Origin of the sequence: Fodinicola feengrottensis, from assembly GCF_039530045.1 — a bacterium.
In the GTDB taxonomy this organism is placed as follows: domain Bacteria; phylum Actinomycetota; class Actinomycetes; order Mycobacteriales; family HKI-0501; genus Fodinicola; species Fodinicola feengrottensis.
This window is the reverse complement of record NZ_BAAANY010000043.1, coordinates 1-114,150: the sequence shown is the minus strand read 5'-3', so window position 1 is coordinate 114,150 and position 114,150 is coordinate 1. Positions and strand designations below refer to the sequence as shown.

Sequence of the window (114,150 nt, the reverse complement as noted above, 5' to 3'; positions counted from 1 at the left end):
CCGAGACGCCGGTCAGCGCCGTGAGGTCACGCCAGCCGGACGCGCCGGCGACCTGGTCGTACGACCACATTTGCAGGTGGTCGTTCTTGTCACGGATGACGACGTCCTGGACATTCTCCCCGAAATCCGCGCCGTACGGCCGCGCGTCAGCGGTGAACTGGCCACCAAGATCGCGATATTGCAGGTGCGCCGCGCCAACCGGCCCCGGATCGCTCGGCTGCCACCACCACTGATGCAGCGCCCCATCCGTACCGACGGCGAAGACGTTCTGCGTCTTGCCCCACGCGTACGCGATCGGGCTGCCGGCGATGTCGCCTTTCCAGTTGTCGGTGGAAACCGCGTTGGTGCTGCCATCGAAAAAGAAGTGATGCAGCTGGTGGTCGGTGCCCATGGCGAAGACGTGTTGCTGGTTGCCGTACGCGAATCCGGCCAGGTTTGCGGTGATCGCGGCGGTCGCGCCGCTTTTGGCCGTCCAGTCGTCATGTGACCAGACATTGGTTGTCGGGTCGTACGAGACGTGCTGGACGTGCCCGTCGGTGCCGATCGCGAAGACGTGGATCTGGTTGCTGGCCACAAAAGCGACCGGTGTGCCGGTGACAGGCGCGTTGGTCGCCAGGGCCGCTTCCTGGACCGCAGTGTAGCCGGCTTTCCAGTAACGGCGCCGAAGTTGACCGTCAACGACGAAGAAAACCTGCTGCGAGCCCAGGTAGACCAGCGCTGGCGCCCCGGTCATCGAGCTCGCACCGAGGTCGCCGGCGGTCGGCGTCTGGACCACCCCCGGCGAGCGACCGATCGCGGCGAACAGCGCCCGCGCGGTCGCGATGGTCGTCGTCGGCTTCGCCGTCGCCCAGCCACGCTCGGCCAGCGGACGGTCCAGAGTCAGCAAGTCCTGCTCCAGTGCGGCTGGCGCTTCGTGCATCGCGCCGTGCCAGGTCTCCAGCTTGATCCCGTCCAGGTTCGGGCTGTCCGCCGCAATCGTTAGGTTGCCGTTGAAAACCCGTGGATCGAAGGTGGTCCAGAGGTCGGCATCGGTCGCGTTCAACGCGCCAGGCTGGTGCTCGTTGAAGTAGAGATGGTTCTGGTTGGCGTTGATGAGATGGTGGCCCTGGTTGATGAGCTGCTGGGGGGTCAGGCCGTAGTTGATCCAGTGGTCGATGACGACGTCCGGGTTGACCTGCACCGCCTGGGTGGGCACCAGGTCGTCGTTCCACATCCACATCTGCTTGCCGTGACTTTTCGCCATTGCGTCGATCTGGTTGAACAGGTCGTCGTAGAACGCGCCGGCCGGGTTGGTCTCGTTCGGATATTTCGCTTTCGCCGCCGCGTAAAGATCCGGCGCGTTCGCCGCGCTCACCTTGTCGTTGCGCAAGTAGTATTCGGGATATTCGTCACCACCGGCATGCCAGTAAGGCGCCGTTTGCAGGCTCATGTAGTGCTCGATCTGGTCGGTCGCCCATTTCACCGCGTCCGGCTTGGTGATGTCCAAGGTGGTCGGCGACGAGATGAGCTTGCCGGTGGTGTCGGCGACCCGCAGCTGGAACTGCGCCGGCACGGTCGGCGTCTTCGGCGGCGCGTTGTAATGCGTGGTGTTGAACCAGCCGACGAAGCTCACGTGATACTGGTTCGCGACCTGCTGGATCTGAAGGATCTGCGCGTCGGTAAGCCCGGACAACGCCGAGCCGGTGGTGAGGGTGTTCAGCTTCACGTACGACATGTCCCGCACCAGGTTCACGAACCAGCCGGCCGGAAAGCTGTCCAGGCTCAACGAAATCCCGCGCACCTGGTAGCGCGGCCAGTCCGCGATCGTGGTCGCCGGCAACGTACGTTTCTGCCGCAGCATCTGCAGAACCGTACGGGTGCCCCAGAAAGCGCCGGTCGGGGTCGGCGCGCTGATCGCCAGCGCCGGTCCGATCGAGATGCCATAGCCTTCGGTCCCGAGCCGGCTGTCGGTGTTTCCCAGCGTGATCGAGATGTCGCCCGGTTGAGCGGTCGACGGTGCGCCAGTGACCACGGCCGGTGTGCTGCCGTCCAGCAGTCCGCCGAGGTCGGCGGCGAAAGTACGCGCGTCGGCCGCCAGTGAGCTGGTGGCGGTGTCGTTCACGACCACGCGGCCCGTTCCGGTCCAGGCAAAGCCATTGCCGGTGGCCGCGGTCGCGGACTGCAGGCTTGGCACCGTCTGCGGCAGGCTCGTATCGGCGGCCTGGGCCGCGCTCAGGCCCGAACCAACCATTGCGACGACGACACCGACCAACAACACTTTCCCCATCCAGCTGGCGAGTCTTCGTGCTGACATGCCTTTCCTCCCAAGCTCAACGATGGTGGATGCCGGCGATATCAAAGCGCGGCGAATGCGGCGTCGACAGCCCCTAAGGTCTCGTCGACCTGCGCGGGTGAGTGCGCTGTCGACAGGAACCACAGCCCACGTGGCACGGTGTTGACACCTCGTTCCAGCAGCAGCTCGTGCAACCGCGCCATCCGCGGCCGGTCGCAGGCGGCGAAGTCACGGTAGTCACGTACGTCCGACTTTTCGGTGAGGTAGACCTGAAAGACCGACCCGGGACCGGACACGAGCACTGGTACGCCATGTCGTTCGCCGGCCGCTCGAATGCCGGCCATCAACGCCTGGCCGGCCTGATGCATAGCCGGATAAACAGCCTCTCGCCGTTCGTCCAATATGGACAGTACGGCGGCGGCCGCGGCCATCGCGACCGGCTGCGAGTTGAAAGTGCCGGCATGCGCGACCCGGCCGTCGGCGATCGCGGCCATCACCTCTTCGCGGCCGGCGATCGCGGACACCGGCATGCCGCCGGCAATCGCCTTGCCGAAGGTGGCGAGGTCAGGCGTCACCCCGAAAAACTCCTGCGCGCCGCCGGCGGCCAGCCGGAAACCGGTGATGATCTCGTCGAAAACCAGCAGCGCGCCCTGCGCCGTACACAACTCCCGCAGCCCTTCCAGGAATCCGGGCACCGGCATGATCGCGCCGGTGTTGCACAGCAGCGGCTCACAGATCACCGCCGCTATCTGCCCGGAAAACCGCTCGAAGCAGTCGCGTACGAGCCCCAGGTCGTTGTACGGCAACACAATGAGATCGGCCGCGGAATGCGGGGTGAGGCCGGCCGAGCCAGGCACCGCGTTGGGCTGAGAGGCCTGCCCCGCCAATGCCAGATCGGGATGCACGCTGTACAGCACCGGGTCGAGCCAACCGTGATAGTTTCCTTCGAATTTCACGATTTTCGGCCGGCCGGTCAGGCCGCGCGCCAACCGCAGCGCACCATGCACGGCCTCGGACCCGACCGTGTTGAAGCGGACCAGCTCCGCACCGGGCACCATCGCGCAGATCCGCTCGGCGACCTCGGCCTCCCACTCGTGCTGGGCCGCGTACGCGACACCGCGAGCGACCTGCTCGCTGACGGCTTTGACCACCGCGGGAGCCGCGTGGCCGAGAATGTTCGGGCCCTGCCCAAGGACGTAGTCGATCAGCCGGTTGCCGTCCACATCCCAGAGCTCGGCGCCGGACGCGTGGTCCACGAACATCGGCGTGCCGGCCGCGCGCCGGGCGTCGCTGGAGACGCCGCCGGCGACGCTGCGGCGGGCGCGCGCGTACATCTGCTCGGCACGGGTACGGGTCGGCATGTGCTTGGCTCCTTCGCGAAAAACTCAGCCGGACAGGGTTTCCGGCGGGATCTTGTCCGGCAGCAGCCGGAACTGCAGCCTCGGCCGGCCGCCGGCGGGGGACGGCTGGGCCGGCAGCGGCCAGGCCAGGCCCGCTTCCACCAGCTGCCGCAGCATCCGGCGGCCGGTCCGGTCGGTGACCCGCAACGCCGCGCTCACGTCCTCCACGTCGACGACCAGCGGCTGGTCGGCCCCGGGATGGACGGCGATGATCCGTTCCAAGACGTGCGCCGCACGCGACTGGTCGCCCGCTGGCGCGGCGTTCATGTGCGGAGCAGACGCGGAGAGCACGACCTGTGTCTCGCCACCGTCCACGTAAATAGCCACCTCACCACGCCGTTCCAAGGCCGCGTCCAGTCCCGCGTACGCATTGGCCTCGGCGTCGCGCGCGGTGTGCCCGACGCCGATGCCGACCGCGAGCGGGAGGCCGAGCTGTTGCCGCGCGGACGTGACGAACGGCGCGTGTTGCAGATGCGAGGTCAGCGCGTCGAGCCCGCCATAGGTCGTGATGAGCCCGAACTGCCCATCGCCGCGGCAGGTCACGGTCGCGCCGACCTTGCGTGCCTCCTCCAGCAGCATCCGATGCACGGACAGCGACGCCTCCTGCTGCCAGTAGCCGCTGTTGCTGGCCCGCGAGCCCTCGCTGATCATCTGCACCGCCAGCATGGCGATCTGCTGGCCTTCGAGCCGGGTCCCGCGGCCAAGCAGCACCGCGGTCTCCAACGCCTCGCGTACGGTCGCGGGCGTCGGCCGGATCCGCATCACCGGGAAACCTTCGGCGCGCAACTGCTGCTCGACGGACAGGATCGTGGTCAGTGCCATCGTGACCGTGCCGGACTTCAGCAGTGGCCGGTGGAAGTCGCCGAACTCCTGCGCGGAGGCCGGATCGGAGTACGGCAGGCAGTGCACGCCCGTCGACGGGACCTCGATCTCCGCGTACGCCTCCCAGACCGACTCGCGGCTGAGCGAGTCAATGCTGATCCGGGTCAGGTCGAGCCCGTCGTGGACCCGCCCACGCAACAACGTCGAATAGAGCGCAGCGCCACTGAGCCGCACATAAGACGCTGGTACGGACACATAGCCAGCCTCTCGGGCCAGGTCGTAGTGCATTGGCCCGGGAAAGACCGCCGCGTCGATCCGGTCGGCCAGCCGTTCATAGCGATCGCGGGCTTCGGCCAGGTCGTTGTGTCCGCCCGGCAGGAAACGTACGGCGCGGCGCGGGTTGCGCGCGAGGATCGCCTTGCCAGCCACGACCATCGCGCGTACGGACGAACGCGGTCCAAAAAGGCCTACCGCCATGTCCGGCGTCCGTTCGCCGGCCACCCGCTGCTCTCGGTCCTCAGTCACGAGCCTCTCCCGTCGCCACCAACGTCTGGTTCCGGCTCGCCGGCCAGCCGAACAGGCGTGCCGCGTTGCCGCCGAGCACCGCGGTGGCCGCCGCGGCCGTCAGCCCGGCACCCACCACCCGCCCAAGCGACATTCGCTGGTCGATGAACGGAAAGTCGGAGCCGAACAGCACCCGGCTGGCGCCCACCTGCTCGACCAGCCAGCGTACGAGCGGACCGGTCATCGACGAACCGCAGACCTCCAGGTAGGCCGCCGGATGGCGGCGGACGACCGGGACGGACGCGGCCATGCCCGCGGGGCTCACGCCGCTGTGCCCGAGGATCAGCCGGACACCGGGGTGGCGCACCAGCACCGCGTCGACCACCTCCGGGTCGTCGTACGGCGACGTGTGCCAGGTGTGGGTCAGGACCGGCAGTCCACGGTCGGCGGCGTATTCCCACAGCGGCTCGTACGCGGCACCGGTCAACGGGTATTCATGCAGGTCAGGATGCACTTTGACGCCGACGAACCGAGGCTCGCCGGCCAGCCTCCGCAGCTCGCGCTCAGGCCGCTGCCACGGGTTGACCACCGCATAGCCGGCGATCCGGTCGGGAAACCGGTCGGCGGCCCGCAACGTCTCGGAGTTGCCGCTGTGCGCGTCGTACTGGATCGCACGATGCGACGACAGGACCGCCACGCGTACGCCCGTACGGCGCATAACGTCGACCATCGCGCTGGCGTCGGAGTCGGGAACGAAGAACAGGCTGTACGGCCCGAGATGCGCATGGACGTCGATGACGTCGACTCCGGTCAGCGGTTGGCCGGCTCGCATCGCGGCCAGCAGCGGATCGGTCATGTCAACCCCTGGAACAGCCGTACGGCGTTGCCGTGTCCAACCAGCTGGCGGTCCGCGTCGCTCAGCCCGGACCAGCTCAACCGGGCCACCGCCTCGGCCGGATCGCGGACGGGCGTACCGGTCCCGAACAGCAGCCGCTCGGCGCCCCACTGCCGGACGAACCACTCCACGCCCTGGTGGCTGGCGAAGTTGACCATGTCGGCGTGCAGGTTGGGCCGGCGGCCGAAGACCGCCGCGAGCCGGCGCAGGGTCCGGTAACCGAGCGCGGACACGATCACCGCAAGCCCTGGCCAGCGCCCGGCCAGCGCGTCCAGTGCCGGCCAGCCGATCTCCGGAAGACCGACTGTCAGCGGCAGCCGCTGCGCGACCAGCCGCTCATAGAGCGGATCCATCGCGGCATCAAGAGGGTCGAAGTCGTGGGTCGCCGGATACATCCGAACCGCGATCGCGCCTTCGAGGTCGACGGTCTCGCCCGGCGTCGGCGGCAGCGCGGTCATGCACGGATGCAGCCCGGACGTGCCGGCGACCGCCAGCGCTTCGGCGTTGCCGTGGGCGGGGTCGTGCCAGACCGACGCGGTCGAACCGACGACTGCCTGCCCGATGCCGAGCCGGCGCATCTGCTCGGCGAGTTCGTCGACGTTCTGGCCACGCACGTACGCGCGCGGATAAGCGCCGACGGACGCGTGCACATCGATCAGCTCAGTCATGAGACGTCTCCGCGGGGCGGCGGACGACTCCGGACGGCGTGACGGTGTCCGTCCCGTACGGATGCACGACCCGGACCTCGTCGCCAGCCGCGCTGAACGCCCAGGTCCCGGCCGCGGCGGGCACGATCACAGTCAGAAATTCCCCGCGAGGACGGCTGACGGTCAGCGTGTGCAGCGGCCCGAAGTCCGCCGTCCTGGTCAGCGGGTCAGGAATGCGGGATCGGCCTTCGGAAAAGGTGACAGTCGCGTCCTCGGCATCGGCGACCCACACTCGTACGTCCCCGGCGCGCCAGTCGTGCCACGGCCGCGGCGCGTGCAGCAGCAGGTCGTACTGGCCGCCGCCCTCTATCTCGTCGCGTACGACGAGATAGGCCGGATCGGTTCGTACGAGCACAAACCGCCGCCGATGCACGACGCCGTTTCCGCCTCGCCGGCCGGCGAGGACCGTGGCCTCGGGCGACTCAACAAAGGTCTCGACCACCGCATCCCGGTCCGCGCCCACGTCCTGGCCGTCGACGACGACCGTGTTGTGACCGCGCGCGGACTGGAACCACGACTGGTAGTCGGGCACGTCGTAGTCGGGCGGCCCGCCTGCCTCCCACAACAACGGGCGGCCCCAGCCGTCCATCACGAAGTCGAGAACGGCGCGATGGGAATGCGACTCCAGCTCATGCTGGACGTACGGACCGCAGTTGACAACGACACGTACGTCGTCGTGCGCGCGCAGAACCGCATAGCCACTTTCCGCTAACAGCACGGAATCCTCGCCTCGATGCGGCTCGTTCCAGACCACGCCGGAGTCCTGCGGCGCCGGAACCCACCCCGCGGAGGTGGTGAGTTCGCGCAGCCACTCCTGCATCGCCACGACCTTCGGATGGTCGCCGAGACCCGTGTGCAGGTAGCGCTGGTCGACGGCGACCGCGAGTGTGGTGGCTGTCAGGCACATGTGGTGATATCCGGGCGATCGCTCAAAATGACCGCCATCGGCAGAGAAGTCCTGCTCGAGATGTTCGACCAACCGTGCACGGCCGCGCTCGACCCACTGGTTTGCCTCGGCGAGCCGCGGATAAACCGCGCCGACGTGCATCAGCTGGGTGGCCGACACGAGCTGCCAGTTGCCGTGCCGGAAGGCGTCGTGTTCGTCGTACGCCCACCTGGCGCCACCGACGATCGTTGCGAGGACCTGGCCCCAACATTCGTCGGAGAGCGGCATCAGGCTGTCCAGGGCGGGCAGCAACATCGCTGCCCGTGACCAGGTGCCCAGCGAATACCAGATCAGGTCCAGCCCCGGCCACTCCCCGACCAAGCCGTCGCGTCTTTCGTACCAGCTGGTGAAAAGGTCCTCGAACGACCGGGCGTAGGACTCGTCGCCAGTCCTCGCCCACGCCCGTACGGCAGGCTCCAGCCAGCGCAGGTAATGGAATCCGTAGCGGACGGACCGGCCAAGCCCGGCGCCGGTGACGTCCGGCGGAGCCGTACGCAGCAGGTCGGCCGCGGCCAAGGCCACGTCGTCCGCCGGCGCGGCCGGCCAGAGCGCCTCGTTTTTCGTCTTGGCGACCCATAAACGCAGCGAGGCCAGATCGGTTGTTCCGGCGGGCTCGCCAAAAGCGTCGATCAGCTCGGCCGGCCCGATCCCGGTGATGCGGTCGTCGATGTGCCGCGGCTTTTCGGGAGCCGTCATCGCACGTCCATCGGCTGGCGGGTCCGGATCGACTCGTGCGCGGCCTCCAGGACCGCGGTCACGTCCCGCGAACTCTCGACCGTGATCAGTGGTTGCGCGCCGGTCAGGCAACAGTCGACGAAATGCCGGATCGCGTCGCGATACGCACCGGCCGGAATGCCGTGCATGACGCGCTGCAACAGGTTTCGCGGATAAGCGTACGCCTTTTCGGTGGCAAGGACGACGTTTTCCTTCTGCCGGTCGATCTGTACGACGCCTTGTTCGCAGGCCAGCGTGACGTACGAGTCGACCATCGTCGGGAAGGTTTCCGGATAAATCCAGGCGGATTCGAAGGTCGCGGTCGCGCCACCGGAATATTCGGCCTGGATCTGGATCGCATCCGGCGTGTCCACACCGAGGTCGCACAGACGACCGTACCGTGCGGTCGCGTACACGCGGACGACCCGGTCGTCGATGAGCCAGTTCATCAGATCGATGTCATGGCTGGAAAGAAACCACGCGCAGGTCGTCTTGTCGGCCCAGCTCAACATCTTCGTGGGGACATATATCGTGTCGTCCTTGCGCGCATAGCCGACCACGGCCGCGCCGAGGTCCGCGACCAACTCCTTCGCCTGCGCGTACGCCGGCACCCAGCGGTGGTTGAAAAGGCACATCGCGACCACCCCCGCGGACCGAATCGCGGCGACCGCGCGGTCGGCCTCCTCGACCGAGGTGGTGAACGGTTTTTCCACCAGGATGTGCTTTCCAGCCTCGGCCGCTCGCACCATCATGTCGCCGTGCAAGTGGTCTGGCGTGGTCAGGACGACCGCGTCGACGTCGTCCGCGGCCAGCAGGTCGTCCAGGTTCTCGGCCACTCGCGCCGGCGTTTTCTGGGCCGCGGCGAGAGACTGCGCGGCATCTCGCGTTCGGCTGGTGACGGCCGTGACGACCACGTCCCGCTCGCCGGACAGCGCGAGCGCGTTGCCACGGCCCATGATTCCGGCGCCGACGATCCCCATCCGCAGTTGGTCGCTCATCAGGTGGTCTTGGCCAGTGCGGAGTTCCATTGCGCCGCCGCGTCCGTCAGCGCCTGCGTCGCCGTCTTCGAACCGGTCATGTAGGCGCGTACCTGCTCGTCGAAAAGGTCGCGCAGATTCTCGTCGTTGCTCGATCCGAGCGAGGCGTCGACAATCTTCGGGAACGTCTGGACCAACACCTTTCGCGCCTGGTCGGCCGGTGTGTTGCCGGTGATGTTCGTGAAATACGGGTCTTGGAGCGTCGCCAGCGCGGACGGGTAAATCGACGTGATCTTGCAGAAGGTGAGCTCGTTGGTCGCCGAGGTGACGAACTTCAGCCACTGCGCGGCGGCGGCTTTGTGCTGCGAGGCGGCCGGAATGCCGAAAACCTGCTGGCCCGTCAGCAGCTGCGTGCCGGCCGGCCCGGTCACCGCCGGCCCGATCACGCTGTCGGCGTACACGTCCGGCGAGTTCTTCTGCAGCCCGATCAGATCGGTGGAGGTGGCGGACGGCAGGAAGGCGATCAGCTTGTTCGACAGGTTCTGCGCGTACGAGCGGGGGTCCTTGCCGAGCACGCCCGGCGCGATCGCACCGCTGGTCAGAAACTTCTTGTACTTGGCCAAAATCGCCGCGGCCTGAGGTGTGTTGAACGCGGCCTTCTTGCGATCGGGCGAGATCAGCTGGACCCCCTCACTTTGCATGGTGAAGCTGTAAGCCATCACGTTCGTGCCGTAGCCACCGGTGGTGTCCTTGACCTTCTGCGCGAGCGCCAGCGCGGCGTCCCAGCTGGTCGGCGGCTTCGCTGGGTCGAAGCCGGCCTTGGTCAGCACCGACCGGCGGTAAATGCCAAGGCCCGCGCCGCCGTTGTACCACGGAATCGCGATCTGCCGGCCGCTCTGGTCTTTCAGCGGGGACGCCAGCGCTGGAGCGTAAGCGCTGAGGTCCTGCGGGCTGAAGAACTGGCTCAGGTCGGTCATGTTGCTGGCGAACAGTCCGGTCGTGAAGGACGTGAAGTTGACCGCGTCGGGCACCTTGTTGCCGGCGATCGCGGCGAGCAACTTGGTCGTGATGTCCTGCCCGGGCACGTCGACCCACTTGATCTTCACGCCCGGATGCGCCGACTGATAAGTGCTGATCAGGCGGTTGACGTACGCCGAGTAGTTCTTCTGCACGTTGATCGTCCACCACTCGACCTGGCCGGAGTACTGCGCACCGGCGGCACCGGCACCGCCCGCACCGGCCTGCTGGCCGCTGATGCATCCGGACAGCAGCAAGACCGCCGCCAGCAGGGCGGCGCCGAGGGCCGCGAGCCTGCGCAAGCGCGTACACACCATCAGAACTCCTCGATCTGCGATGTCCGAAACCACTACTTCGGACACAAGTGAATGTGGCCTTTCTTGGCCCGTACGTCAACCCTGTTCGGTGGATTGTTTTGCCTTTGAGCATGGATAGGCCTTGACAGGCCGTCGGACGACGGCCACCCTTGCGACATCTGATCCGGAAACAAGGTTTTAGGACATCTGATGGCAGCGGCTGGACTTATCCCGCGCGTACGCCGGCGCTCGCTCGGCCCGCGGCACGTCGTGGGCCAGCGGCGCTGGACGCCCTATTTGTTCATGCTGCCCGGCTTGGTGCTGTTCGCGCTGATGTTCGGCTGGCCGGCCTTCATCTCGCTGCAGATGTCGGTTTCGTCGTACCGGATCGTGACGCCGGTCAGTTTTGTCGGACTGCAGAACTTCGTCGGGTTGGCCGGCGACCCACAGTTCCATCACGCCATCGCCAACACCTTCCTGTTCATGGCGATGTTCCTGCCGTTCGCGGTCGTCCTGCCGCTTTTCCTCGCGATGCTGGTCAACCGGCCGCTGCGCGGCATCCACGCCTTTCGCGCTGCCTATTACCTGCCAGTCGTCACCAGCATGGTCGCGGTCGCCGTCGCGTGGCGCTATCTGCTCAGCCAGGAAGGGGTTCTGAACTGGCTGCTCTCGTTGGTAGGCCTCGGCCCGATCGATTTCCTGCTCGACACGCACTGGGCGCTGCCGGCGCTCGCGATCGTGGAAGGCTGGAAGAACATGGGCCTGTTCATGGTCATCTACCTGGCCGCTTTGCAAGGCGTGCCGCGCGAGCAACTGGAGGCGGCGACCGTGGACGGCGCCGGCGCGGCGCGGCGACTGTGGCACATCGTGCTGCCCGCGATCCTGCCGTACGTCACGGTGACTCTCACGCTCGGCATGCTGGAGTCGACTCGGTCGTTCGAGTCGATCTACGTGCTGACCAGAGGCGGACCGCAGGACAGTACGCTGACGCTCGGCTATTACATCTGGCACATCGCCTTCGAAAAATATGATGTCGGCTATGCGAGCGCGGCCGGTCTGGTGCTGTGGTTGATCATGATCGCGCTGGCGCTGGCCAACCAGCGCCTCACTCGGCGGCGAGACGCCTGATGGCTGTCACGACACCCGTACGCGCGCCGGAAAAGCCCCAGCCAGCGGCGAAAACTCCGGTCCGCCGGCGTCGCCGGCAGCTGGGAACGTACGTCGTGCTGGTCCTGGTCGCCTGCGTTTTTGTTGGACCGTTCCTGCTTTTGCTTGCCACCGCACTGAAACCCAGCAGCCAACCAGTCTTCTCGTTCCCGCCGGACCTCATCCCGCGACCACCGGTGGTCGACTGGTTCGTCGAAGCGTGGACGACGATTCCGTACAGCCGCTTCCTGCTCAACTCCGTGCTCTACGTCGGCGTGACCGTGCCGCTCTATCTCATCGTCTCGGCAATGACCGCCTACCCGTTGGCCCGGATCAGTTTTCGCGGCCGCCAGTTCTTTTTCGTGCTTTTCCTTTCCACCATGTTCCTGCCTGGCGAGCTGATGCTGATCCCGCGTTTCCTGGTGATGCGCGAACTCGGCCTACTCGACAGCTATGCGGCGGTGATCCTGCCGGCAATCCTGTCCTCGCTCGGCGTTTTCCTGCTTCGTCAGACCTTCGCGGCGATCCCGGACGAAGTCATCGAAGCCGCTCGCATGGACGGCGCGAGCGAATGGCGAATTTTCCTTTCCGTCGCGTGTCCGATCGCCCGGCCGACCATCGCCGTGCTGGCGATCCTGGGTTTCATCTCGGTCTGGAACAGCTTCCTCTGGCCGTTGGTCGCGCTGGACGACCAGTCGAAGTTTCCGATCGCGCTGGGCATCGCCTATCTCTCCGGCGTCAGCGGCGCCGACGTACGAGGGCTCGCCGCCGGGACCGTGCTGTCCCTGATCCCGGTGATCGCGGTCTTCGTTTTCCTGCAACGCCACATCCTGTCCAGCATGGCCGGCGCGGTCAAAGGGTGACGGCCTCCCAGAAAGCCGACTGTTACCAAGGAGGGGAACCACAGATGGATCAGAGTTTCGGGATCTCCCGGCGTGGCTTGCTCGCCGGCGCGGCCGGGCTCGGCGTCGGGCTGGGGGTTGGCCTCGGCAGCGCTTCGCCGGCGGCCGCCGCCACGTACGACTACACCTCCCGCACGAGTTTCGACACCTTTCTCGCGGATTTTGAAAGCTCCGGAGCTAAAGGTCAGGCCACCGACAACAACGAGTTCGGCTACCTGGCCTGGGGGCAGGCATACGTCCTGCTAGGTCTCGTGCGAATGTACGAGGCCACCAAGGACACCGGCTATTTGGACCACCTGATCCGCAACATCGATCAGGTCCTTGACCAACGTGACCAGGTGCGCGGGGTGACCGACCACCGCGGGATCTCCGGACCGGTGTGGCGGGCGGCGACTCAGTACAACGCCGCCCGCGCCACGCTGATGGACAAGAACGGCAATCCGCTGCTCGACGTACGCACGGCCCAGCGTGCGGTGAACAATCTGGCGAGCATCGAGGTGGTGCACAACGGCGAGACCGACACCTCGCCCTTCACCTTGATCTTTCGGGACAAGACAAACGCGGCGACCACGTTCAGCAACGTCAATTTCGACACCGGCAGCGCCAACTACGTCTTCAAGGTGATTTACAACCAGTACAACGACAACACCCGGATAAGCGTCCGAGACGTACGCCCGAGCCACGCTACCGCGGTCGGCCTGCCGGTTGCCGGCAAGACCACCCTCCAACCCGCCAACTACGTTTATCCCGTCCACACCGGACAGATCTGCCACCCGATCGCCAGTTTCGTCAGGATTGTCAACGCCGACCCGACACTCAAAGCCAATACCCAGTACAAAGCCAAGGCCGACAGCTATCTGGCGGCGGTCCAGGCAGCGGTCGCATTCCATGACTACGAATACTGGGTCAACGCCGACGGTTTCGGCGCTTACCAGTGGCTGAAGGAAACCCCGGTGCCGGCGGACGGCAGCAACATGCCCCTCAACCAGTGCAACACCTTGGGCTCAACTTACGCGGAGCTCTATCGGATCACCGGATCGAGCGCTTATGCACTGCGCATGAAACAACTCAAGCTCTGCTTCCGCTCGGCCATGACCCAGGTCGGCACCGGAAGCAGTATCCGGTATTACTGGCCGTACTGGGGTCCGCGTGCGGCCGCGTACAACGGCTGGACCGCGACTGGTTTCACCGCCAAGGACATCTCCAGCTTCACCCAGACCAAGCCAGCGGAAAAACAAATCGAGGACATCAGCCACGCCGCGCTGAACCTCGAATTCGCGATTGACACCTTCCGTACCGGCCTGCCCGCACCCGACTCCGCCTTCTCGCTCGCCGACATGCAGCGACTGGCCAACACCTACCTGCTCTATATCAAGTCCGGCGCCACCACCGCCCACCTGAACATCAACGGCACCGGCACGGCCGGCGCCGGCTTCATCGACCAGATTCCCCGGTGGATCGGTATCGCCGAATGGAATCCGGCCGTCTACACGCATGCGCTCGCGGTCACCCAGGCGCAGGCGTTCCAGCCCGACCAGGGCTCACACGTCCTCGGTTTCGCCTACTGTGTTTACGGCACCATCAAATTCGGGAAGAGTTCATGAGATTCGTACGACTGGGTGAGCCCGGACGAGAACGCGACGCCGTACTGATCGACGATCAGTACGCGGCGTGGCTTTCGCCTGGGGACGGCGATCTGCGATCGCGCGCGGCGGCCGCGTCGGGTCGAGTCGCGCTCGCCGACCATCGGATCGGCGCACCGCTGCGGCCGGGGAAGATCGTCTGTGTGGGACTGAACTACGCGGATCATGCCGCTGAGGGCGGCCAGCAGGCACCGGAAGAACCGATCTTGTTCATGAAAGCGCCGGACACCGTGGTCGGGCCGTACGACGACGTGGTTATTCCCATGGGCGGTGAAAAAACCGACTGGGAGGTCGAGCTCGGGATTGTCATCGGCAGTCAGGCGACCAACGTGTCCAGTGCGGCCGCGGCTGCGGCACACATCGCCGGCTATGTGCTCTGCAACGACGTGTCCGAGCGCCATTTCCAGGCTGAGCGCGGTGGTCAGTGGGACAAAGGCAAAAACTGTGCCACCTTCTGCCCGCTCGGGCCATGGTTTGTCACGGCCGACGAGATCGCCGACCCGCAGGACATCGCGCTGGGCCTGGAGGTCAACGCGAAGCCGTACCAGAAGTCCACCACCGCACAGATGATCTTCTCGGCCACCTATCTGGTCTGGTATGTCTCGCGGTTCATGACGCTCTACCCCGGCGACGTGATCAGCAGTGGCACACCCGCCGGCGTCGGCGCCGGGCAGAGTCCACCGGTCTTCCTCCGGCCTGGCGATGTCATGCGTGCCTGGGCCAGCGGCCTCGGCGAACAACGTTCTCGGCTGGTTTCCGTGTCTTCGTAACGTATGAAGGCGAAAGCCGCCGCACCGGCTCGACGCGCGAGTCCCGCCAACCGAAAAGGAAATCGTCACCACATGACCCCGCATGACCGCATCGCCAGCGCGGCGGCCGAGGACCTGCGCCACCTGAACTCCCAGGTCCTGCCGTGGTGGTTCGACAACGGCAGCGACGACACCCGCGGCGGCGTTTTCACCTGCTTCAGCAACGACGGCGAGCTGGTCTCCACCGACAAGTACACGTGGAGCCAGGGTCGCTGGGCCTCGGTGACCGGTGCCATCGCGGTTTCCGCCAAGGCCGGCATGCCTTTGTACGGCGGCGAAAAGGCGGCGGAGCGATCGGCCCGTACGGCCGATTTCCTCCAGGCCAACGCGATCCTGCCGGACGGCAGCACCAGCTATCAGCTGACCGCGGACGGCGCGCCAGTGAAGCAGCCGGACGGCTCGCTGCACAGCAGCGTCTACGCCGACCTGTTCGTCGTCCTCGGCCTCGCCGGTGCCGCGCTCGGCAACGCCGGCGACTCCCGCTGTCCACAGTGGACCGCGACGGCCAGCCGCGTGCTGGACTCGGCCGGCCAGCGCGTACGGGCCGGTGCCATTCGTACCGAGCCCTATCCGGTGCCCGAAGGTATGACCAGCCTCGCCGTCGGCATGATGATGCTGAGCGCCGCGACGGCGCTTTTCCGCGCTACCCAAGACGCTACCGCCAAAGACGTGATGCTTTTCTGGGCGGACGAACTGGTTCGCGGCGCGGCCGACGATATTCCAGCGGAATTCGAACCTGTCACCGCGGCCCGCCCGGTCGACACCCTGATGACTCGACACCGGACGCCGGGGCATGTGCTGGAAATGCTGTGGTTTCTCGTCGACGCCGCCGACGCGCTGCCCGAACTTCACGACCGGCTCGGCGACTGGGTCGTCGACCGCGCCCTCAGCTCGCTCCGGCTGGGGTGGGACGAGATCGACGGTGGGCTTTTCCGGTTCGTCGACCGCGACGGCGGGCCCCCGACCGGCGACCGGATGGGCGTCGCGTACGAGGACCTGGTGGATCGTACGTGGTCGACGAAACTTTGGTGGCCCCACGCCGAATCGCTCTATGCGACCGCGTTGCTCGTGGACCGGTACGCGTCCGACGAGCTGCTGGCCTGGCATGACCGGATCCGCGACTACACGTATGCGACTTTCCCAGCACCGCAGGGCCGGGAATGGATCCAGGTCCGGGACCGCCGCGGCGCGCCACTCAATCAGGTCGTCGGCCTGCCAGTCAAGGACCCGTTCCACGTCCCGCGTGCGTTGTTGTTGACCGCACGGCTGGGAAAACAGGGTTCGTGATCTCAGCCAGCACTGTTGGATAAAGCGGCGGCGAAGGGCGGCCGACTAGATCTCGCCAAGGTGGATGCGTACGAGGTTGTTCCCGCGGATCGTGTAGAGCGAATCCGAGGCCTCGTCGTACGCCGGTGCCGGCTCGTTGAACCAGACTCCCGCGAGCCCACTGACCAGCGTCTTCGGGCCGTTGACAGCGAGCCGGAAGACGGTGTCCCGGGTCGCGCCGTAAAGCTGTCCGCCGCGCTCGAAGAACATTCCGCCGCTCTGGTCGGCGGTGGCGTACGTTCTGAGGACCTTTCGCCGAACGGGGTCGGCGACGAATATCGTTCCGCTGTTCGTAAGACCATAGAGCAGCGGGCCTCCCATGATGAGGTCGTCATAGCCCAGAGCGCCGGGAATGGCATTCCAGAGCCAAAGTACGGTCCGCGTCCGCAGGTCGAAAGCGGCCAGCGACGCCTCCGTCGCGACTGGGTCGATGCCGTCCGTGTACGTGTTGCCGCCGAGATAGACGACCGGTCCAGCGACGCCGATCGCGCTGACGGCCTGGTGCGGAATTACCTCGTTATAGCGCTCAACGGCGTTGGTGCGCAGATCGAACAGCGAGAACGCGCCGCCCGACTTCCCGTAGTCGATCAGCGTGCCAATCCCAAGCTCGCGCCCGCCGGGCATCAGCCGCATCGCCATTGGCCGGTTCTGTTCGCCGCCGATGGCGGCTTTGCGGTCGACCGTGCCGCTCGTCGGGTCGTACGTGTCGACGAACGCGCCTGGATAGATCGCCATGTAGAGCCTGCCGTCGACGGGCAGCGCCTTCTTGGCTTCGCCGCCATCGCGGACACGGGTCAGCTTGCCCGTACGCAGGTCGTGCACGCCAAGGCTGAAATTGCCGGCGACACATGCCTGCGCGACCTTCTCGTCGTGCAGCACGGCGACGGATTGAACAGGTTCCGGTCCTGCCGGAATACCAGCGGTGACCAGATCGGTGATCGTGTGCGTGCCGGTCGCCGGGTCGATGGACCACATCTCCCCGCTGCCCGCGACGCCGACCACGCGCCCGCCGACGGAGAAGACACCGCGCGTCTCGTCGTTGGCGATCGGGTCGCCGAGCTCGGTGAGCGTGCCCGCGGCGATGTCGTAGTCGTAGACCGATCCGGACGCACGGGTCGTCAGCAGCACGTGGCCACCGTTGATCGCGACCGAGTCGACGACGCCCTGGCCGGTGTCGACGACCTTGTACTGGCTCGGGTCGCGCCGGTTGATGATCAGCAGGCGGCCGGTCGGTTGCGTCCCGGCGACGAGGTGGTCAGCGTTCGCCGCGAGGTCGTAGACGAAGGTCTCCTCGCGGACCTCCGGTGGGCTGATGTCGGTTTTCTGGCCAGTGCTCGGGTCATACGCGACGATGTGCGCCGACGCCCCGCCCGTGCCGGCGTAAATGGTTCCGTCGGGGGCCGCCGCAACCGCCCGAACATACAGCTGACCAGCGACGACGGCGCCGAGATTGCGCGCCTGTCCGGTGTCCGGACTGACCGCGAAAAGCTCGCCGCCCGGATACGTCCCGGCGTACAAGGTGCCGTCCGGAGCAGTGGCCAGATCCCAGATGTACTGCTCGCCCGGCAACTGGACGACGCGGCTCGCGGTGTTGGTCGCGGGGTCGTACCGGTCAATGTCGGCGGTCGGATACATCCCCGTATAGACCTTTCCGCCGGACATCGCCGCCGCCCAGCCACCAGTCCCGGCCGGAAGCGGAGCCGACGCCACCACGCGACCGGTCGCCACGTCATAGCGCGCCACGACGGCCGGCGTCACGCCCCGCGTGACCAGGTAAATACTGCCGCCATCCTGCGTCGCGCCAGTGATCGGCGACGACAGGACGCCGGTGCCGAGGTCGTCGATCCGAGGTCTGGACGACTTCCCCGGCAGTGGCCCTGAAGCAGGCGCGGCGCCAGCTGCGATCGCCGACGCCGACGCCGTGAACCCGACAACGAGCATCAGGAACATCCGCGCACCTTCTTTTTCGGTCAGGACCGTAATGGAGTCGAACGTTAGTAAACGCACCCGTACGACTCGAGTCAACAGCCGAAGCAGCTGCACCCAACACGCGCTCGCGAAACAGCTGGCAGGCGATCAAGTTCCCGCAGAACCGTGGAGGACTTCCTACGCGGCGATGTCACCGCCGAAGAGATCGCCGCCGCTCTCATTGGCATCTTCACCGGCGGAGTCAGCTGCGCGGTGCATTGCCAAATCCACGAGAATCTCTTCGTCGTGTTGCGTGGTTCAGCACATCCGTCGCGTACGTCCGCCCAAGCATTCCATCGTGCTCGAAAGGCTTGTGAGGATCCGATCCGCAATGTCACCGTCTACAGCCATGAGTGAACGTTGGGTACTGGCGTTCGACGCCACATGTGGCACATGCACCAAAATCTCGACGGCGGTTAGCCAGGCGTGCGGCGGCAGGCTGAAAATCCTGCCGCTGTCGCGCGACGACGTCCGCGGATGGCGGCAGGAGGCACTCGGCGAGAATCCGCCCTGGGCACCGACGCTCATCCAGCTGACGGACGGACGGCCGCGTGCGTGGACCGGCACGAGGATGACAGCGCGGCTCGCGCGTTTGCTCGGACCACGCTCGTCGATGCGCGTCGTGCGGGCGCTTGGGCAGCTCCGCCATGAAACGCTGACTCCGCGTCCGTCAACCGCGGTGGGGCGCCGACAGCTGCTGAAGTTCGGCGCCGCCGGGATCGCGGTGGCCGGTGGAATGATCCTCACCGGCCGTACGCCGGCGTTTGCCGAACAGGCCAACACCTCCGCGCAGGCCTGGGTCGCGGCGCATCGCCACAACCTGCCGGCCGAGTACGACGAGGTCATTTCGTACTCGATGGCCTACCGCAAGGCGATTTACCAGGCATTGCCCGCAAGCGCACGCAGCCGGCTGTGGGTCACTCAAATCGACCGTTATCGCGCCTCCCACCCGAGTCTGACCGCCGAGCAGTCCGGCGTACTCGATCGTGTTCGCACCATCGCCGCGACAGAGAAATACTTCTCGAACGACCGAACCTCCGCGACGCCCGACACGGTGGTCAAGAATGTTGAAGCGGATGCCGAACGCGTCCTTGGCCGGGACCAGACGCGCACGCTGCTCGCGACCCTTGGTCCTGCGCCCGCTTACGCACGGGTGCAACCGCACAGCCCATCCGAACCCGATTGCAACTGCAGCGTTGACAGTCCTTACTGCGGCCCTTCACCCAACTACTGCTCCCCAGCCGGTGACGTGTACGACTGCCACGTGCATGCAGCGGACTGCGGGTTCCTTTTGCTCTACTACTGCGACGGCACGTGCATAGATCCAGTCTGAGAGCCGCCGGTTCCCAGCAGGATGCGCGCCTGGCTGGAAACCTCCGTCCATAGCAGAATCCTTTGCGCGGGTGGGAAGCGCAGGTGGCCGGACGCAGTCGACCAGCTCGTTGACGTCGTACTAGCCGCCGCCATCGGTATAACGAATTGACCTGAATTAGTGTCAAAGTCCGGGTGGCGCGGAAGTTTGTCGAATCAGTAAAAGATCGATAAAGCTGCGCACCTGGACCCTAGGATCGCCGCATGGGGCTAAAAACACTGTTGCGAACGACCATGGTGCTCACGCTTGCTTTCACAGGTGTGGCAGCGGCCGGCGCGAGTACGGCGCAGGCAGCGCAGAACAACGGCCAGCAGTTGCTGTACTTCAACCACACGTACGGGGTGCTGGACCGCACCACCGCCGACGCCATTGAGCATTCGACCTACCTGCGTGATTTCGCCAGCTTTGAGGTGCGTACGACGACCGGCAGTCAGGGATCGTGGACTGGCCGTTACGTGTACGGCAAGAACACCTACCTCGAGCTGTTCGGTACCGGTGACCTACCGGCGCCGGACAACCAGTTCGGCTCGGCCGGAATGGGTGTCTCGGTCGAACGGACCGGGCAGCTGGCCACGGTCGTCGACCGGCTGCGTGCGGACGGCATCGCGAACCCGCTGACCTTTACCCAAACCCGCGACTTCGGCGACGGCACTGCGCCGGTGCCGTGGTTTGACGCGGTGTTCACCACTGACCAGTACGACAAGTTCGGCGCCTGGGGAATGGAATACAGACCGGAGTATTTCGCCGACCCGCGCGCCAACAAGACCGAGCCCGCCGAATTTCCCGGCGACATCAGCCGCGAGCGTTACCTGTCTGACGACTACAAGAACCACCTGATGCGCGACGTCACCCGCGTCCATCTGGCCGTCACCGCGCGCGATCTGGCCAATACGACGCCGCTGCTGAAAGCCGGCGGATTCACCATTCGTACGGTTGCCGGTGGTGTGATCGCCTACTGCGGCGGAACCACGCTGCAGTTCGACTCCGTCCCGGTTGGCCAGGCGGGCCTGCGCGGCGTCGAGTTCTCGCTCAACCGCTCGGTGGCCTCCGCACACCGGGAGCAGCTCGGCCGGTCCACCCTCGTCGTCGGCCCGGGCAGCCAGGCTTTCTGGACGTTCCCCAGCTCCGCGAGCTGACGCCGGCCCAGCTCGGCGAGCTGCGCGACGCCGCGCTCGGCGCCTCGCTCGGCGCCGAGCCGAACTCCTGAGTTGCGATCGGCTAGACGAGGCTGCGCAGTGCCGTGTCGTCTTTGCTCTCAGGTTGGGGAAAGTACACGTACAGCACGTGCCCCTGGGGTCCGGCGAGCGCGAAGGTTTCGAAGCTGAGGAGCAGGACGCCGATGCCGTCGACGCGCAGCCGTTTGTCGCCTATCACGCGCTCGTACACGTCATGGGAGTCCCACAGCTCGCGGAAAGTCTCGCTGCGCTCGCGCATAGCCGCGACAAAAGGGTCGAGCTCCGCGCGGCGCGCGGCCGCGGTGGTACGCAGGCCAGCGACGGCCTGCCGGGTGATGTCCTCCCAGTCCGGGTAGACCTCCGGCGCGCGCGGATCGAGGAAGGTGAACTCGATCAGGTTGTGTCCCGGGCTCCACGCGGGGTTGACCCGAGCGGCCAGCGCGGTGCCGGCAAGTACGTCGCGGTTGGGGGCGACGACGAAGGCCGGCAGGTCGGCCCAACGCTCCAGCAGGCGCAGCATCCCCGGTCGCACGGTGTGCTCGGGGACGGCGTGGGCGTCAGCTGGGGCCAGCGCTGGCGTCGCGAGGGACCACAGATACGCCCGTTCGGTGTCATCCAGGCGCAGCGCTCGGGCCACCGCTTCGAGGATCTCACGGGAGGGATGCCGGTCGCGGCCCTGCTCGATCCGGGTGTAGTAGGACGGGCTGACCCCTGCCAGCAACGCCAGCTCCTCGCGGCGCAGCCCGGTGACCCGCCGTCGCGTGGTGTCCACGACGCCGGCGGAAGCGGCGTCGATCTTCTCCCGGCGGGTACGCAGGAAGGAGCCGAGCTGGTTGTCCTCGCGTGTCATCCAGTACGACTTTACCGCTGCTCGCGGGCTTGATCCTGGTACGACGCCGCGGAAGCTGACCCTGCGAGAGCCACCCTCAACAGGGTGTGGCACGTCCGCGGAGCCGCTGGTGTCATGGAGGCATGGCAACCGAAACAGATAAATCGCCGGTGTGGTTGATCACCGGATGCTCCAGCGGCCTCGGCCGCTCGCTGGCCGAGTACGCGCTCGACCGGGGTGACCGGGTCGCGGTCACCGCACGCGATCGCGCGACCGTGACCGATCTCGCTGCCAGGTATGGAGACCGGGCACTGGCGCTGTCCCTCGACGTCACCGATCCCCCGTCGGTGACCGCGGCCGTCCAGGCGTGCGAGCAGACGTACGGATGCATCGACGTCCTGGTGAACAACGCCGGATACGGCTACCTGGCCGCCATTGAAGAGGGCGAGGACACCGCCGTTCGTGCCTTGTACGAGACCAATGTGCACGGCGTGGTGACGGTCCTCAAAGCGGTGCTGCCCGGCATGCGGGCCCGCCGCTCGGGGCGAATCGTCAACGTCTCCTCCTTCGGCGGCTTGGCGGCCTTCGCCGCGACCGGCTACTACCACGCCACGAAGTTCGCGCTGGAAGGTCTGTCGGAGTCGCTGGCCGCGGAGGTCGCGCCGCTGGGCATCGCGGTCACGATCGTGGAGCCGGGCGGTCTGCGTACGCAGTGGGCAGGGAAGTCGATGCAGCAGTCCCCCACCCGTCTGGACGACTATGAGCAGACCGCGGGCAAGCGCCGCGACTCCACGCTGGCTGTGTCCGGCCATCAGCCCGGTGACCCCGTGCGGGCCGCCGCGGCGATCGCCACCGTCGTGGACGCCGACGTACCGCCTCTGCGGTTGCTGCTCGGTTCCGACGCTCTCGCCGGCGCCCGCGCCCGCCTGGACCGGACGCGACGCGAGACCGACGCGAACGAGGCGTTGACCCGCAGCGCGGACGCTGAGCCGCTGGCGGCGGCCGGCTAGGCGGAACGGGTTACCGATCCACGGACAGATCGGTGAGCAGCTCGTCGAGTCGCCGCCAACTGGGCGAGCTGGCCGGCTCGGACGTGCGGAGCATCCGGACGATGATCGGGTCGACCTGTACTGGGTGGTCCGGACCGGGCGGCTGGTTGAGCAGCCAGCGACTCGTACGGTCGGCCAGCGCCGGCAGCCGCGGGTCGTCGGCCGGCCAGTCGTACGCCGCGTCGTACGCACGGTAGATCTCGCGGAACTCGGGATCGGCCATCGCGGTCAGCTTCTCGGCGACCCAGCTGGCGGCGTCGTCCGGCGAGACGGTGTGCATCAGAATCCAGAGATCGCGTTCGGTCCGTACGCCACGCTCGCTGAGGCCGAGTTCCTCCAGCTGTCGCAGGTAGTCGGCGATTTCGGCCGACACGAACAGCTCGTCGCCGGCCCGCAGGCGCAGCACCCGTTGCCTGCTGAGTTCCATCCGCCGGATCTGTGCACGCAACGCGCTCTCGATGTCGGCGATGGCCGCGGCGAACTGCTCCTCGTCCGCGGCCAGCAGCTCCTTCACCCGGGACAGCGGCACCCCAGCCTCAGCGAGCGTGCGGATCTTGATCAGCGCGATCGCGTGCTCGGCGCGGTACCGCCGATAGCCCGAGGCGTCCCGCTCGGGCTCCGGCAGCAGGCCGCGCTCGTGGTAGTGGCGGACGGCCTTGACCGTACAGCCGGCGGATGCCGCGAGCTGGCCGATGGTGATCATGCGCCTCGCAGTCCCTCTCCCTCGTGTCGCCGCCCTACCATGCCACCGGCAGGCGCAGCACACCGTAAATGTCGGTTCCTTGGCGCAGCGGCACCGCGTCGGCCGGTACGGCCAGGTGCAGGTCCGGGAACCTGGTGAACAGCGCAGGCAACGCCACCTGCAGCTCGGTACGCGCCAGCTGCTGGCCCAGGCATTGGTGGATGCCGTGGCCGAACGCCAGCTGGCCGGTCGCCTGCCGGCGTACGTCCAGCCGGTCCGGATCCGCGTACTTGTCCGGGTCGCGGTTGGCGGCGGCAAGCGAGATCGCGACTGTCTCACCGGCTCGGATGAGCTCGCCGTCCAGCTCGACGTCGGCGATCGCGTACCGGGCGCCCGTGTGCGCGATGGTCAGGTAGCGCAGCAGCTCCTCGACCGTGCTCGCGGCCAGCTCGGGCTCCGCTCGCAGCGCCGCCGCCTGGTCGGGATGGCGCAGCAGCGCGTACGTGCCGAGCGAGAGCATGTTCATCGTCGTGTCGAAACCCGCGCCCAGCAGGAACGTCGCCACCCCGGCCAGCTCGGTGTCGGTCAGGTCGCTCGCCGTCAGCTCGCTCAGCATGTCGTCGGTCGGGACGGCCCGCTTGGCCACCACCAGCCCGGCCAGGTAGTCGATCAGGGTCTGGTACGCCGCGTATTGTTCCTCCATCGTCGTATCGACCCCGGACAGGACGCCGATGTGGCTCTGGAACGACGCCCGGTCGGCGTACGGGACGCCGAGCAGCTCACAGATCATCAGCGCCGGCACCGGCTGCGCGTACGCCGCCACCAGATCCGTCGGTGAACCGTGCTGCTCCATCGCGTCGAGGTGGTCTGTGCAGATCTCGACGAGCCGGTCGGTGAGCTGGCGCATCCGCCGTACGGTGAACCGCCCGACCAGCAGCCGGCGGAACCGCGTGTGCTCAGGCGCGTCCATCGCGGTCAGTGTCCCGGGCGGCGCCGGCGGCGGCGTCCCGATGTCGGCGAGTGGATAGTGGCCAAGCTCGTGGCGGGAACTGAACCGTGGGTCCGCCAGCACCGCGCGCACCTGCGCGTGTCCGGTCACCAGCCAGCCCAGATGGCCGTCGGGGAACAGCATCCGGCGTACCGGCCGCTCCCGCAGCTCGGCCAGTCCGGCGGGTGGGTCGAACGGGCATCGGGGCGACCGTTCGGTCGGCAGTTTCACCGCGTCCATCGGAAATCCTGTCTGTGTCAGCTGTCGGAAGTACGGCGTCGGCCGTACTCCCGACATGCTCGAACCCTGCCCCAGGGGCAAGGTCAAGCCAACACAGAACAACCGCCTCAGGTCCAGGTTCCCACGCCGCTGCAGACCTCTTGTCCGGACACACCATTGTCTGACGGCGGCGTGGCCTGCCCGCATATCTCAAGCGTATTCTGAGGCGTTCCGCCACCGCTTGCATCCGGAGTCCATTGTACGTTCTTGGACGCACCAGTTCCCGCGATGAGGTTATAGTTGCGGTCATACAGGCCGACCCAACCAGCCGGGAAGCCTGTCACCTGCCCGTGGAACCAACCGTTCTGGTTGTCCTGCCACATATTGATCGTCAAATAATAACCGACATTCGCGATCTTCACCGCCGATACGCCAGTCCACACCCGCGTATAAGTGTCAGCGGGTCGGAGCTGTGCCGCGGCAGCACCATTTGGTCCGACGGCCACCAGTCCCACTGCCAGCGCCAGTGAGATAAAACCAACCATAAGCTTTCTCATCAAGACACCTTCCATCCAGGATTGGACTAAGCAACCTGCTCGGCGTACAGCGCCCACGGCGCGTTATTGGGATTGGTGTCCTGCACACAGAACCAACTATTGTTATAGCCGTTGTAGTGAGCGACCCCGTACTGATTGCACAAATCCAAGGTCGAGAACCCGCGAACGTATGCGAAGTTGTCGGGCGAAAAAGCGGATACCGGCATTACCGCAGCAGCAGCGGCCTCCGTCGCACCGAAAACCGAAGCGCCCGCCAGGACTCCTACACAGATGCATTTCATCAGCGTCGTCTTCACGTACTCATCCATTCCCTAGTCTCTTGGCCAGGCATATACCTCATACTTGACCGGCCTGGTGGTAGCGATTACTCGCTATATCAATCCGTGCCTGGCTTACCGCGCATCGAATTGTTCGAGGTCCGTCGGTCATTACGGCTGTGCGATCAGTTACGCCAGCAGGTGACCCCGCCGACCGGAGTGACGCCACCGGGAACCTGCTGCCAAAACTGCTCACACACCAGGTCGTTGGTGTACGTCTGACCCGGTCCCGGGTAAAGCGGCGTCCAGGCGCCTGCCGGCCAGAGCTGGGTCGGCGAGTCGTAGTGGTATCCACGCGGTCCGGTGAAGTGGAAGTGGCCCTTGAATCCGTCGTTGAGCAGCTTTGCCTTTAACCGAGGGGACGTAGTCCGTGCAGGCGTTGATGTCCACGTAAATCTCGGTCGAATCGCCCGTCTGGGTGCCGGCCAGGCACCAGTTCGGACTCGCGACCCCAGCGTTGGCGGGGGCGACGAACCCGAACCCGACCGACGTCACGGCGACTCCCACCGCAACAGCAACAAAAGAACGCTTGAACTTCACGTTTGCGAACCTTTCGGAGGTGGTTGGGCCGACGCTTTGTCTACCGCACTCTGGTTGTTCGGAATCGGGGCGTGAGCGTCGAACGACAAACCCCGAACAACCGATCCGCGCGGGGCCCGGGGCGGGCACGGCAGACGGCCCAGGCAGGTCCGATGAGGAATTGTCATGTTCCGGGGGGCGAGCAGTGCCCGGCAATCTGCCAGTGGAGCTTGGCCGTGGCCTCGTCGTTGTCCAGTTCGGCAGCTTCGTGACTGGTCACTTCAGCAACATCACTGACCTGCTTCAACCAGGTACGCAGCGACTGCTGCACGGTGTGACAAGTCGTGGATAGAGCGTATATATGGCGCCTAGTTACGGCCTGCAGACTCAAAAAGCTGGGCACTACTAAGCCGGCGGTGTCGTACTGGACAAACGTCGTGGAGTGGGCGAGGGGCGTGACGGATGTGAGTCCGGTGGCGCCCTGCAGGATGTACCGGCAGGGAGCTGGGTTCGGCTTTGTTTCGCCTGGCTTTTTCGTCGAGAGTGGGGTTTTGTCCCACTCTCGACGTCGAGAGTGGGGTTTTGTTCGGCACTCGACAGGTGCGGCGCCGTGGAGCGGTCAGTCGATAGCGCGCGAAGGCCTCGGCGGCTCGGTGCCGTTGGCGCTGGTCACCGGCCTGATGCTGCAGTGGCTGGTGGATCCGGCCACGGCCCCCGTCCAGCGAACAGGTAGCCGCCGAGCTCACCGCCCTGCGCGGCCGTACGTGACCCTGCCGGCTCCGTCAGGCAATGATGACGGTCTTGCCGATCAGCCGGCCCTGCTCGACGGCTTCGTGTGCGGTGGCGATGTCGTCCAGGGCGTACCGGGCGGCGATCGGATGGGTGAGGACGTCCCGCTCCAGCAGCCGCGTGACGTCGTCGACGGCCGCGCTCAGCTCCGCCTCCGGCATGACGAAAACCAGCACCAGCCGGATGGTCACCCCCCGGCGCATCAGCGAATAGAACGGCAGGCCCGGTTCGGGCGTGGCATCGGAGGCATAGCTCGCGATCACCCCGTTGGTGGCGATCACGGCCGAGGTGAGGGGCAGGTTCGCGCCGAAGGCGACGTCGACGACCCGGTCGACGCCGCCGCTGGCCAGGTCGAGGATCGCGGTGGCGGCGTCGGGCTCGCGGTAGTCCACAACGTGGTGGGCGCCGGCTTCGCGCGCGGCGGCTTGCTTGCGCGGCGTACTCGCCGTCGCGATGACCGTGGCGCCGCCGTGCCTGGCCAGCTCGATCGCGTAGTGCGCGACGCTGCCGGCTCCCCCCGTGACCAGAACAGTGCGACCGTCCACGGGCCCGTCCGCGAACACGCACCGGTGCGCCGTCAGGGCCGGTACGCCCAGGCACGCGCCGGCTTCGAAGGACGTGTTGGCCGGCAGGCCGATCGCCTGAGCCGCTGGTACGACCACGAGTTCGGCGGACGTGCCGTACGACTGCCGATGGTTGGCCGAGTGGATCCACACCCGCTCGCCGATCCGCCCGGCCGGTACGCCCGGACCGACCCGGTCGACCACCCCGGCGCCGTCGTCACCGGGCACGACCCTGGGCGTACGCATCGCCCGATTGCCGGCGCCGGAGCGCCGTTTCACGTCGGCGGGGTTGATCCCGGCCGCCGCGACGCGTACGCACAGTTGCCCGGAACCCGGCTCCGGGTCGGGAAGTTCGCCGACGACGAGCACGTCACCGGCCGGCCCGTTCCGCTCATACCAGGCCGCTTTCACGACTGTGGCAGGAAATCAGACAGCGCGGCGGCGACCCGCTCGGGCTGTTCGAGCGTCTGCATGTGCGGGGTGCCGGGCAGTTCCTGGTACGTCGCGCCTGGGATGCGGCGGGCGATGCCGCTCATGATCTCCGGTGTGGTGGAGACGTCCCGTTCGCCGGCCAACACCAGGGTCGGCCCGCCGAAGTCGGCCAGTTTTCCTTGTACGTCAAGGCTGATGAACGACCGCCAAGCCGCTGCCCAGTCCCGCGGGTTCCCGCGCAGCACCCGCTCGCGGGCGTACCGGACGCCCCAGCCGCCGACCGCCAGCGCCTCGGGGGTGAACCAGCGGGTCAGCGACGGTACGACCTGCGCGCGCATGCCGTCGGTCTCGCCGGACCGGGCGCGACTTTCGAAGGCGTCGAAGGGATAGTCGGTGGTGGAGAGCAACGCGAGCGACGCCACCCGGTCCGGCCGCCGGACCGCGGCGGCCTGGACGATGCCACCACCGTAGGACAGACCGACCAGGTGTGCGCGCTCGATCTTCAGCGCGTCGAGCACCCCGAACAGGTCGTTGGCGGTGTCGGCCATGGTGAACGGGGTCGGCGAGCCGGCGGCCCAACCGTGACCGCGCACGTCGTACGCGTACACCCGGCGGCCGTCGGCGAGCTGGTCCAGGACCGGCTCCCACATCCGCCAGTCCAGGCCGAGCGCGTGCACCAGGACGACGGCCGGTCCACTGTCGCCGCGCTCGGCGACCACCGTCTCGTGGTCGCGCAGCTGTACGCGACGCAGTTCGGCCGGTCGCGCTATGCCGGCCTCGGCCAGCACCTCGTCGACGACCCGCAGCGCGTTGAGCGCACGGGGAAATCCGGCGTAGACCGACACGTGTTCGCACAACGCGCGGAGCTCAGAAGCCACGATGCCGTGGTCCAGCGCGGCCCGTGTGTGTACGGCGAGCTGCGGCTCGGCTCCGCCCAGCGCGGCCAGCACCGCGACGGTCGCGAGTTCGCGTCCGGCCCGGTCGAACTCGGCCTGGGACAGGGTGCCGCCAAACGCTCCCTCGACCACCGCGTCGTACAGCTGGGGTGAGCGGCGCCGCACCTCGGCCAGCGTCTGCCCAGGTGAGCTGCCCATCAGGCCTTTGAATTCCGACTCACCACGTGCGTATCGATTCACTATCCGCTCCCAAGTCCGGTCTGTTGACTCCAGCCTGAGCAGCACGCAGTGAGATGTCCAAGAGCTTATAGAGCTGATGGTGAGTCGGAATGCTTATCAAGATGCTGGATGGCGAAATCGAGGAACGCGGTCAAAGCCGGCGCCGGCCGGCGTTCCGCGGACCAGGCCAGGGCCGGCGACCAGGTCGGCGCCGGCCGCAGCTGGATGACTTCGACCGGCGGGCCGGCCTCCTCCGCGACCGTTCGGGGCATGATCGCGACCGCCAGGCCGGCGTTGGCGACCATCCGGGCGGTGCCGTACTCGCGGGCCTCGAAGCGGATCTGTGGCCTGGCGCCGGCCGCCGCGAGGGCCGCCACGATCGACTCCCGTACGGCCGAGCCGGGGCTGTAAAGCAGCAGGTCCACGCCGTCGAGGTCGGCGATGCGTACCTGCTGCCGGCCAGCCAGCGGACCATTCGCGCCGGTGACCAGGACGAGTGGCTCGCGGCCGAGCGGGTGATAGGCCAACCGGATGTCGTCCGGGCTCGGCGGCGCACCCAGTGTCGCCGCGTCGAGCTGGCCGGCGTGCAGGTCGCAGACCATGGCGCTGGTGCTCTCCTCCCGCAGCTCGACCACGATCAGCGGATACTGCTCACCGAACCTGGCGAGCATCCGGGTCAGTGCCGCGGCCAAGCCGCGGGCGGTGCCCAGGCGCACCCGGCCGCGGGTGCCGCCGGCCCAGCCGGACATCTCCTCGTCCACGGCGGTCAGGTCGGACAGGATCCGCTCAGCGTGCGTCAGCAGCGCCCGGCCGGCGGCGGTGATCTCGACCCGATGGTTGTCCCGCTCGAACAGCGTGACCCCCAGCTGCCGCTCCAGCTTGCGGATCTGCTGCGACAGCGCCGGCTGCGCGATCCGCAGCTGCGCGGCGGCGCGAGTGAAGTGCAATTCTCGCGCCACCGCACGGAAATACTCCAGCTGCTGCGAACTGATCATTGCTGGATGATCTCACCACCAGCTCCATCATGTCTTAGACATATCGCAGCCCGTCGGGAAAGCTCACCGTCGAGGAACGCATCCGCGAAACCCAGCCGGCCCAGCAAGCGTGAAGCTCTCGGCAAGTCCGCCCATAGCGTCCCAAGCAATCGAACGACAACCCCTCGCTCAAGGAGAGCATCATGGCCGCGACCTACACCTTCGACATCTTCTCCAGCCTCGACGGCTTCGGCTCATTCAACGGCGGCAACTGGGGCGGCTACTGGGGCAAACAAGGCCCGGAGTTCCTCGAACACCGTCTCGCCTTGTACGGCCAGAAGCAGCGGATGGTGTTCGGGGCCAACACCTATCGGCAGTTCATGAGACTCCTTGGCCCCAGCACCAAAATGCTCGACCCAGTGAACACCCGAATGAGAAACCTACCGACAACGGTAATCTCAACCACCCTCACAGGACCCCTCGACTGGCCAGACGCCACCCTCGTGAACGGCGACGCCGTCGACATCGTCGCCAAACTCAAAGAACAGTCCGAGGTGCCGTTGCGCTCAAACGGCAGCCTGTCGATGAACTGGGCACTGATGGCCGCCGGGCTAGTCGACCGCATCCAGTTGACCGTCTTCCCCGTGATCACCGGGCAAACCGGAACCGAACCAATCTTCCACGGCGCAGCCGACTTCGACCTCGAATTACTCGAAAGCCGCACACTCGACGGCCACACCCAAGAGCTCACCTACCGGCCAACCGTGCACATCTGAGTTCACATAGCCACCTTCATCTTCCGGAAACGTGACCGTTGGTGCGGTGCTCGGGTACGAAATCACCGAGCACCCAACTGGTTCACCGCGTACGAGGCGATGGCCTACGGCTTGGCCGACGAGGTGATCGGCGTTCCGGTCGGGGCCTCGGAGTCCGGCACCCCTGCGTAGTCGGGCAGTTCGACGCCGTTGATCGCACGCTCGATCAGCTCCATGTCCCACTCGGGCTCCGTACCCGGCTCAGTGGCCGGACCGGGGAGGAGGCTGCGCACGTGCAACCGACCGATCTCCTGGTTGGCCTCGACGAACGAGCGCATCCGCCGCTCATAGCCGGCGAACCCGGCCGCCGGGTCCCACTCGGCGCAGGCCAGCTCTCCGGCCAGCAGGTACGCGCCGACCAGGGCCAGTCCGGTGCCTCCCCCCGACATCGGCGACGAGCTGAACGCCGCGTCTCCGAGCAACCCCACCCGTCCGCTCGACCAGCGGTCCATCACCACCTGCGCGACCTGGTCAAGATAGAAGTCCGGAGTGTCGTCCAGATGCGCGAGGATGCGCGGAGTCAACCAGCCAAAATCGGCCATCTGCTCGCGCAACAGGCCCTTCTGCGCCTCAACGTCACGGTAGTCAACATCGAAATCGGCCGCGGGGAAAGAAAGCATCGCCATCGCACGGCTGGCGTCCGGAAGCGGCCGCAGGCCGGCGGAGCGCCCGGACTCCTGGTAGTCGAGCAGCCAGCGACCCAGCTCGAACTCGTTGGGCACACTGTAGAAAGCCAACACCAGCCCGAGATGGCGGATAAACCGCTCACGCGGCCCGAAAACCATCGCTCGCAGCGACGAGTGCAGCCCATCCGCGCCGACCACCAGATCAAAGCGCCGCCGGTCACCGCCCGCGAAGACCACGTCGACCCCGTCGGCGTCCTGGCTAAGCTCGGCGATCCGGTCGTCGAAGACGTACTCGACACCATCCCGAGTGTCGTCGTAGATCACCCGGGACAGGTCCCCGCGCAAGATCTCGACCTCCGAGATATATCCGTCGCCGCCGTCGTCCTCCGCGCGGAAGGTCTCCAGCACGTTCCCGTCCACGTCCACTGTGTACGCGCCAGCGGTGTCGGTGCGCGCCGCGCGTACCGCCGCGTCCAGCCCCATCCGCCGAATGACCTCCTTGGCCACCCCGCGCGCGTCCACCGCCTGCCCACCCGGACGCAGTCCAGGGGCCCGCTCGACCACGGTCACCTCGGCTCCGCGCCGACGCAGCCAATGGGCCAGCGCTGGCCCCGCGATACTCGCTCCCGCCACCAACACCTTGGTACCGCTCACTGCCGCGCCTCCTTTTCTCGTGCACCCTCGACACCCTGGCCAGAGGTTGGCGTCAGATCGCCCTGCTTGCGGACTTTACTTGTCCGCTGGTACGTAACAGAGTTCGAGGATTCCGGACGACGAGAAGGTCGTGCATTTCACCAGGCGCAGCCGTACGGCCGCGGCCAACTCGGGGAACAGGGGCGCGCCTTTGCCGGTGACGGCGGGGAGCACCCACAGTCGGTATTCGTCGACCACGCCGAGCTTGATCAGCGAGTGCTGGAACTGGGTGCCGCCGGCGGCGACGAGATCCTTGCCGGGCTCGGCCTTGAGCTTGGCGATCTCCTCGGCCGTGTCACCGCCCGCGATCCGGGTCTCGGGCCAGTCATCAGCGGTTTTGAGGGTCCGGGAGAACACCACCTTGGGGATCTCGTTCATCGCCTTGGCGGACGGGTGAACAGAGGCGGGCCAGTAACCAGCCATAGCCTCGTACGTGTTCCGGCCCATCAAGAAGGCCCCAGCCTCCCACAGTCGGGCAACGAAATACTCCTCCTGCTCGAGGTCGTCAATTCCCATCATGACGTCCCGGATCCCATTGTCCCCGTCAGCACTTTTACCATCAAGCGAAACATAAAATCCCAGAATCAACTTACGCATCCAGTCCTCCAACTGATTGTTCCCGCGCTGGGACGATCCAGTGCGGGCCGGCGCCCCTTTTGTGAGCGCTCAGGTGATTCCAAGGGGCTTTGATCACGTACATCTGGTCGTCGCGCCGCTTGTACGACCCCTTCACGACAACGTCCGACCTATTCCTGCGGAATGCCATCGGTACGCCCGCGGAAATCCGTCTGTACCGATAAACGCGAATCGCGGCGTAATGTGCGAGTTGATCACCTCCTGGGAAATCGGCTTAGGGAGCTCGTCGAGGACTTTCGGGCGCTCCATCACGTTGATCCCTTCGGCAATGAATACGCTGGGGCAAGTCTGCATCGCCGACCGGCCAGCGTCGTCACCAGATCTGATGAAAACCGAGGAAGTCGAGCAATGATCAGCTCTGTGCTGATCGGTCGCGGCAGCGAGCGAGCCAGCATCGACGCCGCGTACCAGCGGGCGCGGCGGGGGACGGCGGTCACCGTGCTGGTGTCCGGCGAAGCCGGCATCGGCAAGTCACGGCTGGTGACCACCGCGACCGCCGACCTGCCCGGCGAGCCGCTCCTGCTGGCCGGCGGTTGCCTGGAGGTCGGCGCGAACGCCGCGCCCTACGTCCCGTTCGTGGCAATCCTGCGCGACCTGGTACGTCAGCTCGGCCGGGCCGGCGTCGACGCGTTGCTGCCGCTCGACGGGTCCGCGCTGGCCGCCTGGCTGCCCGGCCTGACGCCCGCGCCAGCCGGCCGTACGCGCCTGCTCGAGGAGCTGTTGACGCTGGTCAGCAGGGCTGCCGCCCGCCGCCCAGTGGTGTTGGTGGTCGAGGACCTGCACTGGGCGGACGCGTCCAGCCGAGAGGTCTTCGTCTATCTGGCCCGCAACCTGACCGACCGGCCGGTCCTGCTGCTGGCCACCGTGCGCACCGGCGAACTGGCCTCCGGCCACCCCGGCCGCCAGGTGCTGGCCGAGCTCGGTCGGCGCGGCGACGTCGTACGAGTGGATCTGCCACCACTGGGCCGGCCGCACGTCGCCGAGTTGCTGGCGGCGATCGGCGGGCGTACGCCGGATCCCGTACGCAGCAGCCTCATCCATCGGCGCAGCGGCGGCAATCCGCTGTTCGTCGAGGCGCTCCATGCCACCGAGGACTTCGAAGGCAACCTGAGAACACTGCTGCTCGACCGCGTCGCCGCCCTGCCTGCGCAGGCACAATCCCTGCTGCCGGTCATCGCGGTCGCCGGCACGACCGTGTCCGAAGAGCAACTGCTGACCGTCGGCGAGCTGCCGGAAGTCGATCTGCACAGCGCGTTGCGAACGCTGGTCGACCACGAGCAGCTCGTCGTACGGGACGACGGCTACGCCATTCGGCACGACCTGATCCGCGAGGCGGTCTATAAGGCGCTGCTGCCGCACGACCGGCGGCGGCTGCACCGGCGGTACGCGCGGACTGTCGCCGATCCGGCGGCGCTGGCCGAGCACTGGACCGCGGCCGGCGAGCCGGCGCTGGCGCTGCCCGCCGCTTTGCTGGCAGCGGACCTGGCGCGCCAGCAGTACGCGTACGACGAAGAGCTCAACCTGCTCGAACGCGCGCTCGACCTGTGGCCGCGAGTTCCCGGCGCCGAGCAGCTGACCAGGACCGACCAGGTATCGGTCCACGAACGCGCCACCGCCGCGAGTTTTTCGGCCGGCAACTCGGCCGCCGGCATGGCGCACGGCACCGCGGCCATCGCGGGCCTGGACCCCACGGCCGAACCGGTCCGGGTGGCGCGGCTGCTGGAGCTGCGCGGGCGGCTACGCAACCGGATCGACTCGGGTGGCCGGGCGGACGTGGAGGCCGCCGTCGCATTGGTGCCGCGGGGTGTGGCCGATGACGTACGCGGTGAGTTGCTCGCCGCGTTGGCGTTCGTCGCGGCCATCGACGCTGATTTCGGCACCTGCCGGCGCGCCGCGACCGAGGCACTGCGGCTGGGGAGCGGTCGGGGACCCGCCTTGCTGGCACTTGGATACGCCGAAAACGCGGATGGCAACGTCCAGCGCGCGTCCGAGCTTTACGTGCAAAGCCGCCAAGAGGCCGAAGCCGCGGGTGACCACCACACGTACCTCACCAGCATGCAATGGCAGACGACCTCGATGGGTGTGGCCGGCGACTTCGAGGCGGTGGCCGAGCTGGCGCGGGCCGGTCAGCGGGCCGCGGAGCGGTTCGGCCAGGGTCGCTCACGAGGAAGCATGCTGGCCGCATGCCGGACCTGGGCCTTGGCACAGCTTGGTCGGTGGGACGAGGCCATCGAGGTGGCGGAAGAGGCGCTCGCCGATGATCCGCCACCTCTGTACGCCGCCGCACTGAGGTCTGAGCCGCGATGATCGCACTCCGGCGCGGCGACCAGGACCGCTTCGCGGACCTTGCCGGCCGGCTGGAGGACTTCGCGAACCGCCATCCCGGCTCCCCGGAGATCGCCAGAACAGTCGGCTATGTCGCCATTTCCGGTCCGCTGGAGCGAGGCGATCTGGACCTGGCAGACCAGCTCGTCGGGAATTTCCTCGCCGCGCCACCAGATGACTGGCCGCTGTCCCCCGACCGCCTGTGGGTCGTACTGGCCGCGGCGCGCACGCAGCGAGCACGGCTGGCCACCCAACCGCGGAACCGGCAGGTGGTCGCCGAGGTCGCGGCACGGCTTCAGGCTCTTCGGTCACTGCTTGCCGGGGCTTTCGGGATCTCAGTGCTACCCGCGCTCCCAGCCGCGCAGCTGGTGACTTTCCAAGCATTGGCGGGAAAAGGGTCACTCAAAGAGTGGGATGCGGCGGCTGCGGCCTGGCGTGACCTCGGCCATCGGTACGAGCTGGCGTCGGCACTGACCGCCGGAGCCGCGGTCGCTCTGGCGGTCAGCAGTCGATCCAGTGCCCGGCTGCGGCTGCGCGAGGCGCGGATGATCGCCGCCGATCTGCGGGCCGCGCCGCTGCTGTCACGGATCGATGATCTCGCCGTACGCGCACGGCTGGACGAACAGCGGGAGCCGGCCGGCGCGGACTTCGGGCTGACCCGCCGCGAGCTGCAGGTCCTGCGCGTACTCGCGAAAGGCCATTCCAACGCGAGCATCGCCGTCGAGCTGTTCATCTCCACCAACACGGTGGCGAGCCACGTGCAGCGCATCCTGACCAAACTCGGCGTCGGTACGCGTACCGAGGCGGCCGCCCTGGCGCACCGCCACGCACTGCTGGCGAATACTCCGAACAGCCCGGGCAAAAACTAGCCCACCGCGGGTTCGAGGCCTCCAAGTATTCGGTAACCACCACTGAGCCACACCGCACTCCGCGATCGTCACCGTGACCTGCCGACTTCCCGATCCGGTGGTGTCCACTGTGGACCCTGATGCCCAGCTGGCTCTTTCCGTTAGGGAGAGGGCATTCCTGGATGGATGAGCCCGGTCTCGTAGGCGAAAATGACAGCGTGCACGCGGTCCGGTAGTCCGAGCTTGGTGAAGATGCGGCTGACGTGAGCCTTCACCGTTCCCTCGGTGAGGAACAGCTTCGCGCCGATGGCGGCGTTGGATAATCCGTACGCGATCAGTTCGAGGACTTCTCGTTCACGGTTGGTGAGGGCTGCCACCGCGGCGGCGGCTGGCGGGTCGCTGGCCGGCATCGCGTCGACGAACCGCTCGAGCAGCCGGCGGGTGGTGGTGGGGGCGATCACCGCCTCGCCGGCGGCGATCACCCGGACCGCGTGGATGAGTTCGCTGGCCATGGTGTCCTTGAGCAGGAACCCGCTGGCGCCAGCCCGCAAGCCCGCGTACACGTACCGGTCGAGGTCGAAAGTGGTCAGGATGATCACCTTCGGCGGCTCGGGCCGGGCCAGGATGCGGCGGGTGGTCTCGACTCCGTCGAGACCGGGCATCCGGATGTCCATCAGCACGATGTCCGGTGCGGTTCTCGCGACGGTGCTGATCGCCTCGATCCCGTCCGCGGCCTCACCCACCACCTCGAGGTCTTCGGTGTTGGCGAGAATCAACCGGAAGCCGGTACGTACCAGCTCCTGGTCGTCGACCAGCACCACGCGGGTGGTCATGGGACCACCGTGGTGGGCAGCCGAACCCACACTCGATAGCCACCGTCGGGCTTGGGTCCGACCTCGAGATCCCCGCCGAGCAGCGCCGCGCGTTCCCGCATCCCGCGTACGCCATGGCCTGGCTCGATCGGCTCGGTCGGGCCGGTGCCGTGATCGGTGACCTCGAGGAGAATCTGGCTGTCCTCATATCTGAGGCGAACCGCAGCGCACGGATCGGGGCCGGCGTGTTTGACCACGTTGGTGAGTGCCTCCTGGGCGATGCGATAAGCGGATACGTCGATTGTTGGCGGGAGTGCGCGTACGACCCCGTCGACGCTGAAGTCGACCGGCATGCCGGTGTCCCGGATCCGGTCGATGAGCGAGGGAAGCTGGCGGGTGCCAGGCTGCGGCCGCCAGTCGACCGAGCGATCCGGCGAGTCCTGCAGGACATCAAGGAGCCGGCGCATCTCGGCCAGCGACTGCCGCCCGGTGTCCACGATCGCATCCAGCGCCAGCCGCGTGTCCGGGCTTTCGCTGTCCAGCGCCGCGGCCCCGCCCTGCGCCTGGACGACCATGACCGACAGACTGTGTGCGACGACATCGTGCAGTTCCCGGGAGATCCGGGCGCGTTCAGCGGCGACCGCCAGCGCGGCCAGCCGCACCTGGTCCCGTTCGCCGTCCGCGGCGTGCCGCAGCGCCTCCTCCAAATACGCACGGCGATGCCTGGGCGCCTGCCCCGCCAGCCAGCCGAGGCAGAGGATCAGCACCAACACGTCGAACCCACCCCAGCTGGTGGGTACATGCGTACCGTGCGGATCCAGCTGCAGGTTCTTGTAGACAGGTTTGGCGAAGGACACCTGCTGGGAACTGAACGCCTTGGCCGCCGGACTGACGGCGTCCACATAGGACGACCAACCGAACAGGGCCAGCAGGGCGACCGCGGTGGCCGCCAGCGAGACCGTAATCCGGTGCTGGTCGACCACCGCGAACAGCGCGATCAACACGGCGGCGTCGGCAGGCAGCACCCCCATCCCCACGACATGTGGTAAATCGCCATCGCCACGGTGGACCAGAAGACGAGCACCGGATAACTCCGGCGGCACGGCAACGCGGCGAGCGCGACGGCGGTGGCGATCCACCACCCCAGCACGGCCGGCACCCGATCGGCACCAAACAGCACCAGCGCTTTGTCACCCAGGAAACTCACATTCGCCAGGGCCAGCGAGCCGCCGGCGAGGACCACCGCAAGGGCAGCGTCGACGACGAGCGGCCGCCGCACCGTACGCACCGCGTCCATGGCCAACCTCCAGCGCAGGTGATCAGTGTCCCGAGTGTGCGCCGCGGGACACTAGCGAACCACGACCACCACGGCCTGCAGTGATCCAGGCTTGGCCTGCCAGCCCTTGACGACCACGTTCTCGCCGACCGCGAGGGTCGCCGGTTTTCCAGCTGTCGTCACGATGGAGGTCTTGGGCGTCAGCAGCGCGGTGGCGCTCCCGGTCGCGGTCCGCAGCACGACCGCCTGCCCGCCCTTCACAGTCTTGAGAGCGGTCACGACGCCGTTGGCGTTCAGCGGCGCGCCAGGCGGCTTTGGCTTGCTGCCCTTCTCCACGTGACTGGAGTTCGGGGCCGTCGCGTAGGCAGTGGTCGCGATTGCGCCACCGCCGAGGATGCCGACCGCCACCACGGCGACCGCCACCAGTGCCCATCTAGGTGTTCTCATCTGGCTGACACTTCCTTCCGAATACTCGACCGGACCAGTCGCCCGATCGCCAGGTCTACTCTCCGGCAGCGGGTCCTCAACCGGCATCTGTCTCAGGACAGTGATCCCAAGTGGATACCGGCCGACGATCCGGGTCTGAGACCACTGCGGCGAGGGGCCGCCGTTCTGCGGGCGGTGGCGCCGGCTGGCATGGTGGATTCACGCTCAGGGACCGCGGCGGGCACCACCGGCGAGGCCGGGCATCGGAGGCGCAGTGACGACCGAGGTAGCCAGAACAAGTACGGTCACCGCCAGGGTCCGGGTCATGGTGGCCGCCGCCGCCGGGATCGTGGCAGGCGCGCTGTGCACCACCGCTTTTGGCTGGCGGTACGCAATCCTGGTGGGTTGGATGTGCGCCGCCGCCGTTTTCGTGGGTTGGGTCTGGATCACCATCTGGCCGATGGACGGCCCGAGCACCCGCAAACACGCGATTGCCGAGGATCCCGGGCGTACGCTCACCGATCTTCTGGTGGTCGGCGCGGCACTGGCCAGCCTGGCCGCGGTCGGCCTGCTGCTGCTGGCCACCTCGACCGGCAGCCAGAAAGACATCCAAGCCGGCCTGAGTGTCTGCAGCGTCGCGCTGTCCTGGTTGAGTGTGCACACCGTTTTCACCACCCGCTACGCCCGAATCCACTACTCCGACCACGCACACGGCGTTGACTTCAATGAGGACGACGACGCTCGTTACAGCGATTTCGCCTACCTGGCGTTCACCATCGGGATGACCTTCCAAGTCTCGGACACCGATCTGACGACCAAGAACATCCGCCGGACCGCCCTCCGCCACGCGTTAATCTCGTATGTCCTGGGTGCCGTGGTCATCGCAGCCACCATCAATCTCGTCGTAGGACTAGCCAACAACTGAGACCCGCCGTCGCGACCCGGAAACCGCCCCTAACCAGGAAGGTGATTCCTTGGCGACCTCGCGTCACCACGGAAATGGTCTCGCCAATCTTTCCGCACTCAGGAAGACATCCCCGCGGCCCGTTAGCGAGGCAGATCGAGAATAGTTACGCTGTCGCAGCTCTCCGCCAGACGACGGTACCGTTCAATGCGTCCCCGCCGCGGCATCATCCGATCGGGAGGGTGAGTTCCATGCGAAATGCCCTCGCCGCGTGTTTGGACGCCGAAAGCACGGCCATAGTGAATAGGTACCAGGGGCGCGGCTGACATGCCTTCAAACGCCAGACCAGGCGGATGGCGCGATGGTGGCAGTATTGGTGAGCGGCCACACCCTGGGCTATTGCCGCTCCGGCACACTCGTTCCGGCCGCCTTACTGTCCGTCCCCTTCGGCTGAAATTCAGCCTTTCCAGGGCGAGTCGCGGCCCGGACCATGGCGGGTTGCAGGGCCGCGAGCAGCAGGCAGGCAAGCGCCATCGCGGTCCACAAGCCGACCGGCCCGGCATGCTGAAGCAGTTGCGTTCCCAAAATCGGGGCGGCGATACCCGCGATGCCCCAACTGGTGCCGTAGACCGCCAAGTATCGCCCTTTGCCGCCGGGCGGGGCCAGACCAGCTACGAGTGCGTAGGCGCGGCCAACGAGGAGCAGATCGCCCACGCTCCACACCACGGTTGCCGCCAGGTATGCGGGCAGGCCGCGAGCGAACCCGTATCCGGCAAGTCCCAGTGCCAACAATCCATAGCCGACAACGAAGGCGGCGGGCGCGGACATTGTGGAGAGCAGGCGCCAACGCATCAGCGGTTGTCCCGCGGCGATAGTCAGTGCGGAGGTGGTGAACAACAAGCCCGCGTCTGAAGGACTCATTCCGGCCCGGTCCAAGGCGAGCGGGAGCGTGATCATGATCTGGAGGTAGATGATCGCGAACAACGTTCCGGCGGCGAGCATGCGGAGCAAGACGCGATCGCGCCACGGAGCAATCACAGGCTCCGGATCGGTTGTCTTCACTGCTGCCGCGCGACGGTCCGCGGGTAGTACGAGGCGCACGGTGAGGGCGCAGAGCAGGCACGTGAGGGCGTCGATGACGAACAGCCACCGTAGGTCCCAGCGGCCCACGAATGCCGCCAGCAGGCCCGCACCCATACCCGCTGCGGCCAGCGCCACGTTCAGCAGGCCGTACGCACGGACCTGCTCATTCGGTGCCACGACGTCGGCGATCATCGCCTGACTTGGCGGTTGATAGATCTCGAAGACCAGGCCCAACAGCACCGCACAGCAGATGACCATCACCAGGCCATTCGCGGCGGCGAGGCCCAGTTGTGCCACCGCGCACCCCGCCAGACCAACCACGATCGTCCGGCGTCGGCCGATTCGGTCGGCCAGCCGCCCGCCGACCAGCCGAGAAGGGATCGTGGCGAGACCGAAGGCGGCACTGACGCATCCGGCGACAGTTGCGCTGGCCCCGAACCTCGTGGTGATGAGCACGGTAAGAAACGACAGGGAAAACGCGCCCAGCCGGTTCACTGCTCGCGCCACGATCAGCAGCCGCACCGCACGTGGCAACTCTTGCACGAACCCTCCCGGTCGTCACCAGCGAACCTGCTATCGTCGGTGACGCATAGACACTAAAGGGCGAAGGAGTGACCAGTCAAGTGATGTTCGATGGTCACGTAGCGGCGCTCCTCGAGGTGGCCGTCTCGCTCGTAAACGCGCTGACCGACGGAGCCCGGCAAGGCCGTGCGTACACCGCCCCACAGGGTGACCAACTCCCCCAAGCCGTTCGCGACACGCTGCCGCCCGCCCGTGACCGCGCCGCGGTCGAGCCGAGGCACGCTGTCTATCTCGCGCACGCGAGCCGCCAGATGCGAGCGGTCTTCGACGCCGTGGACAGTGGCCACACCGACCGGGCCGCTGAACTCGTGAACGTCCTGATGCGCACCACCGGCGCTCGCCCTCAACTCGACCGCGTCGACAACGAGCCCTGGCAACTTCACTTCCACGGCACCGACGACAGCTTCTCGGTGGGATGGACCGCGGGATGCGCCGCCGCCCTCGCCCTGGCCATCGGCAGCGATCTCGCTGGCCGCCTCGGAGTCTGCACAGCACCGCACTGCGACCGCGTCTACGTCGACAATTCCCGTAACGCCGTACGTCACTTCTGCTCCGACGCATGCCGCGGCCGAGTCAAGGCAGCAGCCTTCCGCGCCCGTAAGACCACACAGGACTGACAGTTTGATCCGTAGCCGCACAGTGTTGTTGACCACGGAACAATCCCGCACTCTCACGAGAGAAGTGCGGGATTGTCAACAACGAAGACGCAGTGCGCGATGTTCTGTTAGGCGGTTTAGTTGTCCGAGATAATGGTCAGAGAGAGAATATCCACCAGGGGCATCTTGCTATAATCACCTTTGGTGAACGCTCTGATTCTGCAGGTTTTTGTGCTCGGGTCCAGATAGGTGAAGGATCCCGAGTTGTTGCCCGCCTGAAAGTAGTCAACATCCGCGATATTCAGCGGGAGCGAGCCCGCGTACGCGAAACAGTACGAGTCGCCATCGGAAGTCGGAACGTCGAACTGGAAGTAGTCAATACCGGATTTACAGTTCATCGCCACAATGTTCGGGCTGGCTGCGGCCGCCTGCGCGTTGCTCGACACGAACAACGAACCGATCATGGTCACGGCGATCGCACTCGCGGCCAGGGCAGCCACGTTCCATCTCTTCGACATTTTCGTCTCTCCTGTTCGGTGCCTAGCGGGCCCAGATACGGAACGAGCGGACATGGTCGTTACATACATCGCCAACGTAGGGAATAGGGCCGCCGTCAGCCGGCGACTCCTGGCTGAAACACGGGGATCCTTGGCGGTTGATCGTCGTGTAGATTTCCGCCGCAGTGCAGCGGTCATAACCGCGCATGGACGAGATGCCATTCAGCCAGGCGTTGTTCTCCGCGACATCATCGAACGAATACCCGGTAGCATCACAGGTGCCATTTCCGTGTGTGTCATAGTACGTGAACGAGCCGCCGAGATAGTTCTGGTCGGCGAATACAGTGACCAACGCGGTGTCCGCCGCACTGTCCGGCACCGCCAGCGCGGATTTTCCTGCCGCCGAACAACTCCGCGAGACAACCTTCATCGCTGACCGGCCCGGCGTGACGCGGTCCAAAAACACCGCACAATGCTGTCCGGCCGAAGAAATCGGAGAAATTCTCCCCGTTGGCGGACTGCTTGCCGTTGCGGGGGCAGCCGTCACAGTCAACGCGGCAGCCATACACACTGCCGCGAAAACCAAGCTCACCACCCCAGATCGGGCTCTCATTGCTCTTGATTCTCCTTTTTCCGGATTTCGGCGACACTTTCCGCGCCGAGAGCAAACCTACCCAAAGTCGACCAAAAATCAATCTACATATGTCATCTTTTTCCTGGCTTTTGGTACGCTCAGGAAAGCGAAAGCTCGCGGGTTTCGAACGCAATAGCGCCAGGTCGCTTTCCCGTGCGGATCTTGACAACCACCGGGAAGCCCGAAAGAGCGGATCAGAGCGAGCGATTCGGTCCGGTGGATCCGGTCGTACGCAGAGCAGTGTCGGCGGTGTCGAGAATAGCGGTGAAGGCCCGAATGAGAAGCGGCCGGACCAAAAGCCGGGTGATGGTGGCGGCGAACGGCAACCGGACCTCGGCAGTGGTCGACCACCGCACGCAGGTGCCGCCGGGAACCTCGGTGAACGTCATCCGGCCGCCTTCATGGCGCGATGGCGGGATGCTTCGCTCGACGACATAGTCGAAACCACGCGGCCGGTGGTACGCCGTGATGCGCTCACGGAACCAGCCGATCACCCACGTGTGCAACCGGATCGCACCGACGCCGTACGGCGCACCGCTGCCGGCCCGGGCCAACCGTGCGCGCAGCACCCATCGGCTGCGGGTGTAGTTGGTGGTCGTCGCCAGCCAGTCGAAGACTTCCTCGACCGGTGCCGCTACCACCCGCTCGACGGTCACCTCTTCCACTCGTCGTCCTTTCCGCGGGTGATCTGCCGGACAAGCGCGGCGGTTCGCAGCTTTTCGGGGTTGCGTACGGCATAAAGCGCGCGAATTGCCGCGTCCTCGATTTCAAAGAGCAGCACGTAATCAAGACCCGTGCCGGCGGAAACCTCCACCGCTGGCAACGCGTTGTATCTCGTCACCGCCACTCGTACGCCCGCGGCCGACTTTCCGGCAATCCCCGCGACATACCGCGCGACCTCGGTACGTCCGGTGATCGGCCGGCGGGCGGCGGAGACCCGGCCACCACCGTCGGAAATATGCACGACTTCTGGTGCCATCAACTCCATCAACGCCTCGACGTCACCGGTACGAGCCGCGCGCAGGAAACGGTCGACGATCCGCGTCGCCGTGTCCGGGCTGAGGTCGAACCGCCGTCGCCGGGCCTGGACGTGCTCGCGAGCACGGTGCGCGATCTGCCGGACGGTGGGCTCGGCTTTTCCCACCAGCTCGCCAATCTCCCGGTGCGAATAGCCAAACACCTCGTACAGGACGAACACGGCTCGTTCACTCGGACTCAGTGTCTCCAGAACCAGCAGCATCGCCATCGACACCGACTCGGCCAGCAACGAGTCCGCGCTCGCGTCCGGCGCGGTCCGGATCGGCTCCGGCAGCCAGCTGCCGACGTAGGCCTCACGCCGTCGCCGTGCCGTCCGCAGCTCATTGATCGCCTGCCTGGTCACCGTCCGCACCAGGTAGGCACGCGGGTTGGTCACCGTCGAGGAATCGATGTGGCACCAGCGCAAATAGCTGTCCTGCAACACGTCCTCGGCATCGGCCACGCTGCCGAGAATCTCGTACGCGACGGTGAACAACAACGCTCGGTAGTCGCCGAAGATCTCCTCAGGTCCCACTCCACCCACCACCTCCGTCCTTACAGACACCGCCCAGGACAGAAAGGTGACATCGACGGCTACTGCGCGATGCCGTCCCGGCCGTGGGTGTTCAGAGTGTGACTGTTCAGCCGCCATTTGGCGTCATTCACGCCGACCAGATTCCCAGCGAGCGGAGCAAAGCGACCGCGAAGACGGTCACGATCCACGTCCAGAACAGGGTGAATCCGATGAAACCGGCAGTGTAGAGCCGCGAGGTCCGCCAGATCCGGGGCGGGAAAACGACGAACTGCGTCAGCCAGCGCATTCCCCAGAAGAGCGTCTCAGCGGCCAGGATGGCAGTGGACAGTCGACTGGGCGTCAGCAGCTCAGCAGTGAGCACCAGCGGAGCGAATCCCAGAATCACGCAGGTGAGACCGATGTAATAGGTCTGGCTGTGAATCATCTGCCGGGTGAGCGGTCTCGCCGCTGCCAGGTCGGCGGACCAGCCGAGCAGCCGCGGCCAGCCGAAGTTGACTGCTCCCAGGATGATCGTGGCCACGCCCACCAGTTGCAGGTGGAAACTGAGGCTGAAAATCATCGTACGAATCCCGTCACTCGGACCGACGGTGTCATGGCACCTACAGTCACCCACTTAAGCGATCGCTTAAACCCGTCCACGAGCAGCACCGTAGCAAGATTTAAGCGATCGCTCAAGGTACGGTGATCACGCACACAGACCGGTCAAGCGTTGATGAGTTCGTCGGCGACCCAATGCGCGACGCCGACCGGGTACGGGTTGGACAGGCCAAGAACGACGTGCGTGAAACCGGCGTCGACCGCCTCGCCTATCGCTTTTCGAGTGACGGTTGGTTCGTCGTACGAGACGGGCAAGAAGACCGAGCGGGTGATCGAGGCGGGGTCGCGGCCGATCTCCGCGCAGTAGCGGTCCAGGAGTGCGCTGCGGTTGACGAGGTCGTCCAGGTCACCGCCCGGGATGTTCCACACGTCGGCGTGTTCGGCGGCGACCCGCAGCGTCGCTGACGAACGGCCGCCAATGACGATTGGCGGGTGCGGGCTCTGGACCGGCTTGGGGTTGCCGTACGCGCCCTTGACCTGCACGTACGTACCGTCGAAATCGAACGGCCGCGGTTCGGTCCACAGTCGCCGAATCACCGTACAGGCCTCGGCAAGGCTCTCCACGGAGTGCGCGAAGTCATGGAACGGGAGCCCATGCCCTTCGTACTCGCGCCGCGCCAACGGGTGACTGGGCCTGGAGCCGGCGCCGATGCCGAAGTTGAGTCGTCCGCCGGACACGATGTCCACAGTCGTCGCCATCTTGGCCAGCATCGCCGGCGGCCGGAACCGGTTGCTGCTCACCAGCAGGCCGAGCCGCAGGCGCTGGGTCTGGGCGGCCAGGGCCGACAGCAACGTCCAGCCCTCGTAGATGGGGCCGTCCGGATCGCCGCCGATCGGCATGAGGTGGTCGAACAACCACGCGTGCTCGATCTCCGCAATCCCGTCGGCCTCCTGCCAGACGCGGAGAATGTCCTGGTAGTCGACCTGCATGGGTGCGGTCATGAGCCCAAAACTGGGGTGAGACATGTGTCGTACTTCCTCTCGTGGCCGCTCATCTGCCATCATGGTCAAGCGGAACGTTGTCCCGTTTAACGATACGGGACAGTGTCCCGTTTATCTAGGACGAGTCACAGGGAAGTGCAATGAAGGACATGGGCCGGCCCAAGAGGGCGGACGCGCGGCGGAACGAGGCGGCTTTGCTTGATGCGGCGGCCGCGGTTTTCGTCACGTCCGGTGTGGAGGCGCCGGTACGGGACATCGCGGCCAAAGCCCAGGTGGGTACGGCCACGATCTACCGCCACTTCCCCACCCGCGCCGATTTGATCATCGCCGTCTACCGGCATCAAGTGCAGGCCTGCGCCCAAGCCGGCCCAGCTTTGTTGGCCAGCAACGAAACCGCGTACGCGGCACTGCGGCAATGGATTGACCTGTTCGTTGACTTCCTGGTCACCAAACACGGGCTCGCCGCTGTCCTGCGATCCGACAACGCCGGCTTCGACACGTTGCACGCGTACTTCCTCGACCGCCTTGTTCCGGTGTGCGCCCACCTGCTCGACGCGGCGGCCGACGCCGGCGAGATCCGCTCCGACGTACGAGCCCTGCAACTCATGCGCGGCGTCGGGAACCTCTGCGTCGGCGGCGATCACGACTACGACCCGCGTCAACTGGTCGAGCTCCTCATCGAAGGACTGCGGCAACCCTGAATCCACCGAAGTACCCGCCAGGTATCTTGCACTTCATGCAAAGTAACATCGGACATCTACTTGCACATACTGCAAGCATGGTTAGAGTGGGATGCGTAGTTCGCGAATATTTCGCAGACCGCCAGGAGGTGTCCAGCGATGAGGATCGTTGCCGATCGCGAGCGTTGTATCGGCGCCGGCCAGTGTGTACGGGTCGCGCCGGAGCTCTTCGACCAGGACGAATCCGAGGGGATTGTCGTGGTACTGCGCGAAAATCCGCCGCCTGAGCTAGCCGAGGCCGCCACTGAGGCCGCCCAGCTCTGCCCCAGCCAGGCCATTGCGATCGCCGCGGCCCTCAGCCAGGGAACGGCTTCCTGATGACGGAAAGCACCGCCGTCGCGTTCCCGTTCGCGGCACCGGGGCACCTGCAGCCGCCGGCCGAGTTCGCGGCGCTGCGGGAGGGCCAGCCGGTACGCCGGGTGGCGCTGCCGTACGGCGGCGAGGGTTGGCTGGTCACCCGCTATGCAGACGTGAAGACCGTGCTGGCGGATCCGCGGTTCTCGCGGGCCGCGGCGGTCGGCGCGGACGTGCCGCGCAGCACACCGGTGCCGGCCCAGCCGGACAACCTGCTGTCGATGGACCCGCCCGAGCATTCCCGGCTGCGCCGGCTGGTGGCCAGCACTTTCACCATGAAGAACATCGAAAGCTGGCGTCCGCGTACCGAGCAGGTGGTGGCTGACCTGATCGATGGCATGCGCGCGAAGGGCGCGCCGGTGGACCTGGTCGACAATTTCTCGCTGCCGCTGCCGGTCACGGTGATTTGCGAGCTGCTGGGAGTGCCGGCGAAAGACCGGCATTTCTTTCAGCATTTCTCCCGGGTCATTCTCAGTACCACCGGCGCCACCGGCGAACAAGTCCAAGCCGCCCGCGCCGAGCTGGAAAACTATCTGGCCCACCACATCGCCGAACATCGCGAACAACCCCGCACCGACCTGCTGTCGCAACTCGTCGCTGCCCGCGACGACCAGGACCGCCTCACCGAGGCCGGGCTGGTCAACCTGGGCGTCACAATTTTGGTGGCTGGCCACGAAACCACCGCAAACCAGATCTCGAACTTCGTTTACACACTGCTGGACACCGGTCTCTGGGGCACGCTCGCCGCCCACCCGGAACGGCTCAACACCGCGATCGAGGAACTGCTGCGATATGTGCCACTGGGCAACGGCGGTGGCCTGGCGCGGATAGCCACCGAGGACGTGGAAGTCGGCGGCACGCTCGTGCGCGCCGGGGAAGCGGTGATGGCCGCGATGGCTTCGGCGAACCGCGACGACACCGCCTTTGAGAACGCCGACGTCCTCGACCTGGAGCGTACGCGCAATCCGCACGTCGCCTTCGGTTTCGGGGTCCACCACTGTCTCGGCGCTCAACTGGCCCGAATGGAACTGCGGGTCGGCCTCGGCGCGTTGCTGACCGCATTTCCCCACCTGGCAGTGCATGAACAGCCCAGCTGGCGGGTCGGCACCTTGATCAACGGCCCGAGCGAGCTGTCGCTTTCCTGGTAGCCCTCCCCTGCGAACAAAGGACTGGCACATCGTGAGCTCAGCAGTAAACTCGTCCACCTTGCCGGCATATCCGTGGCAGCGTCAGGGTTTCGACCCGCCGATGGAGTTCCAGTCCTTCGCGCCAGTCAACCCCGTCCGGCTGCCCAGCGGCGACACCGGATGGGCGGTCACCGGCCACCGGCAGGCCCGCGCACTGCTCGCCGACCCGCGACTGAGCGCGGACCGACTGAAGGCCCAGGTTCCAGCTGGGCGGATGAACGACCCGGACGCGACCGTCCCGCCGGGCATGTTCATTCTTCAGGACCCGCCGGAGCACACACATTACCGTAGGATGCTCACCGGTCAGTTCACCGTACGACGTATGCAAAAACTCGAACCGCGAGTGGAGCAGATCGTCGCCGAGCAACTGGACGCCCTCGCGGCCGCTGGCTCACCGGCCGACCTGGTCACCCATTTCGCGCTTCCGGTGCCGTCGCTGGTTATCTGCGAACTGCTCGGTGTTCACTACGAAGACCGCGAACATTTCCAGCAGCTCACCAAAACCATGCTCGCCATCGACACCACGAAAGAAGCGGGCCAGAGTGCTTCCGCGGAAATCCAAGCATTTCTCGCTGGTTTGGTAGCGCAGAAGCGGACACGACCCGACGACGCGATCATTTCCGGCCTGATCCAGGACACCGACCTCACTGACGAGGAGCTGACCAATATCTCGGTGCTTCTCCTGATCGCCGGACACGAGACCACCGCCAACATGCTCTCGCTCGGTACCTTCGCCCTGCTGCAGAATCCGGAGCAGTTGCGTTTGCTGCGAGAAAAACCCGAGTTGATGCCCGGCGCGGTGGAAGAACTTCTGCGCTATCTCAGCATTGTCGGGAGCCTCGGCCTCTCGCGCCTCGCGATCGGGGACATCACCATCGGCGAGGTGACGATCCGCGCAGGCCAGACCGTACTCATTTCACTGCCAGCGGCGAACCGCGATCCCGCGCTGACCGAGAATCCCAACGATCTCGATGTCAGCCGGCCGCGAGCGAGCCACGTCGCCTTCGGCCACGGCATCCACCAGTGCCTCGGCCAGCAACTCGCTCGTACCGAGATGAAAATCGGCTACCACCACCTGCTGCGGCGCTTCCCGGATCTCGCGCTCGCATGCGAGCCGCACGAGGTGCCGCTGCGCTCGGACATGCGGATCTATGGAGCACATGCCCTTCCGGTCAAGTGGTGAATACTTGACCGCAGGTGAACCCGGGATCACCGGACCCCTTCCTACTGTTTAGAACGGTGGTGGTGGGTATTCGTCGTTGGGGGTGACGTCGTAGGTGCGTCCGGTGGGGCTGGTCCAGAGGAATCGTCCTGGTGTGGGTTGGGTGACGGTCCAGCCGTGTTCTTTGATGTCGTTGTGGAGTTTGCAGGCTGGTCCGGTGCTGTCGTACGCGGTTTTCCCTTCCGGGTCGCGGAAGGGGGTGGTGTGGTCGAACTCGCAGGTCGCCGCCGGCCTGTTGCAGGCGGGTCCGCAGCATCGTTGGTCGCGTGCGTTCACCAGGTCCCGTAGTGCTTTGGTGGGGCGGTAGCGCGTACGGCCGTGGTCGATGACCACTCCGCTGACGGGGTCGGTGAGGATTCGGTACCACTCACTGGTTTCATCTCCAGCAAGTTCGCGTGCGTGTTGCGCGGTCATCGGGCCGTATCCGCTCAATATGGCGGGGTTGTCGTCCAGGCCCATGAGGGTGGTGGCGTCGACGCGGAGTTCGATTTTGGTGCGTACGTTGCTGGGGATGCCGAGGCACAGATCGGTCAACGCGTCCGCTCGCAAAGCGTCCATCGTCCGAGCCTCGTCTTTCGTTTTGAGGCTGCGGGCGATGGTGTCGATGCGACGGTAGATCGCTTCCGCTGATTCGGCGGGCAGGAACGCGCCCAGCAGCGCAATCCCGTCTTCGCAGGGTTGCTTTTCTACTCGCCTCTCGGAGACCAGTTTCTTGCGGCGGGCTTCGGCGGCGGCTGGGTCGATTTTGATGACCTCCCGCCGGGCCCTGTCCCGGATCGATCGAGGCGTCTTGGAATCGGCGCCGGGTAGGACCTTTTCTTCGACTTTGCGGGCGTCTTCGGGTGAGAGGTGACCAACTTGGTCAGCGAAGGTGAATGCCTTGCGCAAGTCGAGGTGACCGTGAGACATCCCGGCCATGGTGCCGGGGAGTTCGTGGACGAGTTGGTACGCCAAATTCAGTCGTTTCTGGGCGGCGGACAGACTCCAGGTTAGTGATGCGGCGATTTCACCGGCCGCGTATTTGGAGAAGGGTGCACCTACGGCTGGTCGGGCGTTGGTGAAGCGGTCCATGAACCGCATCTGCATCGCCTGCGTATACGAGATCACCTTGTCCAGCGTCTCGACCGCGGCCAGCGCGGTGTCAGCGTCGGCTCGGCCGTACCGGTCGAGTTCTTCCAGCATCTGCAGGGGAACCCAGCTGGGTGGCATGGTGCGCCACGGCTGTTTGTTGGGGTCGGTGAATTCGGGTCGCCGTCGTTTTCTGCTCATGACCCGATTTTACTGGCTGCCACCGACAGTCGGGCTGCCAGTTTTCGTTTCTGTGGATAAGAAACGGACCGCGTAAATGCCCCTGTGGAGAACTTCCATTTCAGAGCGCGCGCGCTGGCCCGATACTCAACTGCTTGTTTTCTACGAAGCGGTAATGAAGCCCCATTCGTTCCCACGTGGTGCCACTGTGAAAATCAGACCTGATCCAGGACCTCGTCGGGCGACGTACACCACCGCACCGGTCTTCTTCGCAGCCGCGACAGAGGCGGAATATTCGTCGCTCTTCCAGCTCTGCCCGCCACAAACTGTCGCCCCGGCAACAGGCCCATGTTGCGCAGCAACCGTCCGACTACCACTTGACCAGCCGTATCACCAGCCCATCGGCCACGTCCGGGGAAAGTCCACTACAACACCCCCGGCTTTAGTAGTGCTGAAGCGGGATGCACGGCTCGCCCCCAGCGTTCTGTATCACTGTTCCGTAACATCCGTTCGACTGCTATGGTCGGGTGGTGCCTCGAGTCAAGCAACGCACTGACGCCCTCCGCGAGCGGGGGGTGGCCAGCGCCTTGGCGTTGCTCGCCGAGGAGGGCGTGACAGGGCTGACCACCCGGACCGTCGCCCGCCGCGCGAATGCATCCGTGCCGGCGATCTACGAGGTCTTCGGCGACAAGGCGGGACTGATCCGGGAAGTCTTCTTCCAGGGATTCCGGATGCTCGGCGACAGCCTGTCCGCGACTCCCCCGACCGCGGATCCGCTGGAGGCGCTCCGGCACCTCGCCGAGGCCTTCCGGCGGTTCGTGGTCACCAACCCGGTGTTGTCACAGATCATGTTTTCCCGGCCATTCGCCGATTTCGATCCGACCGCGGACGATGACAATGCCGGCGTCAAAGTGCGGAAGGTCTTTCTCCGGCACATCCGGGGCGCGGTGGACGCGGGGTTATTCGTCGGCGACCCCACCGATATCGCTCACGTCTTCTTCTCATTCATCGATGGCATGGCCGCCGCGGAAGCAGCTCATCGGCTTGGATCGTCAAAGCAATCCGTAGACCGTCGCTGGCGAGTCGGGCTCAACGCACTGATCACCGGTCTCTGTCAAGAGCCCGCCACACGTACCCTCGCTCGCCGGGTCTGACGATGAAAGTGCTACTCGAGGTGGAATGGTGACCGACACTGTGCTGCAGCTGTTGCGTGAGCGCAAACAGCAGGGAAGCGTGCCCGGACAACGCGGCGACAATGCGCGGCTGGTGCTCCTGATCGAAGGTGGGAGTTCGCGTGGCGCGTACTCGAGCGGCATGACGATTCCCATCGAACAACTCGGCCTGCTGCCGATGTTTGATGCCGTCTATGGCAGTTCCGCCGGAGCGTTGAACGCGGCTTGGTTAGTGTGCGGTCGCGCCGAAAGCACCCAGCACGCGTGGTGGGATCCGATTATCATGCGGACGACCATCAATCCACGGCGAGCCCTGCGTCGGCGGCCTGTCGTAGACACCGATTTCCTGGTCCACAAGGTGTATACCGAGATCATGCCGATGGGCTTCCAGGAAATTCTCGACAGCGCCGTGACATTCCACCCGATCGCCACCGACGCCCAGACCGGTGAGCCCGTCGATCTGTACGAGCAGATCCATGATCAGTCCAGCTTGCAAACCGCGCTTCGAGCATCGACCGCCATGCCACTTCTCACCGGCGGTCCTATTGAGATCGATGGGCGGTCCTATGTCGACGCCGGGCTGAGCGAAGCCGTTCCGGTGCGAACAGCACTCGCGCAGAACGCCACGCACATTGTCGCGCTCCGCACTCGGCGTACGGACGAGACCGCGTCGGCCCCCGCGCGCGCCGAACGTCTGCTGATGTCGCGATGGTTCGCCCGCAACGCGCCAGGAGCCGGCGCGTCATGGCTGCGGCGGGAAGCCATCCGAGCCGAGGAAGAGCGCCTGCTGGCTTCACATCCCGCGGTCCTGCAGATCCGGCCGCCCATTGGCAGCGCGAAAATCGGCCGTACGGAACGGCGTGCGCACTTGCTTCGCGAGGCCGTTGACACCGGCCGCCGGGTCGCGTTGAACGAACTGGCGGGCTGCGTCGAACAGCACGTCTAGGCCGCCGCCCGGAAATTCCAGGAAAAGGCGGCATGGACGACGTAGTGGTGAGAATGCCGCTGGAAAAGGCGGGTGACCGCTGGCGTGCGGTGCGTCATCATCAGTGGCATGAATCGAGATGCGGCGCGGAAACAGGTGGCGAATGCGGCCGCCCTGTAGGGCATCGGCTATCTGGATGCCGCCGACGTCGTACGCGCCGCCTGCGACGCGTTGGTCGCCGGCCTGGACGGAACCGCCCTTTCGATGCTCGCGGCGGTGCCTTATCGCGATGCGGTTGTCGAGATGCCTTTGGTGCTGGAAGCGGCCATGGACGAGCTGGGCCTGTCGTATCACCTCGTCGACAGTGCGAACGCGATGGAGGCCGGACTCACCGCTCTGAGTGCGCGAATGCTGGCCGGACACCTGGCCCCTCGAGACCTCACCACCTGGGCGCACCAAAAGTTCAGTCACGACGGTCTTGCGCTGGCCAGGACGCTTGTCGAACTCGACGACATGTACGACTGCGCGGAATACCCGATAACTGCCCCAGACACTTCCGAGGTTGAGGCACAAATCCGGGCCGAGGCACGCCGGATCGTTGCCCTTAGCGAATAATGGGATAAGCCGGGCCAGCCGACTGAGCCAAAATCCCGTCAGCTCTCCGATGTCGCCTTGCGGCCGAAAATGGCCAACACTATGAGCAGCCAAGCCACTCCGGTCAGGATGTTGAGCGCGAAATCACCGCCACCATTCACCACCGAGCCGACGATCGAACCCCCGTGGTCTGTCGCGGTAAGCCAAGAGCTCAGCGCGACGACCGGCGGCCACAGCAGCGCGGAAAGCAGCGCCAGCACGAAAGCGACAACACCGATGACGGTCTTGCGGCGATCCGTAGCCCTGTTGGCGACGACGATCACGATCGCCGCCGGCAAGGCGATCAGTACGGGGATCTGAGTGGCCAGATAGCGCAACAGGGTGTCGAGGAAAATGCTGTCGCTCGTCATGCCGCATCCGCTCCCGATGACGTACCGATTCGCGGTTCGCTTGGACCTGGTCTGCTGACCACCGCGACAGCGGCCAGAATCCAGGCGACGGCGGCCAGCAGGCCGGCGATGACGTTCACCGCCACAAAGACGAGGTTGACCTGGTCGGCGGCGACGGTCGTGTCGTGCGCGAAAACGTTGAGGAAGCCGCCAAAGCTGCGCAGGCCCGTGGTGAGGATGAGAGCCACGAACACCAGGACGATGCCGACCATGACCAACGCCGCCGCCCTGGGATGGCGTCGCCTGCGCATCACCGCCAGTACGAAGCCGGCGACCAGCGCGGCGCCGAGCGGCAACTGCACCACCAGCGTGGCCAGCAGGGAGGCTACTGCTCCAGCCATCGATTCCCTTCCTCTTGCTCCTGGTTGGGTAGCTTAAAGGGTGAGGTCCAGCCGACTCTGTTCACACGGGGTGTCGTGCGACTATCTCCACGTAGCCCTTGTCGCCGTCTGCCCGGAGGGTGTAGCCGTCGCGGATCGGATCTGTCGCGCCGACCAGCCCGCCGCACTGTCCCGAGCCACAGCCGACGAACGTACGGCGAACAAATGCGCTGTCCATAACTGGCGAACAGCTGCGGCCCGGCCTGACGAATGTCACCCTCCCCTGACATTTGTCATGCATATATCAAAACATGGCCCATCATGATTTCACTGACGCGACATTTTTGGTTCACCACAACGAACCTGTCCGGTCCGTATAAAGAAACAGCGACACGCCACCGTCCTGTGGCCGTCGGTTCTCTTACTGGAGGTCGCTTGTGAACTGGAAGAAACTCGCCGCCGCCGCGGGCATCGCGGTCATAATGGCCACGTCCGCCACCGCACTGCCCACCGCGGCTGAGGCGGCTGCCGCGTCGACGCCGTCGGGCAAGGCGCAACCGTACGAATGGTTCCTTTACCAAAAGGGCTACTTGGCCTATTTTGCCTGCGAGAACGCGGGAGCCGCGCTCCAGCGGGCCGGCACATATCGGGACTACCAATGCTATTGGGAGCCGGGCAGCAGCACCTATGCCCTTTACGTGGAAACGTGGTCGTAAGGCGCATATCGCGGCACTGAAACGGCTCGGCGCTGGGACCAGCGCCGAGCCGCCTTACGTCTAACAGAGCGGTCAGGCCGCTGGGCGGGCGAGTACGCAACCCGGAGCGAAAAGGTCCAATGTGGACTGAGCGGTGAGGCAGGCCGGGATCGCATTGATCTGCTGGCCATAAGTGCGGCCTTGTACGGAAGTCACAGTCCCGTTCGCGGCCACCTCGCACGGGTTGCCGTCCGTGCACTGCGCACCGTCGCGGTTGCTGGTGTTGTGTACGCCAACGATGGTGTTGCCGTCCGAGGCGATCACCGCGGAACCGGAATATCCAGGGCCAAGATAGCAGTTGTCGGTGGCGGCCCAACGGAACGAATTGTCCTGCTGATAACCGGCTTCGCGCAGGTGCGAAATGACGGCCTGGACCGTACAAGGCTGACGATAAGCTCCGCTCAGCACGTCCACATGAGCGCCGGCGCCCACCGGTTTGGTGGTCACCTGGAAGACCTTCTCCCCCTGGGCGGCCAGCTGCGCGTACGTTTTGTCAAGCCGGTAAAGGGCGATATCGGTGCCAGTCATCGTCGCGTACACCAGCCGATTCGCGGTGGCCGTGACCTTGTCATACCCCTCGCTGTCCTGGATGGCGATCGGCCGGTTGGCCGGCTGATCCACCAACGCCGACCCAACCGCCGGGCGCGCCCCCTCCACGCAGTGGCCATTTGTCAGCAGCAGCGCTTTGGACCCGGGCCGCGCATCGGGCGTACGCACCACAGACGCCATGCAACGGTCGAGTTCGACGGTGCCGGCCAGCGACGGCACCGGCACCTCCGGCGGCACGGCGGTGCCGTCCACAATGCCGTTGATCCAGGCGGCGCGCTTGGTGACGTCCGTGTAGAGGACCGGCTGGTTCGCGTTGCCACCGCTGACAATGCCGGCCAACACCCAGCGACCCTTTTCCCGTACGAGCGCCGGCCCACCGGAGTCCATATTGGTCGCGGCGACGCTGCCGTCGAGGCTGCCGATGCACAGTTCCTGGCCAGCCAAACCGGTCGAACAGGCTGAGATCGGCTGGACAGCGGTGTCGGCTTCCCTCAGTTTGTCAGGGAAACAAGCGGGATTGTTCCGATCGTCGCAAGTCATTCCCCAACCGACAATGCGCGCCGGCGTGTGGTCCGGTGGGGTGGCGCTGGCGAGCCGAATCGGCACGGCACGTACCGGAGTCCGTAGGTGCAGCAACGAAAGATCTCTGCCGAAGAAGCCATCGGGCCGAGGAGTGGCGAGCCGATAGAACTTGTCGACATCGACAACTTGGCCGCCTGAGCTCGCGCTCAGCGACCCGATCCGGACCCGCCAGCCGCGCGGAGTGCCGACTGCGGCTTGGTTGGGCGGGGCCGCACAATGGCTCGCGCTGATCACCCACTGCGGCGCGAGCACGCTGACACCGCACACATGTTTGTCCGGACGGGGCGACTCGGGCCGCTCCAGCGAGCCCAGGAAGGCGTACGGCTTGGACGACTCGACCCCGCCGACAATGGCCTGCGCAGGGGAAGCGAACAGGCCGGTCGCGGCGAGGACGAGAAAGACAGCGAGAAGTGATGTGCCCCGATGGGGACGGTGAATTCGCATGCGGCTCACTGTGGTCGTGGCATGTCCACACCTTGCGATCGATGTGTCACAGCTTCGTGACAGTGTCCAAATAGTCGTCCAAAAGCTCGATCTGCCGGTTGGCCGGAAATGCTGCTGGATCAAAAAGGGCTTGTACGACCAAACCGAGGATGAATGCCTGGGCACCGGCCGCGATGCGGGCCGGATCCCCGGCCGGCAGTTCACCCAGCTTTTGGGCTGCGGCAACGAGGTCACGCAGCTTGTCGCGGCTTCGCGCGTACTTGCCGGCATAGTCGGCACTCAAGCTGGGCTCGGCGAGGGCGGTGTCCCACGACGACACCCAGATCCGGTTACTGGCGGCGTCCTCGCTGGTCAGCGGCAGAACATCGAACAGCACGGCGCGCAGGGCCGACAGGCCCTCGCCGGCCGCACGCCGCGGGCGACTGTCCGTACGCCGCTCCAGCAGGTCGAGCGCGTACCCGACAAGGTCCCGTTTGCTGGGGAAATAATGGGTGAGCAGACCGGTGGTCGCGCCGAGCTCGGCGGCGACCGCGCGCATGGTCAGACCGCCGAAGCCCTGCGCGGTCAACACCCGCCAGACCGCTTCCGAGACATCTCGGCGGCGGGCCTCGTGATCGCCCTTTGTTCGTGGCATGCTGCTACCGTACATAATCATAACGACTGTTGTGTGAATGTGGGGTCATCATGTTCTCCCTCCCGCTGCGGGACAATGCCGAGCTCCGACCGCTGGAGATCTGGCACGCCGAGGAGTTCGCCGCCAACCAGGACCGCGCTCGTGAGCACATCCGCCCCTGGGTGGGGCCGACCTTCGTGACCGAGGACGTAGACGGCGCGCGGGCCACCCTGCGCCGGTACGCCGAGCGCCAGGCCAACGACGGTGCGCGTCTTTTCGGGATCTGGCTCGACGGAACGCTGGTCGGCGGCGTGATGTTCGTGGATTTCGACGCGGCCTATGGAACCTGCGAAATTGGCTGTTGGCTGGAGCGTGCGGCCGAGGGGAACGGCCTGGTCACCGCCGCTTGCGGCGCCCTCCTGGACTGGGCGTTCAGCACCCGCGGGCTGCATCGCGCGGAGTGGCATTGCCGAGCCGACAACGACCGCAGCGCCGCGGTCGCGAAACGACTCGGGATGACTTTTGAGGGCGTACAACGCGAACTCTGGCCGTACCAGGGGGTCCGCTACGACAAGCAGATCTGGGCGATCCTCGCGCCCGAATGGAAATAGCGGAACGGGTGGCCGTGCGACCACCCGTTCGCCACTACACGTACTCGTCCACCTTGAACACCAGTTGTGCGGCCGAAATCCGGTCCAGGTCACCTTCGACGTCGATGGTGATCTGCTGACCGGACTGGATCTCGCCGAAGAGGATTTTCTCGCTCAGCGTGTCCTCGATCTCGCGCTGGATGGTCCGGCGCAACGGCCGGGCACCGAGCACCGGGTCGAATCCCTTCTTTGCCAGGAAAGTACGAGCGTTCTCGGTCAACGACAACGTCATGCCCTTTTCCTTGAGCTGACCGCAGACCCGGGCGACCATGATGTCCACGATTTGGACGATCTGCTCCTGCGTCAACTGATGGAACACCACGATGTCATCGATCCGGTTCAGGAACTCCGGCCGGAAGTGCTGCTTCAGCTCGTCCTGAACCTTCTGCTTCATCCGCTCGTAGTTGCTGGAATCGTCGTTGCCGCCTTGGAAACCGAGACTGACGGCCTTGGAAACATCGCGCGTACCGAGATTTGTGGTCATGATCAGCACGGTGTTCTTGAAATCCACCACACGACCCTGGCCATCGGTCAACCGGCCGTCCTCCAACACCTGCAACAACGTGCTGAAAACGTCCGAATGAGCCTTCTCGATCTCGTCGAACAACACCACGCTGAAGGGTTTCCGGCGGACCTTTTCGGTCAGCTGGCCACCTTCGTCGTAGCCGACATACCCGGGAGGCGCGCCCACCAGCCGGGACACCGTCGACCGGTCATGGAATTCGGACATGTCCAGCTGAACAAGCGCGTTGTCGTCACCGAACAAGAACTCGGCGAGCGCCTTGGACAGCTCGCTCTTCCCGATCCCAGACGTACCAGCGAAAATGAACGAGCCGCCGGGCCGCTTCGGATCATTCAGGCCGGCCCGCGTACGACGAATCGCCTTGCTGACCGACCTGATCGCCTCCTGCTGGCCCACGACCCGCCGGTGCAGCTCGTCCTCCATCCGCAGCAGCCGGGACGTTTCGGCTTCAGTCAGCTTGAAAACCGGGATGCCCGTCCAGCCCGCCACCACCTCGGCAATAATGTCCTCGGTGACGATCTCGTCGAATTCCCGCAGCTCCGGCGGGGCCGTCATGCGACGCAGTCGCATCATCGCGCCGGCCTCGTCGATCAGGTCGATCGCCTTGTCCGGCAGGAAACGGTCCGCGATATACCGGTCCGCGAGGGTCGCCGCGGCAACCACCGCGGCGTCGGTGATGGTCACCTGGTGATGCTCCTCGTACCGGCCACGCAGGCCTTTGAGGATCTCCGCGGTTTGGTTTACCGACGGCTCGGCGACCTCGATCGGCTGGAACCGGCGCGCCAAAGCCGCGTCCTTTTCGAAGTATTTACGGTATTCGGTGACCGTGGTGGCGCCGATCGTCCGCAGCTCGCCGCGGGCCAGCATCGGCTTGAGAATGCTGGCAGCGTCGATCGCACCCTCGGCCGCACCGGCTCCGACCAGCGTGTGGATCTCGTCCACAAAAAGAATAATGTCGCCGCGAGTTCGGACTTCCTTGAGCACCTTGTTCAGGCGCTCCTCGAAATCACCGCGATAACGGGACCCGGCGACCAAAGAGCCCAAATCCAGCATATAGATTTGCTTGTCTTTCAAGAGCTCCGGCACGTCACCGTTGACGATGGCCTGCGCGAGACCCTCCACCACGGCGGTCTTGCCGACTCCTGGCTCGCCGATCAGCACCGGATTGTTCTTCGTACGGCGGGAAAGCACCCGCATCACCCGGTCGAGGACCTTTTCCCGGCCAATCACCGGATCCAGCTTGCCCTCCCGGGCCGCGTTCGTCAGATTGCGGCCGAACTGGTCCAGCACCAGCGAAGTGGCAGGGGCGGCCACCTCGGGTTTCGGGTCGCCGGCAAGCAAATGGGCGACCTCTCGGCGTACCGCGGCCGGCTCGACATCCAGCCGTACCAACACCCGGGTCGCGGTTGCCTCCGGGTTTCTGGTCAATCCGAGCAGCAAGTGCTCGGTGCCGATATGAGTATGGCCAAGCTGCAGCGCCTCCCGCAGGCTCAGCTCCAACACCTTTTTCGCCCTTGGGGTAAAGGGAATTTGCCCGTCCGGCACGTCCCGGCCGGTCGCGGCCAACTCCCGCACCTCTCGGCGTACGGACTCCAGCGTGACGCCCAGCGCCCGCAACACGGTGGCCCCGACGCCTTCTCCTTCCCGGATCAACCCGAGCAGAAAATGTTCTGTCCCGAGATGCCGGTCCCCGAGCATGTCCGCCTCTTCCCTGCCAAGGAGGACAACACGGCGCGCGCCATCGGTAAAACGTTCGAACATCATCACACACCTCCACGACGATCGGCGCCCTGTCCACACCCAGGCAAGCACATCGGCGTACGCCGGGGCAGCCGCGTTCGCTCCCAACGAAATACGCCAGCAGCGAAAGAGGACGTGGGGCGGTGCGGTCAGGCGCCGAGGCGGCGAAGGAAGTTGGGCGGGACGACCACGTCGTCCGAGGTGAGGTCGTGGACGCTGGAGCGGCCGAGCCCGAGCAGCGCCGAGTCGATGCCGCCGCGCAGGATGTCGAGGACGTTTTCCACGCCGGCCTGGCCATTCGCGGCCAGGCCCCACAGGTACGCGCGGCCGATCAGCACCGCCCGCGCGCCCAGCGCGAGCGCCTTGACCACGTCGCTGCCACGCCGTACGCCGCCATCGAGCAGCACCTCGATCTGGTCGCCGACGGCTTCGGCGATCGACGGCAGGACGCGAATGGTCGCCGGGGTTCCGTCGAGGTTATTGCCGCCGTGGTTGGAAACCGAGATCGCGCTTACTCCGGCGTCGACGGCCTGCCTGGCGTCGTCGATGCGGGTGATGCCTTTCAGCAGGAACGGCCCGTCCCATTGTTGGCGCAACCACCGCACATCCGCCCAGCTGGGCAGCGCGGTGTTCATCCATTCGCCGTACGCACCGAAAAATGTCGGTGCCGGCTGTCCCGGCACGCCCATGTTCGGCACGGTCAGGTCCGGCACTCGGCGGGTTTTCGCGTACGCGGCAAGCCAACGCGGATGGGTGATGGCCTCCGGTGCGTAGCGCAGCATCGTACGGAAGTCGACTTTCTCTGGAATAGCGGGACTTCCCCAGTCGCGCCCGTGGGAGAAGGACCAGTCCAGGGTCACGATCACGCCGGCCGCCCCGGCGGCGCGGGCCCGTTCCAGCCGCTGCAGCAGCTGGTCTTTGCTGCCAGACCAGTAAATCTGGAAGAAGGTCCGCGGATTGGCCGCGACCACCTCCTCGATGGGTTTGCTGGCGAAGGAACTCAGTCCCAGCGCGGTGCCGCGGGCGGCGGCCGCGCGCGCGACGGCGACCTCACCGTCCGGATGCACGGCTTGTACGCCGGTTGGCGACAGGATCACCGGCAGCTCGATCCGCTGCCCCAACACCGTGGTCGACAGATCGCGCTGCGCCGGCAGACCTGCCACATGCGGCGCGAACCCCAGCTCACCGAAGGCGGCCAGGTTGTCGGTCAGGGTCGTCCCGCGCTCGGACCCGGCCACCAACGCCCCGTAAACCGACTTCGGCAGCCGTCGCCGGGCGCGTCGCCGCGCCTCCGCCACCGTCTCGAACCAGGCGTTGCTCATCAGCGAGAGTCCTCACGTCGGCTTTTCGGCACGCTGTGTCGAATAGCGAAATGTTAATGTCACCAAGTGACGAAAACAAGGGGGCACGGGTGACCGCCGAGGCCCCGAGTCCACGCCGTGGCCGGCCGCCGGGCACGACCGCGCGCGCACTGGAGCTCATCGCGCTCCAGCTGTTCACCGAACAGGGCTTCGACGAGACCACCATCGAACAGATCGGGACCGCCGCCGGCGTCAGCCGCCGCACGTTTTTCCGTTACTACGACTCGAAAGCGGCCGTCCTCTGGGACGACTTCGAGGGCGAGGTGGAGCGCCTGCGAGCGGCGTTCGCGCGAGTGCCGTACGACGTGCCGCTGATGGACGCCATCCGCGAGGTTGTGGTGGGCGTCAACCGCTACCGCGCCGAGGACGTACCTGAGCTGCGTACTCGGATGCGGCTCATCAGTTCAGTGCCGGCGTTGCAGGCCAGCGCCGCGCCGCACTACGACCGCTGGGAGCGCGCCGTCGGCGACTTCGCGGCCGCCCGACTGGCTCAACCAGCGGACTCGCTCTACCCACTGACGATCAGCCGTACCACGTTGGCGGCCTGCCGCGCCGCTTTCGACCACTGGCTGGCACGCGGCGACGAGGACCTGACCAGCTACCTCGATCTCGCCTTGCGGGCCCTCATCACCGGGTTCTCCGACATGCTCACGACTGGCTGACGCCGCGGACCAGGACCAGTCGGTCGATGACCGGTTCGACCACCAGCTCGGCGGCGACCTGCTCGCTGACGCTGGTGTTCCGGTTCCGTGCGTCGAACTGGGCGGCCAGCGCCGTGGCCCGGTTCTCCAGCACCACGCGCAGTTCAGCGGCGGTGAGTACGGCTTCGGACCGGTCGCCGTAAGCCGGCCTGGTGATTTTCAGCTCCCGCTGGCCGATTGTCTGCATTCTGCGCAGCAGCAGCGCCGCGTCAACGGAGAACCACATTTCGCCGGCTGGACTGTCAGGCTCGTCGAGACAGCGAAGGTGCCGGTTCAGGATTTCCAGGCCGCGGGCCTCATTTCCGGTACGCGCACAGAACTCCAGATAGTTGGCAATCGACCAGCAGACGCCAGGCTCGTTGCGGTGCTTTCGGTAACCATGAACGAAAGCGTGCCGAGCTTCTTCGAGTCTTCCCTGTCGCACCAATGGCAACATGATCGCGGAGCGAATCCCCTGCGGCTGGTTGATGCATTTCCGCCCGCGGGCCAACGCCTCGTTCGCGAGCTCGATGGCGGTATTATCGCGATCCATCCAGAGATGGTGATGGATCATTGCGGCGGTTTCGCAGATTTCGCAGTCGCTGGTACGATCCCGCGGAGCGAGAAGCCATTGCTGGAAGGCCCGCTCGGCGCCTGCACGGTCACCGAGATGCCGGAAAAACCTGCGCTGCTCCGAATAGACCGCTTTGAGGCTGCGGCCAGCATTGCGATAGCGCCGCTCCATGTCCGCGAGCGCCCGCTCGGTCTGTTCGAGGCTGATGCTGGGATAGTTGGGCATCGCGCCGATAATCCACTTGAACCGCCAGAGCAGCGTTTGCAGGTCCACGTCGGTGAAGCGCACCTCGGCGCGATCGTACGCGGCAAGGCACCATGCGAAGGACTCGAACCCCTTTCCCTGCTCGCCACCGAAATTGGCGGAGTCAATCATCGCCACTCGTATGTCGAACACCAGCCGGTCGTCGCCAGTCGCCTCGGCGTGGCCGAGAATCTCCTCGACCAGCGACGTACGTGCGGTGCTATAAGGCAGTTGGTACGCTTGGCCGAGTTGCCAGCGCAGCTCCTGTTCGTTGCTTGCCACCGGCGAACGGTAGCCGACGCAGCGCCCTGCGGTCCTTCCCTAACAGGCGGCCCTCCGGGCATCCTGCCGGTCCGCGCAAGGAATGTTTCGGCTTGAAGGCCGGTGAAAGGCAGGAGCGACCCGGAAGGCGGTCACGCAACATCCCAAGGCCACGACCACGCACCCGATGGACAACGCGGCCGGCCCAGCCGTCACATAGACCGCCGGCCCCACCGCGCCGGCGATCACTTTCGCGACCGCCTGGCTCCATCCGTACAACGCCTGATAGCGGCCATGCGCACCCGTCGGCGCCAGGTTGGCGACCAGCCCGGCCGCGACCCCGCCGGCGCCGACCTCGCCGACCGTCCACACCACTGCGGCCAACGCGAATTCCGTTGTGGTGTGAGCAAAACCAACCAGCCCCATCCCTGTTCCGACAAACAGCCACGAGACGCCGAGGACCCGCAGCGGCGCGAACCGGGCCAGCAGGCGACTGGCGAACGGTTGCAGGCAGACAATGCCCACCCCGTTTACCACCACGATCGGGCCGAAGCTGCTAGGCGGCAGCCCAGCGCCGGTGATCGCCAGCGGTAGACCGAAAAATACCTGCGAATAGACGACGAAATACCCGCAAGTGAGAATCACCAGCCAGCGCAACCGAAAGTCCGCGAACGCGGTCCGGTAGCCAACCAGCGGTCGCCCGCCAGCCGGCCGCCGGTCGACGGTGGCCGGGATGCCGAGCGCGATGATTCCGGCGAACAATAGGCAGGTGAACGCGTCGGTGGCGAACAACAACCAGAATCCGTGCGCAGCCAACAAGCCGGCCGACACCCCAGCTACCGGATAGCCGAGGTTGATCGCCCAGAAAATCAGCCCGTACGCGTACGAACGGCGCCGGAGCGGGACCACCTCGGCGACCAGCGCGGCTGCCGCCGGCCGATAGAGGTCGCCCACGAATCCCAAGGCGGCCGCGGAAATCGCCAGCAACGGCAGGTTCTGAGCGGCACCGAGGGCGCCCATGCAGCCGGCGGTGGCCACCATGCCGGCGATCAGCGTGAGCCGATGGCCGAACCGGTCCGCCAGAAATCCGCCGACCGGCTGGCTCAGCAGTCCACCGACGCCCAACGCGGTGGTGACAACCCCGATCCCAGCCACGGTCAGGCCGCGAGAAGTCAGGTAGAAAACCAGAAAAGTGGCGACCATGCTGCCGATCCGGTTCACCAGCTGACCGGCGAACACTATCCAGAAGACCCGAGGCAGCCGGTCGGCGGTGTCTGTTTTCACGATAGTCACTTTCGCGGAGCTCTCCGCGATGGCCTACGCTCTTAGTTATAGCTAAGAACCGGGGTGATTTGTGGCACTCGAGCTGGCCTTCACGACCGAGGACCTCGCCCGTACGAGACTGGCCTTCTCGGCGCTGGGCGAGGCCGTGATGAGCATCCGGGTCATCAAAAACCCGTCGTACCACGCACCCCACCTGCCATGGGTTCGGCAGGTCCAGCCGCGATTTCGGCAGTCAGCGTCCACTCTCGCACTGCTGTCCGAACTGATCAACGCGCCGATCCGGATCCCGGATTTCCTCACGCCGCCACCGGACGGCCCGGCCACCGACCTGGAAGCGGACCTACGTCGGCTTCGTACGGTCAAGCCCGATCAGGTCCGCCACGATCTCGAAGTGTTCCAGATCCGGCGGACCCGGCGCGTGCAGGACCTTTACGCGGACCCAAAAGACGGGCTGGCACGGCTCGCCGACTCGATCCGGGATTACTGGGAATGGGCTCTCGCGCCGCACTGGCCGCGGATCAAACGACTTCTCGACGGCGATGTCTTCTATCGGGCCCGTCAGATGGCCGCCGGCGGCGCGCGGCTGCTCTTCCGCGATTTACACCCGCAGGTGGCCTGGCGATCCGACGCGATTGTTTTCACCCATCACCCCGAGCACAGGCCCAAGTTCCGCAGTGCGCGCGGCGAAGGACTTTTGTTGACACCATCGGCTTTCGTGTGGCCGCGTATCTCCACCATCACCAGGCCGCCGTGGCAGCCAAGTCTGCTCTATCCGGCCCGCGGCGTCGCCGCCCTCTGGGAAAGCGGCACCGGCGGGACGCCAACGGCCCTCGCCGGCGTGGTCGGCCGGACGAAGGCACTTTTGCTGGTCCAGCTGCAAACCCCGGCGACCACCACCGATCTGGCCGCCCGCACCGGCCTCACCACCGGCGGGATTTCGCAGCATCTGACGGCATTACGCAACGCCCGCCTGGTCACCGCCAACCGCGACCGGAACCATGTCCTTTACGTACGAACGATGCTGGCCGACTCGTTGGTCGAGGGAGCTGTCTCCCGGTAAATCTCGCGAGCCTGCGCCGGCGTGACAGTTTCCGGCCGCAGCGGCACCGCCCGCCGATGGTGCTGGCGAAGAATCCGGCCGGTTTCCGGGAGCGTGTCACTGATAATCCGCAAGGCCCCACGCGGCGAGTTCGACGCTCGTACGGCAGCACGAACGGCCGGTCCATAAGCCTTTCCGATCGCGGCAGGCTGTTCGAAACCGCCCAACTTTCCCATCCAGGCCGGCAAAGTCGCGATCGTGGCCGGTGCCATCAGCCGACTCAACGCCCAGAACCGGGCGTTGCCACCGCGTCGAGGCGTACGCAGGAGATAGTGCATGCCTTGATGAGCGCGCTCGGACGTACACAGATGTGGCCGTACGGCAGCGAAATAGTCACGCACCTCGGCGCGTGAGCTGGGCACGTCCGCGGGTTTGCAGGTCTGCAACCCAGCGGCGATCACCGACTCCGCCCAGTATTGCTTTTCCTCCGCGGCAGACAGCGGTCCTGGACCGTACATCTCGTAGCATTTGAGCACCGAATGCCAGCCAGTGACGTGAATCCACAGCTGGGACGAGGGATTGTTGGCGCTGTAACGCTTTCCGCTGATCGGCTCGATGCCGGTCGCCGCCGCGTGCACCCGCATGAGATGGTCCGACGCGGCGATCGCGGTACGCCCGTCGGCGACCGCCACGGTCAGAAAGTATGCGAGCGTACGATCCAACCGCCCGCGCGGATCGGTGTAGATGCCGCGCATGTCGGCGACCGCGGCGGCCAGGTCCGGGTCGAAGTGCTCCAGCACGACCGAGCGCTGGAAGCCGATCAGCGCGGTCGGGCCCGTCCACACCTTCCAGGTCGGCGAGCCGGGGCCGAAGAACCCGTAGTCCTGCGAGGTGGCGAGATCGGCCATGGCGGACCCTCCGGAATCAGAATTGCTACCCACGCGTAGTAATATCCTACGCTAGAGTAGCTTTGTCCAGACCGGAGGTGCGAGTGGCCGCCACAGCCAGCCGGCGTACGTACGCGCCGCGTGCGCCCGTCGAGGAACGTCGCAAGCAATTGCTCGACGCTGCCCTGAAACTCGTGGTGTCCGAAGGCCACACGGCCGCCACCATGGAGGCCGTCGCTCGGCAGGCCGGCGTCTCCAAGCCGGTCATCTACGGGGTGTACGCCAACCGCGCGGACCTGCTCGACGCCCTCCTGCGTCGCGAGCAGGAGGAGGGGCTGCGACAGGTGGCCGCGGTGGTGCCCGACCGCCTCGACCCGGCCGGTGACCTCGGCGCCCAGCTGGCGCGGATCGTCGACGACCTTCTCCGGGCCGTGCGAGCGGCCCCGGAGCGCTGGCACTGCATCGTGATGCCGATGCCCGACATGCCCGCCCAGTTCCACGCCGCCCGCGAATACGCCCGCACCCTGGTCCTGCACCGCACCGAGGAAATGGCCGGCGAGTTTCTGCGCGCCGCCGGCGCCTCGCCCGATCTCAGCCCGGACCTCGTCGCACACGCCGTGATCGCCCTGTTCGAAATGGCCGCGAGGCTGGTCCTCACCGCTCCGGAGAAATACTCACCCGAGCGGATCACCGCCACCGTACGAGCCGCCCTCAACCACTAATCGCCACCGCAAAGACCAATTCGGCTGAGACCGAAAACTCTTCTTTGCCGCCGCGGGTTGGGCCAGCATGTAGGCGGAGCGAGGAAACCACAAACAGGAAAGGACGAGGGAGTCTCAGACCTGGATCAGGGAAGTTTCCCTTGCGTATCCGGGCGTCGCACATGCCTGTTCGACACGAACCTGCGAGGTGAGCATGACCAGAGGGAAGAGACCATAGGTCGTTTCGTTGTTGGCGGCCCTGTTCGCGATCATCATGTTTGTCGGCATCAGCGTCACATCCAGCGCGACTGCCGCATCCACCCATTCAGGAACCGTCGCCCTACGCGCCTCATCGACACACCCGGCAGGGCCTGCAGCTTTGCCATCCTGCCCATCCGGAGATGTCTGTATCTGGTCCAGCACGCATTTCACCGGCACTAGATACAATCCCGTCGGCGGGCCGTGTGGCACCACCATCAATCCCCCTTCCAGTAACTTCGGCTCGTTCATCAACAACCAGACGGGCAACGCGCCAACCACCTTCTATAATTCCAGCAATCAGATCCTGCTTGAGACGCAGGGCTATTCTGCCGTAGATGACGTGGGCGTCGCGATCCGTGGACACGTCGCCCATTGGAAAGTCTGCTAAATCATCGAAACCGGCCGGCTGGGGTGCGATGCAGACCGTCGCGCCCCAGCCGAACTTGTCCCTGGATTCACTGGAAGCCCGGGGGGTGATTCAGTTCGCCGTGCCCGCCAAACAGTTCGCGGCCGGGCTTCAATGGAGCACCATGCTCTCCAGCTGCACAACGGGAGGCAAAGGCGATGTCCTCAAGTTGGTCAAGCCCGTACTTCCACTAAGCGGCCGAAAAAAGTCCGGCATCAGCTGGATATATCCCCAGGAGCAAACACGTATCCTGGAATGGGTCATCGAGCGTTTGGCCCTCTCGTGGACGTCAAGCCGCTGGAATCCACCCTCGCCGACGCCGGTCGGCACTATTTCGCGTACGGCAAGAGCTTCCGCGCCATCAGCCTCCAAAGGAGGAGTTTGGCCAACTGGCTTACCTCTGAGCGATCAACGTCCTACGATGTGTGTTCATCGGGAGTGGACGGGGGTCATGCTGGTGCGAGACCGTGCGCAATCGGCGCAGGTGGTGCAGTTCTGGCGAGCGATCGAGATGTTCAGCCCGCCAGGTGTGCCCAAATGCACGCCCGCCGGCCCGTCAGCGGACGCGAAGGAACTGATTCTGGATGTTCCGCAGGACGGGCTGGCGCCATGGCAGCCAGCACATCCGATCACCAGCAGGCCGCCGAGCGACGGAATGACCTGGCAGTTCACCGTGTACGGCGGGTTGTACGAGGTGTCCTCGGCGCGCACCGAGCTGGTCAAGGCATTCGGCGAAGACGCCGCCTCCGATGAAGCCCCCAGAGACGGCCGTACGGCGATGTTCGCGTTCACCTTGGACGCCCACGGATCTTTGGTCCGGGACAGCGCCACCCTGTCCGCGTGCGCGTGGGCGGTCCACCGATTGCGGGCCGTCGGACCACACAATCCACGCTGGTTGGACGGTTTTGACGGGGAAGAGCGCGATTTTGTCGAAGGATTGAACCGTCTCGCACCACCGAAATTTCCGACGGCAACTGACGGCACGGTGAATACGGTGCTGGCGACCGCAGGAAAAGCAGTCGCCCAGCATGCGAAAGGCGCGGCGATGGATGCGATCGCCGAGGGCGCCAAGGCTACCGGCGCGGTGGTAGCGGCTTCGGTCGGCGTGGGAGTGAGCACGGTCGCCGGGCCGGTGGTCGGTGGGATTGCCGGTGTGGTGGCTGGGAAGTTCGCTGAGAGTTTGCTGACGCCTGGCAAGCGGGACAAGCCCGACCAAGATGCCTCCGAGGGACAGCCATCCGGTAGTGCCGCCGGAGCGCCGAAACCCCCCCAGGCTGGCGCTCACCATCAAAGATCTGCACAGATTCACCCAGGAACTGGCCTCCGGACTCGGACTGCGGGATTTCCTGCTGGCCAGCCGAATCAGAGTACGATGCGTCCAGGTTCCGGTGCGAGACAGCGACACCGCCGGCGAGCAGAACTTCATGAACAGCCACATCGCGAACGATCTGGCCCAGGTCGAAAAAGCCGTGCGTGCGGGGGACATCGGGAAAGGGTTGGCCACCTATCTTTCCGATGAGTCAAGCCAGAACCGGGTGGACGTACGCGCCGACCGCGAGGCCGTCGTGTCGGAAGTCCAGCCGAACCTGATCCCCGGCGGCCGATGGCCTGCCGCGACGACCAAGCCCTTGGCGATGAGCCAACAGTTCGCGACGAACCGGATCCTGCGTGAGCTGCTGGACGGTGCGGGGATTTTCGCGATCAACGGTCCGCCTGGTACGGGCAAGACCACGATGTTGCGAGATGTGCTGGCCGCCGTCGTGGTCGAGCGCGCGACAAAACTAGCCGCCTTGGCCCGGCCATCGGATGGGTTCACCGGTGTGATGGCCGAACTTCCAGGGTTCTACCGGAGCGGGCCGGCCAAAGTACGCGGCATCCGACCCGACCTGACTGGGTTCGAGATCGTGGTCGCCACCGCGGGCAACGATGCCGCGAAGAATGTGACAGCCGAGATCCCCGGGATCGGCGCGGTGGAGGGCGCCGAAAGCGCGGCGCTCGCCGCCGACTATTTTACGGATCTGGCGAGCCAGGTCCTGGACCGCGATGCCTGGGGGCTGGCCGCGGTGCCGCTGGGCAATATGGGAAACCGCCACACCTTCGCCGACAAGTGGTGGTGGGGCAAGAAAAAGAAGCTGCCGGGCCAACCTCCCGCCGCGAGCCCGGCCACGATCGGGATGCTGGAAATGCTCCAGGGGATCCGTAAGAATCCTCCCGGCATCCAAGAATGGGCCACCGCGGTCGGCGAATTCCAGGCCGCGACCACCACAGTGCGCGAGCTGGCCGCCGCTCGCCAGGAAGTCGCCGACCAGATCGCACGGCTCCCCTGGTACGAAAGGGGAATCCGGGAGACTGAGGACCGGATCAGGCAGCGAGAGGTGGCCTGCTCTCGTCACGAGGAAGACCTTCGGCGGGCCGAGGCGACACGAGAGGGTGCCCAGCGGGCATTTGACGACGTGGACCGGGAATACCAGGACTGGCCGAATCACCGACCCGGCTTCTGGGTGTCGCTGTCGACCTGGTTCCGGGCCGGCCGAGACTGGTCCAGGCGGCACGCGGAGCTCGCCCACCTGCGCGAAAAGGCCAGGAAAGAACTCGACGAAAAGACCGCCGAAAGAGGCTCGCACAGGTCGATCCTGTCCCAAGTTAAGCAGGAGCTGGCGGCCGAAAGAGAAAAACTTGGCGCCGCAAGACGGCGACTGTCCGACGCGTACGACAGGATCTCGGACGCACACCGGCAGTGGCCCCAAAGTGTGCCGCACGGCAACGGTGTGGCCGACGACGAGAAGTTCCAGCTGTGCGCGCCATGGGCAGACGAAGAATTCACCGCCGCGCGAAGCCAGCTGTTCCTGGCCGCACTGCGATTGCACAAGGCGTTCCTCTTCCAGACCGAAAGACAGGCCCGCGATAATCTCGCCGCGATCGTCTCGGTGATCCAGGGCAAAATCCGCCTGCCAGCACCGGCACTGCTGGCAGCTTGGCAGACGCTCTTCATGGTCGTACCGATGATCTCGACGACCTTCGCGTCTTTGCCGCGCCTGTTCGCTGATTTGGGCAGTGAATCGTTCGGATGGCTCTTCATCGACGAAGCAGGGCAGGCCACCGCCCAACAAGCGGTCGGCGGCCTCTGGCGCTGTCGCCGGGCGGTCATCGTCGGCGACCCCCAACAACTCGAACCCATCGTCACGCTCCCCCGACCGGCTCAGGACGCTCTGCGTGACTATTACGGCGTGCACGAGCACTGGACTCCCGAGACCGCGTCCGTGCAACGAACCGCGGACCGGCATGCCCGCCACGGCACCGCCTTGCCTGAACCAGGCGGCGGCGACCCGATCTGGGTCGGATCGCCGCTGCGAGTGCACCGCCGCTGCGACCGCCCGATGTTCGATATCTCCAACACCATCGCGTACGGCGGCGACCTGATGGTGTATGGCACGAAAATCCAGGGTCATTTCCCTGGCGAGAATTGCTGGTTCGACGTTTCCGGACCAGCGGAAGGAAACTGGGTGCCAGCCGAAGGTGAGGCGCTCGCCTCGCTGCTGGCCGAGCTGCGCCGGGACGGCGTCAAGCCGGACCGCATCCGGGTCATCAGCCCGTTCCGCGATGCCGTACGCGGCAGCAAAGAGGTGGTTTCTCGCATCCTGGGCAGCGAATTCGCGTACCAGAACGTCGGCACCATCCACACCGTGCAAGGACAGGAGGCGGCGGTAGTGATCATGGTGCTGGGGAGTGCGCCGGGAAACCAAGGAGCTCGCCAGTGGGCTTCGGAGAAGCCAAATCTGCTCAATGTCGCGGTGTCCCGCGCGAAGCGCCGCTTTTATGTCATTGGCGATCGAGAGAACTGGAAGGATCTCCGCTTTTTCGACGTACTGGCAGCGACACTGCCCGCCCGGCGCCTGTGAGGGGCGGCCGGCGGGACATCTAACCTCGACGTTTTCGGGCAGCGTTGTCCCACTGGCTTGGCTGCGAATCCCAGGATTCGTGCCCCTTGGTGCAGGGTAATTGTTGCTGACCTGGTCAGGTAGCTAACCTTTCGGTCTGTTGCCGAGAGCGGGTTTTGGAGCCATGACCAACGAACAGCAGGAACTGCGGGACACGCTCGTCCAGGCCGAGCGGATGCCGTACGGCCGGGCGCGGTCCGCTCTGGTCGAGCAGACGCTGACGCGGGCCGAGGCACTCAGCGACCCGCGGCTGATTTTCGACGTACGCACCGAGCTGGTGGAGTGCTTCACGATGGGTGCGGAACAGGCCAAGGCGTTCCCGGTTTTCGCCGCCTGCCTCGCAGATTATGACGCCGGGCGGATCTCCTTCAGCGAGCGGGACGCGAAGACCCTTCGTTGGCAACACCAATGGGTGGTCTCGGCGATGCCGAAGTTTCCCAGTATCAGCCGCGAACAAATGGTCACCGCGCTGGCCGACCTTGAGCACCGCTTCCGGATCGCCGGGCAGAGCCTGCACGCCGTCCATAACATGGCCAGCTGGGTTTACCGCAATCTCGGTGAGCGGGACGCGGCCGAGGAGGCGTTCGAGCGCTGGATGACCACTGAGCGCGACCGCAACAGCCCCAACCCGGCCTCCGACGCGTCGGACCAGGCGAGCCATCACCTGTGGATGGGTCGCTTCGAGGAAGCTCTCGAAGCCGCCGCGCCGGTGATGGACGGCCGGCTGACCGCGGAAAAGCATCCGCAGGAAACGTTGGCCGCCATGCTGCCGGCATTCCTTGAAACCGGTCGGTGGGATGGCGCTCGCGAAGCCCATTTGCGCGCTTACCGGCTGCACCGCGGGGACCTGCACTCCGGCCCGTACATCGCCGAACACCTCAGGTTCTGTGCCCTGACCGGGAATGAGACGCGCGGCCTGGAGATTCTGCAGCGGCATCAACACTGGTACGACGAACCGACCGATCCGTTGACCGAGCTCCGGCTCGCGACCAAGTCGGTTCTTTTACTACAAAGGCTGGCGAACTTAGGAATCACCGTGCACCAACGTTCGTTCGGTTCGCGTCCGAGCGGTCCAGTGCTTGTCGAAGAGCTGAGAGACCAACTGGAGCAGCGGGCCCGGTTGTTGGCCGCACAGTTCGATGCCCGCAGCGCAAACCAGTACCACAGCGAGCAGCTGGAAACGACGATATCCGCGCAGCCGTACGTCCAGAAACTGCATTTGTCATCTGTCGACCGCTTTGCCGCCACCAAAACCAACCAGCCTGAGTTCCCCACGGCAGCCAGCGTCGAGATCGAGACGGCAGCGGCGCAGGCCGCCGACCTGCGCTGGGATAAGCTGCGCGCGGCTGACCACCTGGACGCGCCTGCGACGTTGGAAATCGCGCTCACCGCCGTCCAGCATTGGCAACGCACCAAAGACCGGGCCGGCCGTGCCGTCGCCGAGTTGCGCCTCGGCGAGACCTACCACCATCAGGGAAACTGGCTCGACGCCGCTGAGGCGCTTGAAATGGCCCGCTACGACTTCGAAAAGGTCGAACAGCTGGACACTCCGGACGTACGCCAGACGTACGAACTCCTGGCCGAATGCCAGGCAGAACTCGGCGAACACGTGGACGCGGCCCGGACACTGGAAAGCATGGCCGACTCAATGCGCACCGAGGGCCGGCCGGCCGCGGTCGCACCCTGGCTGGACAAGGCCGGGCGCGCACTGAGAAAAGGCCACGAACCCGCTGACGCGGCAACGAAATTCGCCGAGGCGGCGGAGCTTTACGAAGCGAGTGGTTCTTCCGTCGACGCCATCGGGTCGTTGCGAAGTCAGGTCGACGCGCTCGCCGAAGCGAACCACTTCCTGGAATCCTATGAGGTAGCGGTCGAGTCCGAGCGACGAGCGGCGGCGCTGCCCACCGGATCCAAGCGCGCGTGGCTGGTCGCGTCAACCACGTTCGACATCGGCTACGCCCTCTGGCAGCTTGATCTCAACGCGGAGTCCATTGTGATCTTCGACCAGGCCCGCGAACTGTACGAAGAAGGAGGCTGGCCGGCCAGTGCCGGGTGGCCGGCACGGATGACCGCTGAGGTCTATCTGGAGCTGGGCAAACTCGGCAAGGCCAAGCGAGCGGCCGCCGTCGCGCTGGGCCTTCTGGCCGAGGGCGGCCGAGGCAAGAAGGACGCTCAGGTCATCAAAACGCGGAGACTTCTCGAAACAATCAAACAAGCCAAACAAGACCGCGCCGCCGCCGAAGACTCTGCCTAGCGTCCGCTTCGGACGTACGACTCGGATTGGAAAGCAGTGCGAAGCCAGCTTTTCGGTACTTGGACATTCCTGCGGGGAGCAGTCAGCGATCACAAGACAAAAGTGTCGGTCCAGAGTCGGCCGGACCGACCGGACAACACTTCGATCATGGCCCGCGCCTGACTGTCCGTCTGGGACGCGACGAAGTCGATAATCGCCCTGCCGCGAGCGAGTCGAAGGATATCGGTGCCACCCAGCCATTCGGGGTCGATGCGGGCATACTCCCCATGGGCGATCTCAATGAGGTCGTGCAGCCGCCGCGGCAGCCGAGCGCTTTCGTGCGCGTCGTCCAGCCATTCGGCCAGTGCCTCCACCAAAGTGGTCACCGACTGGGCCTGGCCGCGCTGGTGAAGGGCCAGATCGGGGCGCTCCAAGACAAACCGCTGGTGCAGGAATTTGAGCACCTGCACTTCGTGCCACTGCGCCGCCTCCAACGACACATGCGCCGCTCGTACCGGCGGTTCGGCCAGTACGCGAACGCCGTCGACCAGTCTTTCCGTCCATTTTCCAGAAAACTCCGCGACCGCGCGCTCGGCCGCGATGGAACCGTCGAAAGGCGTGGAAAGCAGGCCGTCACCCAATTCCCGACTGACCCGCTGGACGGCGGCGGCGAAAGCATCGTCGTCATAGATCCAACTGTCGCGGCCGCGCATCCGTCGGCGGCGCGTTTCCAGGCCATGACCCGGTTGCCGGCCCAGGGCCGGATCGGCCAGCCTGGCCAGTACGACCGACTGGCCCAGCCAGCCTTCCAATTCGGCCGCGACCGCGGTGTGGGCGAGCACGCCGACCCGATGGAAATCCTCAATGTCATGAATGGCGTACGCGATGTCGTCGGCAGTGTCCATCACGGCCGCCTCGACAGTTTGCTGCCAAGGCGCGACAAGACCTTCGTACGGAGCTCGACAATCGACGACTTCGTCGAGTTCGTTCAGATAGGCCGAAAACTTGAGCGACCCGCCGTCCGGGTCGTCCGCTGACGGCGCCGCGCCGCGCGGCGGGACAGGCATCGCGGACGGATGGGGCCGCGGAAAAGCGCGCCGCGCCCACGGATATTTCAACACCGCTGCCCGTACGGCCGCGGTCAGGTCCATACCAACGCCGGAACGCGCCCGTACGTCCGTGGTGGTGATAATCCGGAACGACTGCGCGTTGCCTTCGAAACCGTCCGGCAGTCCCAGCCGCTGCCGGGCCAGCCGGTCCAGCACCTGCTCCCCCAAATGCCCGAACGGCGGGTGCCCGAGGTCGTGCGCGAGCGCGGCGGCCTCGACCACCGTCGGGTCGCACCCACCCAACCGGGCCACTACGCCTTCAGCGTCCACATCGGACACTCGCTCGGCCAACCGGACGGCGACCTGCGCGACTTTCAGACTGTGCGTCAACCGGTTGTGCAGCAACAACCCCGATCCGGTCGGGCTGACCACCTGGGTGACGCCGGCCAACCGGGCAAAAAACGGCGACTCGACCACCCGGTCCCGGTCAGCTCGGTACGGGTCGCTGGCCGCCCACGAGGAACCGGCGCCGCCACCGTGCTCGTGGCTGCGCCGTACCCGCGGATCGTCAGGCTTCATTGCGCCAGCGTATTGCGCTAGTACTACAGGGCTACTCAAGCGGCGATAGCCGAGCCCAAGCGCCGCCTGACGGCACGGCGAAACCGCCCACGTGGCGCTGCCACGCAGGGCGGCCCCGCCGCACCACCAGACGGCACTTGGATCTCGACTCTCATCCCCATGAGTAGCCCTGCAGTACTAGCCGACCTCAGTGCCGGTCAGAAGGCGTTCGCCCAGGTCAGTACGGGTATAGCGGACCGCGCGCCCGTCCCGGTGGGAGGTGAGCAGGCCAGCGGCTTGCAGTGCCTTGAGGTGCACGTTCAAGGTCGGGGCGCTGAGGCTGAACTGGGCGGCCAGCTGAGTGGTCGTCATCGGCAGGTCAAGCTGGGCGAGCAGGACCGCGCGGGTCCGGCCGATCACGCCCGCGAGCGGTGAGCCGCGCCGGGCGCGGGGCGTTTCCCAGAGCCGGCCGAGGCCCCGCGGCGAGTAGCTCAGCGCGGGCTGCGGGTCGGCCGTACGCACGATCGCGTCTGGCCACGCGAACGCGCACGGTATCAGCAACAGGCCACGTTGTCGCAGGTCAGCGTGCCCGTCGTAGTACTTCACCACACGCAGGGTGTCGCCGTGGATGCTGATCAGGGGGTGCAGCGTGTCGAGCATCTGGTGCACACCACCGATGGCCAACTGGTCGAGCCGGTAGATGAGGTCCGCTTCCAGCAACGCCCTTACGCGTGGCCAGTACGGGGCCAGCGCCACCGTCCAGTAGCGGCGCAGTTCGGCGACAATCCGTACCAAACCGGCCGCCGGATCGGCGACCAGTTCCTGGAGCAACTCCACGCGGGCCGCCCGACCAGGCCCTTCCTGCGCGACGCGGTGCTGGGCGAGGTGCGCCAACTCGGTCGCGACGAGTTCCGGGTCGGTGGCCGCGATCAACGCCAGCCCGGCCTCGAAACTGGGGGCCCGACGCGGCGGCAGCGGTTGCAGGAAGTCGGGCAGGTAGCCGCGTGGGCGCACGATCGCGGTCAGCAGCCGCAAGTCGAGCTGGCCGACGGCCGGTCGTACGGTCCGTAGCCACCATCCGTGGACACCCAGGTTCGCACCTACGGACAGCGTGCGCAGGCTGGTGACCGCCTCCCAGGTCGGCGACAGCGCGAACCGGACCCGACCGAGGTCCTCGACGCCGAGATGCAGGGAGATCACGGCCTTGAGATTAGGCGAGGATCTAATCGTGGTGGCGCAGATCGGCGCAGTTCAGACTCGTCGCCATGACATCTGCGGCGACTCTCAGCGAGGCGTACCAGCGACTGCATCGGTGGGGGCCGGAGTTCGGCGGCGACGAACGCGGCGACCACGGCCTGACGAACCACGCGCCGATGGCGCTGGAGGTCATCTGCCGGCGCGGGCTCCAGGTCAACGTCGATCGCTGGGTTGATCGTTACGTACGGCGCCTTATGGACCTTCCGACGGCTCGTACGCCGATCACCTCCTGGTCCAGTGCCCTCGGGACCGGCCGGTCCCGGCTCGGCGACTGGACCACGTATTTCACCGGTGAGCTCGCCGAGCGGCCCTGGCGGGACGTGCTGGCGACCTGGTGGCCGCGGCTGCTGCCCGGCATCGTCGCCGGCTCCAGCCACGGCGTGATCCGGGTCGGGCATGCCGTCCGTACGCTGCTGGCCGGCGAGCAGACCGAGCCGGCCATCGCCGAACTCGGCCACGGCCTCGCGTTTTGGGCCGCGAGGTTCCAGCCGCTGCCCAGCGGCGGCGAGCCGGCCGGCCAGTTGTCGGCGGCGGCAACCTTCCTCGCGGTGCCGCGGCTCGCGGACCAGAGCGGATTCGTCGCGTACCGGCTGGGCCGTCTCGCCCAGCTGCCCAGCTGGCCGCAAACGCTGCGCGGCCTGTGCCCGCCGGCCACTCCCGCCGACGTACCAGCCGGCCTTGCCGACCTCGTGGACGTAGCTACCGTCCGTTACCAACTGCATGGCGCCGCGAGCCCGGTGCTGCTCGTCCACACCGCGACCGCGCCCAACGCCGTACGCCATACCCTGCCGGCGCTGCCGGAATCACTCTGGCCGCAGAGCTTCACCGCGGCATGGACGGCCGCCGCTGCCATCACCGCCTGTTACGCCCCGCTCGACGCGATCGATCCCGTACGGGACAAGCTGACCGGGCCCGACCCGATCGGCGACGCCCTCGCGACGGCCGCCCGACACGGCGACGAGCACGTCCTGAAGTTCACCGACACCGCAGTCGAGGTCTATCAGCGCACTGGCGACCCGGCTGCTCTCACCGCGGCACAGCACGCCGCCCACCTGATCGACCCGACCTAGTGTCCTGCGCCCGAAGTTCATTACTTTCTCCGGCGCCCAGACGGCGTCTGAGAGCACCGGAGAATCGCCCACATACGCACCAGTATGAGGGCGATCCTCCGGCGCACTCAGGCCACCGTCTGGATCACCGAATAAAGCAACGAACTTCGAACGCAGGACACTAGGAAGGCTTCACCATGCGCAAAGTAACCGCGGGACTGTTCAGCTCGATCGACGGCGTGGTCCAGGCTCCCAACGAGTGGCAGTTCAGCTTCGACGAGGAGATGGGCGTGGCGTTGAACGCCTTGCTCGCCGAGCAGGACGCCGTCCTGCTCGGCCGGGTGACCTTCACCGAATGGGCCGGCTACTGGCCGACCTCGACCGACGAACCCTTCGCCAGCTGGATCAACAGCACCCAGAAGTATGTTGCCTCCAGCACCCTCGACTCGGTCGACCAGTGGTCGAAGAGCACCCTGATCGAGGGCTCGGTCACGGACTTCGTCGCCGAGCTGCGAGCGCAGGACGGCGGCACGATCGGCACCGCCGGCAGCCCGACGCTCGTACGATCACTGATCGCCGCTGACCTGATCGACGAGCTCACCCTGATGATCAGCCCGGTGGTGGCCGGCGGCGGCCGACAGCGCCTCTTCGCCGACGATTCCGCGCTGACCAAGTTCAGCTTGGCCAAGGCTCAGCCCACCAGCAGCGGCGTCATCATCGCCACGTACCGCCCGACCAAATAGCGAAAATCCGCATCGACGCTGGGCTTGGGCGTTGAGTGCGGCACAATGTCCCGCATTCGATGTCGAGTGCGGGACATTGTGCCGCACTCGATGAGACATGGGGCTGGATTCAGCGGGGGGGTATCGGCATTCAAAGGCCGGCGGTGAGGTCTCGTTCCAGGTTTTCCGCGTAGGCGGAGGCACTTTCCACGATGTCCACCTCGTCGGGATCGAGCAGCCACTGGGTCTGCAGGCCATCCAGCGTCGCGAGGATCTCGGCCGCCTTCAGCTTGGGCACGATGTCCTTGCGGACCCGCCCGTCCTGCTGGCCCGCGATGATCATGTCCGCGACGATCGCCCGCAAGGCCCGATAGCGATCGACGAAATGCTCATGGCCGGGTGCGTTGGGTTCCAGGCTTTCGGCCACCAGGACGGTAAAGAGCTTCGCGAGCCCTGGTCTTTCCTTATTCCTCCCGGCGAAATCCGGGATGCTCGGCAGCCGCAGCTGCCCCTCCCGGCCAAGCAACTCGGTCGCGTACGCCTCGCTGTCCGCGTCCCGTTGCTCGATCACCGCCAGCAGAAGAGCCTCTTTGCTCCCGAAATGATGCAACAAGCCGGGGAGGGTGAGGCCCGCACGAATGGCCACCTCGGCTATCGCGGTGCCTCGATAACCGGTCTGACCAAACAGTTCAGTGGCCACCGCGATGATCTCCGCGCGCCGCCGCTCGGCGCGTTCGCGTCGACTGGTGGGTTGTGTCGGTTGGCTCACGATGCTAAACCTAGCACATTCACTTACCTATAAGACGGTAGGTGAACTGCCGTTGAGGAGCAGGGTTGAGCGCGTTCGGTGAGTGGACCACGATCAATGGGGTGCCGGCCTTCCAGTACACCGCCGACCCCGCCGCGGCGGCCTGGGACCCGACGTTGGACCCGCCCACTCACCGGCGCTGGATCCAGGTCGGCAACCGCCGGATCACCCTGGTAGCGGACAATTTCGGCCGCAGCGGGCTGTGGGATGAGCACACCGGGCTGGACTGGCTCACCGAGCCGTTCCCAGCCGGCACCGGAGTCAGCCGACTCGCAGATGTCCTGAACACCGACGAGAATGTCACCGAGGTGTTCTTCGGCCCGACGTTTTCTCGGGTACGAGCGCAAACCTCGGCGGCTACCCTCGAGCGGACCGTGCTGTGCCCCGAAGGTGAGCAACCGTGGGTGCTGATCAGGGTCGAGGTCACCAACCGCACGAACGCGACCCAGCGGTGGACTCTGCGCGAGGAATGGGACGTACGACAGCATCGCGTGGACCTGGAATTCGGGGCGCGTGCCAAACGGGGTGACTTTGCCGGCGCTGTGGTCACTCTTGCTGCTTTCGACGGTCCGCGGACCTACGGACGAGAGGGTTTGCTGGCCGTCTCGGTAGATCTTGAGCTAGCGCCAGGCGCCGCCCAGACGACGTGGTTTCGTTGCGGTCTCGACGAAACGGGCGAGGTCGATCCAGCTACCATCTATTCGTCGAGTTTCACCGCGCTTGCCCGGCGACTTCCGCGGGCCGCCGCCGCTCGGGCTTCCCAGGCAGCGCGGGAAATTCCATGGCACGCGGCACTGCTGTCCGGCGGGGTGTGCGCCGATGGCGTGCTCGGCGGTCACCTGCTGAACCAGGGCTCGGCGTATTCGTATCGGCATGGTTTCACCGGCGCTGCCCGCGATCCGCTCCAACACGCCTTGCCGCTGGTCTACACCGAACCCGACCTGGCGTTGTCGGTTCTGCGCAATACCTGCGCTTGGGCCAATCCAGACGGGGACGTGCCCTACGCGCTGGATGGCCACAAACAGCCTCGCCGGGAGCTTTTCCAGCCCTCCGACCAGAATTTGTGGGCGCTGTGGCTGGCCGCCGAATACGCGGCGGCGACCGGGGATCTCGCCGCTTTCGCCGAGCCGGCCCCATTCCATCCGGCGTCGAAAGCCTCGCCGGTACCGTTGGGCGAACATCTGCGCCGACAGTTTCGGTATTTCGTCGACGTGGTCGGAACCGGAGCGCACGGGCACGTACGGATCCGCAACGCCGACTGGAACGACCTGGTGCTGGACGAGGTCGGCGGCGACCGGGCGGCGATGATCGAGCGCGGCGAGTCGGTGCTGAACTCCGCGATGGCCGCGTGGGTGCTGCCCGTTTACGCCGCGCTCGCCGCGCGTCTCGGCGATGCTGAAACAGCTTCCGAAGCCCGGAAAATCGGGGAAAGACTCCGCGAGCTGGTCGCCGGAGAGTGGAATGGGCGATGGTTTCGCCGGGCGTACGGGCCGGACGCGGAACCGGTCGGTGACGACGTTCTCTGGCTGGAAGCGCAGCCCTGGGCCATTCTGAGCGGTGCCGCCGATCCTGACCAGGCGGTCGCACTGCTGGCCACCATCGACAAGCTGTGCCGGCGGAACTCGCCGCTCGGAGCGCGCCTGCAATGGCCGTCGCCGATCGGCGAGCGCGGCGGAATCTGGGCTTCCATCAACGCGACCCTGGTGTGGGCGGCGGCCACGATCGACCCCGAGCTGGGCTGGGATGAGTGGCGGCGCATGACGTTGTCCGCGCATTCCGCGGCCTATCCCGATATTTGGGAAGGGACCCTGTCCGGACCGGACGCCTACATGTCGCCGGAGTCCGGACGGCCCGGGCAGACCTGGAAACTGCCGCATCTCGGCGTCGCCATGCAGGCTTGGCCGGTCGGCAACATGCACAGCCATGCCCAACCTCTGCTGGCTTATCTGCGGCTGCTCGGAGTTCAGCCTGGCCGTGCCGGGGAGCTGCGAGTGGGCGGCGGTGGCGCTTTCCAGAGCCAGGTTCTGACCGTACGCGAGGACGGGTCCGGGCTCCTGCGCTCGTCCGGCGACGTAACAGTTCTGCCACCCAGCGGTGTCCCCATTCACGGTCGCGGCGAGATCGTGTGGCCGTAGACCATGGCGAAAGAGAGCCGAAAGAACGTTTGTCCCTTCTTTCGGTAATGGATTTCTGATGTAATCCGGACCATGACTGTTTCCGGTCTCAGAATCGAGGCGTTGGGGCCGTTAGCGCTACAGGCCGGCGGCGGGCCGCTGCTCGTACGCGCGCCCAAACAGCGGTCGCTGCTCGGCCTGCTCGCCGTCCAGCCGAACCACTCGGTCGGCCATCACGACCTCGCCGAAGCGTTGTGGGGCCCCAAACAACCGGCTGGCGCCCAGGATCTTCTCTACACATATATGCATCGGTTACGGAAAGCACTCGAATCGGTGGCTAGCAACGACTCCACTGAGCTGATCGCCTCGACGGGATCGGGATATCTGCTCCGGGCCGACGCGGCCCAACTGGATGTGCTGCGTTTCACCGAACTGGCTGATCGGGCGCTGGCCAGCGACGATCCGGCCGCTGCCGCCGATGGGTACGACCAGGCATTGGCCTGTTGGCGCGGGCCGACTCTTGGTGACCTTCCGGAGTCAGTGCGTGACCTCCCGGCGGTCAACGTGCTGGACCGGCGTCGGTTGCGGATAGCCCTCGCCCGCGCCGACCTGGCCGACGTGTTGGGCGACTATCAGCGGGTCGTGCCGATGCTGCTGGAGCTGGCCGATGCCGAACCGCTGAACGAGGGATTGGCGGCGCGACTGGTGATTTGCCTCGCCGGCTCCGGCGAAGCCACCGCGGCGCTCGCGCGGTATGCCGAGATTCGCCGCCGGTTACACGACGAACTCGGCATCGAGCCGGACGGCCAGCTGCGGGAGGCGCAGCTCAGAGTGCTGCGGCAGCGAGTCGTGCCGGGACATCTGCGCAACCAGGCCACGCCACGGCTGACGCGTTTCACGCTGCCCAGGGATGTGGAGGATTTCACTGGTCGTACGAGCGAAATCGACTCGCTCGCGGCACCTGCGACCGCGGTCTGGGCCTGGGACGGGATGGCTGGCGTCGGCAAGACAACGCTCGCCGTCCATGTCGCGCACCGGCTCGCGCCCCACTATCCAGACGCCCAACTTTTCGTCGACTTGCAGGGAAACGCTGATCCACTGTCGCCGCACGATGCTCTGCTGCGGCTGCTTTCCGGGCTGGGCATCAAAACCGGCCGGACGCCGGTGGACCTGGCTGGCTGCCTGGACCTCTGGCGGCGCTGGTCGTCCGGGCATCGCGCGTTGGTGGTGCTGGATGATGCCAGCAGCGCCGAGCAGATCCGGCCGCTGCTGCCGGCCGGCACCGGCTGCCTCGCGATAGTCACCAGCCGGGCCCGGCTGACCAGCCTGGAAGGCGCCCGGCGGCGGTGTCTGGACGTGCTGCCGCTGGACCAGGCCGATGACTTGATCACCAAAATCGTCGGCGATCAGCGGGTTGCCGGCCAGCGGGACGCGGTTGAGGAAATCGCCCGGCTCTGCGGCTATCTTCCTTTAGCCGTAAGGATTGCCGCCTCCCGACTACGCGACCGACCGGCCTGGAGTGCGGCCTATCTGGCCGAGCGGCTGCGCGACGAGCGGTCCGGGCTCGACGAACTGTCCGTCGGCGACCGGAGTGTGGAGGCGGCTTTCGCGCTCTCGTACGAACAACTGTCGATGGATCAGCGACGATTTTTCCGGTTGCTGGGTGTGTTTCCCGGGCTCGAAATAGACGCGTACGCGGCGGCCGCGCTCGCCGACCTGACACCGCGGACCGCCGAGGACTTGTTGGAGCGGCTGTTCGACGTACATTTGATCGAGCAACCACGGCAGGGCCGCTATCGGTTCCACGCGCTGGTACGCCGGCATGCCGTCACCACCGCGGCGGCGCAGGACCCATCCGCCGAGCGGACTGCCGCCTTGCGACGAATCGTCGACTATTACTTGCAGGCCGCAGATTTCGCGGCCACCGTTGTCGAGCCGGGCCGCCGGCAGTTCGCGCCGCTGAACAGGTCGGCGACGCTACCGGAAATGCCGGACTCCTCTGACTGGCTGGAAACTGAGCGTTCGAACCTCACCACCGCCGTGTCGGTGGCGGCCGAACGGGGCTGGCACTCGACCACCTGGCGGCTCGCGCAGTGTCTCTGGCGGCATTTCCTCACCCGCGGCCATCTGCTGGATTGGTTGGAGACTCACGAAAAGGCATTGACCAGCGCCCGGGAGATCCATGATCGAGTCGCGGAGGCCGAAACGTTGAAAAACCTCGGCGTCGCCTACCTGCGGCTCGGACGTTTCCACGACGGCGTCGAAGTGCATTACCAAGCCCTGGATCTGGACCGAAAGTCCAAGGATCTGCTGGGTGAGGCCAAAACTCACAACAACCTGGGCTTTGTGCTCTCCAGCGCGGGCTCGCACGCCGACGCCTTGACCCACCACCGACGGTCCGCGGATCTTTACCGTACGATCGCGGACCTGTCCGGCGAAAGCCGCGCGTTGGTGGGGTTGGGACGGGCATTTCTGGGCACCGGCGGGCAGCACGCGGCACTGCAGGAATTCGAGCGGGCCATCGCGCTCGCGGACCGGGCCGGCGATGCCTGGGGTGCGACACTCGGCCTGGTTGGCTGCGGCTTCGCGCTCGTCCACCTGGGACGGGTTGCCGAAGCAGAGAAACACTTCCGACAGGCCCTGGAAGTGGTGCTGGCTCGCGCCGACCGCGGTGGCGAGTCGCTCGCCCTGGTCGGTCTCGGGCTCGTCCACCTGCGCTCCGGACGCCGCGATGAGGCACGTACGACCCTGCAGGCCGGGCTGTCCCTGGCGGACGAGACCGGCGAACTCTGGGGCGCCGAAACAGCCCGGAAAGCGATGCACGACCTGGTCTGCTACGGAATTCACCTATGACCTCAACGGGACCGCCACGCGGTGCCGGCGGAGGCTGATAATGGCGGCCGTCCAAGCGAAAATCAGGCATCCCACCGCCACGACCTCGGCCGCCGCGCCGACGAAACCAGCCGCGGTGAAGGCGGTGCCCAGTAGCGCTAGTACAGCCAACAAACCCACCATCAGCGCGTAGCCGCCGCCCGCGACGGCAACCAGGTTTCGGCGCGTACGCTCGGAAGAGGAACCAAAGGACGACACCCACGCGAGGGCTGGCAGAATTTGGACGGCGTGCATTCCCACCGCGTGTACGAGTTTGATGCTGCCGGCGGATCCCACGGTGTCCGGGTCGAGGTCGAAGGCGGAACCGCGGACGATCATCCACACTCCGGCCGCCATCGACACCAGCAGGATGCTGACGCCGATCCGGATCGCGAGGGCCATCGCGGGTGGCGCCGTGCAGGTGGCGTACGCGCGGAAAGCGAAGAATGCGATGACCACAACCGTGCAAGCGATTGTCGCTCCGGCGGCCTTGAACATATCGCTGTCCAGCGGGGTGGCGTTGTTGAAATGCGACATGACACCGCGGGCGTGTTGCAGGCTGACCCAGAACACCTCCAGCGCGCAGGTGGCCGCCAGCACGGTCAACGTGATGCGCCGAGTTCGCTGCCCCAACGCGAGAAACTGGGACACCCAGGTCAAGCCGATCACCGTGATCCCAAAGGAAATCCCGAAAGTGGTGGGTTTGCGGATCGACAGCGGACCGACAGCGGAACCGCCGACAATCAACCAGACGACACCGTGCGCGAGGCCCACACCAATCAGGAGGGCACCAACGACGTACGCCACTCGCATTCCTGGCCGCGCCTGCGTCCAATACGCCTTGAGTCCGCCGACCATTGCCGGCAGTACGGGAGAAATCATCAGTCGGTCCTCCTGGTCTCGGTGATTTCCCTGAGACGGTAGGAGAAATCCGCGCCCACCGGATCGCCGACGAGGCCCTCCCCGACGCGAGCGATACCGCGATCGAAAGATCCCTCGCCGGAGGGAGTCGGCGGCTCGCACAAACTGCTAAATTCCGCTGGTGCCCGAGCTGTCCACGCTGGTCAGGCGGTTGACACCGGTCGCCGACCCGGCGCTGGTGCTGATCGTCCTGCTGTTGTCCCTGCTGCCGCTGGTGACCTCTCGCGGCGCGGTGCCAGCGTGGGCGTACGTGCTGGTCGTGGCCGAATGCCTGCCGCTCACCTTCCGTCGCCGCTGGCCGCTGATCGTGATCAGCGTCAGCGGTGTCCTGGCGGTGATCTACGGCGTCGCGCCGCTCCCGGACCCAGCTGTGCCGTACGCGCCGCTGGTCGGCATCTACTCGGCGGCCGCACACAGCGGCCGGCTCGGGGCGAACGTCGCCGGAGTGATCTCGGCGATCGCGATCACCGGCTCGCTGCTGCTGGATCCGACCGCGACACTCGATCACGGGCTGGTGTTGTTGGCGATCTCAGCGACCGCGTGGCTGCTCGGCGACGGCGCCCGGCGACGGCGCGAAGTGGCCCGCACGCAGACCGAGCGGGCCGACCATCTGGAGCGTACGCGCGCGGCTGAGGCCGCCGCCGCGGTCGCCGACGAGCGGAACCGGATCGCCCGCGAGATGCACGACGTGATCGCGCATCACCTCAGCATGATGGTGGTGCAGGCCGAGGCGGGCCCGGTCGTGGTGGCCTCCGACCCGGGCAGGGCGACGGCCGCTTTCGATGCCATAAGTGCGGCCGGCAAGCAGGCGTTGACGGAGATGCGGCGGCTGCTGGGGGTCCTCAAGGACGGGGAGACGGCGCCGCTGCGCCCGCAGCCGGGCGTGGCCGACCTCGCCGAGTTGGTGGACGGCGTACGCTCCGCTGGCATCGACGTGCGGATGACCTCCACCGGGCCGCGGCAGCCGCTGCCGGCGGCCGTCGACCTGTCGGTTTACCGGCTTGTCCAGGAGGCACTGACCAACTGCGTACGCCACGGCGAGCCCACCCGAGTCGACGTGAACTTGGTGTTCGAGCCTCGCGAACTGTCCGTCACGGTCGCCGACGATGGCGTCGGAGCTGCGAAAACACCCCACACCGGCGGCCACGGACTGGTCGCCATGCGGGAGCGCGTCACCCTCATCGGCGGCACGCTGGCCGCTGGACCGCGGGCCGACCGCGGCTGGGCGGTCCGCGCGGTGCTGCCGCTGGAACGGTCATGACAATCCGGGTGTTGGTCGTCGACGACCAGACGCTCGTACGCGCCGGCTTCCGGATGATCCTGGAGGCGCAGCCGGACCTGGAGATCGTCGGCGAGGCCGGCGACGGCGCCGAAGCGGTCGAGCTCGCCGCTGTCCACCAACCCGACGTGGTCCTTATGGACATCCGAATGCCTCGCATGGACGGCGTGGCCGCCACTCGTACGATCACCGCCGCCCAGCCCGCCACTCGGGTCCTGGTGCTCACCACCTTCGACCTCGACGAGTACGTCTACGAGGCATTGCTCGCTGGCGCCAGCGGCTTCCTGCTCAAGGACGTCGGACGCGAAGGGCTGGTGGCCGCGGTCCGGGTGGTCGCCGCCGGCGACGCCCTGCTGGCGCCCTCGGTGACCCGGCGGCTGCTCGACGACTTCGTCGGCAGCCGAGCCCGCCCACCGGCTCGTACGCAGGCGCCCGACGTGCTCACCGCCCGTGAGTTCGACACGCTCACGCTGCTCGCGCAGGGCCTGTCGAATCCGCAAATGGCCGAGCAGCTGGTGGTCAGCGAACACACCGTCAAAACGCACGTCAGCAATGTCTTCCACAAACTCGGCCTGCGCGATCGCGTACACGCGGTGATTTATGCGTACGAGCGCGGCATTGTGAAACCCACCGGCGAATAGCCTACGAAGACTTTTCGTGTGGCAGCAGGGATTCCAGCACCGGACGCAGCACCTGGCCGGGACTGCGCCCGCCGAGCGTCTGCGGAATGACCAGCGCCACGAACATCATGCCGGTGTAGAAGGCGTTCATCAGGTTGATCTCGCCGTCCGGAGGCCGCAGATCCCAACCGCTGTGCACCTCCGCCACGAAGTCCGTCCGGGCCGCGACCAGGTCGGCGAAGGCCTGGCGCAGTGCCGGAAGACGGGTGCTTTCCATCGCCAGCTCGAACATCGCGACGATCTGGTCCGGGTGCCGAGCGACCATCCCGTCGACCACGTCGGCCAGGATGTCGATCGCCTCGGCGCGGGCCAACGGCCCGGGGTGCTGGGCGCGCAGATCCCTGACCCACGCCTGCTGCCGCTCACTGACCCGCGCCATCACGGCTTCCAACAGGGAGTCTCTGGTCCGGAAGTAGTTCGACGTGGTGCCAGTGGGGACGCCGGCGCGCTCGTCGACGGCGCGATGGGACAGCCAGTGCACCCCGCGACGGGCGAGGATCGCGATCGCCGCGTCGGCGAGCGCGTCCCTGCGCTCCTGGTTGAGCCGCGGCACCGAACCCCCTAAGCACTACATCAGTAGTACTATAGCAGGATCGTCTCCAGCATTGCCCGGGTGACCTCGCCGGGCGTACGGTCCCCGAGCACACCCGGGACGGCCAGCGCGACGAACAGCATGCCGTTGTAGAACGCGTTGAGCATCGGCGCGTCGGTGTCCGGCAGATCCGCGCCGGTGTGGGCGGCCCGCATGAACCGCATCTCCTCGCCACCCAGCTTCGCGAACACCTCCCGCAGCGCCGGCCGGCGAGTGCTTTCCATCGCCAGCTCGAACATCGCGATGATCCGGCCACGAAAGACGGACACCGACTGATCGACCACATCGGACAGCACGTCAATGATCTGAGCACGCGACGCATCGGCCGGATGGCGGCCCACCTGCTCGACAATCCACTCGCGGTGCTGCTGGATCAGCCGCTCGGCGGTGGCCTGCAACAGCGCGTCCCGCGACCGGAAATAGTTCGACGTGGTGCCGTTGGGAACAGTCGCTTCCTCGTCGACCGTACGGTGCGACAGGCCGTGCACCCCGTCGCGGGCAATGACGGCGATGGCCGCGTCGGTCAGCGCGTCCCGGCGCTGCGGATTGAGCCGTGGCAAGTCGTCCCCTCTCAGTCACTACGTAAATAGTACTACGACCAGCACAGACGCCGTCGTACGTCCGCGTACGTAGCCGGGCGGGCCGAGGTGTCGTCCGTGAGCGGACGACTTCGACGGCCGGTGGACCGAGGATGAACTGACACGCCGCAATGGGCGTACGAACGAGAGGAACTCGCCATGCTTGCTTCTTTTTCCCTCGCGGTCACCGAGTTCGCGAGGTTCGGCCCCGGATGGGCCGGCCACGGCGGGCCCGGCCCTGGGTTCTGGCCGATCTTTCCGTTGACGTGGCTGGTCATCTGGGCCGCGATCATCACCACCGTGGTGTTGTTGTGGCGGCGCCGGAGCCGGCTGGCCCCACCACAACTGTTCGGCTCGACCCGGTCGGCGCAAGCGCTGCTCGCCGAACGCTATGCCCGCGGCGAGGTGACCGACGAGGAATACCGGCAGCGGCTGGAAACCCTCCGGGAAAAGCCGGAATAACGCTGGGAAACTGGCGCACCCGCGGGGTGCGCCAGCTCACCTCAGCCGCTCACCTCAGGAAAAGCGGCGACACTCGGACCGTCGCCGGTCCAGTTGACTGGGTCCGGCCACGGAATACGGCGGAAACTCATGATGTAACGTCCGCCGCCACCGAGGGCGAAGGTGAACTCGGCCACCGTGTACGACGTGGAGTCGGTCCGGAGCACGACCGCGAAAGATCAGCCGCCCAAACAACATCACCGCGCCCGGAAACCCATGCGGCGGAGACCCAAGTGTGGCCCTCGCCCGGCTCGTGCGGGAGCGGCACATCACCAACACTGACGCCGAAATTGTCGCCCGCACCCGCCTGGACGCGACCGCCTCCAGCAGGTCACTCTCGACCTCGGGCTGTCATCCGTAGCAGCCGCCCAGAAACGGCGCTGGAAAGCCGAACAAACCATCGCCTCGGCTATCACACGCTCCTCCTCCGGCGTCAACTCCTCAGACGCGGAACTGCGCGCAGATGCCGGCGGCCCTTCGATGCCATACCGACAAGAACGACAGGCAACCGGTCGTACGCCAAGCACCAACGCCAGCCCGTACCCAACTTTGGGCATACCACCGCGACTCAGCCCAGAATGTCGTACCCATCTGCCACGCTGGGCGACGCCGACAAGCACTCAGCGCTCACGCTGCCCAGAGGAGATACGTCGTGACCAACACCAGGAAATACGGAGCAGGCGTCATCACCGGACTCGTCTCCATGTCACAAGGACTCTGCTACTGGCCTACCTGCGACCAGCCGATCGTACGATTCGTCGATGGGCAGCCAGTCAACAACTTCGAGACCGCGCACATCCGCGCCGCAAACAAAGGGGGACGTCGCTACGTAGAACGCATGAACGACGCCGAGCGGAATGGTTTCACGAATCTGTTACTGCTCTGCATTGTCCACCACAAAATTGTCGACAAGATCAGACCCAACGACTTCTCTATTGAGACCCTCGAAAGCTGGAAAACAGCCCGAGAAAAAACCGGTCAAGCCGCGTTGCGTGGACTCTTCGGGCTTACCGAAAACCGTCTACAAGAAATGATTGACGACGCATTCCAGGAATTCAAGGCGACATTCGACAATGCTCTTGCCCAGCTGAACACCGTCGACCGCGAGGCAGCCGCACTGCTTCGACCATTAATCAACGAACTCGCCGAGGCCCGGTTCCAATTCCGGTTCCCCGACGCTGACACCACCTCACAGCTCGCCCAGGCCGCGACCCTCCTCCAGCACCTCCCCGACAGCTCAACCACTCTGGCGAAGGTCGCTAAGGATCTCGAGGGCCTCCCTGCCGCGACCGAAGCACTGACTGGGGCCTTGAAGCAAGCACAGCAGTTCATGTAGCTGCACTGGCGTTGGCAGAGTCCAGCATCGCTCGCAGGTCGAGATAAGCCGAGGTCCCGAGGTGCGGCTACCGAGTAGGACCAGGCGAGGGCATCCTGGCCGCTGGGCTGCTCGACGGCGTACTTGTCGACGCAAGTCTGCGCCGTATGCCGGAACGGCTGAGCCGGGTGATATCCGTCGACCTCGTCCGTAGACTGTTACCCAACTGAGTTGCGCGGTATCGCTGAGTAGTCAACGGAAGGTGCAGGTTAATGCCCAAGGTCGCCGTCCCGGTCGGGTTCGACAGTGGGCCGGTCTGGGCGCTCGATCAGTCCGGCTTCGATGGACATCACGAGCGTTCGGCCCGGCGGCTGGCCGGGCGACCGACCGAGCGTTGCTCGGGCTCGTTGTCAATTTCGATGTCGATCATGTCCAGAATCGCTTGGTACGCTTGAGTTTTCCCAACAAAGTGAGCGGTCCTGACCTGGTCGCCCTCTTTTTTCGCCGCCCGGGCTAAATCAAGGGCATCGACTCTCGATTGCTGCACCCCGCGGCGCAATAACACCAACGCCACCCGAGCGTTGCCATCCACGGCCGCGCCAACGGCCGGCACGTTGCGCCGGTCCTGGTGGGTGGCGCTGACCAACGGCGACTCCGGTTCGTTGGGCACCCAGCCGGTCATCGCGACCACATCCCCGGCGACATGCCTGGCGGTCGCCCCGCCAACACCGCGTAGACCGCGTCAGCGTTGGTCTGCCGCCACCGCACCACCGTCGGTTGACCAGCCAATACACCGACCCCCCTGCGGTGCGTTGTTCAGGCGGTTTTGACCATGTGTTGCGCCTCCGTGGCCTTCGCGGGGGCCGGGAAAGAGCCCGGCACCGGCACGTTGCCGGCAACGCTGCAACGGCGTTGTGTGTACCGGTGCGGGCGTGCCGCCGACGCTACGGCGGCAGCCGTCGGCAACTCCAGAGGTTTGCTACAGTTTGCTCAGATCGCACATGGGGAGGGTCTGACTGTTGACGTGTGGTCGGTGCTGCGGTGACGATTGGAGAGTTGGAGAAAACTCGGGCACGTTCCTGGATGGAGGGCTCGTCATGCAGTTAACGTTCCTCGGCAAGGTCACCCAAGGCACAGGCTCGCCCACGTTGTTCGCCACCGACCGGGGCAGCTATGTGGTGCAGGGTTGGAAGGTCACCGGCCGGACCGGTGGTGTGGAGATCCCGCATCGTCTGCTCGGGTTCTTGATCGAAGGCACTTGTCTGGACGTGCAGGTCGTTGACACCGGCCGCGGCACGTTCGAGGTGTACGGTGCGCCGGTCGCCGACACGCAGGCGTTGTCGCAAATGGACATCCCTACGCACGAAACGTGCATCGAAGTGGGCACGGGAAAAGAGGTATGGGTCAATGGAGTTCCTACCGGGTGACGCCCTCGATGATCTGTTTCGCACCTTCGCACGTACGGCATTTCATCTAGAAGTGCAAGACAGCTACCACACCCCGGAAGAATCCGGCCCGTTCGACCTATTTCTGGCCGGTGAGCCGGATGATTTCGCCTGGCACCAGCCTTATCTACGGCTCGTCCGCGATGCCACCGCGGCCGGCAAAGGTGTGGCGCGGGTGCGGGTGGTCACAGTGCCGCACGTGGACTACACCCGCTGGGGCATGACGGTCGCCGAACACAACATTGCCGCGGGCGAAGACATCCGTTGGCTACCCCGCCACCTCCCCGACACCGGCACATTGCCGACGGATGATTTTTGGTTGTTCGACGACGAACACGTCGTGTTCACGATTTTTGAGCCGAGCGGCCGGTTCGCCGGTGGCGCATCCACCACCGACCCCGTCATCGTCGACTACTGCCGCACCACACGCGACCGGCTGTGGGCGCAGGCGACCCCACACGCCGACTACCGCGACCACGCAGACGCCTAGCCACGCCGCCACATCGCCGTGACCAGTTCCGTGCACCAGGCCCGAGAAGCCCTCGGGCATCGGTTGCGTGATATTCGCAAAGACGCCGGGCTGACCGGCCGGGACCTTGCGGTCCGTGCCGGCTGGCACAGCTCCAAAATCTCCAAAATCGAGTACGGCAAACAAACCCCGTCCGAAGACGACATCCGCACCTGGTGCCAGCACACGGGAGCGCACAAGCAGATTCCGGACTTGATCGCCACCGTGCGGCACATCGAGTCCATGTATGTGGAACTCCGGCGCTCGCTAGGCGCGGGTATCAACCGCAGGCAACGCGCCTTTGGTAAACGGGAGTCCACCACGTCCTTGATGCGCTGGTACGAACCGTTACTCATCCCCGGCCTACTCCACACTGCCGAGTATGCGGGTGCGATTTTGCGGCAGGTCATCGATTTCTACGGCACCCCCGACGACCTCGACACTGCTGCCGCCGCCCGTATGGAACGCCAACAAATCCTGTACCGCAGCGACCACAGGTTTCATTTCGTCGTCGCCCACCAGGCCCTGCACACCATGGTCGGCAATCCTGAGGTCATGATCGGGCAACTGGACCGGCTGCTGGCCGTTATGTCGATGCCCCGCGTCGGCCTCGGCATCATCCCCACCGACGCCCCATACGTGGTGCCGACGAATCAGTTCATCATGTTCGATGACCAGCTCGTCCACCTCGAAACCGTCTCCGCGGAAATCAACGTCACCCAACCCCGCGAAATCGCCCTCTACACGAAAACCTTCACTGCGCTGGCCGGACAAGCCGTTACCGGCGCCCCCGCCCGCGCACTCATCACCGAGGCGCTCAACCACTGGCGCGGCCAGATTCCCTCGGACGATTAGGCCGCCTTGCCGAGTTGCTCGGCGCGCTTCTGGTGGCGGCGCGGTCCTTCGAGTACCTCGACAGCCATGCGCGCGGGCGGCCGGAATCCAGTCGCCGGCGTTGCCCCAGGTGTCCTGGTTGACGTTGCTGACGGCCGCATCCGTGGGTGACCACCCGGGCGCTGGTACGACCGATGGCCATGGCGGTTGGCTTCCGTGCAGGTTCTCGTACGCTTTCCAAGCGGCGAACGAGTCGCACTGGCCATAGAACTCACGCCAGGGATCGATGCCCTGGTCCTGGTGTTCGAACTGCCCGATGGTCTCCCACGGGTAGTCGTTGCCGAGGTGTTGCGCTCGCCCGATCACAGGTCCGGGCGTCTGCGCCGGTCCAGTTGTCGCGGCCGGGCCGGCCGTCGCGCTGGCGACCAGCGCGAAGATGGCCAGCAGCAGGCCGAGTGCGGTCAAGAGTGGGATCATCCGGGGCTCCCTGAGCCGAAGGGGACGCTCGGGGCGAACCCTGCAGACCAGTGCGGCCGTACCGCAATGGTTCGGGGTGTTCGGGGAACACCTGGAGAACGTTCGGGCTGACCACTTTGGCGGAGGCGACCCGGGGCGTCCGGCTGCCGACCGAACCGGTGGTGGTCACCTTCGTGACCGCCTGCGGCGCCGACCCGCAGCCCTGGTCGTACGACTCCGAGCCGCCGCCGAGGCCGCGCTGCCACCATCCCCTGCGACCCACCCCCATCCCCGCGCCCCTGATCACCCCGCGCCGAAGGTAACGAAACACCTCAACTTTGTGAGCCGTATCGTCACCTTCACGGAGCGGCAGATAGTACGATGGCGGACTATCTGCTATCGAACTATGCTGTGAGCATGGATGAAGACGCGATCGACCGGGTGGTCGCCAGCTGGCATCGGGAGCGGCCCGACCTGGACCTTGCCGCGGTGGGGTTACTGGGGCGGTTCGGCCGGCTGGCGGTGATCGCGGGGCGGCGGGTCGAGGAGGTTTTCCCTCGGCATGGCCTGCGGTCCGGCGAGTTCGACGTGCTGGCCACGCTCCGCCGGTCCGGCCAGCCGTACGCGCTGACCCCGTCCGCGATGTCCGCCACCCTGATGCTGTCCAGGGCCGGCATGACCAACCGGATCGACCGCCTGGAGGAGGCCGGCATGGTGGAGCGCCAGCTCGACCCGGCGGACCGCCGCAGCTTCCTGATCGCGCTGACCCAGGTGGGCCGGGAGACCGTCGACGCGGCGATGACCGAGCACACCGCCAACGAAACCCGCCTCGTCTCCTCGCTCACCCACACCGAGCGACAAACCCTCGACACACTGCTTCGCAAGCTGCTGCAATCCCTGGATGACGAGCCCTTGGACCACTAGGACAATGTGAAGAAGTAAAGGACGACCGGCAGGCCGTTGATCATCGTGTGGACGGCGATGCTCGCCCAGATATTGCAATAGCGAGCCCACAAAAGACCGAGAAAGGCGCCGCCGACGCCCTGGATCGACACCGCCGTGGCCACCACGACCCAGGGCGCGCCACCGCCCCCGTGGGTGGGCACGTGCATCAGCGCGAACAACAGCGCCGAGACGATGATGCCGGCCCATTGACCAAAAATCGCCTCGATATGGGTCTGAAGCAAATAGCGGTAGAAGATCTCCTCGGCGACGCTGGCGGTCAAAAAGGTCAGTACGGCCGCGATCGCCACGTAGACCGGGTCCGGATACTGCTGGATCGTCGGGACCGGAGCGGCCAGCGGGCCGACGTACGTCAGCAGCGCCCACCCGGCGATCACCGGAATCGGTGCCAGCCAAGGCAATCGCGAGCGCGGGAACCATCGCGGCAGCTTGGCCGGCTGGTTCTTGTCCCGCAGGAATCGAAAAGCCACCGCTGGTACGAGCAGCAGCAGGGCCATCTTGAGGATCAGATACCAGCCGCTGTGGCCGAGCCCGCCGACCCCGATCACCAGCGGGAACAGCACCGCCAGGCCGACCAGCAACCCCATCCGGCGCAGCACCACCGACCGGGGACCCGTGAGCTGGTGCGATTCCCGCGGTCGTGGCGGGATCAGCAACGCGAGCACAGCGCCCACGGCCAGCGGCAGGACGACCATCCACAGCGGTTGCGTCGGGGCACCCGCATCGGAGGACCCGGTCACATTTGCGTGACCGGTCAAGGGCAACATTATCAGGCTCAGCAGGAAAACGGCCGCGCCTACTGTCACCACCACACGCCGCAAGATCGTTTCGCTCACCTGAACGAGCATGTCAAAGGTGAACACCGGCCGCGTCAGCTGCGGCGACTAACGGGACGTCATTCCTTGGATGTACGCTCCGCAGGCTCGCTTTCCGGGACCGAGCAGAAACCGTCCGTACAAACAGCGTCCTGGTCGTCTCCGACCACTACCAGCTCCAGCGGCTCGTCAGGCATCCCGCTCCTTCGCCACCTTTCGCAGCACCTCTACGAAAGTCTCACTGGCCTGCGCGCCGGAGATTCCGTATTTTCCTTCCACCACATAAAACGGCACGCCCTGAATGCCGTAGCGCAGCGCTTGCTGCTGGTCTGCCCGTACGTCGTCAACGAACTTGTCGTTCGCCAGCACGTCCAGCACCTCGGCACGGTCCAGCCCGACCTCGGCGGCCAGGTCGGCGAGCACCTCTGGATCGGCCAGCCGACGGCCCTCGACGAAATACGCCGACAGCAGCCGCTCTTTGAGCTCGGCCTGTTTTCCCCGCGCTTTGGCCAAATGCAACACCTGGTGAGCCTTGACGGTGTTCGTCGGGCGCAGGCTGTCGAAATGGTAATCGAGACCGACCGAAGCCCCGATCTCCACGATCCGCTGATCCATCTTCTCGACCTGGCCGACCGGGATGCCCTTACGCGTGGACAGGAAGTCCGTATGGGTCCCGTCGTAGTCGTCCGGCATCTCGGGGGTCAGCTCGAAGCTGTGATATTCCACCTCGACCGGGAGCGCGGCCTCGTCCTGTGCGTACGCGGCGAGGCCACTCTCCAACCGGCGCTTGCCGACGTAGCACCAAGGGCAGGCGATATCGGACCAGATGTCAATTTTTATGGGCGCGTTCACGTACCGGGGAACACCCGCGAGCCGGCTCCGATTCCCGTCAGTGCGCGGTGGCCGCCAGCAGCGCGGCGCGCTGGGTCAGCGGGCGGTGCACCAGCGCGCCGAACAGCAGGCCGATGGTGGTCCACATCACCAACTGGGTGCCCAGCGACGCGACCCGGAAATTCCACAGCACAGCGGCCGGAAAGCCGGTGGGGACCTCGTTGATCGCCGGCAGCAGGAAAGCCGCGATCGCGGCCACCGCGATGAAAGCGGCTATCGCGACGAGCGTGGCATTCCAGCCGCCGAGCCTGGGCAGCAGCCGGCGGCCGAGATAGGTGGCGCCCACCGCGATCGCGATCGACAGCACGACCATCACGAAATATGTCGCCGTCCGCTCACCGATGGTGTCCGGGTTGCCGATCGACGGCGGATTTGCCGGGTATTTGAGGAACGGCACCACAAACGCCACCAGGAAGCCGCCGAGCGCGACCACCGCGGCGGTCGCCCGCGGAGTCAGCCGGCCAACCCGCCCGTACGCGAAAGCGAAGGCCAGTGCGAAAAGTCCACCGAACGCGATCGCGTAGACCAGGACCCCGGTCGCCAGCCCGAAACTGCTCTGGATGGCCCGGCTGACCAGCTCCGGCTCCGGCGCGTCTCCCTTCGCCGCGTCCAGCGCGGACTCGAAGGAGATCGCGTTGCCGACCGCGGGTTCCCCGAAAATGCGAGCGAAAACCAGCGCGAGCAGGCCGGCCACCACTCCGGACAGCATGCCGCGCACCAAAAGCATCCTCATGGTCGGCGGCCGCTAGTGGCAGGGGAAGCCGAGCAGGTGCCGGGCATCGTGCACATATTCATGCACGTAATGGCCGGAAATCAGGGAAGTGGCGCCTTCCTCGGCGCCGACGAAGTAGAGCAGCACGACCGCCAGCAGCGCGATGAAGATCGCCCACGGCAGGATTTCCCTGACCGGGATGCGAATCGGGATCGGCTCGGCGATCGACCCGGAACCGGGGGTGGAAACTGCGCTCACGTTGACTCCTCGGGTTGACGCGACCCACTCGGTGGTGCTCCCGACGGCGCAGGGTCTGACTCGCGGGCGAACCCGCTCACAGCGGCGCGACCGTGCCGGATTCACACCGGCTTCCAGCGGTCGTCAGTCGGTTGAACGCTAGGCTCGTCCGCTGGTGGTGTCAATCGGCGACAGGATCGGGAGACCATGCTCACGATGCGGTGTCGTACCCGGTGACCGCCCGCCTCACGCTGGTCAGCCACGCCGCCACCGCGGCCACCCGAAACGCCGCCTTCCCGCTTGACGAGTCGTTGGAGCGGCCCGAGTCGGTGACGCCGTCTGACCGCCTCCGCCGGGTCGAGACCATCGTCTGCGGGCCGGAGATCCGCTGCCTCGCCACCGCTGAGCGTCTCGGCTTCGAACCAACCGTCGAATCGGCGCTCGCCGACCTGAACCTCGGTGGGTGGCGCGGCCGTACGCTCGCCGACCTGCAAGCCAGCGATCCGGCGGCCCTGCTGTCCTGGCTGACCGACCCAACGGCCGCCCCGCACTCCGGCGAATCCCTCACTGACCTGCGCGAACGCGTCACGGCCTGGCTGGACGGCGTGTCCGGGCGTACGGTCGCGGTCACCCACCCCGCCGTCGTACGCGCCGTCGTCGTACACGTCCTCGACGCCCCACTTTCGGCCTTCTGGCGACTCGACGTCGCTCCTTCCTCGTACACCCGTTTGTCCCGCTCCGGACCCTCGTGGACCCTCCGCGAAACCGGCCACCCTCTGTAATGGGTGCCCGTTAGTGAGGGTGGACGCGGGAGCGTTGCAGCAGGGTGTGGCAGTGGTGGCACAGAAGTGCTGGCACGAACCGGTGGCCACGATGAGTGAGGGTGAGAGCCGGCGGCGTGTCCGGGTAGCGGGTGCGGCTCCAGTCGGCGATGAACGCGAGCGTGGGGAAGAAGGCCCGCCCCTTGGCCGTCAGGTCGTACGCACGCGCGTCCGCACGAGTGGTGGCGGCGGCCGTACGCATGACGCCCAACTCGACCAGCCGGGCAAGCCGCCCCGACAGCACACTCGGGACGATGCCGAGGTCGCGCTCGAATTCGGAAAAGTGCCGCGCGCCAAGGAAAGCCCCGGCCAGCAGGCCGACGGACCAGCGATCGCCGAGCAGTTCCATGGTGGCGGGGAAGAAAAGCAGCGGGTCGGCGGCCAGCCGGGTGTTGTCCTTGCGGCGAAAACGCCGGCTGGTGCCGGAAAAAAGCAGCGGCTCGCGGCGCTGCGCTCGTACCGCCGACAGCCACACTCGCTGACCACAGTCGCGACAGCCCAGCGGCGCGGCGGTCGACTGACCGCAGTCGATGTGCACCAGATCGGGCAGCATGATGCGGCGATCGACGGCCCAGTCGCGCTCCCACGTCCACATGCTGATCAGCAGCTGCCACAGCGCGAGCCCGTGCTCGGTCAGCCGATATTCGTGCCGGACCCGGTTGACACTTTGGTACGGCACGCGCTCCAGGACGCCTACCCGGACGGCCTCGGCGAGCCGGCTGGACAGCGCGGTCGGCGAGATCCCGAGCCGCACCCGAATGTCGTCGTACCTGCGCACACGCAGGAAAACGCTCTGCAGGATGAGCAGCATCCACTGCTCGCCGAGCAGGTCCACCGTGCGCAGCAGCGGCTCGGTCACCACCGCAGCGTAGCTGACTACAACAACGAAAGCCTATTGACGCCCAACCGGACACGTAGTTTCGTAGTACGTACGCACCGTGCTCTCCCGGGGAGTCCTGATGACCCAGTCCACCCAGCCGGTCGCCGTCGCGCAGGTCGCTGGCACTGACGAGCCCAACCCGTATTTGCTGGGCGTGTACGCACCGGTCGACACCGAGATCGACGCCGCCGACCTGCGGGTAATCGGCGAGATCCCGACCGACCTCAATGGCGTCTACTTGCGCAACGGCCCAAATCCACGGCATCAGCCCGAAGGTCGCTATCACTGGTTCGATGGCGACGGCATGGTGCACGCGGTGCAGCTGGAGAACGGCAAGGCACGCTATCGCAACCGGTGGGTGCGTACGAAGGCATTCCAAGCCGAGTCCGAGGCTGGCAAAGCGCTGTGGACCGGGGTGATGGAGAGCCCCAGGGGCAATCCCTTCGGCAACGCCCACGGGTTGGGGTTGAAGGACAACGCCAACACCGACGTGATTTTCCACCGTGGCAAGGTGTTGACCACCTGGTATCTGTGCGGCAGCCCGTACGCGATCGACCCGTTGTCGCTGGAAACGCTGGGCGCTGAGGACTTTCTCGGCACCTTGGTCGGCGACCTGATGGCGCATCCGAAGGTGGACGAGCGGACCGGCGAGCTTTTCTGGTTCGACTACGGCCCGCGGCCGCCCTTCATGCGGTACGGGGTTGTCAGCGCTGACGGGAAAGTCACCCATGTGACCAATGTGGACCTGCCCGGCCCACGGTTGCCGCACGACATGGCGATCACCGAGAACTACGCGATTTTGATGGATCTGCCGCTGATCCAGGACATGCAGGCGGCTCGGCAGGGCCGGCACAAGATCATTTTCGATCGGTCCCTGCCGGCCCGCTTTGGTGTGCTGCCGCGCTACGGCAATGGGAGCCAGGTGCGCTGGTTCGAGGCGAATCCCTGCTATATCTACCATGTGGTGAATTCGTGGGAGTCCGGCGAGGAAATCGTGCTGGACGTCTGCCGGGTCACTCGTCCGCATCCACGAGCGGACGCGTTGACACCACTGGCGAAAATGCTGTCGTATCTGCGACTGGACGCGCAACTACACCGCTATCGCTTCAATCTGCGTACCGGTCAGACGAGCGAAACACCGTTGGACGACGACAACACCGAGTTCCCGACGGTGGATGCGCGGACCGTCGGGAAGCGCAGCCGGTACGCGTACAATGTGCATATCTCGCCGGAGTCGACGCTGCTGTTCGACGGACTTGTCAAGTACGACACCGAAACCGGCGGCAAGACGAGCTGGTCGTTCGGGGCCGGCCGCTGGGGCAGTGAGGCACCTTTCGCGCCGCGAGACGGATCGACGTCCGATGACGACGGCTATCTGGTGACTTTCGTGCAGGACGAAGGCGAAAACCGCTCTGAGCTGGACATCTTCGACGCGGCCGACGTGAGCGCCGGCCCGGTGGCCAGAGTTTTGTTGCCCCAGCGGGTGCCGCTGGGATTCCACGCGACCTGGGTGCGAGCCGACCAACTGCGCAAATGAGATGCCATCCCGCCGACCGGGCGGCGGACTACCTCCAGCGGGGCTGGTGGAGCGCCGACACGATCGACGCGCTGCTCCGGGCCCGGGTCGCCGAGTTCGGCGACCAGCCCGCGCTGGTCGATCCGCCCAATCTGGCTGAGCTGACCGGAAACTCCCCGGGACGGTGGACGTGGACCGAGCTGGCTGCCCAGGTCGACTCGCTCGCGGCCTATTTGTTGTCGTTGGGCGTAAGAGCCGGAAACGTGGTGGCAGTGCAGCTGCCCAACAGCGGCGACCTGGTCCGGGCGTTCCTCGCGATCGTACGGATCGGCGCGATCGCCACACCTTTCCCGGTGTCCTACCGAGAACACGAGCTGGTGCCGATGTGCCGGCGGACTGGCGCGGTCGCCCTGATCACCACCACTCGGGTGGGCGACCACGCATTGGCCGAGCAGGCTTCGCGCGTACGCGCCGAAGTCCCGTCACTGCAACACGTTCTGACTTCTTTCGCCGACATTCCCGATGGTCGCGCGCCCATGCACGTGGCGGATGTCAACGACTGCGTGACAATTTGCTGGACCTCCGGCACTGAGGCGGCCCCCAAGGCCGTGCCACGCTGCCACGCCGACTGGCTGGTGATGGCGCTGGGCACCCAGTGGGCGGCGCGCCTTGGGCCAGCCGACGTGCTGCTGTCGCCCTTCCCGATGACCAACATGGCCGGGATTTCCGGGATGTTCCTGCCCTGGCTGATGGTCGGTGGCGTCTTTGTCCCGCACCATCCTTTCGACCTGACCGTGTTTCTCCAGCAGATTGCCGAAAACCGCGCCACCTACACGGTCGCGCCGCCAGCCCTGCTGACCATGTTGCTGCATCGCGAGGACCTGATGTCCACTGTGGACGTTTCGTCGCTCCGGCTGGTGGGCTCCGGATCAGCACCGCTGACACCCTGGATGGTGCGCTCGTGGGCGGAGCGCTATGGCATCGAGGTCATCAACTTCTTTGGCTCGAACGAGGGCATCGCGCTGGTGTCCGACCCGCACGACGTGCCCGACCCGGACCATCGCGCCACCTATTTCCCTTACTACGCATCGAAAGTGCGGTGGAATAATCCGGTCGCGGCGCGTACGGCCGTGAAACTCGCCGACCCGACGACCGGCGCCGCGGTCACCGTGGCTGGGCAGCCTGGCGAGCTGCTGATCGCTGGTCCGTCGGTTTTCGCCGGCTACCTCAACGCAAAACCGGGCACCGAACTGGACCGTTCGTGCTTCGACGCGGACGGCTGGTTCCGGACCGGAGACGTGTTCGAGATCGCCGGTGAGAGCGACGAATTCCTGCGGTATGTCGATCGCGCCAAGGACCTGGTGATCCGCGGCGGCATGAACATCTCGCCAGCCGAAGTGGAGGGCCTGATCGCCGCACATCCCGCGGTGACCGAGGTCGCGGTGGTCGGCGTGCCGGACCCGGTGCTGGGTGAGCGGGTCTGCGCTGTCGTCGTCCTGTCCGCCGAGCTTTCGCTGGCATCGCTGACAAACTTCCTGCGAGAGCAGCGGGTGGCGTCGTACAAACTGCCGGAGCGGCTGGAAATCGTGGACGCGCTCCCCCGCAACCCCGTCGGCAAGGTTCTCAAACGCGAGTTGCGGGGGCTAGCAGAGGTGGCGACATGACGTACGTGCTGGGTGGCGCGCAGACCGATTTCGCTCGCAACTTCGGCAAAGAAGGCAACGGCCTGCTGGAGATGCTGGCCGAGGTCGTGCCGGCCGCGCTCGCCGATGCCGAAGTTCCCCAACAGGCCGTGCAAGTCGCGCATGTCGGCAACCTGGCCGGCGAGCTTTTCACCGGCCAGGCCCAACTGGGCGGCCTGCTGGTGGCTGCGGTGCCGGGACTGGACGGCATTCCCAGCACCCGCCACGAAGCCGCGTGCGCTTCGGGCAGCACGGCGGTGCTGGCAGCCTGCGCCGATCTGGAGTCGGGGCGATACGACGTGGCGCTGGTCGTCGGACTTGAGTTGATGCGCAACACCGATGCCCAGACCGCGGCGTCCCATCTCGGCTCGGCCGCCTGGGTCGGCCATGAGGCACTGGACGCGAAATTCCCGTGGCCAGCGCTGTTCGCCGAGGTCGCCGACGCGTACGACCAGCGCTACGGCCTGGACCGCGAGCCGCTGGATGCGTTCGCGGCGAACGCTTTCGCCAACGCCCGCCGCAATCGGCTCGCGCAGACCCGCGACTGGTCATTCCCAGCGGCCGCCTTCGGACCAGACTATGAGCTCAACCCGCTGGTGGAAGGCCAACTGCGCAAGAACGACTGCGGCCGGATCACCGACGGCGCCGCCGCGGTTCTGTTGGCGTCGCCCCGATTCGCCGCCGAGTGGGCGCGCCAGCGGGGCGTGGATCTGAAGACCGTGCCGCGGATCACCGGCTTCGGCCACCGTACGGCCACCTTGTCGCTGGCCGGAAAACTGGCTTCCGCCGGGGAATATCTGTTCCCGCACCTGCGTGGTGCGGTCACCGACGCGTACGCGCGAGCCGGCCTCGCCGGAGTGTCCGATGTGGACGTTGTCGAGCTGCACGACTGCTTCACGATCACCGGGCTGGTGGCGCTGGAGCACCTCGGCGCGGCCGAGCCGGGCAAGGGCGGTGAACTCATCCTGAGCGGCGCCACCGCGGCCGGCGGAGCACTGCCAGTCAACCCCGGCGGCGGGCTGATCGGCCTCGGCCACCCGGTCGGCGCCACCGGCGTAAGGATGCTCAGAGACGCCGCTCGCCAGGTCGCCGGCACCGCCGAAGCCACCCAGGTCGACGGCGCTCGTACGGCCCTGACCGTCAACGTCGGCGGCTCCTTCACCACCGTCGTCTCGCTGGTCGTCACCGCTGAGGCCTGACCCGACGCGCAAGCAAAGGCGCACGTTCACTCTCGTACGCCCACGATTGGATACTCTACGTTCGGTGGCGCGACCTGACCGCGCCCGCTCAGTGCACAAGAGGAATCAGACATGCCGGAGAGTTCGCCGAGGATCACGGTGGTCGTGCCGACCTACAACGAGCGCGACAACCTGCCGGTGCTGGCCGCTCTGCTGGCGGGCCTGCGGCTGCCGAACCTGCGCGTCCTGGTGGTCGACGACAACTCCCCGGACGGCACCGGCGACATCGCCGACAAGCTCGCGCTCGAGTCGCCGGAGTCGGTTGGCGTTCTGCACCGTACCGCGAAAAACGGGCTGGGGAGGGCGTATGTCGCCGGCATTTCCCAGGCGCTGGACGAGGGTGCGGACATCGTCATCCAGATGGACGCCGACCTTTCCCACCCGGCCCAGGTGATCGTGACCATGGTGGAGATCCTGGCGACCACCGACGCGTCGGTCGTGCTGGGCTCCCGCTACGTCGCGGGCGGCTCGGTGGCCGGCGAATGGGCGTGGCATCGCAAGGCACTGTCCGCGTGGGCCAATTTCTACGTCAATGCGATCCTGCGGCTGCACGTCAAGGACGCGACCGCCGGTTTTAAGGCTTGGCGCGCCGAAACGCTGCGGGCCATTGAGGTCGGGTCGATCCGCAGCAACGGCTATGCGTTCCAGGTGGAGATGAATTACCGGACCGTACGGCGTGGCATGCGGATCGCCGAGACACCGATCAAGTTCGAGGAACGTGCCGACGGCGCCTCGAAAATGACGCTGAGCGTACAAATCGAGTCGGCTCTACTGCCCTGGAAACTGCTTTTCGGCAGGTCACGCTGACATGGCGTTGGTGGAACTCAACCACGTGATTTCGGCCGGGATGCTGACTTTCCCCGGCTTGCCGGGGCCGGAGATCGGTACGCATCTCAGTTATCAGGAGTCGCACGACCACTACCCGGCCGGCACCGAATTCGTCATTCACCGGGTCTCGATGGTCGGCAACACCGGCACGTACGTGGACAGCCCTGCGCACCGCTATCGCGACGGCGTGGACCTGGAAAACCTGCCGCTGTCGTCGCTCGCGGACCTACCGACAGTGGTCGTACGCTGCCGCGAACGCGCGATCGAGCCGGCCGGGCTCGCCCCCATCAAAGACATCGAAGGCTCAGCCGTCCTGCTGCATACCGGGTGGGACCGGCATTGGGGCACCCCGGCGTACGCGCAAAACGCGCCACACCTGACCGCGGCGGCGGCGCGGCTGCTGGCCGATCGCGGCGCCGCGCTGGTGGGCATCGACAGCGTGAACCTCGACGGCATGGCCGGAAAGGAGCGGCCGGCGCACACAATCCTGCTGGCCGCCGGCATCCCGATCCTGGAACACCTCACCGGCCTGGACCAACTGCCGGCCACTGGCGCGCGGCTGCATGCCGCGCCGCCACGGATCCGTGGTTGTGGCTCCTTTTCGGTCCGTTCCTACGCGGTGCTGCCGGACTGAACGGCAGTCGCCATCCGGGCCACCGCCTCGGTGACGATGCCCGGGTGAGTGGCGAAATTCAGCCGTACGTGCCCAGCCCCGCCGGTGCCGAAAGCCGGGCCGGAGTTCAGCGCCACCCGCCCCCGCTCCAGGAAGGTGACCGCCGGATCGTCGCCGAGCCCCAGCTCGCGACAATCCAGCCAGGCAAGGAAAGTCGCCGCCGGCGGCTGGTACGCGACGGTCGGCAGTTGGTCCGCCAACTGGTCGGCGAGCAGCCGGCGATTGCTGTCCAGACCGGCCACCAGCGCGTCCAGCCAGTCGCCGCCATCGCGCAGTGCGGCGGTGTGCGCCTGTACGCCGACATGGCTGGCGCCATCGGTGACGTACGGGGAAACGCCGTTGAGCTGGGCAGCGGACTCAGCGCCCGCGATGGCTACCGCGGCTTTGAGACCGGCAAGGTTCCAGCCTTTGGACGCGGACATCAGGGAAAACGCGTTTTCCGAGCCAGGGACACTCAAAAACGGCACGAAGTCGGCGCCGGGCAACACCAACGGCGCGTGGATCTCGTCGGCGATGACGCGTACGCGATGCTCCCGGGCTATCCGTGCGACCTCCGTCAGTTCCTCGCGACTATGTACGGTGCCAGTTGGATTTTGTGGATTACACAACAGAAAGGCGGCTCCTGGATGACGGCTGAAAGTCTCGTTGAGTCCGGCCAGGTCGAGGCGGTGATCGGCACCCAGCGGCGCCTCCACCGCCCGGCGGCCGGCGTGCTCGATGAACCAGTAAAACGGCATGTAAACCGGGCTGTTCACGATCACCGGATCGCCGGGCTGGGTGATCAAACCGAGGACCTCGACGATGCCGAGCATCACGTCCGGCACCACCAGCGTCCGGCTGACGTCGATTTCCCATCCCCAGCGTTTCTGGGCAAACCCACCGAGGGCTTCCGCGTACGCATTTCCGTACGGATAACCACAGTCACCAAGCGCCATCGCGTCGGTGACGGCCCGTACCACCGGCTCGGCGAGCGGCACGTCCAGCTCGGCCACGAAAAGCGGCAGCACGTCAGCGGGATAACTGCGCCATTTCTCGCTGGTTCGGCGACGCAGGTCAGTCAAGGACAGCTGGGTCAGTGGGTTCTCCATGTCTCCCATTCTTAGGTTCCGCGGGCCGATCCGTCCATGGTGGGGGCCCAATTCACGGCGCCGCGAATTGCCGGGTTAGCGTCTGCCCATGCCAACCAAGTTCGCTGTCTACCTGCCGCCCTTCGGCCCGCTCGCCGACCCGAACGCCCTGGTCGAGGTGGCCCGCCGGGCCGAGGCTGCCGGCTGGGACGGCGTGTTCCTGTGGGACCACGTCCTGGCCGACGGACCGGTCGAGGTGACCGATCCATGGGTCGCCCTCGGCGCGATGGCCGCCGCCACCTCCCGCGTCCTGCTCGGCACCATGGTCAGTCCGCTGCCCCGGCACCGCCCGGCCGTGGTGGCCCGCCAAGCCGGCACGCTCAGCCGGCTGTCCGGCGGCCGTTGTGTCCTCGGGGTGGGCCTCGGCGCCGACGAGTACGGCGACTTCACTCGTTTCGGTGAGCCGACAGGCCTCGCCGGCCGCGCCGCAATGGCCGACGAGGCACTGTCGATTATCCAGGCGCTCTGGAGCGGTCAGCCGTACGTCCACGCCGGGACTCATTTTTGCGCTGACCTCCCGCAAACTCACCCGGAACCGCATCGCATTCCGATTTGGGTCGCCGGCACGCTCCCCGGCCTGGGCTCAGCCGCCCGCGCCGTACGCCACGACGGTGTCTTTCTTCTGGGCGAGAACCTGACAGTCACTCCCGAAGAAGTGCGGCGAGCTCTCGCTGTGCTGGCCGTGAACGACCGCCCGTTCGACGTCGTACTAGCCGGAAATGCCAGCCCTGCCTGGGAAAACCCCACTGTCCCCGACCTACGCCCGTTGGCTGACGCCGGCATGACCTGGTGGGCCGAATCGTTCGTCCACTACGACCCGCTGGACCTGACCCTCACAGTCATCGACGCCGGTCCGCCCCGTTTCTAGGCGTTGATGACTGCGACGATTGTTGTTCCCGGTTTGCATTCGCCGCGCTGGGCCAGCGCGAAAATGCCGTACATCATCTTGGCTTCATAAACCCACTCAAGCCGGATCCCGTGCTGGCGCTCGAAATCGTCGATGAAACCGTCCAACTCCGCGGTGCGCTTGGCAAAGCCGCCGAAATGAAATTCCGTCTCGATGCGCCAGTTCCCGCTGTCGCCGCTCTGCAGTTCTCGCACCGCGGCGTCAAGGAACTGACCACCTTTGAGCACCGAGAAACCCAAGGCCCGCCGTCCCGGCGGCAATCCGGCCGCTATCCCGGCCAGCGTGCCGCCGGTGCCGCAGGCACAACAGATCACGTCGAAATCTTCCTCGATCTCGGCTGGCAACTCAGCACATCCGCGTACCGCCAGGGCGTTGCTTCCGCCTTCTGGGAGGAGATAAAACTGTCCAAACTCGCAGTGGAGCGCATCGATCACGGTCGCTCGCGTCTTCTCGCGGTACGTCTTCCGGTCCATATATGTCAAGCGCATCCCGTGCTCCACCGCGGCACGTAGGTGCGGATTCAGCGGCAAATGCTCCTCGCCACGCACCACCCCGATCGTGCCGAACCCGAAATACGCACCAGCGGCCGCGGTAGCCCCGAGGTGATTGGAATACGCGCCGCCAAAAGTCAGGAGGGTGGTTGCTCCGGACGACCTGGCGAAGGCCAGGTTGTATTTCAACTTCCGCCATTTGTTGCCGGGCATCTCCGGATGGATCAGGTCGTCTCGCTTGACCAACAACCGCAGACCCGCGTCAGCCATTCGCGCATCGCTGAGCTCTTTCACAGGCGACGGCAGACTATCCACCGAGGACTCTCGCGAGAACATCCGGAAGAGCCGCGGAATCACCTTTGTCCGTACGCCAACAGATATAGCCATCTGGACGTACGAGCAGAGCCCCGCCCGCCGGCAGACCGTAGAGTCCTTCCACGTCATGCACCGCCACTTGGCGCGCGCCAAACCATTCCTGGTTGCACAGAAGGGCAAAACCGGGCCCTACCAAGTCCAATGTAGACCGACCATCCGCTAGTTCCATGTGCGGCAGGCGACGGCCGGGCAACGCGCAAGGGCGATAGCCAGCCGCATCAAGGCCGGTTGGATCGTCGCAACCTGCGGCGAACGAGCCGTAAACCGCGCTGAGCAGCAGCTGATCGTCAATCTGATAGCCACCACGAGCTCGGGCGTTATCACTGGAGATGTCGATGACCTGGCGCGCGATCGGCCGGCGCTCTTGTTCGTACGTGTCAAGTAAACGCTCGGTGGCATCGCCATTGACGACCGCGGCTAGTTTCCACCCGAGGTTGTCCGCGTCGCCAATGCCGGTGTTCATGCCGTGGCCACCGGTCGGCGGGATGGTGTGCGCGGCATCGCCGGCCAGCAAGACCCGGCCCGACCGGTACGCGTCCGCGAGCTGCGCATCCATCCGCCACACCATGGTGTCCTGGACGGTCACCGGCAGGTCATCGATGCCCGCCGCCGTACGGACAAGCTCGGTGCAGCGTTCGGCGCTGAGGTTTTTCTCCGACGGATACTGGTAAATCCACTGGCGGTCGTTGTCGACGGCGAGAAAACCGCCGCCAGCGGCGATGAAATACGAGGCGCTGGCCCGGTCGGCGACGACCTTACCCAGCGGGGCTTCGAAACGTACGCTCAGGAAATGCCCGAGCCCGGTCGGTCCGGACATGGTGATCCCAGCACCGGCCCGCACCACACTGGCCGCGCCGTCACAACCGACCAGCCAGCTCGTCCGCACCGAATGCGTTTCTCCCGTTCGTACGTCACGCAAAACCGCGTCAATCCCGTCGCCGTCCTGGTCATACGACTCCAGCCGCACACCGAAACGTACGCGGTCGCCGGCCCGCCTCGCGAGCAGTGGCTCGAGCACATCCTGGGAGCAGATCAGTCCGGGGGTGGGTGTGACCGCAGGACCTTCAGCCGCGGCGACGCCGGTTCGAGTGAAGTCCGGGTCAACCAGACTTTTGCCGCGAAAGAAGAAAACCGACGACGCCGACAGGCCGGCATCCCGTACGTCGTCAGCTATCTCGCAGCGGCGAAATATCTCCATCGACCGAGCCGAGATGCCCCGCGCTTTGGGGTGCCGAGACGAGCCGGTGCGAGCTTCCACCAGCAGGTGATCAACGCCCTGCGCGGACAACAGAATCGACAGGGTCAAACCGACAGGTCCGCCGCCGACAACGAGCACTGGCGTGGTGGACGGCAACCGCATCTGACCCCCGTAACGTCTAACTGAGACGATTGACGTTATCATGACGGGCTGCTCGCGCTCGCCGCTTTCGCGCTGGGTCTGTGGCGGCCCACTGCGCTAAAGACGCTCGACAATAGTCGCGTTGGCGATGCCACCGGCCTCACACATCACCTGCAGGCCATAGCGACCACCGTTCTGTTCCAGCACTGACAGCAAAGTCGTCATCAGCCGGGCGCCGCTGCCACCAAGCGGGTGGCCGATCGAGGTCGCACCACCATTGATGTTGACCTTCGCGAGGTCCGCGCCGGTTTCCTTCTGCCAGGCCAACACCACACTCGCGAAAGCCTCGTTCACCTCGAAAGCATCGATGTCCGACAGCGAAAGACCACCGCGAGCCAACACCTTGGCGGTGGCCGGAATGATTGCCGTCAGCATGTAAAGTGGGTCATCGCCGAGCACCGCGAAGGAATGCAGCCGAGCCCGCGGCCGCAATCCCAGCCGCCGAGCGGGTTCGCTCGACGTGATCAGCACGGCGGCCGCACCGTCATTGATCGGCGACGCATTTCCAGCCGTCACTTTCCAGCCAATGTGCGGGAAACGGGCCGCCCATGAATCCGCATAAAAGGCCGGCTTCAGTCCGGACAGCACTTCGGGAGTGGTTGTCGGACGTACGGACTCATCACGTGAGACCTCGATGAGCGAACCATCCGGACCAGGCACCTTGAGCGGCACGACCTCGCCGGCGAACCGGCCATCAGCCCAGGCCGCCGCCGCTTTTGCGTGGCTCTGCGCGGCAAACACGTCCAATTCCTCGCGGGAAAGGTCCCAGCGGGCCGCGATCAGCTCGGCACTGATCCCCTGTGGCACCAGTCCTTCCGGATAGCGCGCGACGACACTGGGGCCGAACGGATCCCGGCCGGCCAGCTGGCTGCCCATCGGCACCCGGCTCATCGACTCCACGCCGGACGCGATCACCATGTCGTACGCACCGCTTATCACGCCCTGGGCGGCAAAATGGATGGCCTGCTGGCTGCTGCCACATTGCCGGTCGACAGTCACGCCTGGCACCGACTCGGGCAACCCGGCCGCGAGTGCCGCCCATCGCGCCGTGTTCATGCTCTGCTCGCCGACCTGCCCGACGGCACCGCTGATCACGTCGTCGACCAGCGCCGGATCGATCCCGGTGCGCTCCACCAGCGATCGGATCGCGTGCGCGTGCAGCTCCACCGGGTGCACCCGGACAGCGCCCCGCCGGGCTTACCCTTGCCGACCGGTGTCCGGACCGCGTCGACGATCACCGCATCTGTCATGACCGCATCCTCCTCAGCTCGTAAGTTGGATTTTACAACCCTCTTGTCGCAGCGGCCACCCATCCGGGGACTGGAAGCCGCCGATCCTCTGCTCCAGTAGTTCGGCCAGCCGCAGCGGCGTGCGATCCTCGAACATCGGGCCGATGAGCTGCACTCCCACCGGCAGGCCCGCAGGGGACCGGCCGGCCGGTATGGCGGTGGCGGGCAGGCCGGACAAGGTGGCCAGACCGGCCCAGACGAGCTGGTCGAAGTACGGGTATTCGGCGCCGTCGATGTCGATCCGGCGTTCCAGCAGCTGCGGGTTGTGGTCGTGCGGGAACGCGGGAGTCGGCGTGATCGGACACACCACGGCGTCGAACTCGGCGAAGAGCTGACGCCAGCCGTGGCGGTGCAGTTCGCGACGATTGGTCGCCTCGATCCAGTCGAGGTGACTGAGCACCATTCCGCGCAGCCGCGCCGCATCGAGACTCTGGTCATCCGGGCTCAGCCCGGCGGCACGGGTGCGCAGCTGCTCGTACGATTCGACGGGAAAACGCGCAGCCGAACTCGAAAACAGCATCTGCGTGTAGAGCGTCGCAGCTTCGGTGAGATCGGGCAGCAGGTGACTGTGCCGTTCGACGCGGGCTCCGCCGTCGACCAGCGCGTCGGCCACCCGGTTCACGCCCGCCCGCACAGCGGACCCGGTCGCGATGAGCGGATGCGCGTCCAGGACCAAGACCCGGAAGTCAGCGAGCCGCTGGTGGCGCGCGGGCGGAAGCGTCAGGTCGTACGCGATGCCGTGGGTCAGCGGGTCCGGGCCGGCCATGACGTCCAGCAGGAGCGCGAGGTCGCGGGCGGTGCGCGCCATCGGGCCGGCGACGGCGAGGTCGAGGTCGACCGGCAACGCCGGCGCGGGCGGCGGGACCATTCCGCGGGGCGGCACCAGCCCGACTGTCGGCTTGTGTGCGTAGATGCCGCAAAAGTGCGCGGGGGTACGCAGCGAACTGGCGAGGTCGGAGCCGATGGACAGCGCACCGAACCCGGCCGCAAGGGCCGCCGCCGACCCACCGGAGGATCCGCCCGACGTACGACTGTGATCCCATGGATTGTTGGTGGTGCCGTAGATTTCGTTGAAACTCTGGATATCTTGCAGGCCCAACGGCACATTGGTCTTGCCGAGCACCACCGCGCCCGCAGCCTCCAGGCGCGACACCTGAAGAGCGTCCTCGGCCGGCATATAGTTCCGGTGCATCGGCATGCCCCAGGTCGTGGGCAGCCCGGCGATGTTGTAGCACTCTTTGACCGTCACCGGTATGCCCAGGAGCGGCCGGTCCTCGCCGCGGTCGCGCGCCTGATCGGCACGCTGTGCGGCGGCCCGCGCACGGCCGAAGGTCCGCACACAGATCGCGTTGATCACCTTGTCGTCCCGCTCGATACGGGCGATCGCTTGGTCGGTCAGTTCCACAGAGGTTACGTCACCGGCACACAATGCGGCCGCGAGTTCTTCGGCTGACTGATAATTCCATTCCATGAATCCGACGCTAGCGGCCGGCCGTCGAGGCCATAAAATACTTTTTCGCGCAACGGGATGGATGTCTCAATTGCCTACTGAGCCGGTAGAAGCAACGAAGGGCCGGTTTCAGCGTGTGCCAGCAACGCTGCACCGACACTTCCGACGCTTCCGACGTGCAGATCGACGACAATCTCGTCGGCGTCCCAAAAGCCGCGCTCGGCGGCTACGGCAGGATGGAGTCGACGTAGCCGCCATCTACCCGTACGGCTCCACCGGTCGTCGCGGAAGCTTGGTGCGAGCTGAGATAGACGACCAGATTCGCGATCTCCGCGGGCTCGATCAGTCGTTGCAACAGCGATTGCGGCCGGTGTTTGCGCATGAATTCACGCTGTGCCTCATCCCATGGCAGCGATCGATCGACCAGCTCGTAGACGAAATCCTCGACGCCGCCAGTGTGGGTCGGACCGGCGATCACCGAATTCACTGTCACGCCACTGCCGGCGGCTTCCTTGGCGAAACCGCGGGTGACCGCGAGCAGCGCGGTTTTTGTTGTCCCGTAATGAATCATCTCGATCGGGATGACAACCGCCGAGTCGCTGGCGACATTCAGGATCCGGCCCCAGCCGCGCGAAACCATGTCCGGCAGGTACGTACGGATCAATCGTACCGAAGCCAACACGTTCACCTCGAAATAGCGACGCCACTCGTCATCGCTGATTTCAAGGGCCGGAACGGCACCGAAAATTCCAAGGTTGTTAACCAGAATATCAACTACAGGCACCGTGGCCGCGACCGCCGCGGCGCCCTCCGCGGTGGCTACGTCACCGGGCGCGGCGATCACCTCGGCGCCATCGACCTCGTCGCGTAAAGCCTGCGCGGACGATTCGACGGTCTCCGGTTTGCGACCGTTGATCGCGACCTTCGCTCCGGCGCGCGCGAGGCCGGCGGCGATCGCCGCGCCGATGCCCTGCGTCGAGCCGGTGACCAGGGCAGTCTTGCCAGTAAGATCCAGGTGCATATGCCGTTGCCATCCTTTCGACCGGTTTGCTCCCACAGTCTCACATGTCACATCGGTTTGATACGACAACTGACCTGGTTACGATGGCGTGCGGTGGGAGGAGGAGCCAAATGGTGGCGACCCGGCTGGACGGTTCGGTCACGATCGACCGGTCCTGGTGGTCCGCGGCCGGCGCTCACGGCGGGCTGCTGGCCAGCCTCGGCCTGCGGGCGATGGAGTCCGCGCGCCGCACGGCGGCCGCGTACGAGCAACCAGTCCGGTCACTGACTACCCATTATCTGGCCAGTGTCGACGAGCGCGCCCTGTCGATCGAGCCGGCTGTGCAGCGGGTCGGGCGTGGCAGCTCGATCGTCACTTTTCAGGCGACTCAAGGCAAAACGACGGCGATGCTGGGGTCGGCCATGTTCGGGGCGGTACGCCGCGGGCCGAGCCACGCCGGCAGCCCGCCCCCGGACGTGCCAGGTCCCCAAGACAGTGAGCCGGTCATTTATCGGCCCGACCTCGCGCCATTCGCACAGCACGTCGAGGTCCGCGCCGCCACCCCCTCGCGACCATTCCTCGGCGGCGAGGTCGCTGAGCTGACCGGTTGGGTGCGTTTTCTCGACGACCGACCGCTGGACGCGGCGGCGATCGCCATCCTGACTGACATTTTGCCGCCGGCGCTGTTCGCGGTCTGGACCGAGGCCAGCCCGGTGCCGTCCGCCGAGCTGACCGTCCACTTCGGATCAGCGCTGGACGCCGGCCCAGCCGACGGATGGGCGTTGGTACGCATCGAAACCCGGGACGCCGGCGACGGATGGGCGATCGACGACAGCACGGTCTGGTCCGCGGACGGCACTGTTCTGGCGCTGGCGCGACAAAGCCGGCTCATTATCTCCCGCAAGAACTGGGACTAGCAGCGCGTCGCTTCTGAATTTGGCGATATTTGCTGGTGGGAATCTTCTCAAGTTTCACAGCAGTCACAGGAGCAACCGCGCCGCCATCCCAACACTCTCGCCCGCAAAGACTTGAACGCGCGCGCTCTATGTTTCGTTGGGGTTATTGTGAAAGTATCCATTTCCTGATTGCCCGTACGCCATCAAACTGTCGGTAGCAGCGGTAGAATTAGTGTCATGGCCGCCGGCGATGACCTCACTGCTCCAGAGCTCTGGAGGTGTGACCCGGACGAGTTGGGTGAGTTGCTGCAGGAGAAAGAAAAAGCGGTCCGGCTGCTGCAGGTCGAGGTGTTGGACATTGTCGCGGCGATCCACCGGGGAAACGTCGGCAAGACGCTCGGGCACCGCAACACCCTGGGCATGCTGCAAGACCTCCTTCGACTGTCCCCCACAGAGGCATCCCGACGCTACAAACGAGCCCTGAACCTGTGCCCCAGCCAAGCCCTCACCGGCGAAACACTCGCACCCACACTCAGTTTCGCCAGTGAGGCGATGCGCCGCGGGGAGCTCGCCGACTCCCAAATCGACACCATTGTTGGGGTCGTGACCAGGCTCCCGGCCAGGGTAAACATCAAAGACCGTGAGGAAGCTGAAGCGTCCCTGGTGGAGCACGCGAAACGGTACGCCGCACCCGGCCTAGCCAAAGTCGGCAGGCGCATC

111 protein-coding genes, 1 pseudogene and 1 riboswitch (1 of these 113 only partly in view) are annotated in these 114,150 nt (G+C 66.0%); of the genes and pseudogenes, 51 read left to right on the top strand and 61 right to left on the bottom strand.

The genetic code is table 11. The features are described 5' to 3' along the window. The 8 genes in view from ABD301_RS39765 to ABD301_RS39730 are tightly spaced (at most 41 nt apart) and all read right to left on the bottom strand, a layout consistent with a single transcriptional unit that may run on beyond the window. Positions 1–2,293, bottom strand: partial view of a glycoside hydrolase family 20 zincin-like fold domain-containing protein gene (locus ABD301_RS39765; RefSeq protein ID WP_344315201.1) — the 5' portion only. 293 nt of this gene lie to the left of the window's left edge; only the first 2,293 of its 2,586 coding nucleotides appear in the window; its start codon is at positions 2,291–2,293; the stop codon falls past the left edge of the window. Between the two features lie 41 nt (positions 2,294–2,334). After that, positions 2,335–3,633 carry an aspartate aminotransferase family protein gene (locus tag ABD301_RS39760; protein ID WP_344315200.1) on the bottom strand — a complete coding sequence of 433 codons (1,299 nt, stop codon included), beginning with the start codon at positions 3,631–3,633 and terminating at the stop codon, positions 2,335–2,337. Between the two features lie 24 nt (positions 3,634–3,657). Then, positions 3,658–5,019 (bottom strand): hypothetical protein, encoded by a 1,362-nt coding sequence (locus tag ABD301_RS39755; RefSeq protein ID WP_344315198.1) that lies wholly within the window; start codon positions 5,017–5,019, stop codon positions 3,658–3,660. Further along, on the bottom strand, positions 5,012–5,854 hold the full coding sequence (locus tag ABD301_RS39750) for an amidohydrolase family protein (RefSeq protein ID WP_344315197.1): 843 nt from the start codon (positions 5,852–5,854) through the stop codon (positions 5,012–5,014). The genes ABD301_RS39755 and ABD301_RS39750 overlap by 8 nt, the downstream gene beginning before the upstream one ends. Next, positions 5,851–6,561 carry an amidohydrolase family protein gene (locus ABD301_RS39745; protein ID WP_344315196.1) on the bottom strand — a complete coding sequence of 237 codons (711 nt, stop codon included), beginning with the start codon at positions 6,559–6,561 and terminating at the stop codon, positions 5,851–5,853. The genes ABD301_RS39750 and ABD301_RS39745 overlap by 4 nt, the downstream gene beginning before the upstream one ends. Continuing rightward, positions 6,554–8,242 (bottom strand): heparinase II/III domain-containing protein, encoded by a 1,689-nt coding sequence (locus ABD301_RS39740; RefSeq protein ID WP_344315195.1) that lies wholly within the window; start codon positions 8,240–8,242, stop codon positions 6,554–6,556. The genes ABD301_RS39745 and ABD301_RS39740 overlap by 8 nt, the downstream gene beginning before the upstream one ends. After that, positions 8,239–9,258, bottom strand: a complete 1,020-nt coding sequence (locus tag ABD301_RS39735; protein ID WP_344315194.1) for a Gfo/Idh/MocA family protein — start codon at positions 9,256–9,258, stop codon at positions 8,239–8,241. Before ABD301_RS39735 ends, ABD301_RS39740 begins: the two co-directional genes overlap by 4 nt. Next, on the bottom strand, positions 9,258–10,571 hold the full coding sequence (locus ABD301_RS39730) for an ABC transporter substrate-binding protein (protein WP_344315193.1): 1,314 nt from the start codon (positions 10,569–10,571) through the stop codon (positions 9,258–9,260). Before ABD301_RS39730 ends, ABD301_RS39735 begins: the two co-directional genes overlap by 1 nt. A gap of 189 nt (positions 10,572–10,760) precedes the next feature. Here ABD301_RS39730 and ABD301_RS39725 point away from each other — a divergent pair, with 189 nt between their 5' ends. The 5 genes from ABD301_RS39725 (at position 10,761) to ABD301_RS39705 (ending at position 16,337) form a co-directional block, all read left to right on the top strand. Next, the gene (locus ABD301_RS39725) at positions 10,761–11,678 is read left to right on the top strand and encodes a carbohydrate ABC transporter permease (RefSeq protein ID WP_163570149.1); all 918 of its coding nucleotides are present in this window, start codon (positions 10,761–10,763) and stop codon (positions 11,676–11,678) included. Continuing rightward, a complete protein-coding gene (locus ABD301_RS39720; protein WP_163570147.1) occupies positions 11,678–12,559 on the top strand; it encodes a carbohydrate ABC transporter permease in 882 nt (293 codons plus the stop codon). The genes ABD301_RS39725 and ABD301_RS39720 overlap by 1 nt, the downstream gene beginning before the upstream one ends. Positions 12,560–12,603: 44 nt before the next feature. Then, positions 12,604–14,202 (top strand): hypothetical protein, encoded by a 1,599-nt coding sequence (locus ABD301_RS39715; protein WP_344315192.1) that lies wholly within the window; start codon positions 12,604–12,606, stop codon positions 14,200–14,202. Then, on the top strand, positions 14,199–15,011 hold the full coding sequence (locus ABD301_RS39710; protein ID WP_344315191.1) for a fumarylacetoacetate hydrolase family protein: 813 nt from the start codon (positions 14,199–14,201) through the stop codon (positions 15,009–15,011). Before ABD301_RS39715 ends, ABD301_RS39710 begins: the two co-directional genes overlap by 4 nt. A 72-nt stretch (positions 15,012–15,083) precedes the next feature. Then, a complete protein-coding gene (locus ABD301_RS39705) occupies positions 15,084–16,337 on the top strand; it encodes an AGE family epimerase/isomerase (RefSeq protein WP_344315190.1) in 1,254 nt (417 codons plus the stop codon). 45 nt (positions 16,338–16,382) lie between these two features. Here ABD301_RS39705 and ABD301_RS39700 read toward each other — a convergent pair whose 3' ends face one another. Beyond that, positions 16,383–18,383 (bottom strand): NHL repeat-containing protein, encoded by a 2,001-nt coding sequence (locus tag ABD301_RS39700; RefSeq protein WP_344315189.1) that lies wholly within the window; start codon positions 18,381–18,383, stop codon positions 16,383–16,385. An 87-nt stretch (positions 18,384–18,470) separates the two neighbouring features. Between ABD301_RS39700 and ABD301_RS39695 the strand changes: the two genes are divergently transcribed. From ABD301_RS39695 to ABD301_RS39685, 3 genes are all read left to right on the top strand, one after another. Continuing rightward, positions 18,471–18,701: a hypothetical protein gene (locus tag ABD301_RS39695; protein ID WP_344315188.1), complete on the top strand. Its 231-nt coding sequence runs from the start codon at positions 18,471–18,473 to the stop codon at positions 18,699–18,701. Next, positions 18,694–19,677 (top strand): bacteriocin fulvocin C-related protein, encoded by a 984-nt coding sequence (locus ABD301_RS39690; protein ID WP_344315187.1) that lies wholly within the window; start codon positions 18,694–18,696, stop codon positions 19,675–19,677. Before ABD301_RS39695 ends, ABD301_RS39690 begins: the two co-directional genes overlap by 8 nt. A 242-nt stretch (positions 19,678–19,919) precedes the next feature. Further along, positions 19,920–20,852 carry a DUF5829 family protein gene (locus tag ABD301_RS39685; protein WP_344315186.1) on the top strand — a complete coding sequence of 311 codons (933 nt, stop codon included), beginning with the start codon at positions 19,920–19,922 and terminating at the stop codon, positions 20,850–20,852. 82 nt (positions 20,853–20,934) lie between these two features. Here the strand turns inward: ABD301_RS39685 and ABD301_RS39680 are convergent, their stop codons facing one another. Next, positions 20,935–21,741 (bottom strand): helix-turn-helix domain-containing protein, encoded by an 807-nt coding sequence (locus ABD301_RS39680; protein WP_344315185.1) that lies wholly within the window; start codon positions 21,739–21,741, stop codon positions 20,935–20,937. 122 nt (positions 21,742–21,863) lie between these two features. On the opposite strand from ABD301_RS39680, the gene ABD301_RS39675 reads away from it, so the two are divergent. Beyond that, entirely contained in the window at positions 21,864–22,730 is an 867-nt protein-coding gene (locus tag ABD301_RS39675; RefSeq protein ID WP_163570135.1) for an oxidoreductase, read from the top strand. 10 nt (positions 22,731–22,740) lie between these two features. Here ABD301_RS39675 and ABD301_RS39670 read toward each other — a convergent pair whose 3' ends face one another. The 8 genes from ABD301_RS39670 to ABD301_RS39635 all read right to left on the bottom strand — a co-directional run bounded on the left by ABD301_RS39670 (position 22,741) and on the right by ABD301_RS39635 (position 29,945). Next, positions 22,741–23,472: a MerR family transcriptional regulator gene (locus tag ABD301_RS39670; protein WP_163570133.1), complete on the bottom strand. Its 732-nt coding sequence runs from the start codon at positions 23,470–23,472 to the stop codon at positions 22,741–22,743. Between the two features lie 34 nt (positions 23,473–23,506). After that, positions 23,507–24,679: a cytochrome P450 gene (locus ABD301_RS39665; protein ID WP_344315184.1), complete on the bottom strand. Its 1,173-nt coding sequence runs from the start codon at positions 24,677–24,679 to the stop codon at positions 23,507–23,509. 107 nt (positions 24,680–24,786) lie between these two features. Continuing rightward, complete coding sequence (locus ABD301_RS39660) at positions 24,787–25,215, bottom strand: hypothetical protein (protein WP_163570131.1); 429 nt, start codon at positions 25,213–25,215, stop codon at positions 24,787–24,789. A 26-nt stretch (positions 25,216–25,241) separates the two neighbouring features. Beyond that, on the bottom strand, positions 25,242–25,523 hold the full coding sequence (locus ABD301_RS39655) for a hypothetical protein (protein WP_279581517.1): 282 nt from the start codon (positions 25,521–25,523) through the stop codon (positions 25,242–25,244). 712 nt (positions 25,524–26,235) lie between these two features. Then, entirely contained in the window at positions 26,236–26,382 is a 147-nt protein-coding gene (locus ABD301_RS39650; protein WP_163570127.1) for a hypothetical protein, read from the bottom strand. Positions 26,383–26,833: 451 nt separating this feature from the next. Then, positions 26,834–27,814, bottom strand: coding sequence for an NADPH:quinone reductase (locus ABD301_RS39645; RefSeq protein ID WP_163570125.1), 981 nt, complete (start codon positions 27,812–27,814; stop codon positions 26,834–26,836). After that, positions 27,811–28,971: an alpha/beta hydrolase gene (locus tag ABD301_RS39640; protein ID WP_344315182.1), complete on the bottom strand. Its 1,161-nt coding sequence runs from the start codon at positions 28,969–28,971 to the stop codon at positions 27,811–27,813. The genes ABD301_RS39645 and ABD301_RS39640 overlap by 4 nt, the downstream gene beginning before the upstream one ends. Positions 28,972–29,036: 65 nt before the next feature. Next, positions 29,037–29,945 carry a LysR family transcriptional regulator gene (locus ABD301_RS39635; protein WP_163570119.1) on the bottom strand — a complete coding sequence of 303 codons (909 nt, stop codon included), beginning with the start codon at positions 29,943–29,945 and terminating at the stop codon, positions 29,037–29,039. Between the two features lie 182 nt (positions 29,946–30,127). Here ABD301_RS39635 and ABD301_RS39630 point away from each other — a divergent pair, with 182 nt between their 5' ends. Then, on the top strand, positions 30,128–30,700 hold the full coding sequence (locus ABD301_RS39630; RefSeq protein WP_344315180.1) for a dihydrofolate reductase family protein: 573 nt from the start codon (positions 30,128–30,130) through the stop codon (positions 30,698–30,700). Positions 30,701–30,804: 104 nt separating this feature from the next. Here ABD301_RS39630 and ABD301_RS39625 read toward each other — a convergent pair whose 3' ends face one another. Together ABD301_RS39625 and ABD301_RS39620 are read right to left on the bottom strand one after the other, a co-directional pair. Beyond that, on the bottom strand, positions 30,805–32,019 hold the full coding sequence (locus ABD301_RS39625; RefSeq protein ID WP_279581514.1) for an FAD-dependent monooxygenase: 1,215 nt from the start codon (positions 32,017–32,019) through the stop codon (positions 30,805–30,807). A gap of 75 nt (positions 32,020–32,094) precedes the next feature. After that, positions 32,095–32,655: a dihydrofolate reductase family protein gene (locus tag ABD301_RS39620; RefSeq protein WP_163570117.1), complete on the bottom strand. Its 561-nt coding sequence runs from the start codon at positions 32,653–32,655 to the stop codon at positions 32,095–32,097. Between the two features lie 387 nt (positions 32,656–33,042). On the opposite strand from ABD301_RS39620, the gene ABD301_RS39615 reads away from it, so the two are divergent. Further along, positions 33,043–35,001: an ATP-binding protein gene (locus ABD301_RS39615; protein WP_344315179.1), complete on the top strand. Its 1,959-nt coding sequence runs from the start codon at positions 33,043–33,045 to the stop codon at positions 34,999–35,001. Next, positions 34,998–35,888, top strand: a complete 891-nt coding sequence (locus tag ABD301_RS39610) for a helix-turn-helix transcriptional regulator (RefSeq protein ID WP_344315178.1) — start codon at positions 34,998–35,000, stop codon at positions 35,886–35,888. Before ABD301_RS39615 ends, ABD301_RS39610 begins: the two co-directional genes overlap by 4 nt. A 140-nt stretch (positions 35,889–36,028) precedes the next feature. On the opposite strand, the gene ABD301_RS39605 is transcribed toward ABD301_RS39610, so the two are convergent. Genes ABD301_RS39605 through ABD301_RS39590 form a run of 4 tightly spaced genes read right to left on the bottom strand, consistent with a single transcriptional unit; the run spans position 36,029 to position 38,402 of the window. Further along, the gene (locus ABD301_RS39605) at positions 36,029–36,700 is read right to left on the bottom strand and encodes a response regulator (protein ID WP_344315177.1); all 672 of its coding nucleotides are present in this window, start codon (positions 36,698–36,700) and stop codon (positions 36,029–36,031) included. After that, positions 36,697–37,710, bottom strand: coding sequence for a sensor histidine kinase (locus ABD301_RS39600; protein WP_344315176.1), 1,014 nt, complete (start codon positions 37,708–37,710; stop codon positions 36,697–36,699). Before ABD301_RS39600 ends, ABD301_RS39605 begins: the two co-directional genes overlap by 4 nt. Beyond that, positions 37,677–37,976 (bottom strand): hypothetical protein, encoded by a 300-nt coding sequence (locus ABD301_RS39595; protein WP_344315175.1) that lies wholly within the window; start codon positions 37,974–37,976, stop codon positions 37,677–37,679. The genes ABD301_RS39600 and ABD301_RS39595 overlap by 34 nt, the downstream gene beginning before the upstream one ends. Positions 37,977–38,027: 51 nt before the next feature. Next, positions 38,028–38,402 carry a hypothetical protein gene (locus tag ABD301_RS39590; protein ID WP_344315174.1) on the bottom strand — a complete coding sequence of 125 codons (375 nt, stop codon included), beginning with the start codon at positions 38,400–38,402 and terminating at the stop codon, positions 38,028–38,030. A gap of 253 nt (positions 38,403–38,655) precedes the next feature. On the opposite strand from ABD301_RS39590, the gene ABD301_RS39585 reads away from it, so the two are divergent. Continuing rightward, the gene (locus ABD301_RS39585) at positions 38,656–39,306 is read left to right on the top strand and encodes a DUF1345 domain-containing protein (protein WP_279581512.1); all 651 of its coding nucleotides are present in this window, start codon (positions 38,656–38,658) and stop codon (positions 39,304–39,306) included. A 375-nt stretch (positions 39,307–39,681) separates the two neighbouring features. On the opposite strand, the gene ABD301_RS39580 is transcribed toward ABD301_RS39585, so the two are convergent. Beyond that, positions 39,682–40,911 carry an MFS transporter gene (locus tag ABD301_RS39580; protein WP_344315173.1) on the bottom strand — a complete coding sequence of 410 codons (1,230 nt, stop codon included), beginning with the start codon at positions 40,909–40,911 and terminating at the stop codon, positions 39,682–39,684. Positions 40,912–40,979: 68 nt separating this feature from the next. Here ABD301_RS39580 and ABD301_RS39575 point away from each other — a divergent pair, with 68 nt between their 5' ends. Next, on the top strand, positions 40,980–41,567 hold the full coding sequence (locus ABD301_RS39575; protein WP_344315172.1) for a CGNR zinc finger domain-containing protein: 588 nt from the start codon (positions 40,980–40,982) through the stop codon (positions 41,565–41,567). Between the two features lie 116 nt (positions 41,568–41,683). On the opposite strand, the gene ABD301_RS39570 is transcribed toward ABD301_RS39575, so the two are convergent. From ABD301_RS39570 to ABD301_RS39545, 6 genes are all read right to left on the bottom strand, one after another. Continuing rightward, positions 41,684–42,046, bottom strand: coding sequence for a beta/gamma crystallin domain-containing protein (locus tag ABD301_RS39570; RefSeq protein WP_344315171.1), 363 nt, complete (start codon positions 42,044–42,046; stop codon positions 41,684–41,686). Positions 42,047–42,086: 40 nt separating this feature from the next. Continuing rightward, positions 42,087–42,608, bottom strand: a complete 522-nt coding sequence (locus ABD301_RS39565) for a hypothetical protein (RefSeq protein ID WP_344315170.1) — start codon at positions 42,606–42,608, stop codon at positions 42,087–42,089. A 263-nt stretch (positions 42,609–42,871) separates the two neighbouring features. Continuing rightward, the gene (locus ABD301_RS39560; RefSeq protein WP_163570103.1) at positions 42,872–43,342 is read right to left on the bottom strand and encodes an SRPBCC family protein; all 471 of its coding nucleotides are present in this window, start codon (positions 43,340–43,342) and stop codon (positions 42,872–42,874) included. Then, a complete protein-coding gene (locus ABD301_RS39555) occupies positions 43,330–44,229 on the bottom strand; it encodes an RNA polymerase sigma-70 factor (protein WP_344315169.1) in 900 nt (299 codons plus the stop codon). The genes ABD301_RS39560 and ABD301_RS39555 overlap by 13 nt, the downstream gene beginning before the upstream one ends. 127 nt (positions 44,230–44,356) lie before the next feature. Further along, on the bottom strand, positions 44,357–44,788 hold the full coding sequence (locus ABD301_RS39550; RefSeq protein ID WP_344315168.1) for a hypothetical protein: 432 nt from the start codon (positions 44,786–44,788) through the stop codon (positions 44,357–44,359). 143 nt (positions 44,789–44,931) lie between these two features. Further along, on the bottom strand, positions 44,932–45,768 hold the full coding sequence (locus ABD301_RS39545) for an LLM class flavin-dependent oxidoreductase (RefSeq protein ID WP_344315167.1): 837 nt from the start codon (positions 45,766–45,768) through the stop codon (positions 44,932–44,934). 140 nt (positions 45,769–45,908) lie between these two features. On the opposite strand from ABD301_RS39545, the gene ABD301_RS39540 reads away from it, so the two are divergent. The 4 genes from ABD301_RS39540 to ABD301_RS39525 all read left to right on the top strand — a co-directional run bounded on the left by ABD301_RS39540 (position 45,909) and on the right by ABD301_RS39525 (position 49,232). Further along, positions 45,909–46,469, top strand: coding sequence for a TetR/AcrR family transcriptional regulator (locus tag ABD301_RS39540; RefSeq protein WP_344315166.1), 561 nt, complete (start codon positions 45,909–45,911; stop codon positions 46,467–46,469). Positions 46,470–46,607: 138 nt separating this feature from the next. Further along, complete coding sequence (locus ABD301_RS39535) at positions 46,608–46,826, top strand: ferredoxin (RefSeq protein ID WP_163570098.1); 219 nt, start codon at positions 46,608–46,610, stop codon at positions 46,824–46,826. After that, the gene (locus tag ABD301_RS39530) at positions 46,826–48,010 is read left to right on the top strand and encodes a cytochrome P450 (protein ID WP_344315165.1); all 1,185 of its coding nucleotides are present in this window, start codon (positions 46,826–46,828) and stop codon (positions 48,008–48,010) included. The genes ABD301_RS39535 and ABD301_RS39530 overlap by 1 nt, the downstream gene beginning before the upstream one ends. A 31-nt stretch (positions 48,011–48,041) precedes the next feature. Then, complete coding sequence (locus ABD301_RS39525; RefSeq protein ID WP_344315164.1) at positions 48,042–49,232, top strand: cytochrome P450; 1,191 nt, start codon at positions 48,042–48,044, stop codon at positions 49,230–49,232. A 48-nt stretch (positions 49,233–49,280) separates the two neighbouring features. Here the strand turns inward: ABD301_RS39525 and ABD301_RS39520 are convergent, their stop codons facing one another. Further along, positions 49,281–50,540: a DUF222 domain-containing protein gene (locus ABD301_RS39520; RefSeq protein WP_344315163.1), complete on the bottom strand. Its 1,260-nt coding sequence runs from the start codon at positions 50,538–50,540 to the stop codon at positions 49,281–49,283. A gap of 509 nt (positions 50,541–51,049) precedes the next feature. Between ABD301_RS39520 and ABD301_RS39515 the strand changes: the two genes are divergently transcribed. From ABD301_RS39515 to ABD301_RS39505, 3 genes are all read left to right on the top strand, one after another. Next, positions 51,050–51,673, top strand: a complete 624-nt coding sequence (locus ABD301_RS39515; protein WP_344315161.1) for a TetR/AcrR family transcriptional regulator — start codon at positions 51,050–51,052, stop codon at positions 51,671–51,673. Positions 51,674–51,701: 28 nt separating this feature from the next. Beyond that, positions 51,702–52,637: a patatin-like phospholipase family protein gene (locus ABD301_RS39510; protein ID WP_344315160.1), complete on the top strand. Its 936-nt coding sequence runs from the start codon at positions 51,702–51,704 to the stop codon at positions 52,635–52,637. Positions 52,638–52,892: 255 nt separating this feature from the next. After that, positions 52,893–53,231: a hypothetical protein gene (locus ABD301_RS39505; RefSeq protein WP_344315159.1), complete on the top strand. Its 339-nt coding sequence runs from the start codon at positions 52,893–52,895 to the stop codon at positions 53,229–53,231. 38 nt (positions 53,232–53,269) lie between these two features. On the opposite strand, the gene ABD301_RS39500 is transcribed toward ABD301_RS39505, so the two are convergent. After that, positions 53,270–53,620, bottom strand: coding sequence for a hypothetical protein (locus tag ABD301_RS39500; protein ID WP_344315158.1), 351 nt, complete (start codon positions 53,618–53,620; stop codon positions 53,270–53,272). Beyond that, positions 53,617–54,000 (bottom strand): hypothetical protein, encoded by a 384-nt coding sequence (locus ABD301_RS39495; RefSeq protein ID WP_163570092.1) that lies wholly within the window; start codon positions 53,998–54,000, stop codon positions 53,617–53,619. Before ABD301_RS39495 ends, ABD301_RS39500 begins: the two co-directional genes overlap by 4 nt. Before the next feature lie 416 nt (positions 54,001–54,416). Here ABD301_RS39495 and ABD301_RS39490 point away from each other — a divergent pair, with 416 nt between their 5' ends. Then, the gene (locus ABD301_RS39490; RefSeq protein WP_163570091.1) at positions 54,417–54,695 is read left to right on the top strand and encodes a hypothetical protein; all 279 of its coding nucleotides are present in this window, start codon (positions 54,417–54,419) and stop codon (positions 54,693–54,695) included. Between the two features lie 72 nt (positions 54,696–54,767). Here the strand turns inward: ABD301_RS39490 and ABD301_RS39485 are convergent, their stop codons facing one another. After that, positions 54,768–56,309: a trypsin-like serine protease gene (locus tag ABD301_RS39485; protein ID WP_344315157.1), complete on the bottom strand. Its 1,542-nt coding sequence runs from the start codon at positions 56,307–56,309 to the stop codon at positions 54,768–54,770. Between the two features lie 46 nt (positions 56,310–56,355). Further along, the gene (locus ABD301_RS39480) at positions 56,356–56,943 is read right to left on the bottom strand and encodes a TetR/AcrR family transcriptional regulator (protein ID WP_163570089.1); all 588 of its coding nucleotides are present in this window, start codon (positions 56,941–56,943) and stop codon (positions 56,356–56,358) included. 50 nt (positions 56,944–56,993) lie between these two features. Here ABD301_RS39480 and ABD301_RS39475 point away from each other — a divergent pair, with 50 nt between their 5' ends. After that, a complete protein-coding gene (locus ABD301_RS39475; protein WP_163570088.1) occupies positions 56,994–57,533 on the top strand; it encodes a GNAT family N-acetyltransferase in 540 nt (179 codons plus the stop codon). Positions 57,534–57,567: 34 nt separating this feature from the next. Here the strand turns inward: ABD301_RS39475 and ABD301_RS39470 are convergent, their stop codons facing one another. Beyond that, positions 57,568–59,856 carry an ATP-dependent Clp protease ATP-binding subunit gene (locus ABD301_RS39470; protein WP_344315156.1) on the bottom strand — a complete coding sequence of 763 codons (2,289 nt, stop codon included), beginning with the start codon at positions 59,854–59,856 and terminating at the stop codon, positions 57,568–57,570. A gap of 128 nt (positions 59,857–59,984) precedes the next feature. Continuing rightward, complete coding sequence (gene mftD, locus ABD301_RS39465) at positions 59,985–61,157, bottom strand: pre-mycofactocin synthase MftD (RefSeq protein WP_425552022.1); 1,173 nt, start codon at positions 61,155–61,157, stop codon at positions 59,985–59,987. Between the two features lie 89 nt (positions 61,158–61,246). Here mftD and mftR point away from each other — a divergent pair, with 89 nt between their 5' ends. Next, a complete protein-coding gene (gene mftR / locus ABD301_RS39460; protein ID WP_279581500.1) occupies positions 61,247–61,858 on the top strand; it encodes a mycofactocin system transcriptional regulator in 612 nt (203 codons plus the stop codon). Here mftR and ABD301_RS39455 read toward each other — a convergent pair. Both ABD301_RS39455 and ABD301_RS39450 read right to left on the bottom strand, forming a co-directional pair. Beyond that, positions 61,845–62,975: a hypothetical protein gene (locus ABD301_RS39455; RefSeq protein ID WP_344315155.1), complete on the bottom strand. Its 1,131-nt coding sequence runs from the start codon at positions 62,973–62,975 to the stop codon at positions 61,845–61,847. The genes mftR and ABD301_RS39455 overlap by 14 nt on opposite strands. A 39-nt stretch (positions 62,976–63,014) precedes the next feature. Then, the gene (locus tag ABD301_RS39450) at positions 63,015–64,238 is read right to left on the bottom strand and encodes an MFS transporter (protein WP_344315154.1); all 1,224 of its coding nucleotides are present in this window, start codon (positions 64,236–64,238) and stop codon (positions 63,015–63,017) included. A 70-nt stretch (positions 64,239–64,308) separates the two neighbouring features. On the opposite strand from ABD301_RS39450, the gene ABD301_RS39445 reads away from it, so the two are divergent. Next, positions 64,309–65,298, top strand: coding sequence for an ArsR/SmtB family transcription factor (locus tag ABD301_RS39445; RefSeq protein WP_344315153.1), 990 nt, complete (start codon positions 64,309–64,311; stop codon positions 65,296–65,298). On the opposite strand, the gene ABD301_RS39440 is transcribed toward ABD301_RS39445, so the two are convergent. Beyond that, positions 65,244–66,185 (bottom strand): oxygenase MpaB family protein, encoded by a 942-nt coding sequence (locus ABD301_RS39440; protein WP_344315152.1) that lies wholly within the window; start codon positions 66,183–66,185, stop codon positions 65,244–65,246. The two genes, ABD301_RS39445 and ABD301_RS39440, sit on opposite strands and share 55 nt — an antisense overlap. Positions 66,186–66,268: 83 nt before the next feature. Here ABD301_RS39440 and ABD301_RS39435 point away from each other — a divergent pair, with 83 nt between their 5' ends. After that, the gene (locus tag ABD301_RS39435; RefSeq protein WP_344315151.1) at positions 66,269–66,886 is read left to right on the top strand and encodes a TetR/AcrR family transcriptional regulator; all 618 of its coding nucleotides are present in this window, start codon (positions 66,269–66,271) and stop codon (positions 66,884–66,886) included. A gap of 253 nt (positions 66,887–67,139) precedes the next feature. Continuing rightward, positions 67,140–67,514 carry a peptidase inhibitor family I36 protein gene (locus ABD301_RS42675; protein WP_390624155.1) on the top strand — a complete coding sequence of 125 codons (375 nt, stop codon included), beginning with the start codon at positions 67,140–67,142 and terminating at the stop codon, positions 67,512–67,514. 447 nt (positions 67,515–67,961) lie between these two features. Here ABD301_RS42675 and ABD301_RS39425 read toward each other — a convergent pair whose 3' ends face one another. After that, a complete protein-coding gene (locus ABD301_RS39425) occupies positions 67,962–68,363 on the bottom strand; it encodes a hypothetical protein (protein WP_344315150.1) in 402 nt (133 codons plus the stop codon). Positions 68,364–68,920: 557 nt separating this feature from the next. On the opposite strand from ABD301_RS39425, the gene ABD301_RS39420 reads away from it, so the two are divergent. Further along, positions 68,921–71,431, top strand: a complete 2,511-nt coding sequence (locus ABD301_RS39420; RefSeq protein WP_344315149.1) for a DEAD/DEAH box helicase — start codon at positions 68,921–68,923, stop codon at positions 71,429–71,431. Between the two features lie 163 nt (positions 71,432–71,594). Further along, positions 71,595–73,724 (top strand): coiled-coil domain-containing protein, encoded by a 2,130-nt coding sequence (locus ABD301_RS39415; protein WP_344315148.1) that lies wholly within the window; start codon positions 71,595–71,597, stop codon positions 73,722–73,724. Between the two features lie 89 nt (positions 73,725–73,813). Here the strand turns inward: ABD301_RS39415 and ABD301_RS39410 are convergent, their stop codons facing one another. Then, entirely contained in the window at positions 73,814–75,331 is a 1,518-nt protein-coding gene (locus ABD301_RS39410; protein ID WP_344315147.1) for a deoxyguanosinetriphosphate triphosphohydrolase family protein, read from the bottom strand. Positions 75,332–75,508: 177 nt separating this feature from the next. Then, positions 75,509–76,510: an ArsR/SmtB family transcription factor gene (locus ABD301_RS39405; RefSeq protein ID WP_163570079.1), complete on the bottom strand. Its 1,002-nt coding sequence runs from the start codon at positions 76,508–76,510 to the stop codon at positions 75,509–75,511. 65 nt (positions 76,511–76,575) lie between these two features. Here ABD301_RS39405 and ABD301_RS39400 point away from each other — a divergent pair, with 65 nt between their 5' ends. Together ABD301_RS39400 and ABD301_RS39395 are read left to right on the top strand one after the other, a co-directional pair. Next, entirely contained in the window at positions 76,576–77,637 is a 1,062-nt protein-coding gene (locus ABD301_RS39400) for a hypothetical protein (protein ID WP_344315146.1), read from the top strand. A gap of 176 nt (positions 77,638–77,813) precedes the next feature. Next, on the top strand, positions 77,814–78,359 hold the full coding sequence (locus ABD301_RS39395) for a dihydrofolate reductase family protein (protein ID WP_344315145.1): 546 nt from the start codon (positions 77,814–77,816) through the stop codon (positions 78,357–78,359). Positions 78,360–78,489: 130 nt separating this feature from the next. Here ABD301_RS39395 and ABD301_RS39390 read toward each other — a convergent pair whose 3' ends face one another. Further along, positions 78,490–79,107 carry a TetR/AcrR family transcriptional regulator gene (locus ABD301_RS39390; protein ID WP_163570077.1) on the bottom strand — a complete coding sequence of 206 codons (618 nt, stop codon included), beginning with the start codon at positions 79,105–79,107 and terminating at the stop codon, positions 78,490–78,492. 65 nt (positions 79,108–79,172) lie between these two features. On the opposite strand from ABD301_RS39390, the gene ABD301_RS39385 reads away from it, so the two are divergent. Beyond that, positions 79,173–81,281 carry a GH36-type glycosyl hydrolase domain-containing protein gene (locus ABD301_RS39385; protein ID WP_344315144.1) on the top strand — a complete coding sequence of 703 codons (2,109 nt, stop codon included), beginning with the start codon at positions 79,173–79,175 and terminating at the stop codon, positions 81,279–81,281. 72 nt (positions 81,282–81,353) lie between these two features. Further along, positions 81,354–84,113: an AfsR/SARP family transcriptional regulator gene (locus ABD301_RS39380; RefSeq protein WP_344315143.1), complete on the top strand. Its 2,760-nt coding sequence runs from the start codon at positions 81,354–81,356 to the stop codon at positions 84,111–84,113. Here the strand turns inward: ABD301_RS39380 and ABD301_RS39375 are convergent. After that, positions 84,108–85,013 carry a hypothetical protein gene (locus ABD301_RS39375; RefSeq protein ID WP_344315142.1) on the bottom strand — a complete coding sequence of 302 codons (906 nt, stop codon included), beginning with the start codon at positions 85,011–85,013 and terminating at the stop codon, positions 84,108–84,110. The two genes, ABD301_RS39380 and ABD301_RS39375, sit on opposite strands and share 6 nt — an antisense overlap. A gap of 160 nt (positions 85,014–85,173) precedes the next feature. Between ABD301_RS39375 and ABD301_RS39370 the strand changes: the two genes are divergently transcribed. Then, positions 85,174–86,313, top strand: coding sequence for a sensor histidine kinase (locus tag ABD301_RS39370; RefSeq protein WP_344315141.1), 1,140 nt, complete (start codon positions 85,174–85,176; stop codon positions 86,311–86,313). After that, the gene (locus ABD301_RS39365) at positions 86,310–86,972 is read left to right on the top strand and encodes a response regulator (protein ID WP_344315140.1); all 663 of its coding nucleotides are present in this window, start codon (positions 86,310–86,312) and stop codon (positions 86,970–86,972) included. Before ABD301_RS39370 ends, ABD301_RS39365 begins: the two co-directional genes overlap by 4 nt. Before the next feature lies 1 nt (position 86,973). Here the strand turns inward: ABD301_RS39365 and ABD301_RS39360 are convergent, their stop codons facing one another. Together ABD301_RS39360 and ABD301_RS39355 are read right to left on the bottom strand one after the other, a co-directional pair. Then, entirely contained in the window at positions 86,974–87,564 is a 591-nt protein-coding gene (locus ABD301_RS39360) for a TetR/AcrR family transcriptional regulator (RefSeq protein WP_163570069.1), read from the bottom strand. Positions 87,565–87,593: 29 nt separating this feature from the next. Then, on the bottom strand, positions 87,594–88,163 hold the full coding sequence (locus ABD301_RS39355) for a TetR/AcrR family transcriptional regulator (RefSeq protein ID WP_344315139.1): 570 nt from the start codon (positions 88,161–88,163) through the stop codon (positions 87,594–87,596). A gap of 177 nt (positions 88,164–88,340) precedes the next feature. Between ABD301_RS39355 and ABD301_RS39350 the strand changes: the two genes are divergently transcribed. Then, positions 88,341–88,643, top strand: coding sequence for an SHOCT domain-containing protein (locus tag ABD301_RS39350; RefSeq protein WP_163570066.1), 303 nt, complete (start codon positions 88,341–88,343; stop codon positions 88,641–88,643). Between the two features lie 41 nt (positions 88,644–88,684). Here the strand turns inward: ABD301_RS39350 and ABD301_RS39345 are convergent, their stop codons facing one another. Then, a complete protein-coding gene (locus tag ABD301_RS39345; protein ID WP_163570065.1) occupies positions 88,685–88,849 on the bottom strand; it encodes a hypothetical protein in 165 nt (54 codons plus the stop codon). Between the two features lie 485 nt (positions 88,850–89,334). On the opposite strand from ABD301_RS39345, the gene ABD301_RS39340 reads away from it, so the two are divergent. After that, a complete protein-coding gene (locus ABD301_RS39340; protein ID WP_344315137.1) occupies positions 89,335–90,018 on the top strand; it encodes a hypothetical protein in 684 nt (227 codons plus the stop codon). A 328-nt stretch (positions 90,019–90,346) separates the two neighbouring features. Here ABD301_RS39340 and ABD301_RS39335 read toward each other — a convergent pair whose 3' ends face one another. After that, positions 90,347–90,679 carry a hypothetical protein gene (locus tag ABD301_RS39335; RefSeq protein ID WP_163570062.1) on the bottom strand — a complete coding sequence of 111 codons (333 nt, stop codon included), beginning with the start codon at positions 90,677–90,679 and terminating at the stop codon, positions 90,347–90,349. A gap of 415 nt (positions 90,680–91,094) precedes the next feature. Here ABD301_RS39335 and ABD301_RS39330 point away from each other — a divergent pair, with 415 nt between their 5' ends. The 5 genes from ABD301_RS39330 to ABD301_RS39310 all read left to right on the top strand — a co-directional run bounded on the left by ABD301_RS39330 (position 91,095) and on the right by ABD301_RS39310 (position 94,164). Further along, positions 91,095–91,424, top strand: coding sequence for a hypothetical protein (locus ABD301_RS39330; RefSeq protein WP_163570061.1), 330 nt, complete (start codon positions 91,095–91,097; stop codon positions 91,422–91,424). Next, positions 91,405–91,932, top strand: a complete 528-nt coding sequence (locus ABD301_RS39325) for a DUF6879 family protein (RefSeq protein WP_344315135.1) — start codon at positions 91,405–91,407, stop codon at positions 91,930–91,932. Before ABD301_RS39330 ends, ABD301_RS39325 begins: the two co-directional genes overlap by 20 nt. An 18-nt stretch (positions 91,933–91,950) precedes the next feature. Further along, positions 91,951–92,805 carry a helix-turn-helix domain-containing protein gene (locus ABD301_RS39320; RefSeq protein ID WP_163570059.1) on the top strand — a complete coding sequence of 285 codons (855 nt, stop codon included), beginning with the start codon at positions 91,951–91,953 and terminating at the stop codon, positions 92,803–92,805. A gap of 572 nt (positions 92,806–93,377) precedes the next feature. Next, entirely contained in the window at positions 93,378–93,563 is a 186-nt protein-coding gene (locus tag ABD301_RS39315; protein WP_344315134.1) for a hypothetical protein, read from the top strand. Positions 93,564–93,657: 94 nt separating this feature from the next. Continuing rightward, positions 93,658–94,164, top strand: coding sequence for a MarR family winged helix-turn-helix transcriptional regulator (locus ABD301_RS39310; RefSeq protein WP_344315132.1), 507 nt, complete (start codon positions 93,658–93,660; stop codon positions 94,162–94,164). Here the strand turns inward: ABD301_RS39310 and ABD301_RS39305 are convergent. The 4 genes from ABD301_RS39305 to ABD301_RS39290 all read right to left on the bottom strand — a co-directional run bounded on the left by ABD301_RS39305 (position 94,161) and on the right by ABD301_RS39290 (position 96,846). Beyond that, positions 94,161–95,039 (bottom strand): CPBP family intramembrane glutamic endopeptidase, encoded by an 879-nt coding sequence (locus ABD301_RS39305; protein ID WP_344315130.1) that lies wholly within the window; start codon positions 95,037–95,039, stop codon positions 94,161–94,163. The genes ABD301_RS39310 and ABD301_RS39305 overlap by 4 nt on opposite strands. Positions 95,040–95,207: 168 nt before the next feature. Beyond that, the gene (locus tag ABD301_RS39300; protein ID WP_163570056.1) at positions 95,208–95,870 is read right to left on the bottom strand and encodes a DsbA family oxidoreductase; all 663 of its coding nucleotides are present in this window, start codon (positions 95,868–95,870) and stop codon (positions 95,208–95,210) included. 37 nt (positions 95,871–95,907) lie between these two features. After that, positions 95,908–96,636, bottom strand: a complete 729-nt coding sequence (locus tag ABD301_RS39295; protein ID WP_344315226.1) for a CbtA family protein — start codon at positions 96,634–96,636, stop codon at positions 95,908–95,910. An 18-nt stretch (positions 96,637–96,654) separates the two neighbouring features. Further along, on the bottom strand, positions 96,655–96,846 hold the full coding sequence (locus ABD301_RS39290) for a CbtB domain-containing protein (protein WP_390624154.1): 192 nt from the start codon (positions 96,844–96,846) through the stop codon (positions 96,655–96,657). An 86-nt stretch (positions 96,847–96,932) separates the two neighbouring features. After that, positions 96,933–96,994: riboswitch (cobalamin riboswitch) on the bottom strand. 85 nt (positions 96,995–97,079) lie between these two features. On the opposite strand from ABD301_RS39290, the gene ABD301_RS39285 reads away from it, so the two are divergent. Continuing rightward, on the top strand, positions 97,080–97,640 hold the full coding sequence (locus ABD301_RS39285; RefSeq protein WP_163570054.1) for a histidine phosphatase family protein: 561 nt from the start codon (positions 97,080–97,082) through the stop codon (positions 97,638–97,640). A 10-nt stretch (positions 97,641–97,650) separates the two neighbouring features. Here ABD301_RS39285 and ABD301_RS39280 read toward each other — a convergent pair whose 3' ends face one another. Then, positions 97,651–98,538: a winged helix-turn-helix transcriptional regulator gene (locus ABD301_RS39280; protein WP_344315128.1), complete on the bottom strand. Its 888-nt coding sequence runs from the start codon at positions 98,536–98,538 to the stop codon at positions 97,651–97,653. Positions 98,539–98,638: 100 nt separating this feature from the next. On the opposite strand from ABD301_RS39280, the gene ABD301_RS39275 reads away from it, so the two are divergent. The 5 genes from ABD301_RS39275 (at position 98,639) to ABD301_RS39255 (ending at position 104,457) form a co-directional block, all read left to right on the top strand. Next, complete coding sequence (locus ABD301_RS39275) at positions 98,639–100,096, top strand: carotenoid oxygenase family protein (protein ID WP_344315127.1); 1,458 nt, start codon at positions 98,639–98,641, stop codon at positions 100,094–100,096. After that, positions 100,093–101,739, top strand: a complete 1,647-nt coding sequence (locus ABD301_RS39270) for a class I adenylate-forming enzyme family protein (RefSeq protein WP_344315126.1) — start codon at positions 100,093–100,095, stop codon at positions 101,737–101,739. Before ABD301_RS39275 ends, ABD301_RS39270 begins: the two co-directional genes overlap by 4 nt. After that, on the top strand, positions 101,736–102,956 hold the full coding sequence (locus ABD301_RS39265; protein WP_344315125.1) for an acetyl-CoA acetyltransferase: 1,221 nt from the start codon (positions 101,736–101,738) through the stop codon (positions 102,954–102,956). The genes ABD301_RS39270 and ABD301_RS39265 overlap by 4 nt, the downstream gene beginning before the upstream one ends. Positions 102,957–103,067: 111 nt before the next feature. Then, the gene (locus ABD301_RS39260) at positions 103,068–103,802 is read left to right on the top strand and encodes a polyprenol monophosphomannose synthase (protein ID WP_344315124.1); all 735 of its coding nucleotides are present in this window, start codon (positions 103,068–103,070) and stop codon (positions 103,800–103,802) included. Position 103,803: 1 nt separating this feature from the next. After that, positions 103,804–104,457: a cyclase family protein gene (locus tag ABD301_RS39255; RefSeq protein ID WP_344315123.1), complete on the top strand. Its 654-nt coding sequence runs from the start codon at positions 103,804–103,806 to the stop codon at positions 104,455–104,457. Here ABD301_RS39255 and ABD301_RS39250 read toward each other — a convergent pair. Then, positions 104,436–105,584, bottom strand: a complete 1,149-nt coding sequence (locus ABD301_RS39250) for a MalY/PatB family protein (protein ID WP_344315122.1) — start codon at positions 105,582–105,584, stop codon at positions 104,436–104,438. The two genes, ABD301_RS39255 and ABD301_RS39250, sit on opposite strands and share 22 nt — an antisense overlap. Positions 105,585–105,672: 88 nt before the next feature. Between ABD301_RS39250 and ABD301_RS39245 the strand changes: the two genes are divergently transcribed. Beyond that, on the top strand, positions 105,673–106,491 hold the full coding sequence (locus tag ABD301_RS39245; RefSeq protein WP_344315121.1) for an LLM class flavin-dependent oxidoreductase: 819 nt from the start codon (positions 105,673–105,675) through the stop codon (positions 106,489–106,491). Here ABD301_RS39245 and ABD301_RS39240 read toward each other — a convergent pair. The 5 genes and pseudogenes from ABD301_RS39240 to ABD301_RS39220 all read right to left on the bottom strand — a co-directional run bounded on the left by ABD301_RS39240 (position 106,488) and on the right by ABD301_RS39220 (position 112,555). Further along, positions 106,488–107,336, bottom strand: a complete 849-nt coding sequence (locus ABD301_RS39240) for a 1-aminocyclopropane-1-carboxylate deaminase/D-cysteine desulfhydrase (RefSeq protein WP_344315119.1) — start codon at positions 107,334–107,336, stop codon at positions 106,488–106,490. The two genes, ABD301_RS39245 and ABD301_RS39240, sit on opposite strands and share 4 nt — an antisense overlap. Then, positions 107,329–108,756, bottom strand: a complete 1,428-nt coding sequence (locus tag ABD301_RS39235; protein ID WP_344315118.1) for an FAD-dependent monooxygenase — start codon at positions 108,754–108,756, stop codon at positions 107,329–107,331. The genes ABD301_RS39240 and ABD301_RS39235 overlap by 8 nt, the downstream gene beginning before the upstream one ends. Positions 108,757–108,852: 96 nt before the next feature. Further along, positions 108,853–110,045 (bottom strand): annotated as a pseudogene (locus ABD301_RS39230) (thiolase family protein). A gap of 13 nt (positions 110,046–110,058) precedes the next feature. Further along, complete coding sequence (locus tag ABD301_RS39225; protein WP_344315116.1) at positions 110,059–111,555, bottom strand: amidase; 1,497 nt, start codon at positions 111,553–111,555, stop codon at positions 110,059–110,061. 205 nt (positions 111,556–111,760) lie between these two features. After that, positions 111,761–112,555, bottom strand: coding sequence for an SDR family NAD(P)-dependent oxidoreductase (locus ABD301_RS39220; protein WP_163569350.1), 795 nt, complete (start codon positions 112,553–112,555; stop codon positions 111,761–111,763). Between the two features lie 110 nt (positions 112,556–112,665). Here ABD301_RS39220 and ABD301_RS39215 point away from each other — a divergent pair, with 110 nt between their 5' ends. Together ABD301_RS39215 and ABD301_RS39210 are read left to right on the top strand one after the other, a co-directional pair. After that, positions 112,666–113,451: an acyl-CoA thioesterase gene (locus tag ABD301_RS39215; protein ID WP_344315114.1), complete on the top strand. Its 786-nt coding sequence runs from the start codon at positions 112,666–112,668 to the stop codon at positions 113,449–113,451. 216 nt (positions 113,452–113,667) lie between these two features. Next, positions 113,668–114,150 (top strand): DUF222 domain-containing protein (locus tag ABD301_RS39210; RefSeq protein ID WP_344315113.1); only part of this gene is annotated, 483 nt, incomplete at its 3' end.

Excerpts from the sequence above, each read along its gene's own strand:
- ABD301_RS39325 (WP_344315135.1), top strand. The coding sequence starts at position 91,405 with ATGGAGTTCCTACCGGGTGACGCCCTCGATGATCTGTTTCGCACCTTC.
- ABD301_RS39610 (WP_344315178.1), top strand. The coding sequence starts at position 34,998 with ATGATCGCACTCCGGCGCGGCGACCAGGACCGCTTCGCGGACCTTGCC.
- ABD301_RS39470 (WP_344315156.1), bottom strand. The coding sequence starts at position 59,856 with ATGTTCGAACGTTTTACCGATGGCGCGCGCCGTGTTGTCCTCCTTGGC.
- ABD301_RS39760 (WP_344315200.1), bottom strand. The coding sequence starts at position 3,633 with ATGCCGACCCGTACCCGTGCCGAGCAGATGTACGCGCGCGCCCGCCGC.
- ABD301_RS39705 (WP_344315190.1), top strand. The coding sequence starts at position 15,084 with ATGACCCCGCATGACCGCATCGCCAGCGCGGCGGCCGAGGACCTGCGC.
- ABD301_RS39350 (WP_163570066.1), top strand. The coding sequence starts at position 88,341 with ATGCTTGCTTCTTTTTCCCTCGCGGTCACCGAGTTCGCGAGGTTCGGC.
- ABD301_RS39380 (WP_344315143.1), top strand. The coding sequence starts at position 81,354 with ATGACTGTTTCCGGTCTCAGAATCGAGGCGTTGGGGCCGTTAGCGCTA.
- ABD301_RS39415 (WP_344315148.1), top strand. The coding sequence starts at position 71,595 with ATGACCAACGAACAGCAGGAACTGCGGGACACGCTCGTCCAGGCCGAG.
- ABD301_RS39685 (WP_344315186.1), top strand. The coding sequence starts at position 19,920 with ATGGGGCTAAAAACACTGTTGCGAACGACCATGGTGCTCACGCTTGCT.
- ABD301_RS39620 (WP_163570117.1), bottom strand. The coding sequence starts at position 32,655 with ATGCGTAAGTTGATTCTGGGATTTTATGTTTCGCTTGATGGTAAAAGT.
- ABD301_RS39260 (WP_344315124.1), top strand. The coding sequence starts at position 103,068 with ATGCCGGAGAGTTCGCCGAGGATCACGGTGGTCGTGCCGACCTACAAC.
- ABD301_RS39330 (WP_163570061.1), top strand. The coding sequence starts at position 91,095 with ATGCAGTTAACGTTCCTCGGCAAGGTCACCCAAGGCACAGGCTCGCCC.
- ABD301_RS39545 (WP_344315167.1), bottom strand. The coding sequence starts at position 45,768 with ATGACCGCACCCATGCAGGTCGACTACCAGGACATTCTCCGCGTCTGG.
- ABD301_RS39295 (WP_344315226.1), bottom strand. The coding sequence starts at position 96,636 with ATGCTTTTGGTGCGCGGCATGCTGTCCGGAGTGGTGGCCGGCCTGCTC.
- ABD301_RS39565 (WP_344315170.1), bottom strand. The coding sequence starts at position 42,608 with ATGGCTGCCGCGTTGACTGTGACGGCTGCCCCCGCAACGGCAAGCAGT.
- ABD301_RS39675 (WP_163570135.1), top strand. The coding sequence starts at position 21,864 with ATGGCAACCGAAACAGATAAATCGCCGGTGTGGTTGATCACCGGATGC.
- ABD301_RS39745 (WP_344315196.1), bottom strand. The coding sequence starts at position 6,561 with ATGACTGAGCTGATCGATGTGCACGCGTCCGTCGGCGCTTATCCGCGC.
- ABD301_RS39495 (WP_163570092.1), bottom strand. The coding sequence starts at position 54,000 with ATGGCTGGAGCAGTAGCCTCCCTGCTGGCCACGCTGGTGGTGCAGTTG.
- ABD301_RS39255 (WP_344315123.1), top strand. The coding sequence starts at position 103,804 with ATGGCGTTGGTGGAACTCAACCACGTGATTTCGGCCGGGATGCTGACT.
- ABD301_RS39245 (WP_344315121.1), top strand. The coding sequence starts at position 105,673 with ATGCCAACCAAGTTCGCTGTCTACCTGCCGCCCTTCGGCCCGCTCGCC.
- ABD301_RS39590 (WP_344315174.1), bottom strand. The coding sequence starts at position 38,402 with ATGAGAACACCTAGATGGGCACTGGTGGCGGTCGCCGTGGTGGCGGTC.
- ABD301_RS42675 (WP_390624155.1), top strand. The coding sequence starts at position 67,140 with ATGTTTGTCGGCATCAGCGTCACATCCAGCGCGACTGCCGCATCCACC.
- ABD301_RS39480 (WP_163570089.1), bottom strand. The coding sequence starts at position 56,943 with ATGCCACGAACAAAGGGCGATCACGAGGCCCGCCGCCGAGATGTCTCG.
- ABD301_RS39235 (WP_344315118.1), bottom strand. The coding sequence starts at position 108,756 with ATGCGGTTGCCGTCCACCACGCCAGTGCTCGTTGTCGGCGGCGGACCT.
- ABD301_RS39500 (WP_344315158.1), bottom strand. The coding sequence starts at position 53,620 with ATGACGAGCGACAGCATTTTCCTCGACACCCTGTTGCGCTATCTGGCC.
- ABD301_RS39540 (WP_344315166.1), top strand. The coding sequence starts at position 45,909 with ATGAAGGACATGGGCCGGCCCAAGAGGGCGGACGCGCGGCGGAACGAG.
- ABD301_RS39735 (WP_344315194.1), bottom strand. The coding sequence starts at position 9,258 with ATGAGCGACCAACTGCGGATGGGGATCGTCGGCGCCGGAATCATGGGC.
- ABD301_RS39375 (WP_344315142.1), bottom strand. The coding sequence starts at position 85,013 with ATGATTTCTCCCGTACTGCCGGCAATGGTCGGCGGACTCAAGGCGTAT.
- ABD301_RS39225 (WP_344315116.1), bottom strand. The coding sequence starts at position 111,555 with ATGGAATGGAATTATCAGTCAGCCGAAGAACTCGCGGCCGCATTGTGT.
- ABD301_RS39535 (WP_163570098.1), top strand. The coding sequence starts at position 46,608 with ATGAGGATCGTTGCCGATCGCGAGCGTTGTATCGGCGCCGGCCAGTGT.
- ABD301_RS39615 (WP_344315179.1), top strand. The coding sequence starts at position 33,043 with ATGATCAGCTCTGTGCTGATCGGTCGCGGCAGCGAGCGAGCCAGCATC.
- ABD301_RS39485 (WP_344315157.1), bottom strand. The coding sequence starts at position 56,309 with ATGCGAATTCACCGTCCCCATCGGGGCACATCACTTCTCGCTGTCTTT.
- ABD301_RS39475 (WP_163570088.1), top strand. The coding sequence starts at position 56,994 with ATGTTCTCCCTCCCGCTGCGGGACAATGCCGAGCTCCGACCGCTGGAG.
- ABD301_RS39250 (WP_344315122.1), bottom strand. The coding sequence starts at position 105,584 with ATGGAGAACCCACTGACCCAGCTGTCCTTGACTGACCTGCGTCGCCGA.
- ABD301_RS39220 (WP_163569350.1), bottom strand. The coding sequence starts at position 112,555 with ATGCACCTGGATCTTACTGGCAAGACTGCCCTGGTCACCGGCTCGACG.
- ABD301_RS39275 (WP_344315127.1), top strand. The coding sequence starts at position 98,639 with ATGACCCAGTCCACCCAGCCGGTCGCCGTCGCGCAGGTCGCTGGCACT.
- mftD (WP_425552022.1), bottom strand. The coding sequence starts at position 61,157 with ATGAGCAACGCCTGGTTCGAGACGGTGGCGGAGGCGCGGCGACGCGCC.
- ABD301_RS39715 (WP_344315192.1), top strand. The coding sequence starts at position 12,604 with ATGGATCAGAGTTTCGGGATCTCCCGGCGTGGCTTGCTCGCCGGCGCG.
- ABD301_RS39720 (WP_163570147.1), top strand. The coding sequence starts at position 11,678 with ATGGCTGTCACGACACCCGTACGCGCGCCGGAAAAGCCCCAGCCAGCG.
- ABD301_RS39395 (WP_344315145.1), top strand. The coding sequence starts at position 77,814 with ATGCGCAAAGTAACCGCGGGACTGTTCAGCTCGATCGACGGCGTGGTC.
- ABD301_RS39680 (WP_344315185.1), bottom strand. The coding sequence starts at position 21,741 with ATGACACGCGAGGACAACCAGCTCGGCTCCTTCCTGCGTACCCGCCGG.
- ABD301_RS39215 (WP_344315114.1), top strand. The coding sequence starts at position 112,666 with ATGGTGGCGACCCGGCTGGACGGTTCGGTCACGATCGACCGGTCCTGG.
- ABD301_RS39730 (WP_344315193.1), bottom strand. The coding sequence starts at position 10,571 with ATGGTGTGTACGCGCTTGCGCAGGCTCGCGGCCCTCGGCGCCGCCCTG.
- ABD301_RS39530 (WP_344315165.1), top strand. The coding sequence starts at position 46,826 with ATGACGGAAAGCACCGCCGTCGCGTTCCCGTTCGCGGCACCGGGGCAC.
- ABD301_RS39740 (WP_344315195.1), bottom strand. The coding sequence starts at position 8,242 with ATGACGGCTCCCGAAAAGCCGCGGCACATCGACGACCGCATCACCGGG.
- ABD301_RS39520 (WP_344315163.1), bottom strand. The coding sequence starts at position 50,540 with ATGAGCAGAAAACGACGGCGACCCGAATTCACCGACCCCAACAAACAG.
- ABD301_RS39400 (WP_344315146.1), top strand. The coding sequence starts at position 76,576 with ATGACATCTGCGGCGACTCTCAGCGAGGCGTACCAGCGACTGCATCGG.
- ABD301_RS39265 (WP_344315125.1), top strand. The coding sequence starts at position 101,736 with ATGACGTACGTGCTGGGTGGCGCGCAGACCGATTTCGCTCGCAACTTC.
- ABD301_RS39725 (WP_163570149.1), top strand. The coding sequence starts at position 10,761 with ATGGCAGCGGCTGGACTTATCCCGCGCGTACGCCGGCGCTCGCTCGGC.
- ABD301_RS39605 (WP_344315177.1), bottom strand. The coding sequence starts at position 36,700 with ATGACCACCCGCGTGGTGCTGGTCGACGACCAGGAGCTGGTACGTACC.
- ABD301_RS39595 (WP_344315175.1), bottom strand. The coding sequence starts at position 37,976 with ATGGACGCGGTGCGTACGGTGCGGCGGCCGCTCGTCGTCGACGCTGCC.
- ABD301_RS39410 (WP_344315147.1), bottom strand. The coding sequence starts at position 75,331 with ATGAAGCCTGACGATCCGCGGGTACGGCGCAGCCACGAGCACGGTGGC.
- ABD301_RS39365 (WP_344315140.1), top strand. The coding sequence starts at position 86,310 with ATGACAATCCGGGTGTTGGTCGTCGACGACCAGACGCTCGTACGCGCC.
- ABD301_RS39655 (WP_279581517.1), bottom strand. The coding sequence starts at position 25,523 with ATGGATGAGTACGTGAAGACGACGCTGATGAAATGCATCTGTGTAGGA.
- ABD301_RS39670 (WP_163570133.1), bottom strand. The coding sequence starts at position 23,472 with ATGATCACCATCGGCCAGCTCGCGGCATCCGCCGGCTGTACGGTCAAG.
- ABD301_RS39635 (WP_163570119.1), bottom strand. The coding sequence starts at position 29,945 with ATGATCAGTTCGCAGCAGCTGGAGTATTTCCGTGCGGTGGCGCGAGAA.
- ABD301_RS39600 (WP_344315176.1), bottom strand. The coding sequence starts at position 37,710 with ATGGGGGTGCTGCCTGCCGACGCCGCCGTGTTGATCGCGCTGTTCGCG.
- ABD301_RS39550 (WP_344315168.1), bottom strand. The coding sequence starts at position 44,788 with ATGATTTTCAGCCTCAGTTTCCACCTGCAACTGGTGGGCGTGGCCACG.
- ABD301_RS39310 (WP_344315132.1), top strand. The coding sequence starts at position 93,658 with ATGGATGAAGACGCGATCGACCGGGTGGTCGCCAGCTGGCATCGGGAG.
- ABD301_RS39335 (WP_163570062.1), bottom strand. The coding sequence starts at position 90,679 with ATGACCGGCTGGGTGCCCAACGAACCGGAGTCGCCGTTGGTCAGCGCC.
- ABD301_RS39630 (WP_344315180.1), top strand. The coding sequence starts at position 30,128 with ATGGCCGCGACCTACACCTTCGACATCTTCTCCAGCCTCGACGGCTTC.
- ABD301_RS39690 (WP_344315187.1), top strand. The coding sequence starts at position 18,694 with ATGAGTGAACGTTGGGTACTGGCGTTCGACGCCACATGTGGCACATGC.
- ABD301_RS39660 (WP_163570131.1), bottom strand. The coding sequence starts at position 25,215 with ATGAGAAAGCTTATGGTTGGTTTTATCTCACTGGCGCTGGCAGTGGGA.
- ABD301_RS39750 (WP_344315197.1), bottom strand. The coding sequence starts at position 5,854 with ATGACCGATCCGCTGCTGGCCGCGATGCGAGCCGGCCAACCGCTGACC.
- ABD301_RS39710 (WP_344315191.1), top strand. The coding sequence starts at position 14,199 with ATGAGATTCGTACGACTGGGTGAGCCCGGACGAGAACGCGACGCCGTA.
- ABD301_RS39440 (WP_344315152.1), bottom strand. The coding sequence starts at position 66,185 with ATGGCCGATCTCGCCACCTCGCAGGACTACGGGTTCTTCGGCCCCGGC.
- ABD301_RS39270 (WP_344315126.1), top strand. The coding sequence starts at position 100,093 with ATGAGATGCCATCCCGCCGACCGGGCGGCGGACTACCTCCAGCGGGGC.
- ABD301_RS39665 (WP_344315184.1), bottom strand. The coding sequence starts at position 24,679 with ATGGACGCGGTGAAACTGCCGACCGAACGGTCGCCCCGATGCCCGTTC.